The sequence below is a fragment of the Saccharopolyspora hattusasensis genome, assembly GCF_050972075.1.
GTDB lineage: Bacteria > Actinomycetota > Actinomycetes > Mycobacteriales > Pseudonocardiaceae > Saccharopolyspora > Saccharopolyspora hattusasensis.
In genome coordinates, this window is record NZ_JBPCDC010000001.1 from 5,873,433 (window position 1) to 5,988,775 (window position 115,343).

General features: G+C 63.5%; 97 protein-coding genes and 6 pseudogenes (2 of these 103 cut by a window edge). 54 read left to right on the top strand and 49 right to left on the bottom strand.

Annotated elements, in window-relative coordinates:
- Positions 1–458 carry the 3' end of a 3-oxoacyl-ACP synthase III family protein gene (locus tag ACRXBZ_RS28165; protein WP_433881647.1) on the top strand. The gene continues 553 nt to the left of window position 1, outside the view, so 458 of the gene's 1,011 nt are visible here — the last part of the coding sequence; the start codon falls outside the window, past its left edge; its stop codon occupies positions 456–458.
- 33 nt (positions 459–491) lie between these two features.
- Here ACRXBZ_RS28165 and ACRXBZ_RS28170 read toward each other — a convergent pair whose 3' ends face one another.
- Positions 492–1,625: a methyltransferase gene (locus tag ACRXBZ_RS28170; protein WP_433883989.1), complete on the bottom strand. Its 1,134-nt coding sequence runs from the start codon at positions 1,623–1,625 to the stop codon at positions 492–494.
- Between the two features lie 264 nt (positions 1,626–1,889).
- Here ACRXBZ_RS28170 and ACRXBZ_RS28175 point away from each other — a divergent pair, with 264 nt between their 5' ends.
- From ACRXBZ_RS28175 to ACRXBZ_RS28185, 3 genes are read left to right on the top strand one after another with little or no spacing between them, the layout of a single operon-like run.
- Positions 1,890–3,140 carry a glycosyltransferase gene (locus ACRXBZ_RS28175; protein ID WP_433881648.1) on the top strand — a complete coding sequence of 417 codons (1,251 nt, stop codon included), beginning with the start codon at positions 1,890–1,892 and terminating at the stop codon, positions 3,138–3,140.
- On the top strand, positions 3,107–4,144 hold the full coding sequence (locus ACRXBZ_RS28180) for an NAD-dependent epimerase/dehydratase family protein (RefSeq protein ID WP_433881649.1): 1,038 nt from the start codon (positions 3,107–3,109) through the stop codon (positions 4,142–4,144). Before ACRXBZ_RS28175 ends, ACRXBZ_RS28180 begins: the two co-directional genes overlap by 34 nt.
- Complete coding sequence (locus ACRXBZ_RS28185) at positions 4,141–5,496, top strand: UDP-glucose dehydrogenase family protein (protein WP_433881650.1); 1,356 nt, start codon at positions 4,141–4,143, stop codon at positions 5,494–5,496. The genes ACRXBZ_RS28180 and ACRXBZ_RS28185 overlap by 4 nt, the downstream gene beginning before the upstream one ends.
- Positions 5,497–5,595: 99 nt before the next feature.
- Here the strand turns inward: ACRXBZ_RS28185 and ACRXBZ_RS28190 are convergent, their stop codons facing one another.
- A complete protein-coding gene (locus tag ACRXBZ_RS28190) occupies positions 5,596–7,611 on the bottom strand; it encodes a radical SAM protein (protein WP_433881651.1) in 2,016 nt (671 codons plus the stop codon).
- A gap of 920 nt (positions 7,612–8,531) precedes the next feature.
- Between ACRXBZ_RS28190 and ACRXBZ_RS28195 the strand changes: the two genes are divergently transcribed.
- Positions 8,532–9,032, top strand: a complete 501-nt coding sequence (locus tag ACRXBZ_RS28195; protein WP_433881652.1) for an EF-hand domain-containing protein — start codon at positions 8,532–8,534, stop codon at positions 9,030–9,032.
- Between the two features lie 212 nt (positions 9,033–9,244).
- On the opposite strand, the gene ACRXBZ_RS28200 is transcribed toward ACRXBZ_RS28195, so the two are convergent.
- From ACRXBZ_RS28200 to ACRXBZ_RS28220, 5 genes are all read right to left on the bottom strand, one after another.
- Positions 9,245–10,180, bottom strand: coding sequence for a transposase (locus tag ACRXBZ_RS28200; protein ID WP_433881653.1), 936 nt, complete (start codon positions 10,178–10,180; stop codon positions 9,245–9,247).
- A gap of 303 nt (positions 10,181–10,483) precedes the next feature.
- Positions 10,484–11,857 (bottom strand): IS701 family transposase, encoded by a 1,374-nt coding sequence (locus tag ACRXBZ_RS28205; protein ID WP_433881654.1) that lies wholly within the window; start codon positions 11,855–11,857, stop codon positions 10,484–10,486.
- Between the two features lie 143 nt (positions 11,858–12,000).
- Entirely contained in the window at positions 12,001–13,038 is a 1,038-nt protein-coding gene (locus ACRXBZ_RS28210; RefSeq protein ID WP_490885426.1) for a hypothetical protein, read from the bottom strand.
- A gap of 101 nt (positions 13,039–13,139) precedes the next feature.
- Positions 13,140–13,673: a transposase family protein gene (locus ACRXBZ_RS28215; RefSeq protein WP_433880486.1), complete on the bottom strand. Its 534-nt coding sequence runs from the start codon at positions 13,671–13,673 to the stop codon at positions 13,140–13,142.
- A 666-nt stretch (positions 13,674–14,339) separates the two neighbouring features.
- Positions 14,340–15,740, bottom strand: coding sequence for an NAD(P)/FAD-dependent oxidoreductase (locus ACRXBZ_RS28220; protein ID WP_433881656.1), 1,401 nt, complete (start codon positions 15,738–15,740; stop codon positions 14,340–14,342).
- Positions 15,741–16,064: 324 nt separating this feature from the next.
- Here ACRXBZ_RS28220 and ACRXBZ_RS28225 point away from each other — a divergent pair, with 324 nt between their 5' ends.
- Complete coding sequence (locus tag ACRXBZ_RS28225) at positions 16,065–17,048, top strand: TetR/AcrR family transcriptional regulator (protein ID WP_433881657.1); 984 nt, start codon at positions 16,065–16,067, stop codon at positions 17,046–17,048.
- A gap of 395 nt (positions 17,049–17,443) precedes the next feature.
- On the opposite strand, the gene ACRXBZ_RS28230 is transcribed toward ACRXBZ_RS28225, so the two are convergent.
- Positions 17,444–17,692, bottom strand: coding sequence for a hypothetical protein (locus tag ACRXBZ_RS28230; RefSeq protein ID WP_433881658.1), 249 nt, complete (start codon positions 17,690–17,692; stop codon positions 17,444–17,446).
- Positions 17,693–17,721: 29 nt separating this feature from the next.
- Between ACRXBZ_RS28230 and ACRXBZ_RS28235 the strand changes: the two genes are divergently transcribed.
- The 4 genes and pseudogenes from ACRXBZ_RS28235 to ACRXBZ_RS28250 form a co-directional block, all read left to right on the top strand.
- Entirely contained in the window at positions 17,722–18,201 is a 480-nt protein-coding gene (locus ACRXBZ_RS28235) for a hypothetical protein (RefSeq protein WP_433881659.1), read from the top strand.
- Positions 18,194–19,174 carry a type I-G CRISPR-associated RAMP protein Csb1/Cas7g gene (gene cas7g / locus ACRXBZ_RS28240; protein ID WP_433881660.1) on the top strand — a complete coding sequence of 327 codons (981 nt, stop codon included), beginning with the start codon at positions 18,194–18,196 and terminating at the stop codon, positions 19,172–19,174. Before ACRXBZ_RS28235 ends, cas7g begins: the two co-directional genes overlap by 8 nt.
- A complete protein-coding gene (gene csb2, locus ACRXBZ_RS28245; RefSeq protein ID WP_433881661.1) occupies positions 19,171–20,688 on the top strand; it encodes a type I-G CRISPR-associated protein Csb2 in 1,518 nt (505 codons plus the stop codon). Before cas7g ends, csb2 begins: the two co-directional genes overlap by 4 nt.
- Before the next feature lie 910 nt (positions 20,689–21,598).
- Positions 21,599–21,745: pseudogene (locus ACRXBZ_RS28250) on the top strand (non-homologous end joining protein Ku); the annotation flags it as partial.
- A 952-nt stretch (positions 21,746–22,697) separates the two neighbouring features.
- Here the strand turns inward: ACRXBZ_RS28250 and ACRXBZ_RS28255 are convergent.
- Complete coding sequence (locus tag ACRXBZ_RS28255) at positions 22,698–22,985, bottom strand: hypothetical protein (RefSeq protein WP_433881662.1); 288 nt, start codon at positions 22,983–22,985, stop codon at positions 22,698–22,700.
- A gap of 595 nt (positions 22,986–23,580) precedes the next feature.
- Here ACRXBZ_RS28255 and ACRXBZ_RS28260 point away from each other — a divergent pair.
- Positions 23,581–24,504 carry a glycoside hydrolase family 18 protein gene (locus tag ACRXBZ_RS28260; protein WP_433881663.1) on the top strand — a complete coding sequence of 308 codons (924 nt, stop codon included), beginning with the start codon at positions 23,581–23,583 and terminating at the stop codon, positions 24,502–24,504.
- Here ACRXBZ_RS28260 and ACRXBZ_RS28265 read toward each other — a convergent pair.
- Both ACRXBZ_RS28265 and ACRXBZ_RS28270 read right to left on the bottom strand, forming a co-directional pair.
- Entirely contained in the window at positions 24,484–25,407 is a 924-nt protein-coding gene (locus ACRXBZ_RS28265) for an IS3 family transposase (protein WP_433881664.1), read from the bottom strand. The genes ACRXBZ_RS28260 and ACRXBZ_RS28265 overlap by 21 nt on opposite strands.
- On the bottom strand, positions 25,407–25,730 hold the full coding sequence (locus tag ACRXBZ_RS28270; protein WP_433878664.1) for a transposase: 324 nt from the start codon (positions 25,728–25,730) through the stop codon (positions 25,407–25,409). Before ACRXBZ_RS28270 ends, ACRXBZ_RS28265 begins: the two co-directional genes overlap by 1 nt.
- A gap of 64 nt (positions 25,731–25,794) precedes the next feature.
- Between ACRXBZ_RS28270 and ACRXBZ_RS28275 the strand changes: the two genes are divergently transcribed.
- Positions 25,795–26,148: a glycosyl hydrolase family 18 protein gene (locus tag ACRXBZ_RS28275; RefSeq protein WP_433881665.1), complete on the top strand. Its 354-nt coding sequence runs from the start codon at positions 25,795–25,797 to the stop codon at positions 26,146–26,148.
- A gap of 514 nt (positions 26,149–26,662) precedes the next feature.
- Here ACRXBZ_RS28275 and ACRXBZ_RS28280 read toward each other — a convergent pair.
- From ACRXBZ_RS28280 to ACRXBZ_RS28290, 3 genes are all read right to left on the bottom strand, one after another.
- Positions 26,663–27,412 (bottom strand): carbonic anhydrase, encoded by a 750-nt coding sequence (locus tag ACRXBZ_RS28280; RefSeq protein ID WP_433881666.1) that lies wholly within the window; start codon positions 27,410–27,412, stop codon positions 26,663–26,665.
- A 374-nt stretch (positions 27,413–27,786) separates the two neighbouring features.
- Positions 27,787–28,041 carry a hypothetical protein gene (locus tag ACRXBZ_RS28285; RefSeq protein ID WP_433881667.1) on the bottom strand — a complete coding sequence of 85 codons (255 nt, stop codon included), beginning with the start codon at positions 28,039–28,041 and terminating at the stop codon, positions 27,787–27,789.
- Positions 28,042–28,244: 203 nt separating this feature from the next.
- Positions 28,245–29,075: a hypothetical protein gene (locus ACRXBZ_RS28290; RefSeq protein WP_433881668.1), complete on the bottom strand. Its 831-nt coding sequence runs from the start codon at positions 29,073–29,075 to the stop codon at positions 28,245–28,247.
- Between the two features lie 1,408 nt (positions 29,076–30,483).
- Between ACRXBZ_RS28290 and ACRXBZ_RS28295 the strand changes: the two genes are divergently transcribed.
- From ACRXBZ_RS28295 to istB (ACRXBZ_RS28305), 3 genes are all read left to right on the top strand, one after another.
- Positions 30,484–31,707: an Ig-like domain-containing protein gene (locus ACRXBZ_RS28295; RefSeq protein ID WP_433881669.1), complete on the top strand. Its 1,224-nt coding sequence runs from the start codon at positions 30,484–30,486 to the stop codon at positions 31,705–31,707.
- A gap of 635 nt (positions 31,708–32,342) precedes the next feature.
- Positions 32,343–33,725, top strand: a complete 1,383-nt coding sequence (gene istA, locus ACRXBZ_RS28300; RefSeq protein ID WP_433877707.1) for an IS21 family transposase — start codon at positions 32,343–32,345, stop codon at positions 33,723–33,725.
- Between the two features lie 20 nt (positions 33,726–33,745).
- Positions 33,746–34,597 carry an IS21-like element helper ATPase IstB gene (gene istB, locus ACRXBZ_RS28305; protein ID WP_433877708.1) on the top strand — a complete coding sequence of 284 codons (852 nt, stop codon included), beginning with the start codon at positions 33,746–33,748 and terminating at the stop codon, positions 34,595–34,597.
- 595 nt (positions 34,598–35,192) lie between these two features.
- Here the strand turns inward: istB (ACRXBZ_RS28305) and ACRXBZ_RS28310 are convergent.
- The 9 genes and pseudogenes from ACRXBZ_RS28310 to ACRXBZ_RS28350 all read right to left on the bottom strand — a co-directional run bounded on the left by ACRXBZ_RS28310 (position 35,193) and on the right by ACRXBZ_RS28350 (position 44,916).
- Positions 35,193–35,726 (bottom strand): transposase family protein, encoded by a 534-nt coding sequence (locus ACRXBZ_RS28310; RefSeq protein WP_433880486.1) that lies wholly within the window; start codon positions 35,724–35,726, stop codon positions 35,193–35,195.
- A 426-nt stretch (positions 35,727–36,152) separates the two neighbouring features.
- Positions 36,153–37,082, bottom strand: coding sequence for an alpha/beta fold hydrolase (locus tag ACRXBZ_RS28315; RefSeq protein ID WP_433881670.1), 930 nt, complete (start codon positions 37,080–37,082; stop codon positions 36,153–36,155).
- Between the two features lie 139 nt (positions 37,083–37,221).
- Positions 37,222–37,359, bottom strand: a pseudogene (locus tag ACRXBZ_RS28320) (IS5/IS1182 family transposase); the annotation flags it as partial.
- A 186-nt stretch (positions 37,360–37,545) separates the two neighbouring features.
- The gene (locus tag ACRXBZ_RS28325; RefSeq protein ID WP_433881671.1) at positions 37,546–39,135 is read right to left on the bottom strand and encodes an IPT/TIG domain-containing protein; all 1,590 of its coding nucleotides are present in this window, start codon (positions 39,133–39,135) and stop codon (positions 37,546–37,548) included.
- 426 nt (positions 39,136–39,561) lie between these two features.
- Complete coding sequence (locus tag ACRXBZ_RS28330; RefSeq protein ID WP_433881672.1) at positions 39,562–40,563, bottom strand: IPT/TIG domain-containing protein; 1,002 nt, start codon at positions 40,561–40,563, stop codon at positions 39,562–39,564.
- A 647-nt stretch (positions 40,564–41,210) separates the two neighbouring features.
- Entirely contained in the window at positions 41,211–42,800 is a 1,590-nt protein-coding gene (locus tag ACRXBZ_RS28335; RefSeq protein ID WP_433877504.1) for an integrase, read from the bottom strand.
- A gap of 5 nt (positions 42,801–42,805) precedes the next feature.
- Positions 42,806–43,138: a helix-turn-helix domain-containing protein gene (locus tag ACRXBZ_RS28340; protein ID WP_190818330.1), complete on the bottom strand. Its 333-nt coding sequence runs from the start codon at positions 43,136–43,138 to the stop codon at positions 42,806–42,808.
- Positions 43,135–44,211, bottom strand: a complete 1,077-nt coding sequence (locus tag ACRXBZ_RS28345; RefSeq protein ID WP_433877503.1) for a tyrosine-type recombinase/integrase — start codon at positions 44,209–44,211, stop codon at positions 43,135–43,137. Before ACRXBZ_RS28345 ends, ACRXBZ_RS28340 begins: the two co-directional genes overlap by 4 nt.
- Positions 44,212–44,280: 69 nt before the next feature.
- Positions 44,281–44,916, bottom strand: a complete 636-nt coding sequence (locus ACRXBZ_RS28350; protein ID WP_433881673.1) for a transposase family protein — start codon at positions 44,914–44,916, stop codon at positions 44,281–44,283.
- 570 nt (positions 44,917–45,486) lie between these two features.
- On the opposite strand from ACRXBZ_RS28350, the gene ACRXBZ_RS28355 reads away from it, so the two are divergent.
- Positions 45,487–47,259, top strand: a complete 1,773-nt coding sequence (locus tag ACRXBZ_RS28355) for an IS1182 family transposase (protein ID WP_433877452.1) — start codon at positions 45,487–45,489, stop codon at positions 47,257–47,259.
- Between the two features lie 5 nt (positions 47,260–47,264).
- Here ACRXBZ_RS28355 and ACRXBZ_RS28360 read toward each other — a convergent pair whose 3' ends face one another.
- Positions 47,265–47,678 carry a transposase family protein gene (locus ACRXBZ_RS28360; protein WP_433881674.1) on the bottom strand — a complete coding sequence of 138 codons (414 nt, stop codon included), beginning with the start codon at positions 47,676–47,678 and terminating at the stop codon, positions 47,265–47,267.
- A gap of 430 nt (positions 47,679–48,108) precedes the next feature.
- Here ACRXBZ_RS28360 and ACRXBZ_RS28365 point away from each other — a divergent pair, with 430 nt between their 5' ends.
- The gene (locus ACRXBZ_RS28365) at positions 48,109–48,264 is read left to right on the top strand and encodes a hypothetical protein (RefSeq protein WP_433881675.1); all 156 of its coding nucleotides are present in this window, start codon (positions 48,109–48,111) and stop codon (positions 48,262–48,264) included.
- A gap of 181 nt (positions 48,265–48,445) precedes the next feature.
- Here the strand turns inward: ACRXBZ_RS28365 and ACRXBZ_RS28370 are convergent, their stop codons facing one another.
- The 7 genes from ACRXBZ_RS28370 to ACRXBZ_RS28400 form a co-directional block, all read right to left on the bottom strand.
- The gene (locus tag ACRXBZ_RS28370) at positions 48,446–49,006 is read right to left on the bottom strand and encodes a DUF6262 family protein (RefSeq protein ID WP_433878553.1); all 561 of its coding nucleotides are present in this window, start codon (positions 49,004–49,006) and stop codon (positions 48,446–48,448) included.
- A complete protein-coding gene (locus ACRXBZ_RS28375; RefSeq protein ID WP_433881676.1) occupies positions 49,003–50,559 on the bottom strand; it encodes a tyrosine-type recombinase/integrase in 1,557 nt (518 codons plus the stop codon). Before ACRXBZ_RS28375 ends, ACRXBZ_RS28370 begins: the two co-directional genes overlap by 4 nt.
- Before the next feature lie 16 nt (positions 50,560–50,575).
- A complete protein-coding gene (locus tag ACRXBZ_RS28380; protein WP_433878667.1) occupies positions 50,576–51,313 on the bottom strand; it encodes an ISAs1 family transposase in 738 nt (245 codons plus the stop codon).
- Entirely contained in the window at positions 51,270–51,746 is a 477-nt protein-coding gene (locus tag ACRXBZ_RS28385; protein ID WP_433881677.1) for a transposase family protein, read from the bottom strand. Before ACRXBZ_RS28385 ends, ACRXBZ_RS28380 begins: the two co-directional genes overlap by 44 nt.
- Positions 51,747–51,837: 91 nt before the next feature.
- Entirely contained in the window at positions 51,838–52,641 is an 804-nt protein-coding gene (locus tag ACRXBZ_RS28390; RefSeq protein WP_433881678.1) for a hypothetical protein, read from the bottom strand.
- A gap of 44 nt (positions 52,642–52,685) precedes the next feature.
- Positions 52,686–53,477, bottom strand: a complete 792-nt coding sequence (locus tag ACRXBZ_RS28395) for a tyrosine-type recombinase/integrase (protein WP_433881679.1) — start codon at positions 53,475–53,477, stop codon at positions 52,686–52,688.
- Positions 53,431–53,820: a hypothetical protein gene (locus tag ACRXBZ_RS28400; protein ID WP_433881680.1), complete on the bottom strand. Its 390-nt coding sequence runs from the start codon at positions 53,818–53,820 to the stop codon at positions 53,431–53,433. Before ACRXBZ_RS28400 ends, ACRXBZ_RS28395 begins: the two co-directional genes overlap by 47 nt.
- An 889-nt stretch (positions 53,821–54,709) precedes the next feature.
- Between ACRXBZ_RS28400 and istA (ACRXBZ_RS28405) the strand changes: the two genes are divergently transcribed.
- Together istA (ACRXBZ_RS28405) and istB (ACRXBZ_RS28410) are read left to right on the top strand one after the other, a co-directional pair.
- Positions 54,710–56,317: an IS21 family transposase gene (gene istA, locus ACRXBZ_RS28405; RefSeq protein WP_433881681.1), complete on the top strand. Its 1,608-nt coding sequence runs from the start codon at positions 54,710–54,712 to the stop codon at positions 56,315–56,317.
- A complete protein-coding gene (gene istB, locus ACRXBZ_RS28410; protein ID WP_433881682.1) occupies positions 56,314–57,129 on the top strand; it encodes an IS21-like element helper ATPase IstB in 816 nt (271 codons plus the stop codon). Before istA (ACRXBZ_RS28405) ends, istB (ACRXBZ_RS28410) begins: the two co-directional genes overlap by 4 nt.
- Positions 57,130–57,254: 125 nt before the next feature.
- Here istB (ACRXBZ_RS28410) and ACRXBZ_RS28415 read toward each other — a convergent pair whose 3' ends face one another.
- The 4 genes from ACRXBZ_RS28415 to ACRXBZ_RS28430 all read right to left on the bottom strand — a co-directional run bounded on the left by ACRXBZ_RS28415 (position 57,255) and on the right by ACRXBZ_RS28430 (position 59,470).
- Positions 57,255–57,572 (bottom strand): hypothetical protein, encoded by a 318-nt coding sequence (locus ACRXBZ_RS28415; RefSeq protein WP_433881683.1) that lies wholly within the window; start codon positions 57,570–57,572, stop codon positions 57,255–57,257.
- A 289-nt stretch (positions 57,573–57,861) separates the two neighbouring features.
- Positions 57,862–58,188 carry a hypothetical protein gene (locus ACRXBZ_RS28420; protein ID WP_433881684.1) on the bottom strand — a complete coding sequence of 109 codons (327 nt, stop codon included), beginning with the start codon at positions 58,186–58,188 and terminating at the stop codon, positions 57,862–57,864.
- Positions 58,189–58,536: 348 nt separating this feature from the next.
- Positions 58,537–58,854: a hypothetical protein gene (locus tag ACRXBZ_RS28425; protein ID WP_433881685.1), complete on the bottom strand. Its 318-nt coding sequence runs from the start codon at positions 58,852–58,854 to the stop codon at positions 58,537–58,539.
- A 289-nt stretch (positions 58,855–59,143) separates the two neighbouring features.
- Positions 59,144–59,470, bottom strand: coding sequence for a hypothetical protein (locus tag ACRXBZ_RS28430; RefSeq protein ID WP_433881686.1), 327 nt, complete (start codon positions 59,468–59,470; stop codon positions 59,144–59,146).
- A gap of 512 nt (positions 59,471–59,982) precedes the next feature.
- Here ACRXBZ_RS28430 and ACRXBZ_RS28435 point away from each other — a divergent pair.
- From ACRXBZ_RS28435 to ACRXBZ_RS28470, 8 genes are all read left to right on the top strand, one after another.
- Positions 59,983–61,356: an IS701 family transposase gene (locus tag ACRXBZ_RS28435; protein ID WP_433881687.1), complete on the top strand. Its 1,374-nt coding sequence runs from the start codon at positions 59,983–59,985 to the stop codon at positions 61,354–61,356.
- An 817-nt stretch (positions 61,357–62,173) separates the two neighbouring features.
- Positions 62,174–63,436, top strand: coding sequence for a glycosyltransferase (locus ACRXBZ_RS28440; RefSeq protein WP_433881688.1), 1,263 nt, complete (start codon positions 62,174–62,176; stop codon positions 63,434–63,436).
- A 456-nt stretch (positions 63,437–63,892) separates the two neighbouring features.
- The gene (istA, locus tag ACRXBZ_RS28445; RefSeq protein WP_433881681.1) at positions 63,893–65,500 is read left to right on the top strand and encodes an IS21 family transposase; all 1,608 of its coding nucleotides are present in this window, start codon (positions 63,893–63,895) and stop codon (positions 65,498–65,500) included.
- A complete protein-coding gene (gene istB / locus ACRXBZ_RS28450) occupies positions 65,497–66,312 on the top strand; it encodes an IS21-like element helper ATPase IstB (RefSeq protein WP_433881682.1) in 816 nt (271 codons plus the stop codon). Before istA (ACRXBZ_RS28445) ends, istB (ACRXBZ_RS28450) begins: the two co-directional genes overlap by 4 nt.
- A gap of 66 nt (positions 66,313–66,378) precedes the next feature.
- Positions 66,379–66,633: a transposase family protein gene (locus ACRXBZ_RS28455; RefSeq protein WP_433881689.1), complete on the top strand. Its 255-nt coding sequence runs from the start codon at positions 66,379–66,381 to the stop codon at positions 66,631–66,633.
- A 75-nt stretch (positions 66,634–66,708) separates the two neighbouring features.
- Positions 66,709–67,074, top strand: a complete 366-nt coding sequence (locus ACRXBZ_RS28460) for a hypothetical protein (RefSeq protein WP_433881690.1) — start codon at positions 66,709–66,711, stop codon at positions 67,072–67,074.
- A 1,107-nt stretch (positions 67,075–68,181) separates the two neighbouring features.
- Complete coding sequence (locus ACRXBZ_RS28465) at positions 68,182–68,970, top strand: transposase family protein (RefSeq protein ID WP_433881691.1); 789 nt, start codon at positions 68,182–68,184, stop codon at positions 68,968–68,970.
- A 38-nt stretch (positions 68,971–69,008) separates the two neighbouring features.
- Positions 69,009–69,248, top strand: a complete 240-nt coding sequence (locus tag ACRXBZ_RS28470) for a hypothetical protein (RefSeq protein WP_433881692.1) — start codon at positions 69,009–69,011, stop codon at positions 69,246–69,248.
- 505 nt (positions 69,249–69,753) lie between these two features.
- Here ACRXBZ_RS28470 and ACRXBZ_RS28475 read toward each other — a convergent pair.
- Positions 69,754–70,308 (bottom strand): annotated as a pseudogene (locus tag ACRXBZ_RS28475) (arylsulfotransferase family protein); the annotation flags it as partial.
- 49 nt (positions 70,309–70,357) lie between these two features.
- Complete coding sequence (locus tag ACRXBZ_RS28480; RefSeq protein ID WP_433880486.1) at positions 70,358–70,891, bottom strand: transposase family protein; 534 nt, start codon at positions 70,889–70,891, stop codon at positions 70,358–70,360.
- Between the two features lie 613 nt (positions 70,892–71,504).
- On the opposite strand from ACRXBZ_RS28480, the gene ACRXBZ_RS28485 reads away from it, so the two are divergent.
- Both ACRXBZ_RS28485 and ACRXBZ_RS28490 read left to right on the top strand, forming a co-directional pair.
- Positions 71,505–72,545 carry an IS630 family transposase gene (locus ACRXBZ_RS28485; RefSeq protein ID WP_433881693.1) on the top strand — a complete coding sequence of 347 codons (1,041 nt, stop codon included), beginning with the start codon at positions 71,505–71,507 and terminating at the stop codon, positions 72,543–72,545.
- A 933-nt stretch (positions 72,546–73,478) separates the two neighbouring features.
- Entirely contained in the window at positions 73,479–74,669 is a 1,191-nt protein-coding gene (locus tag ACRXBZ_RS28490; protein WP_433883990.1) for an ISAzo13 family transposase, read from the top strand.
- A 784-nt stretch (positions 74,670–75,453) separates the two neighbouring features.
- Here the strand turns inward: ACRXBZ_RS28490 and ACRXBZ_RS28495 are convergent.
- On the bottom strand, positions 75,454–75,711 hold the full coding sequence (locus ACRXBZ_RS28495) for a hypothetical protein (RefSeq protein WP_433881694.1): 258 nt from the start codon (positions 75,709–75,711) through the stop codon (positions 75,454–75,456).
- 797 nt (positions 75,712–76,508) lie between these two features.
- On the opposite strand from ACRXBZ_RS28495, the gene ACRXBZ_RS28500 reads away from it, so the two are divergent.
- Positions 76,509–76,763, top strand: coding sequence for a hypothetical protein (locus tag ACRXBZ_RS28500; RefSeq protein WP_433881695.1), 255 nt, complete (start codon positions 76,509–76,511; stop codon positions 76,761–76,763).
- A gap of 469 nt (positions 76,764–77,232) precedes the next feature.
- Here ACRXBZ_RS28500 and ACRXBZ_RS28505 read toward each other — a convergent pair whose 3' ends face one another.
- Complete coding sequence (locus tag ACRXBZ_RS28505) at positions 77,233–77,739, bottom strand: hypothetical protein (RefSeq protein ID WP_433881696.1); 507 nt, start codon at positions 77,737–77,739, stop codon at positions 77,233–77,235.
- A gap of 172 nt (positions 77,740–77,911) precedes the next feature.
- Between ACRXBZ_RS28505 and ACRXBZ_RS28510 the strand changes: the two genes are divergently transcribed.
- Both ACRXBZ_RS28510 and ACRXBZ_RS28515 read left to right on the top strand, forming a co-directional pair.
- Positions 77,912–78,100, top strand: a complete 189-nt coding sequence (locus ACRXBZ_RS28510; RefSeq protein ID WP_433881697.1) for a hypothetical protein — start codon at positions 77,912–77,914, stop codon at positions 78,098–78,100.
- A gap of 338 nt (positions 78,101–78,438) precedes the next feature.
- Positions 78,439–78,645 carry a hypothetical protein gene (locus tag ACRXBZ_RS28515; RefSeq protein WP_433881698.1) on the top strand — a complete coding sequence of 69 codons (207 nt, stop codon included), beginning with the start codon at positions 78,439–78,441 and terminating at the stop codon, positions 78,643–78,645.
- Between the two features lie 466 nt (positions 78,646–79,111).
- On the opposite strand, the pseudogene tnpC reads toward ACRXBZ_RS28515, so the two are convergent.
- The 3 genes and pseudogenes from tnpC to ACRXBZ_RS28530 form a co-directional block, all read right to left on the bottom strand.
- A pseudogene (gene tnpC, locus ACRXBZ_RS28520) lies at positions 79,112–80,347 on the bottom strand (IS66 family transposase); the annotation flags it as partial.
- Positions 80,348–80,359: 12 nt separating this feature from the next.
- Positions 80,360–80,635, bottom strand: a complete 276-nt coding sequence (locus ACRXBZ_RS28525) for a DUF6444 domain-containing protein (protein ID WP_433881699.1) — start codon at positions 80,633–80,635, stop codon at positions 80,360–80,362.
- A gap of 622 nt (positions 80,636–81,257) precedes the next feature.
- Positions 81,258–82,982 carry an IS1182 family transposase gene (locus tag ACRXBZ_RS28530; RefSeq protein WP_433883991.1) on the bottom strand — a complete coding sequence of 575 codons (1,725 nt, stop codon included), beginning with the start codon at positions 82,980–82,982 and terminating at the stop codon, positions 81,258–81,260.
- 169 nt (positions 82,983–83,151) lie between these two features.
- On the opposite strand from ACRXBZ_RS28530, the gene ltrA (ACRXBZ_RS28535) reads away from it, so the two are divergent.
- Positions 83,152–84,468 carry a group II intron reverse transcriptase/maturase gene (ltrA, locus tag ACRXBZ_RS28535; protein WP_433881700.1) on the top strand — a complete coding sequence of 439 codons (1,317 nt, stop codon included), beginning with the start codon at positions 83,152–83,154 and terminating at the stop codon, positions 84,466–84,468.
- A 399-nt stretch (positions 84,469–84,867) separates the two neighbouring features.
- Positions 84,868–86,358: a group II intron reverse transcriptase/maturase gene (ltrA, locus tag ACRXBZ_RS28540; RefSeq protein ID WP_433881701.1), complete on the top strand. Its 1,491-nt coding sequence runs from the start codon at positions 84,868–84,870 to the stop codon at positions 86,356–86,358.
- Between the two features lie 47 nt (positions 86,359–86,405).
- Here the strand turns inward: ltrA (ACRXBZ_RS28540) and ACRXBZ_RS28545 are convergent, their stop codons facing one another.
- The 3 genes from ACRXBZ_RS28545 to ACRXBZ_RS28555 form a co-directional block, all read right to left on the bottom strand.
- Positions 86,406–86,555, bottom strand: a complete 150-nt coding sequence (locus tag ACRXBZ_RS28545) for a hypothetical protein (protein WP_433881702.1) — start codon at positions 86,553–86,555, stop codon at positions 86,406–86,408.
- 1,585 nt (positions 86,556–88,140) lie between these two features.
- Complete coding sequence (locus ACRXBZ_RS28550; protein WP_433881703.1) at positions 88,141–88,821, bottom strand: hypothetical protein; 681 nt, start codon at positions 88,819–88,821, stop codon at positions 88,141–88,143.
- 52 nt (positions 88,822–88,873) lie between these two features.
- Complete coding sequence (locus ACRXBZ_RS28555; protein ID WP_433881704.1) at positions 88,874–89,245, bottom strand: transposase family protein; 372 nt, start codon at positions 89,243–89,245, stop codon at positions 88,874–88,876.
- A gap of 586 nt (positions 89,246–89,831) precedes the next feature.
- Here ACRXBZ_RS28555 and ACRXBZ_RS28560 point away from each other — a divergent pair.
- The 4 genes from ACRXBZ_RS28560 (at position 89,832) to ACRXBZ_RS28575 (ending at position 95,864) form a co-directional block, all read left to right on the top strand.
- Positions 89,832–91,694 carry a polysaccharide biosynthesis protein gene (locus ACRXBZ_RS28560; protein ID WP_433881705.1) on the top strand — a complete coding sequence of 621 codons (1,863 nt, stop codon included), beginning with the start codon at positions 89,832–89,834 and terminating at the stop codon, positions 91,692–91,694.
- Positions 91,695–93,137: 1,443 nt separating this feature from the next.
- Complete coding sequence (locus ACRXBZ_RS28565; RefSeq protein WP_433883992.1) at positions 93,138–94,382, top strand: DegT/DnrJ/EryC1/StrS family aminotransferase; 1,245 nt, start codon at positions 93,138–93,140, stop codon at positions 94,380–94,382.
- Positions 94,383–94,396: 14 nt separating this feature from the next.
- Complete coding sequence (locus ACRXBZ_RS28570; RefSeq protein ID WP_490885427.1) at positions 94,397–95,047, top strand: sugar transferase; 651 nt, start codon at positions 94,397–94,399, stop codon at positions 95,045–95,047.
- Positions 95,048–95,255: 208 nt separating this feature from the next.
- Positions 95,256–95,864, top strand: coding sequence for a hypothetical protein (locus ACRXBZ_RS28575; RefSeq protein ID WP_433881707.1), 609 nt, complete (start codon positions 95,256–95,258; stop codon positions 95,862–95,864).
- A gap of 133 nt (positions 95,865–95,997) precedes the next feature.
- Here ACRXBZ_RS28575 and ACRXBZ_RS28580 read toward each other — a convergent pair whose 3' ends face one another.
- The gene (locus tag ACRXBZ_RS28580; RefSeq protein WP_433881708.1) at positions 95,998–96,762 is read right to left on the bottom strand and encodes a NeuD/PglB/VioB family sugar acetyltransferase; all 765 of its coding nucleotides are present in this window, start codon (positions 96,760–96,762) and stop codon (positions 95,998–96,000) included.
- A 202-nt stretch (positions 96,763–96,964) separates the two neighbouring features.
- On the opposite strand from ACRXBZ_RS28580, the gene ACRXBZ_RS28585 reads away from it, so the two are divergent.
- On the top strand, positions 96,965–97,597 hold the full coding sequence (locus ACRXBZ_RS28585; protein ID WP_433881709.1) for an arsenate reductase/protein-tyrosine-phosphatase family protein: 633 nt from the start codon (positions 96,965–96,967) through the stop codon (positions 97,595–97,597).
- 74 nt (positions 97,598–97,671) lie between these two features.
- Positions 97,672–98,793: a non-hydrolyzing UDP-N-acetylglucosamine 2-epimerase gene (gene wecB, locus ACRXBZ_RS28590; protein ID WP_433883993.1), complete on the top strand. Its 1,122-nt coding sequence runs from the start codon at positions 97,672–97,674 to the stop codon at positions 98,791–98,793.
- Between the two features lie 188 nt (positions 98,794–98,981).
- Here wecB (ACRXBZ_RS28590) and ACRXBZ_RS28595 read toward each other — a convergent pair whose 3' ends face one another.
- Positions 98,982–100,160, bottom strand: a complete 1,179-nt coding sequence (locus tag ACRXBZ_RS28595; RefSeq protein WP_433881710.1) for a glycosyltransferase family 4 protein — start codon at positions 100,158–100,160, stop codon at positions 98,982–98,984.
- Here ACRXBZ_RS28595 and ACRXBZ_RS28600 point away from each other — a divergent pair.
- The 9 genes and pseudogenes from ACRXBZ_RS28600 to ACRXBZ_RS28640 all read left to right on the top strand — a co-directional run.
- Positions 100,148–100,420: pseudogene (locus ACRXBZ_RS28600) on the top strand (hypothetical protein); the annotation flags it as partial. The gene ACRXBZ_RS28595 and the pseudogene ACRXBZ_RS28600 overlap by 13 nt on opposite strands.
- A gap of 9 nt (positions 100,421–100,429) precedes the next feature.
- A complete protein-coding gene (locus ACRXBZ_RS28605; protein ID WP_433883994.1) occupies positions 100,430–100,888 on the top strand; it encodes an acyltransferase in 459 nt (152 codons plus the stop codon).
- On the top strand, positions 100,885–101,997 hold the full coding sequence (locus ACRXBZ_RS28610) for a DegT/DnrJ/EryC1/StrS family aminotransferase (protein WP_433881711.1): 1,113 nt from the start codon (positions 100,885–100,887) through the stop codon (positions 101,995–101,997). The genes ACRXBZ_RS28605 and ACRXBZ_RS28610 overlap by 4 nt, the downstream gene beginning before the upstream one ends.
- Positions 101,994–102,989 carry a Gfo/Idh/MocA family oxidoreductase gene (locus ACRXBZ_RS28615; protein ID WP_433881712.1) on the top strand — a complete coding sequence of 332 codons (996 nt, stop codon included), beginning with the start codon at positions 101,994–101,996 and terminating at the stop codon, positions 102,987–102,989. Before ACRXBZ_RS28610 ends, ACRXBZ_RS28615 begins: the two co-directional genes overlap by 4 nt.
- Positions 102,986–104,281, top strand: coding sequence for a nucleotide sugar dehydrogenase (locus ACRXBZ_RS28620; protein WP_433881713.1), 1,296 nt, complete (start codon positions 102,986–102,988; stop codon positions 104,279–104,281). The genes ACRXBZ_RS28615 and ACRXBZ_RS28620 overlap by 4 nt, the downstream gene beginning before the upstream one ends.
- 184 nt (positions 104,282–104,465) lie before the next feature.
- The gene (locus ACRXBZ_RS28625) at positions 104,466–105,839 is read left to right on the top strand and encodes a hypothetical protein (RefSeq protein ID WP_433881714.1); all 1,374 of its coding nucleotides are present in this window, start codon (positions 104,466–104,468) and stop codon (positions 105,837–105,839) included.
- 316 nt (positions 105,840–106,155) lie between these two features.
- Positions 106,156–108,258 (top strand): MMPL family transporter, encoded by a 2,103-nt coding sequence (locus ACRXBZ_RS28630; protein ID WP_433883995.1) that lies wholly within the window; start codon positions 106,156–106,158, stop codon positions 108,256–108,258.
- A 376-nt stretch (positions 108,259–108,634) separates the two neighbouring features.
- A complete protein-coding gene (locus tag ACRXBZ_RS28635; protein WP_433881715.1) occupies positions 108,635–110,062 on the top strand; it encodes a D-glucuronyl C5-epimerase family protein in 1,428 nt (475 codons plus the stop codon).
- A gap of 116 nt (positions 110,063–110,178) precedes the next feature.
- Entirely contained in the window at positions 110,179–110,520 is a 342-nt protein-coding gene (locus ACRXBZ_RS28640; RefSeq protein ID WP_433881716.1) for a hypothetical protein, read from the top strand.
- On the opposite strand, the gene ACRXBZ_RS28645 is transcribed toward ACRXBZ_RS28640, so the two are convergent.
- Complete coding sequence (locus ACRXBZ_RS28645) at positions 110,498–110,683, bottom strand: hypothetical protein (RefSeq protein ID WP_433881717.1); 186 nt, start codon at positions 110,681–110,683, stop codon at positions 110,498–110,500. The genes ACRXBZ_RS28640 and ACRXBZ_RS28645 overlap by 23 nt on opposite strands.
- Positions 110,684–110,883: 200 nt before the next feature.
- Between ACRXBZ_RS28645 and ACRXBZ_RS28650 the strand changes: the two are divergent.
- The 3 genes and pseudogenes from ACRXBZ_RS28650 to ACRXBZ_RS28660 form a co-directional block, all read left to right on the top strand.
- Positions 110,884–111,081, top strand: a pseudogene (locus tag ACRXBZ_RS28650) (integrase core domain-containing protein); the annotation flags it as partial.
- 165 nt (positions 111,082–111,246) lie between these two features.
- Entirely contained in the window at positions 111,247–112,302 is a 1,056-nt protein-coding gene (wecB, locus tag ACRXBZ_RS28655; protein ID WP_433881718.1) for a non-hydrolyzing UDP-N-acetylglucosamine 2-epimerase, read from the top strand.
- Between the two features lie 627 nt (positions 112,303–112,929).
- Positions 112,930–114,021, top strand: coding sequence for a glycosyltransferase family 4 protein (locus ACRXBZ_RS28660; protein WP_433881719.1), 1,092 nt, complete (start codon positions 112,930–112,932; stop codon positions 114,019–114,021).
- Positions 114,022–114,095: 74 nt separating this feature from the next.
- On the opposite strand, the gene ACRXBZ_RS28665 is transcribed toward ACRXBZ_RS28660, so the two are convergent.
- Positions 114,096–114,413: a transposase family protein gene (locus tag ACRXBZ_RS28665; protein ID WP_433881720.1), complete on the bottom strand. Its 318-nt coding sequence runs from the start codon at positions 114,411–114,413 to the stop codon at positions 114,096–114,098.
- On the opposite strand from ACRXBZ_RS28665, the gene ACRXBZ_RS28670 reads away from it, so the two are divergent.
- Together ACRXBZ_RS28670 and ACRXBZ_RS28675 are read left to right on the top strand one after the other, a co-directional pair.
- Positions 114,414–114,638, top strand: coding sequence for a hypothetical protein (locus ACRXBZ_RS28670; RefSeq protein ID WP_433881721.1), 225 nt, complete (start codon positions 114,414–114,416; stop codon positions 114,636–114,638).
- A 123-nt stretch (positions 114,639–114,761) separates the two neighbouring features.
- Positions 114,762–115,343: the 5' end (the start) of a tyrosine-protein kinase domain-containing protein gene (locus ACRXBZ_RS28675; protein WP_433881722.1), read on the top strand. 831 nt of this gene lie beyond the right edge of the window; the window shows 582 of its 1,413 coding nt (coding positions 1–582); it begins with the start codon at positions 114,762–114,764; the stop codon falls past the right edge of the window.

Below are 115,343 nucleotides of genomic sequence, written 5' to 3' on the forward strand. Positions count from 1 at the left end.
ACGTCGAAACCCTGCACCACAACGAGGTAGCCGGGCACATGCGGTTTGAGAGCGGAGACGGCCGCAAGTATTGGCAGCCGGGCCGCGGCGAACCGCGGTACCGGTTCGGCAGCGACACCATTGAGGAGGCGCTGCACAACGGGAACAGGTTCGTGCCGGAAGTGGTCCGACGGGCGTGCCGACGAATCGGTGTCGACACCGAGGAGATCGACGTGCTCGTGACCAACCAGCCGAATCGAACCTTTCTGCGGAACTGGCGTGAGGCTCTGGGCCTTCCCACCAAACGACACCCGGACACGTTCGATCAGTGCGGAAATGTCTTCAGTGTCGGCGTCCCGGTGACTCTGGACCGCGCCATCCGCGAGGAGACCGTCGTCAGCGGTTCGTTGCTGATGCTCGCGGGCTTCGCCCACACCGGCGAGGTCGCCGCTGCCGCCGCCGTGCGGTGGCGTCCCTGAGGCTCCTTCACCGGGGACTCGGGCGTCCTGCCTTCACCGGCAGAACGCCTCGATCACCGTTGCTGGCAGAGCGCGGTCGGTGGCAGTCTCCACAACCCGATTGATCCGGAACCCCGCGGCGCAGAGCAGGGTTTCGTAGTGCTGCAGGGTACGGACCCGACCGTTGACCAGAACTGCCTGCATGAAATCGATCCAGTCCAGAGTGGTGTCGGCATGGCCCGGGTGCAGCCAGTCGACGACTACCAGTGGAGTGTCGGCATCGACGGCATCACGGCAGCGGCAGAGGATCTGCGTGCAGCTCTCGTCATCCCAGTCGCACAGCACGCTCTTGAGCAGGTAGAGATCTCCGCCGTCGGGCACTGCCTCCAGAAAGCTCCCGCCGACGAACCGAACGCGGGAAGCCAGTCCCTGGTCTACGAAGGCCTGGCGGGCCTGCTCGACCACTTCCGGACGGTCGAAGAGAATCCCCCGTGCCTCCGGGTACGAAGCCAGAATCCGGGACAGCAGGACTCCGTGACTGCCACCGACGTCAACCACCGTGGCGCGGCCGGCGAAGCTGTAGCCAGCAAGCACGTCGTCCGCCACGGAGTTGGTCAGATCGCGCATCGCACCCGCGAACAACACGGCTTCTTCAGGATGATCCTCGTAGTATTTCCACAGATCCGTCCCCAGCGCCTGTTGCGTTGCAGCCCGTCCGCTCAGCACCGTGTGGTGCAGCAGTTCACCGGTACGACGGTAACCGGGAGCCGTGAAGGTCAGCACCTGGTTGCGGCAAGTCCCGCTCTTCCGGTGCAGCAAGTTCAACATCGGTGTCGTCTCGTACCGTCCGGAGCGCAGGTCGTGCCGGACGAGGCCGATCGATTCGGCCACGCGCAGGAATCGCTGGACCGCCTCCTCATCGGCAGCGCCGAGCGCGCCGGCCAGTTCGGCTGCGCTCCGCGGGTGGTCGGCGAGATGATCAGCGATTCCCAGCTTCGCGACGGCAGAAAGCACATCGAACGCCAGTCCACCTTCGATGACTCGGATGAGTCGTTTCCACGCGGTGGCTTTAGTGGCTTGCTCCTTCTCTTCCATTATGTGAGCGAGCTCCTTTCCGCGTCGTTGAGACTTCGGCTGCGATGTTAGACACCGTGAACAATCTTGCCTGTTCTGATGACCGTTCTGCATCCGCACGACCCAAAGGTGTTCTTGCGACTGAGAATGCGCACATCTATCGCGTCGCGCTGGAATCGCTTTCTTCCCCGTCGCCCACACGCTGGGACGTCAGGACGCGATCGTGAGGATGACCTGGTCGGGTTCGAGTTCGGCGAAATCGGGGGATAGTGCCTCGCGTGGGATCGCAGGCTTCGCAGCCTCTGCTTCGCTGTGATGCGGGGGGCGAAAACCCTGCGAAGGTGCCCTCCGGGAGGCAGGTCGACGAAGGAGAGCGCAGTGCGCATTGCTTTCACCGCGCAGGCCATCTATTCGCATCTCGTTCCATTGGTGCTGCCGATTGCGGCGTTGGCCCGACAGGCCGGGCATGAGGTGGTCGTCGCCACCGGAGCCGAGCTGGCGCACCACGTGGCGAGGGCAGGGCTGCGGCCGCTGGTTTTGCCGAATGCGGTCTCGATGTCCGACATCGTGGCCGATGAGGAACTGACGAGAAAGGTGGGGGCGCACCTGGAGCCGGGGAAGACCACCGATGGAACCGCGGAGATGTTCGCCCATGCCTTCATCAGTCTGATGGGCAGCCGCGCCGCGGTGGACTTGGTGGAGGTGCTGCCGTCCTTCGAACCCGACGTGGTGGTCCGCGAAACCACGGAGTTCGGCGGATATCTGGCCGCCGAGCACCTCGGGATTCCCCACGCCGCGCTCGACCTCATCGCACCTCTCGCACCTTACGGCGACGCCGTCGTGCTGGCAGAGCTGAATCGTCTGCGGGCAGCGTGGAACCTCGAGCCGATCGACGACGCTTGGTCTCCACTGCGGGGTTTCCGGGCCTCGGTTGTTCCGGAGATGTTCCATCCGGAGCAAGCCCGAATGGAGCGGGGGAGTCACTACCAGCCACCGAAGACCGCATCGGAGCCACTGGACCCCGCGGTGGCGGACCTACCTGCTCACCGGCCGCTGCTGTTGGCCAGCCTGGGTTCCAATGCCGGCCATCTGCTGGGCACTGGGCCGTCGCCTTTGGACACGATCATCGAGGTATTGGGGCGGTTGCCAGTGACCGGCATCGTCGCGCTCGGCGCGGAGCACGATCCCGCGCAGTGGCGCGGAGTGCGTGCGGACAACGTCCACCTGACCTCGTTCGTGCCGCAGAAAACGTTGCTGGCGGCCACCGACCTCTTCGTCACACACTGCGGTTTCAACAGCATCTGCGAGGCGTTCACCGCGGGTGTGCCGATGGTCGGTGTGCCGCTGTTCGCTGAGCAGTCCGCCAACGCCGCTCGGATTCAGCAGCTGGGCGTCGGGCTCGCGCTGCGGTTGGAGGAACTCAGCGTGGACTCGCTGACGTCGGTCGTCGATCGGGTGCTCACCGAGCCCGCGTTCCGTGCACGCGCCAAGGGAGTTCAGCGCCGGATGCTTGCGCTGCCGCCTGCCGAGCAGCTCATCGCCGATCTGGAGGAGTTCGTGAACGGGCACGCCCAGCGAGGGGAGAAGGAAGTCCAATGGAACCGGTACTCACACCCGGCAACCGGGTAGTCATCGCGGGCGGCGCCGGGTTTCTCGGTTCCCACCTGTGCGCCGCGCTCCTCACGCGAGGTCTGGTGGTGGAATGCTTGGATGACCTATCCACCGGTCGGCTCGACAACATTGCGGCGTTGGTGGATCACCAGAATTTCCACTTCCACCACATCGACGTCTCCGCGCCCTGGAAGACCGACGGTGAGGTCGCTGCCGTATTGCATCTCGCTTCACCGGCCTCGCCTGCCGACTACCGCAGACTCCCGCTCGCCACGCTCCGAGCGGGCAGCTCGGGGACCTGGGCACTCCTGCAATTCGCCGAAGCCAAAAAAGCACGGTTCGTGCTGGCGTCGACCTCCGAGGTCTACGGCGATCCGGAGCAGCACCCGCAGGCGGAGAACTACTGGGGCCACGTCAACCCCGTCGGTCCCCGAGCGGTCTACGACGAGGCCAAACGGTTCGCCGAAGCCCTGACGGCGTGCTTCCGGCGTGATCTGGGCGTGAACGCCGGTATCCTCCGGATCTTCAACACCTACGGCCCGCGGATGCGCCCGGACGACGGGAGAATGGTCCCCACCTTCATCCGGCAGGCGCTGACCGGCAAACCGATGACGATCAACGGCGGCGGCGAGCAGACCCGATCGCTGTGCTTTGTGGACGACACCGTGCGCGGCATTCTGGCTTACACGGCCGCGTCGCACCCCGGGCCGGTGAACATCGGCGGCGGGACGGAAACGACAGTTCGTCACATCGCGCACGTGATCCGAGAGCTGATCGGGTCGACCGCTCCACTGCGATTCCTCCCACCCGAGATCGACGATCCTGTCAGGCGCTGGCCCGACACGTCGCTCGCACGCGACCTGCTCGGCTGGCAGCCCGTTGTCGCGCTGCGGGCGGGGCTGGCACGCACTGCGGAGGCCATGGCCGCAGAACTCGGAATCGCTGTTCCTCCGTCGCTCGGCGGCAACCGCACCGCGCAGCCGAACGTGGCCGGGGCAGCAGGAAGGAACATCCAGAGATGACATTGCGCATCACCGTGCTCGGCACCGGATACGTCGGAACAGCCCATGCCGTCACGATGGCAGGGGCGGGTTTCTCCGTGCTGGGCATGGACATCGACGCCGAGAAGATCGCCGCACTCACCTCCGGAAGGGTCCCTCTCTTCGAACCCGGTATCGAAGACCTGGTCAACCATCACAGACTACGCGGCGTGCTCCAGTTCACCACCTCCTATCGAGAGGCAGCCCGATTCGGCGACGTGCACTTTCTGTGCGTACCGACCCCGCAATCGCCGGACGGAAGCGCCGATCTGAAGCCCCTGCTCGGCGCACTGGAAGGGCTTGCGCCGCACCTGACCCGGCCAGCGCTGGTGGTCGGCAAGTCGACCGTTCCGGTCGGAACCGCCACAGTGCTTGGCGAACGCTTGGCCGAGCTTGCCGGACATCCCGCGGTGGAACTGGCGTGGAACCCGGAGTTCCTGCGCGAGGGGCACGCGGTGGTAGACAGCCTGCACCCGGATCGGCTGGTGTTCGGAGTTTCCTCCGCACCCGCTGCTGCGCTGTTGCGCGAGGTCTACCGGTTCCTGCTTGACCAAGGGGTTCCGCTGATCGTGACGGGTCTGGAAACCGCCGAGCTGATCAAAATGGCAGCGAACGCGTTCCTGGCCACCAAGATTTCCTTCATCAACGCGGTGGCCGAGATGTGCGAGCTGGTCTCCGCCGACGTCGTCACGGTGGCGGAGGCCCTCGGCCAAGACCCGAGGATCGGCTCGGCACACCTGCACCCCGGGCTCGGATTCGGCGGGAGCTGCCTGCCCAAGGACCTGCGGTCGTTCACCGCGCAGGCCCGCGCATTGCGGTTGACCGGCGCCGCATCATTGCTCACCGCGGTAGACCAAATCAACGACCAGGCACGGAACAGGCTCGTAGACCTCGTCCGCGCCGAATGCGGCGGGACCCTTCGCGGCAAACGGATAGCGGCCCTGGGCGCGGCATTCAAACCGGACTCCGACGACACCCGGGACTCCCCGGCGTTGGCGGTCGCCGAACAACTCCACCGCGAGGGAGCGCACGTGGCCGTCTTCGATCCGCGTGCCAGCGCCCAGGCAAGGCGGGCCTGCCCGCAACTCGATCACGGCGAATCACTGCTCCACGTCTGCCGGGAAGCGGACCTGCTCGTCCACTTGACGGACTGGCCACAGTTCCGCGACGTCGATCCGGCAGCAGTGGCCGAAGTCGTGCGCGCTCGCCGGATCGTCGATGCCCGCAACAGCCTCGACCCGCAGAAATGGCGCGCAGCAGGCTGGAGGTTCACAGCACTGGGAAGGCCGGCCTCTGATCCGACGATATCGCTTTCAGGAACGCTGCTACGTTGAAGTAGCTGTCACCGTCGGGGTGCGGGCGTGGTCGAGCCGTTGTTGTTGGGGAGGCGCAACTGCCGGATCGCGTGAACCCAGCTCAGACAGCCGGGAACTTCAGGTCCCCGCACGGGCGTCGATAACAACGTTGTCTCGCAAGGGGTTGGACCGACCGAACTGCACGCCGCTCAGGTAGTAGAAGAAGCTGTTGTTGGCTCGCGTCGAGTCGAAGTCGTCGACAGCGGTCCGCATCCGCCCGGTGACCACTCCTCCTCCACCGATGTGGGCCTGGCCTTGCAGCACGTCGGCCTCCCGCAGCACGGTGTAGATGTGTCCGGGGAGAACGACCTCCGCCTCCACTGGGATCCCGGTCAAGCGGGTCCGGAGTTCGGCGCTGGCCAGGACGTCGAGGTCCAGCGCCGACTCGATCTCTGCCGCGCTAGGAAGCCTCCCGGGAGAGGAAGCGCGGAGGTGTTCCACGGCACCGGTCAGGAACGCGCGGAGCCGGTCAGGAGCGGTCGCCAAGCATCGGATCACGGCAGCCCAGTGCGCGTTCGCCTGAAAATTCCCATGTTCGACGCCCAGCGTACGTACGACCAGCTCGCGGTCGCAGTCGGCAGGATTCCACCACGCACGGGAATGATCACGTGCCAACTCCGCGACCTCCCCGTCCGGACAGCCCTCCTTGAGGAAATCGACCAGGTGGTCGCACAGATCGACCATCCGGATACCAGTCGCGGCGCGGATGACGGCCAACGTGGCGCGCATCAGCGTTTTCTGGAACAGATACAACGAGAACCGGAGTTCGGTGCCCCTGAGCCATTCGTCGCGCGTCATCTGCCGGTGGCCGACGACGGTCTCCGCGCTGATCTCGCTCCCGACCTCGGTGGGAAGCTCTCGCACCAGCATTTCCTGCTCGTGGCGAAATGTCTCCTTCGCGTACTCGGTGTTATTGAGCAGGAGGAGGTGGTAGATGACCGGGCACCCGTTGACGCGTAGGACCTCTTCGACGCTGTCCTTGTACGTCTCGTAGTTCTCCCCCGGCATTCCCCAGATCAGGTCGGTGTAGGTCGGGATCCCCTTCTCCTGGCACATTCGCCGGATTTCCCGGTAGTGCTCGGTCTTGATGTTCGATCGCTGCGCCAGCTCAAGCACTTTCGGGGTGAAGGACTGGGTCGACAGCGTCATGCCGAGCAGCGCGCCGGCGGCGTGGAGCACCTCAGCGATCTCGACGATCCGGCGGCTGGAGTTCTTCGCCCAGTTCACGACGAAGCTGATCGCCTTGTCGTGTTGCCGGCACAGGTCGACGAACAGTTCGGCGATCTCCCGGTCGCGGGGCAGGATGCCGAAGTTAGCGTCGGCGACGAAGAACAGCGCTTCGGCGGGGAGGAGTCTGACCACCCGCTCCAGCTCCCTGGTGATCCGCTCCATGGAGAATCGGCGGATCTTCTGGTTGATCGCTCCACCCCAGTAGCAGAACGAACAGTGGTAGGGGCACCCGCGGTTCGTCTCGTAGACCAACAGGCTGGTGGTGGCAATGTCCTCGTCGCTGAAGACCGGGCTGAGGATCGGCGAGGCGATCGTGTCCAACTCGGCGATTCGGCTCGCGGACCGGGTCGTCCTCAGTTCGCGCCGCTCCCCGCGGCCTTCCCAGAAGCTGATCCCGTCGATGTTGGACAGGTCTTCGCTGCCGCAGCAGAAACGGCGCAGCAGTTCCGCGAAGCGGAGCTCGCCTTCCCCGTGCACGAGCACGTCCACCCACGGTGCTTCGCGGAAGAGCTGATCTTGCTGGTGAGAGACGTCGTTGCCGCCCAGCACGATCCGGCACGACGGCCACCGGCGCTTGATCAGGCCTGCGAGTTCGAGCGACCTCGCGCGGTTCCAGAAGTAGATGGTGAACGCGACGACCAGGGGATCGTGCAAGGAGTCGAGGATCCTCCGGCACGTTTCCGGCCAACTCCGGGTCGTCTGGGGCTCGATGTGCTTACGGAACGAGCACGCGGCCGCGATCTCGGGAAGGCTTTCGGCGGAAGCCTGCAGGTAGCCCAGCGTCGCGCTATAGCGCTGCCCTGGGAAATGGGTCAGTTCCACGAGGTGGACCTCTTGAGGTTCCATGGCAATGGACGTGGTCATCGCGACAGTTCTCCTCCTGCTGGGCGAGTGACGAGTTCGGCGACGTGGCGAAGGAAAGGAAGGCGATGGTGAACAATTCCCACGAACAGCTATTTGCAATCCAGTGATTCACGCGAAGTCAATATATGACTATACAGCTGGAATTGGCCGCGCGCCGCCGAGGTCGCTCGGGCGAGGCACAAAAATACCCCCTTACGGGGAATCGCTGATGTAGGAAATCGTCGAGATCGCCTACGGGCGCCTGGGGCAACTCCGAATTTCCGTCGAACGGGGAAAACGGGATGCAATCACGCCACCCGGATCTGCGTGGAGACTCCGGAGAGAAACAGCGTGCGTACCGGCCGTGCCCGATGCAGCTCCGACCTCCCATCCTCTTCGACAGTCCGCGGAAACACGAACTCTGTCAATATTTAAAACAGACGGAGATGGTTGACGCCCGGACCTGATGATCATAGGGAGACCGGGTGAGTGACCCCAGTTGGACCGCCACGTGCGTTGGCGCCTGGCCGCCGCTGGAAGCGGTACGAGAAGCAGTACCCCGGCTACCAGATCCAGATCAATGTCAAATTCGTTGAACCCTAGTCCCGGCCGGCCCAACCCCGGCCCAACCCGGGCCCAACCCATGGCCCAACCCGGCAGCGAACCACAGGTGAAGCCTGTCGGGTGGCGCAAGAATTTTTACCAATGCACCGCTATATTGGAATATGCCAAATGGCGACGAATATCATATTTTAAATCGATGGGCCCGGTTTGGCAACTGAGTGGCCGTGGCCGGTGGCGGTTTCCCTGCATTTGTGGAACATATCCCGGGTCGTGTCGACGCTATGAGGTGGTCGCGGTTGCTGGCGCGGTGTGGTTGTGCTTCCATGCAGCATACAGGTCCTATATGTTGCACTGTTCTTGCTGTGAAAGGTTTTATTATGATCACCGAAAAAGGATTTGATTTTGTCGCTACCAGTTTCGACAAGGCTGATCGGGACGGCGACGGCTACATCGATCACAAGGACTTCGAGGCCATGGTCGACAGCGTATGTCAGGCGGTCGGGCGTGATCCGCGCTCCCCGGAGGCTGAGAACGTTCGCTTCCAATATCGCCAGGTAGCCGACCGTCTCATCGAGAGGATGGACACCAACAGTGACAAGCAGGTGAGCAAGCAAGAATACATTGCTGGTGCGCGTGCCCTGCAGGGCGACCCGGCGATCGTCGCCCGCAATACCGCGGCGGCTTCGGCGATGTTCAATCTGGTCGATGTCGATGGTGATGGCGAGATCAGCTTGGACGAGTACGCCAAGGCAATGGGGGCGTGGGGCGCAACCAAGAAACAGGTCGAGGACGATTTCCGCGCCTTCGACAAGGACAAGAATGGGACGGTCTCCCTGCCTGAGCTGATGGAGCGAATGCAAGAAATCTACGGTAGCTGAGAACGGAATTAGGTATTGTCATACGAAACAGCACGGCGGGGATTCTCGGCCGACGGGCCGGAATCCGCGCCGTGCTGCCAGTGGGTCCGCGCGATTGCTCGACTCCCAGGGAAGCAAACATTCAGCTGGTGTGCTGACGGTGGGCGGTTGTGACGTGGCGTTGTGCCCGACGATGGTGGTGTCGGTCGGGTGATCAGTCAAGTGATGGGTGGTCAGGCCTCGGCGCGTCGCTCACGCAGCTGCCCGCGCGGCCCGATCGCCTGCACCCACGCCCGCTCGGGCACCAGCCGGATCGCGGTCTTCTCCCGCTCGGTCAGCGCCCACCCCACCGAGTAGATGAGCTGGTATCCGCGCCGGGACGCGAGCTTGTCCAGATGTGCGATGAGCTCGTGACTGGCGCCGGCACCGTCCACAGTGACCATCAACCGCCTCCGAAACTGTTGTGGCAGCGCGGCAATCGCACTATCGGTGATGGCGATGTGGTCCTCGGCTGTGTTGCTGCCGGCCGAACCGCGGCGCAGCATCCACGCCAGCGGCTCACCCCCGGTGTTGTCGCAGTAGGCCTGCAGCGGGTGATGGCCGAACCCCTTGAAGTTCGCCTCCGCCCACTCCTTGTCCGAATGCGCGTCAGTGACCGTCGCGTCGATGCGGACGCAGGTCACCCCCTCCAGGGTCTTGTCCGCGATGCGCACCCCGGGAAGCGTGCCGTGGCGTGTCACGATCTGGTCCCACGCATACCGGCGGGCAGTGTTCACTGCGGCGGTGATCTTCTTCGCCGTGCGGGTTCCGCCGTCGGCGATCTCTTCCAACGTCCGCCACGCGGTGGGCACCGACGCCACCGGCCCGAACAGCTCCCGCTGGTCACCCATCACCCGGAAATCGCTGATCGCCCGCGCCCCGTCGGCGATCGCGCACGCCACATCCGCTACCACCCGGCCCCGGTTATGCACCAGCAACCGGGTGCCGGCCAGCGCCTTCGACAAGCCTGCGGTCAAACCCGTCTTATCGGTCAACCCGCGCAGCAGCGCAAGCCCGGCGTGCGACACGATCCCCTCACCATCAGCGGTGACTTCCAAACCCCGCGACCACCCAGTAGCCTGCACCTCGAAAGTGCTCCTCACCTTGGTTGCGATACGGACGTCAGACACCCGTATCCTCCCAGGTCAGGAGCACTTTCTGTGTTCAGGCACGCCGCAACACAACCGACCCACATGAAAAGTCAGGGCCAGGGTCGGTCGCCGGTCATCGTTCGTTGTCATTCGTTTTCGTTTTCCTTGTTCCTGTTGCGTTGTGTGACGGGTGCCGTTGGTTGATCCGGTGGTGGGCGGGCACGTCGTCCGGTGCGGGCGATCATCGTCGCGGTTCACGCCACATCGGCCACAGCGGTAAACCAAGGTGTGATAGTTCGGGCCTTTTTTGACCTAGTACGGCAGCCGCACTTTCCGGTTGGGCTATGTTCGCTGGTCACGACGTAGTCGGGTGCGGTGATGGAACCAGCGGGCGCGAGCTTGGTGTCGGCGTCGCCACCAGACCCAGTGCAGGTGGTGGGTTTCGGGGTGGAGCCGACGGGTGACCAGTGTGAATAGTCGTTTGATCTCGGCGACAGTGAGTGCGATCAGGCCGGGATCCTCGGGTGGCTGCTGATCGGGCGTGGTGGGCAAGATTGGTGCTGGAGCTCGGGTTCTGGCTTGGGCTGCGGTGATGGCGCAGACGGCGAGCGCGGCCAGAGTGAGTACGATGTGCCGCAGCAGTGCGGTGTAGAGGCGGACCTGGGAGTGATCAAGTCCGAAGTGGTCTTTTCCGAACTCGAACCCTTCTTCGACTGGCCAGCGCAAGCATGCGACCCGCACGAGGGTCATCAGCGTGATCGGCCGTCCAGCGGGAACGTGACAGTAGTGGTAGGCCAACTCGCCGGTCTGCAAGTGTTTGCGTATCAACAGAAAGTGGCGTGGGCTCGCGGTCGCGATCCAGGCCCAGGCGTACATGCGTTCGCCTTTCGACCCGGTCACCGAGCAGACCTGCCAGGCCCGCTCGTGCTCGCGGCTGGCCAGGTGCGTGGCCACGGTAGCGTCCGCGCGTATCCGCTCACCCGTTGGCAACTCGATGGTGAAGGCGCACCCGACGCGCATCACGTACCCGATCTCGTTGTCCTCCAAGAAAGTCCGTAGCGGGCCCGATCGGCCATAGACCTCGTCGCCCGCCACCCACGGTGGTATCGTCTCATCCGAGATCATGTCAAAAAGAATGTCTTGCGCCAGTTGCGGTTTCGTTCGGAACTCGGTCTTGTCGGGAACACCGAGCGCGACACGGCGATCAGGATCGTCGAGCTGTTCGGCCGGCACATAGATACGGGCACCGACCAGCGCGTGCCCGCCGGGGGTGGCGTACGAGCAATAGACTGTGTTCACCCCATTCGCGACCCGGCCCGCGCAGCCCATGTACTGCCGTTTGGCGCCCGCAGTGCATTCCCCCTGTTTCTCCTGACCGGACTCGTCCAGCGCCACCACCCGCAACGGCTGGTCTCCTAACTGGTCGACCACGAACCGTCGCACCACCCCCTGAACCTGATCGTGGTCCCACACCGCGTGATTGAGCAGCCGCTGCATCCGATCCGGAGTCCGGTCTCCCGCGTGCTCGGCGATGGTCCACCCGTTCTTGCGCGGCAGATCACTCATCAACCCGGACATGTACTTCCTGGCCTGCCCAAACGGCTTCGCCCGCGCGAAACACGGCCTCAACCGTCCGTGCAGCACCTCCAGGTTCGCCACCGCACGCGCACCCTCTACCATGACAGCCGCAGCCGCCTCACGATCTTCTTGCGTCACAACATGATCATCGCGAGGCGGCTGCCCGCCTGATTAACCGGGCCCCCTCAACGCCCCTGACCAGCCAAGATCACCAAAGTGCGGCTGCCGTACTAGTGCACTTTTGGGGACGCCGATTTTCACTGGCCCGACGTCGGCTCCTATCACACCCGGATTGAGTTCGTCGCGCTTTCTCGCTGTCGAACGTGTCTGGCGAGAATGGTCAGCAAGGCTACCTGCGCCGCAATTGTCAGCGAGCCAACGAGTACGGCAGTTGGCGAACCGGGCATCATGAACGCGGTGTGCGACACAAGAATCCCGCCGATAAGCCAGATTCGATGCCGATTGTTCCAATTGGCTGCCGCTCGCCAGCGCAGCACCAACCATCCGAAGGGGATGGCGGTCATGGCTGCTGTGATCAGCCGCAAGAGAGGCGACATCATGTCGCCGAACAGTAGATCGGATCCGAGGCCGAGTGGAAGCAGTGTCGTCAGGAATGCCATGGTCAAGTACATGGACACAAATCCGACCACTCCTGGGCGCGGTGCCCTCCGGCCTGCTTGACGGCGTTCTGGGAGGTGGCGGCGAGGAATGACTAATAGTGCGAGCAGGGCAAGCACTATGATGGCTGCGACGAATGCTGCCGTCCAGCCCCACGGCATCTGGTATCCGGGGTCCTGGCTTGCGGAAATGGTATATCGCAGTCCGAATACGCCCACGATTGCCAGTGCGCCGGCTCCCATGAATCCGCCCCTTCCCAGATACGGCCGGGCACGACGGTCCGGAAAGAGGAGGTCGACAAGGGCGATGGGGACAAGGACGCTGAGAACTACGTGAACCCCGATCTGTGACTCCCAGTATGTCCAGTTCACGCCAAGGGCTCGCAAGCCCCAGTCGGCAGCGCCATACATCCGGGGGCTGGTCAGGGCTTGCAGGCCTAGTCCGTCTTCTGCGATCTGGTAGGCCACACCCAGCAGCACAAGGCTCGGCCAGCCCCCGCCAACTCGCACGACTGCCTCTCGGATTACGAGGACACCGGCCCCGTACATCACCATCAGCAGAGGCACGAGTAGCCAGGTCAACGGTACTGCGACCGCGGTGAACGTCAATTCTGCGCACAGTGTCGTCAGTAGGACGAGCGCCCATGGGGCGCGAGTCCGACGCCAGTTCCTATGTCTGCTCATCGGGGCCAGGTCTCCCATCTCTGTTCGAGTCGTGTGATTGCTGCTGTCGGTAGGTCTGATCGCGTCTGCCGCGATCCTCAGTGGCCAATTAGAAAAGGTTGCGCATCCATGAGGGTTATTCACGCTGAGGCGAAGAAATGCAGGGCGACAACGGTGGAGATGGTTTTACGGAAGGTCTCGATGGGGCGCCGGTAGTCGGTGTGCAGGATGCGCCAGGTCTTGAAGTTAGCGATCACCTGCTCGATGACGTAGCGAATCCTGTTGATCTGCGTGTTGAATTCTTTCTCCCAGTCCAGCAATTCGCGGCATTCAGGTTTCTTGATCGGCGTGAGCATGTCGTTGCCCACGTATCCTTTGTCGCCTATCCAGTTGGCGGGCGTCAGTGTCAACAGCACGTCAGATTCACCGAGGCAGTACGAGTCGTGCCGGCTGCCATCAATCGGATCGGAGATCCACCTGAGCTGGCCGTCGACCGTACAGGCGATCTGCACGTTCATACCGGTGGTCTTGTGCTTGCCCGAGTACAACTCCGGGTGCGAGGACCAGGACCAGCAGGGCAGCAGCGTGCCGTCGACGATGTACTGCTGCCGGTCGTCCAACTCGTCGGCGGTGGGCACGAACCTCGCGAGCACCTGGTTGATCAGTGGCGTCACTGTGGTAACCGCACGACTGATGGACGGCTGGGAAACTCCGTAGGTTTCTGCGATTTCCGCTTGGACCCGATTGCGCCTCATATAGGTCAGCGCAACGACCACAGAGTTCCACAATCCTAGAATCGGTGGCCACGGCTGGTTCTCTTGCCCGGTTTCCATCCTGATCAGCTCACATAAGTCGGCGATCTGTGGCACGGTGAGGCCGGTGGTATGATACATACAGGTGGTCCGCTTTCTTGCGATTTTGAGTGTGGTAACCCAATTCTCGCATTAAACGGACCGCCGCTTATGTCAACACGCCGGTCGGCGACTGAATTTTGATGCGCCTGAATAATCCTCCATGCACCGATGGCGGTAACAGGATTTCCATCGGGCGCGGTGGGCACGGCCGCTTGCAGTTCGATGAGGCTATCCCAGTCGCCAACCATGGCTGACTGAAGCACCAATTCATCGAGCAACTCGCCCGGCATGGCGGCAGTAGCCGGGTAAGAGCGACATGTTCCTGTTCATGTCAGCCACACGGGCCGCCGTCTGACCGTTGACCGGTGGGTGTTGCTCCGGGGTTTGTCGATGCACGCCGAGTCGTGACAATCGTCCCAAAGAGCGATCGTCACGACGGTTCCTCCACATTGGTCGGCTTTCTACCTGCATCAACGAGTTGTGGGCCTAAAGTGCGTCGTGCGCATATAGGAGTTCTTCGAGTTTTGCGTTCTGTTCTCGTGCCATGGCTAAGGCTTGTTGTTCGAAGGTGGCCCGTTCTGCCGGATCGTCCGGTATCGGTGGGGCGATGTTTGGTTGTAGCCGGGAAGTGTGTAGCCAGGTGCCGATATCGTCGTTGCCTGACCAACGCAGCTGTTCTAAATTTCCGGATAGCGCGAACCGCAGCCAGTCTATGTCGGTTTTTGGGTTTGGCGTGACCGGGCAGAGCTCGTTTTTCACAGTGTCATTCGGATAGGCCGCCTCCACGTGCGCGATGAGGGCAGCGCTGAACACCGGTTGGCATACTCGAACCGATTGCAGGGTAATCAGTCCATCTTGGAATATCGGGACTATGGGGAGTTGTTTGGCGGCGTCGGCGGTGCAGTCCACATGCAACGTGCGGTGGCTGGTCGGTAGGGTGCCACCGTCGAGTTCGATGTCTGTTTCGGTGATTCGTTTCACCCGGCCGAGGCGAACGACATGTTCGATCTTGCGTAGCTGTTCCAGTTCTGTCTGCGAGACGGTTGCGCAGCGAAACGCTGTCGGCCGCTCATCCGAGGAAATTCTCAGCAGGGCACCAACGGCGTTGAGTCGATTGAAGAGGTCGGGTATGGATTCGGCGCGCATGATGGCTTCGTGTTTGGCGGCGTAGTCTCTCGCGATGTCTTCGGCGCGACGGAGGGGGAGTGGTTGCACGGTGTCCCGGTCGATGAGCCATGGTGCGCGGGGCATGATCCAGGTCAGGCGCGCGGGGGCGACGCCCTGTTCCAGCAGCCAGAGGCAGGCGTCGATCCCGGTTTTGCCGGCGCCGACGATGACGTACTGGTCGTAGGGTTCGCGGATGGCCGGCAGCTCGTTTGGTGGTACCACGGGAACGCCGGTGGCGATCGGGAATTCTGGTGGTTGCATGGCCGGCACAGTCACGCCTTGATAGGTGGTGTCCACGATCTTCCGTCGCACGGTCACCTGGTATTCGTCGCCGGAGGTTGTCAGGTGAAATCGGCCGGCACCGTCGTATTCGGCCATGGGAAAGTACGACACCCGCCCGGATGGCAGGAACGTCTGCCGCATGACCTGGTCGAAATAGCTGCAGATCTCACTCGCGCTGGCTAGTTCGTAGAGGCCGGCGTTCCAGCCGGATTGGTCGATCGTGTCGTTGCCGAGGGGGCGGGAGTTCACGCCATACATAGCCGACGGTTGATGTAACCGCACGTAGGGGTAGGCGACGGTCCAGTGTCCGCCTGGTTGGTGGTAGCGGTCGACCAGCACCACGGTCGCGTCCGATTCGGTCAGCAGCGTGTCCACGAAGGCCATCGCCGTCGCGCCCGCACCGATCACGAGGTAGTCGGTGTCGATCTTGGTCACCATCACATGCTCCTGTTCTGTTTTCTGGCCACATCGTTGTTCGACAAACTCAAGAGGAGACTTCGTGCTGCCGGGGGTGGAATGTTGTTCATGGTCGCCTAATCGAGTTTGCGGGCGACGGAACGACCCGGGGTGACCCCTGCCAGCCGGTGTCTTCGTCGCCATCTGCGTACAGTGTGTTGACCTGCGTACAGTGTATTTACGCCATCGGTTCGGTCAACAAGTTGGGTGTAATAAGCTGGATTAGTGTGCTAGTTCAGTTGTCTCCGAACTAGTACATTTGTGAAAAGTGAACGACCTGGCAACGAGGATGATCAGGAGGCGCCCATGCCGTCCGCAGCACGCCCGGATCCGCCATACCTGCGGATCGTCGCGGAGATCAGCGCGAGAATTCGGTCCGGTGACCTCCGGCCCGGTCAACGGATGCCTTCCATCCGGCAGATCGCTGAACGCTGGGGCGTCGCGGTCGCGACCGCGACGAAAGTTGTAGCCACCCTCCGCGAGCAGGGTCTGGTCGAAGCCAAGGTTGGTTCCGGCACTGTCGTCAGCGCGCGTCGGGGCCGGAGGCGGCAGACCGGCCCGACGACAGCGCAGATACCACCGCGTCCGGAACGGCAGGTCGACACCTCCAAACAGGCGCTGAGCCGGGAGCCCGTGCTCCGAACCGCCATCGCGATCGCCGACGTCGAGGGACTCGACGCCGTGTCCATGCGGCGAGTCGCGGCCGAGTTGGGCGTTGGACCCATGTCGCTGTATCGGCACGTCGAGAACAAGGACGAACTGGTGACGCAGATGGCCGACGAGGTGTTCGGTGAACCGGAGTTACCGATTCCGGGGCCCGTGGGGTGGCGAGCCAAGCTCGAACTGATCGCCCGCCAGCAGTGGGCGCTGTGCTGGCGACACCCCTGGCTGCCCAGGGCCGTTTCGTTCACTCGCCCCGCGCTCGTGCCCAACATGATGGCGCACACCGAGTGGACGCTGCGTGCCCTCGACGGCCTTGGGCTGTCCATGGCGACACAGATGCAAGAAGTACTCAGGCTGCACTCGTTGGTCCTCACCATCGCGCTGTCCATGGCGGACGAGGTCGAGGCGGAGCAGGAGACCGGTGTGACGCTCACCCGGTGGTTGGTGGCACAGCGGACCCGGACCGAGGAGCTCTTCGCCAGCGGGAGGTTTCCGCTGCTGGCGAAGGTTCACGAGGAGACGGTGCCGGACCTGGACGGACTGTTCGAGTACAGCCTCGTGCGGCATCTCGACGGCTTCGCCGCACTGGTAGGAGAGGATGGCCCGAGGCGATCGGAAGAATCGTGATAGCGCCCCGGGGCACCGCGTCCCCGGGGATCAGCGATCTGCCGCACCACTCGTTCGGCTTGGTCAGGTCGTCGGGGACTGAGTCGCTGGGAGATGGCGATGGTGCACATACCCCAGACGAGCCAACTGCCGTAGACGAGTGGTCCGGAACCGCCGGTGAGCTCGGTGTCGGGAAAGCGGACGGCGGTCAGCAGACCGGAAAGTCCGATACCTGTCAGGAGCAGGCCGCCGAGCACTGGCCGTGATCGGTGCGGCGCGGGGGAGTTCCACCACCGGGTGGCGTACAGGCAGGTCAGGGCCGCAACGAGTCCAACCCCGACCGGGACGATCAGGGCGCCATCCTGTGCCGCTCGAAAATACGATTCGGCCCTGTGCGCTGGGGCGACGCCGTGCCGTCAGGCAGCGTCGTGGTGGTACTCGTTGATCAGGCCGTCGAGGATGGGTTGTCGCCGGATCCGGTGGGCCTGGAGGTCGGTGACGGTGGCCGGGGCGCATGGTTCGGTGCTGTCCGGGGTAGTTGGTGCTGGGACCGGTGGGGGCGGTGCCGGTTGTAGTACCGGATGTACTCGCTGAGCACGTTCTGAGCGTGGGGCCTCGTTGTAGATCAGGATCCGGTCGAGGAGCTCGCGGCGTAGGGTGCCCACGACTCGCTCGCAGATCGCGTTCGCTCTCGGTGCCTGCGGTCCCCGCCAGAACCGTCTGCGCGTGGCTTTATGGCGACATCGACGATGACGACGTGGAACGTGCGCTGTGGGCAGCGCTCGCATTCGATACGCGCTACGTCTCGCTGACCGAACCGCCTGGGGGTGCTGTCCCTTTCCCGGCGTACGCGGTATTGGCGCCGTTCATGCACGGTATGAGTGCTGCGGCCGACCACACCTTGGGGGCGCGGAGCTGGTGGGGCGCGCAACTACGTGCCGGACGTAGTGAGCCGGTGCTCGACGATGCGCTGCGCCGAGCACGCCAAGCCGGGTACCGCCCGGTTGCCCGCGCACGCTTCCTCGCCCGCGGCGCCGATGGGCCACGGTTGGCTGCCGCCCTGCTCATCCCGGTTCACCGTGAAGGGCTTCCGGGGCTACTGGCTTCGGTAGCCCGCCCACTATCCGCTGACAATGCCGAATCGCGAGAATCTGAAGAGGACTTTCATGACTGACGCGCGCACCATCCTGAACGTGGCTCTGCGGCCGGTTGCTGGAAGCCGGTTCCAGCCCACCGGGTTCCCTGATCTCGGCGCGGCCGAATTCGATGCCCCCGCTCGGGACGGTCGTTCCCTGCTGGTGGAGTCCGTGCAGTCGATGGCCAACCGCCTGGAAGAACAAGCATGGGACGCGGTCGCCAGCGCCCCGCGGGCTCCATTCGACCGGCTGCCCTGGGTCCGTGTCAGCCATGCCGAAGACGCACGGTTCCTGACCTCCAGTCGTATCGAAGCCCACCGCCTGGCCTCGGCCTACATCCGCCACGGCCAGTTGCCCGACGGCACACCGGGTATGGACTTCCTCCACGACGCCCTCGGCCTGCAGCCCGGTCGCCCCCTGGACCGCGTGCAGCTGACCCGCGCCGTGTTCCGCCTCGACCCGTTCAGCCTGCTCCACGGCGTGTTCTTCGCCATCAGCGCCTGGCCTTGGCAGCCGCGTGTCCAACGCGCGGTGACAGCTTTCATCGAGGCACATAATGTGCGGCCGGCAGTGTCCGGCGGTGTCAAACGAGAACTGGTCCGCAACAAAAACGAAGCCGGCACCGACGACGAACCGTCGCCCGGCGCGGACACCGGCTATGGCTCGATCCCGCACCAGCGCATCGAATACACCGCCGAGACCATCCTGTTGTCCGTGGTGATCGACAAGCAGCAATTCCGTTCCTACGGGCTGTCTCCGGAAGCCACCGAACTCCTCCACACACTCGCCCAATGGGAACTGCGCAGCTTGCTGAATTCCGGCCTGCGGCTGCGCACCGCATGCGACCTGATCACCACCGAGACGATCGACCTGCCGGACCTGGATGAGCTGACCGCCAGGATCGACAAACTCGTCGACGTCACCGCAGACGAGCACGGCGGAACCACCCACGACATCACCTGGACCTCGGCGTCGGCCAAGACGCAGATGAAAAGGGACAAGAGCAAGTGATTCCCACCCTGTCCTTCCGCTTCCCACTCGGCCGCTACCACGCCACCCCCTGGGACCACAGCGCCAACGAAGGCCGGCTGGAGTGGCCGCCCTCGCCCTGGCGGCTGCTTCGCGCCCTACTGGCGGTCTGGCATCAACGCGCCCCCGAAATCGGAACCACGACCATCACAGGACTGCTGCAAACCCTGGCCGGCACGGCACCGCGCTACGTACTGCCGCACACTATCCACGGACACACCCGGCACTACATGCCTGGCGTCGACCTCGACCACCAAGGCCGCGAGAAACGATTCCTCGCATTCGACAACTTCCTGTCCCTACCCAAGGAACCCCAGGCCGACGGGCCCGGAGCCCTGCTGGTGACGTGGGATACCGAACTCACCGACGACCAGGCCAAGGCACTCGCCGTACTCGCGCAGCGGATGCCCTACCTCGGGCGGGCGGACTCGATCTGTGTCGCCGAACTCCTCGACACCACGCCTGAACGCGACACCTGGATCACCCCTGACCCGGGGGGAGAACTACGGCTCCTCGCACCGGCACCGGACGTCACGCCCGAACAGGTGGAAATCGATACCCGCACCATGCGCAAAGACCGCATGGTCACCCCACCCGGCGCCTGCTGGATCGGCTACACCACACCGGGCGAACAGACACGAAAACCCGATCGTCCCGTTCGACACCGACCGCGACCGACCGCAGTCCGCTTCGCCCTGGAAAGCCCAGCGCCCCTGCACTTCGCCGACACCCTGCTGATCACAGACACGCTCCGCCGCGCCTGTCTGAGCCTATACGGGAAACAGCACCGCAACCCCGATGGAACCGGTGGCCAGTGCCCACCACTTTCGGGCAAAGACCACGCCGACAACATCAGCCGAAACCAGCACCAGCACGCCCACTACCTCGCCTACAACAGCGACACCGAATCGCCCTACCTGGACACCGCAGTCATCTGGCTGCCCGCCGGATTCGACCCCGACGTTCTCCGAGCCGTCACCGCCCTCCGTCGCCTCAGACCACGCCACAGCCGCAGCGAGGAACGAAACCAAGCAGCGGACATCCGTGTCGCCCTGGAACACGTCGGTGACATCGCGGACGCCACACCCGAAACCACCACCGCGGCACCCGTCACCACGTGGCGCACCCTCACCCCAGTCTGCTTCCGGCGACACCGCAAGAAAGAAACCACCGAAGAGTTCGTCACCCACGAACTCCGCGCCGAACTCGCCGCCGAACTCGACCTCCCCACCGACGACGTCATCACGAAGATCCACCCCACCCCACACGGGACCAACGCGCCCTGGCCGGCCGACCTCCCCGACCACTGGGCACGCCGCTACCGACGCCACCGCCCCAGCCAAACCATGAACCAACGACTCCCCGGACTCGGCCTCACCCTCGAACTCGCCCCCACAACAGCCCGAAAGATCACCGAAAAACCCCGGCCCCTCATCCTCGGCGCCCACCGCCACTTCGGCCTCGGCCTCCTCACACCCGTCCGGCCAGCAAGGTGATCACGGGAGTTTCGGCCCCATACGGCGACGGTAGCCATCCCTCAAGGCCGGACCCGATCGATCGCCGCGCGTGACGCCTAAGCGTTGCCACTGGCCTCCGGAGAGCAGTTCGGGTCTGTAGCGGAAACACCGTTCCCGCTACAGACCCGAAACCGCCCACTACGATCAACACCCGGCCCGGCACTCCGCCGAGCTATCACACAAAGTAAATGTCTCCGGACCCGCCGGGGCGATTCCAGCTTCAGCCAGAGACTCCTGTGTGTACTCCCTGGCTCGTCGGAGGCCACCAGCGCATCACGTCGCTCACTCACAGTCCGCGGTCGAGAAGGTGATCAACCGCTGTCGTTCGTGCCTGCAAGGACAAGCCCGTCGATCAGAGCCGGCAGCTGCCGACACCCGAGGCAGAGTCTCCGGAAGAGGGCCTCGCACCCGATGGAGGGTCGGTGCAGCAAAGACCCCCGCACACCTGGGCGGTCACGTGCGGGGGTCTGTTCGGCGCCAGTGCGACTGGGGCTCCCTAACTGGACACCGAGGGTAGATGGGGACCCACCCCAGCTCAGCACATCACCCACACGGCAAGACCGCAACACGGGACCGCTCGCCGTCCGTTTGGGGTTGTGTCCTGCTACTCGCGCGCCGAAGCGTTTGAGGATCGCCCGTGCCGGGAGAGCGGAGTGTGCTTCCCAGGGGCGGAAGGGGCTCAACCACAGGGATGGCTTTCCAGGGGCCGTCAGCCCACTGCCATCGACGAAGACCCGCCCCGGCGAGCCTCTGAACACTCGGAATTTTGCAGGTGGGGCATGGTTGCGACATGGACGGGAGGGATCTCCCTCAGGCTGGTTCCCATCGGCTACTCCTTGCCCCGAATGACCCGTGACCGTTCGGTGAGCTTCCACCAGAGAATGGCGCGCGTATTCGCTATCGGAAGGTCGGCGAGGCCGAGAACCGCGAGGTCCCGTTCGCGGAGATCTCCAGCGCCTACGACTACGCCGGCCGCCTGGTCCAGTTTACCGACACCGACTTCGACAGCCTCCCGCTCTCAGCGCCCGGCGGCTAGAGGTCCGGCAGTTCGTTCCGATCAAGCAGGTCGACCCCGTGGCTGTGGGACGTGCTTACCTGATCAAGTCCGGATGGCAGGTGCGATACGTTCCCGTTGAGTTGCCTGAGCTGATCTCCCCGTTGCCGTTTGTGGCCGAGTTGCCTTCGCGCTGGTCGGGGTGGTTGACGGATGAGGACATCCCTGCGGGACGCCGTTTCTGGTCTCGCCGCGATATGGGAACGGTGTCGAGCTCAACGCCTTCTTGCGCTACGCCGAGATGGCGGGGAGCGCATGGAACTCCCAGGTGGGTTAGGCGCGGGATGTCTGCTTTTTCCTGAACTTCGTGTGGTTCTCACGCAGAGGCACGTTGTGGGGGGATGCGACGGAGCAAGACGATATTTCGTACTCACCGTGGCGACAGCAGGATCTCGATGGTCCGCAGATCGACGATTCCACGTGGGCCGGGGAAGTGGCTGCCCAGAACCGGTTTTTCGCCTGGCGGGTCGGAAACCTTGCACGGAACCCGATTCCGCAGCGGGAGCGTCGGCGTGTTCGCGTCGAGACTGGCCGCCCCTACTGCTTTGGCCACCACGCTGGTGTGCTGCTCGGGCACGGTGTTAGGCCCGAGTCCGGTCAGCAGCTAACGGGCTCGAACCGAGGCCAGACCGTTCGCGTTGGCGGGTTCGCCGGGGGCCGAACCCTCGGACGTGCTGACAGTAGGCAGCGGTGACCACCAGGCACACCCCTGCTGAACCTCACGCGACCACTCTGCTCGCAGGGTCGTCCCGAAGAAGTGCCTTTCGACCCCACGTACCCAAGACTGCGGACCGCTGTGGGCCAGCTAAACTGCGACGTCCGTCCAAGTCGCCGAAGCGCCCCCGGGTGCAACCCTTGAGCTGGCGACGCTGTTCGAGCGGGTCGGTCAGCTCGGTGAAACCGGTGCCGAGTCCATGCCCCACCCGATGAGATTCTATTTCTCGGTGAGCAGCGGCTCGTCGGGGTGCTGCCGGGTCAGCGGCGAGGTCTCGACCGGGAAGTCCCGCACGAACGTCGGATGGACGATCGTGTGCTCGACCTCTATCTGTCCACATCGGATGACGGCGTGGTGTGCTTGGTCATGCGGTGCGGTCGCCGAGCTGACGGGGGATGAAGCGCCCGTGGTCAGCCTATCGGTGATGGCTTCGTCGGGTTCGTTGGGAATGGCGACCCTGTGCGGCGATGTGCAGCGCGGCTCGCGCTCCGTCGTCTGCGAATTCACTGCCGCCGACTAACTACGATAGCCGGTCCAGCGTGTCGGCAGCGCGAGTCCGATAGAGGACGGACCTCTCCGAGCAGCAGCGGTTCGGGCCCCGGTTGGGCCGGTGCGGTGAAGTGCGGGACCAGCTATCGCGGCCAGACCTCGATCGGCGGACGGTCCCCGAAACGCAGATCGGTTGGAGTCTGGACTGCATCCAGTAGCGTTATGGTGCCCCGATGTGCGCTGGCATGGCATACGCACAGCTGGTACGGCAGCAACGAGTGGCCTTAGTCGGGACACTTGGTGATCTCCGACGTGATCGAGGTTGTGGGAAGGGGGCTGTGAGTTCGACTTCACGATTCTCAAAGTCAGTATTTGCAGCAGATCGGCGGCCCGGACACAGCTGAGTTGCCCCGCGGTGGTACTCGCGCTAGCCCAACGATCGGCGCGGGTTCTCCTCGGCGGTCTTGGACCGAAACGCGGGCCATTGACCATTTCTGGGCGGGTACGCGGTTGGACGTGCAGGGCCTCGTAGCTCACCGATTGCAACGCCTGCAGGCATACGAGAGAACTATTCGCCGGACTGTTCGGCGGGAAACAGGCGGAGGTAGGGGTAATGCCGATCAGTGACGTCGCGGGCCTGAAGGCCGCCCTGCTGGCCAAGGTCGACCAGTACGTGGAGTCAGAACCGCATCCAGGGCCCTTCCGCAAGGTCGGCTACTTCACGTCGTGGAGTGTGTACGACTCGTACTTCCTGCGGGATGTGGACAAGGTCGCTGACCGGCTGACGCATATCGTGTACTGCTTCGGCGCGATCGACGCCACCTCGCTGCGTGTCAAGCTCGGGGATCCGTGGGCGGACGTGGAGATGGGCTACAGCGCGGCCCGGTCCGTGGACGGTGTGGCCGACGACCCGTCCCAGGCGTTGAAAGGACACTTCAACCAGCTGCGCAAGCTCAAGGCCCGGCATCCGCACCTGCGGATCTTGGTGGCTCTCGGCGGACCTGGGCAGCAGGACCAGTTTGCACAGGCCGCGGCCACGGCTCAGTCCCGGGCCGCGTTCGTCTACTCGGTGGTGGACGTGTTCCTGTGTGGCAACATCCCAGGGCTCCCGGCCGGTGCCGCAGCGGGGATCTTCGACGGGTTCGATCTGGACTGGGAGTTCCCGCAGGCGGCCGACACGGCGAACCTGACGGATCTGATCATCGAATGCCGAAGTCAGCTGGACGTCTTCGAGATCGAGTCTCGCCGGCCGGACCTGGAGCTGACCGCGTGGGTGCCTGCGAACAAACAGTGGGCTACCTACTGGTCGGACGCGGAGCTGGACAAGTTCAGTTTCATCGTGGTGCAGGGCTACGACCTGCACGGCCCATGGGAGGGGACCACCAACTACACCGCCGCGCTGGACACCGACTATCCGGATAAGACATGGTTTACGTGTCACCAGACGGTGACCACTTGGCTGGCCAAGGGCATGTTGAGGTTCCCCCCGAGCGGTGGACAGGGGGTTTACGGGGATTCAGGCAGTTGCTCGGAGTGAGCTCTCGTAGTCCTCGGGACTGAGCATCCCGATCGCGGAGTGCCTCCGGACAGCATTGTAGAAGCGAACCCAATTGTCAACTGCGACAACGAGTTCCGTCTGTGTGGCGTAGGTATGCCGGTAGTAGTGCTCGTGTTTGAACGTGGACCAGAACGATTCCGCAGGGCTGTTGTCCCAGCAGACCCCAGTCGCGCCCATCGACCGGCGCAGCCCGTGCCGGAAACACGCTTTCACCGTTAGATGACCGGTGTACTCACCGCCACGATCGGAATGCAGGATCGTGCCACGGCACCGGCCGCCCCGGGTAGCGACGGCGGCGTCGATGGCCTCGGTGACCATCTCCGAGCCGATGTGCTCGGAGATGGTGTAGCCGAGCACCTTCCGGGAATGCCCGTCCCGGACCGCGCACAGATACATCTCACTCTCACCGCAGGACAGGTAGGTGATATCGGTCAGCCACACCGCGTCCACGCGGCCCTGGTCGAATTCCCGATCGACGAGGTCCGGCGGGAACGACGCCTTCGGGTCGGCCACGGTGGTTTTCACCTTGAACGTGCGCGGGCTGATGCCCTCGATCCCGATGCCGGCCATGATCTTGGCGACGGTCTTCTCGCTGACCACCTCGCCCCGCGCACGCAGTTCGGCGGTGATGCGGGGTGACCCATAGGTGCCGCCGGATTCTTTGTGTACTTCGGTGATTTTCACTTCGAGGTCAGCCCGGCGCTGCTTGCGTGGTGTCAACCTCCGCGCCGCCGCGCGTTTGACATACGCGTAGTAGCCCGACGCGGACACGTCCAGAAGTCGCGCCATACGACGCACCGAGAACGGCCCGGCGGCGTCTTCACTGCCGTCGGTGTCGGTGCCGGTCTCGGCGAGCGTGTCGGGGCCGGCGTACTTCACCATCAGATCGAACCGTTCGGTTTCTTCTGCATCGCGGCAAAGTACGCCGAGGCTTTTACCAGGAACGCGTTGTCCTTCTCCAGCTCGGCGACCTGTCTACGCAACCGTAGCAACTCGGCGCGTTCCGCAGCCTCCAAAGGCTTTTCGCCGTGAGCCTCGGCCGCGGCGATCCTGCGCCGCTCATCCTTGACCCAGTTACTCAGCAACCCGTCGTTGAGACCCAACTCACGAGCCACTTCAGCGATCGTGCGGCCGGAATCGATCACACGATGCGCAGCCTCGACCTTGTACTCGGCCGTGAACGACCGACGCTTACGAGGTGGCATGAGGACATCCTTCCAGCAGGAACCAATCCTGCCAACGTGGTGTCCACTACCCCGGGGGAACCTCATGTGCCCTAGCGACTTGGTGCTGGGTGTGCCGTTCTACTGCAACGGCTGGACTAACGTGGACCCCGGACCGAACGGTGACGGGCTGTGGCAACCGGGCAACGGGATCAGCGTTGGTCCGATGTACCGTGCCGTGATGGCGGCCAGGGGCGTCATGTCGCGCAAGGTCGGTATGGGCGCGAGCAAGTACGATGCGGCCGGGCGGGTCTTCTACTCGGTCGACGATGCGGCCGTGATGGCCGAGAAGGCGGCGTACCTGGTGAATGCGGGGCTGGGAGGGTTCGCTGCGTGGGAGCTGAGCGGGGACACTCCGGATGCCGTTCTGCTGTCCACACTTTCGGCAGGACTGGGGTAAGGGATAAAGATGTACATCATCCAGGTGAGGACGATGCGTTCAGCCTGACTGGGTGTAGATCGGGAAGGCCCGAGCTCGGAGTGGTGGTGTTCGAAGTCGCGCGGGCCTACTGCCGCGACAGGCCTCGTGGGATGACGGGCTCTCCGGCGCTCCTGAAGTCGCCCAACTTCGCGTGCGTTAATTTTCCGCGCGGCTGTCTGGACTGTTCGCTTCGGTAGCCGGTGTAAACGTGAAGGGACGTTGATGGGCCGCCTCCGCCACCCATGAGGAGAGGGAACGCGTTCTCGCCAGGGTTGTGACCATCAGGGACCGTCACCAGTCCGGTACTCCTCGCTGTTCATGCTATTCAAAGCACATTTACCGAGCATTCCCTAACATCCTGCCAGTCCCCGATATAAGGGATACATGTCTGCCGAGATGTTCTCACCGGCCGGCATCTCCGCCGAGCCGTCGGCTGCGCGATCGCCCCATAACAAGGAACCTTCCAGAGGACGCGAACCAAGCTAGTTTGGACTCAGCTCACCAGGTCTATCTTGCCGGTGGAAAGGGTGAGCACGCCGCCGTGGATGGTCAGCTTGTCAGCCCGCATCGCCTGCGCCAGCCCGGCGCTCATCGTGGGCAGTGAGGCGACCACGAGGCGCACATTCGCCCCGACGGCCTCGTGCAGCAAAGTTTCGCCAGTCGCTCCAGTCCGGCGGGCTTCGGCTACGGCCGGCTGAATCGGGTCCGTCAGTGGTGCGAACTCGCCAGGGGACGCCTTCCCGTCAGCTACCTCGATCGCGGCCTTGACCGCGCCGCAGTTGTCGTGGCCGAGCACGAGTACTACGTCAGTGCCCAGCACGGCCTGGGCATACAGCAGTGATGCCGTGTCCGAAGGGGTAGCGATGTTACCGGCGACGCGACAGACGAAAAGGTCGCCAATACCAGCGTCGATGGCCAGCTCTGGGGAGGTCCGAGAGTCGGAGCAACCGAGTACAGCGGCGAAAGGTTGCTGACTCCCGGCTAGCTGCTGGCGAAGCTCGAGGGTCTGATTCGGATGTAAGGGGGTACCTGCGACGAAGCGCTGGTTTCCTTCCTGGATTCGGCGAAGGGCGTCCTCGGGTGTCTCTGGCCGGCGCAGCGCAGGTCCGGGCGGCATGGTAGTTCTCGGTGGGTATTGCGGCTGGCTTTCACAGGAGGCCGAGACCAGGGGAGACATCCCGGCCGCTAGGAAGGTGCCCAGCGCGGCACGCCGAGGTAGCAATCGACCAGGCTTTGTCCGCATGACTCTCCCCCCTGCGGCCACCGCGAGACGCTTGACCGCTCGGTCATCTCGTCGAGTAGCTTAAAGCGGTCCGCGGCCCGGCCACCCTGGTCGTTGGTCCCGGGACACGGGTGTTGACATGATCTGCGCCCCTCGCCCGCCTCCATCATGCGCAGACCGCGGCCCAGCAACACGGAGCACACACCCCGCCGGACCGTGCGGAGTTCGGGGTCGAGCCGATCTGCCGTGTGCAGCGTGACGCGGGCGTGGCGATTGCCGAGTGTCTCCGCTCGGGGCTTCTGGCGAAGTTTTTCAGAGCATGCATCGGAGTGCTCGCCGCGATCGACGAGCACGCTGTGCTGGAGGTCCTCCGCAGCGTCGGATCGCGGCCTTGGTCATGCACCTTCGGATGCTGTCGTGTCCGGGCCGAAGTCGGCGTTTCCACTCGCATCCGCTTCGAGATCGGCGCTTTCGCCGACATCAGGGGCGAAACTCGCGGTTCCTTGATGCTTGCTCGTCGCGGACAACCTCCGCACCAGGTCTCGCCTGCCGCATTTGGCGGCGAGCCGACCCGCCACTCCGAGGATCGCGGTGATCCCCTGCACCCACTGCACGGGCGCCTGTTCTTCCTGTGATGGCTTCTCGTCCATCATCGCCACCTCGTCTCCCCGCGCACCCGCCGAACCGGTCAGCGCCGAGATCTCCCGGCCCTACCACCGGTTCACCGATGTGTCGGCAAGGTCTTCATCTCCCGCCTCGCAACCTGATCGCCGTTGCCGCCGCCACGCGCGGCCAGGTGAGGTCCGCGCCGCGAGCACGTCAGAAGAGGCCTCCGAAGAAGTCGCCGACGGCGTCAACGGCATCTTCGGCCGCACTTCCGACATCTTCGGCCGCGCTGCCGACGGCGCCGAACCCACCACCCAGATCGCTGCCGAAGTCGCCAGCTCATCGCCGAAGTCGCTGCAGATGTCGCCGAACGCACCACCGACGTAGTCGATCGCGTCGTTGACGCCGACGTCGTCGAGCAGGCCACCGGCCAGGTTGCCGAGCAGCCCGCCCGCCATGCCTCCCAGCGGACCGAATGTCTCGCCTCGCCCAGCACCGATCCTGCGATGCTCCCGATGCCCTCCGTGTAGTCACCGCCGACCAGGTCCTGCACGCTCGTTCCGATCCCGCCGATGCCGAGCTCGTCGCCGGCTAGGTCACCGACGTCGCTGAGGAACCCGCCCGAGTTGACGCTGAGGGCATCGCTGTAGTCGCCACCGAGACCGAGCTCGCTGGCCACCTCACCCACGTCACCCGCCAGCGCGTTCCAGTTGCCCGCGACCAGATCGTTCGCGGCCGTGCCGAGGTCGCCGTAACGGAGCCCCGACGCCACGTCACCGGCCAATGAACCCCAGTCGCCGCCGAGCAAGTCACCTGCCGCATCGCCGAGCTGGCCGTACCCGAGGCCGCCCAGCATGTCGCCTGCGAGGGCCCCTAAGTTGCCACTGAACAGATCACCGGCCGCCTGTCCCAGCGCCCCGTAACCGAGTTGGCAGAGTGCATCGGTCGCTAGGCCACCGAGGTCGCTGCCGAGGATGTCGTTGGCCAGACCGCCCAGGTCACCACCAGCCATGTCGCTGATTGCGCCGCCGGCGAGCTCACCGGCCGGCCCACCGAGCAGACCTCCTGCATCATCCAAAATCTCGTTGTAGGTCGGCGCAGGCGCGTTCGACTCGGTTGAGGGTGCTGTTGGTGGTCATCCTGTTGGGCCTTGTTGATCAGGGTGTCGAGTCGGGCGATGAGTCACTGGTGTCGTTCGGCTTCGGTGATCCAGCCGCGTTCTTCGGCGTCCCGGGTCAAGGGCTTGGGGGTCGACGCGCTGCGCGGCGAGGATGGGCAGCGAGCTGGGTTCGGAATAGCGGCGCCGAAGGCGCCTCCGGGAGTTTGGTCGACGCATGGGTTGCGAGCGTCGACGCGCTAGGGCATCACGATCTTCTGCAGCGAATTCCGTTTCAGGGAAGCAAGAATTCGGTCGCGAAAAGCGTCGAGGAACGAGCATTCACGGCTCGGTGGATAGAGCAGCGGAGATCCAATATCGCAGCGTCGCGGAACGTGCGAAGCTCCCCACGGCTCCTTACTGCGGGCGGGGAGCTTGTCGTCACGATGCGGTGGTTTCCTTGAAGTAGACAGGCTCGCCAAGTGTGGCGGCTGCGGAAATGTCTACATTGGATGGACCGGCGTATTCGCCGTCTGGTCGTATCGAGCCGGTGACGATGAATCCTCAGCGGCTGCGGCTGTCGCTGCGCCACCCGGCTGGGCTGACGGTGTTGTGCAGCGCGCAGTCCTTTTCGACTTCCAGCGGACTGATTCCCCTGTGCTCGTCGAACGTGTTGCTGACTAGCCACCGCATCTGGCGAATGACGGTTCGGGCTACTCCTTGCCCAGGCGCCGCAGGATCTCATCATCCACCGCAGGCTCCAGCGGCGTGGTGCACCCCGCCAGTTTCGTGACGATGGTCCGTACGGCCATGGACACACCGTCTGCGCACCGGTCACACTGCGGCTGGGCGAACAGCACTTCCCAGCGCAGCGGCTCCGGCAACATGATCAGCGAAAAATCGCTCGCGGCCGAGACAAGAGACCGAATCCACCGCGTCTTGGAGGTTGACCTGATGTCCGTTGGCCCGGCGGCATGCCGGGGCGGCTGGCCCTCGATGATTGCCGTCGCGTGCTTGCGGTGTCGGCGGCATCCGCGGTGAGGCCAGGCGACAGGAAGACGCGTTCTCGTCGGTGTGGGAAGCTCTGATCAGCGACGAAGCCGATTTTTGGCGGACGATCAGCCAACTAGTACGCGAGGCGTTCAACCATGCTTGTCCCTTCGTCGGCGAGCGACTTTCTCGCTGGCCTAGGCCGTATTGCACCCGTCTGGCCGGAGAGGCCAACCCAAACAGACCATTACTCATAGTGCTCGTAAGGCTACCGTTTGTGTTGGGAGCCGCGGTCATCCCGCCCTTCACGCAGTGACTACCACGGAGCGACGCCGTCCGGCCAACGGCGGGTTCTGGCGCCACCAGCAGAAAACAACTCTCGACCCTTTGGAGAGAAAGCATGGCTACCTCGACTACTACGACCCTGGCGACCGTACCGGCAGGTACCGCAGCGTTCGGCCAGACGGTGACGCTGATCGCCGTCGTCATCCCAGCTACGTATACGGCCATCCCTACCGGCACGGTCACGTTCAAAGACGGAGCGACGACTCTAGGTACGGCTGCGCTGATCGGTGGCGGGGTGGCGATCTTGACCGTTAGCAATCTGAGCGTCAGCGGCGGCCCCCACAGCCTTACTGCTGTCTACAGCGGGGATGCCACATACGCCACGTCCACCTCGGCCCCGGTGACGCTGACCATCACTGCGGCCGCGACTATGACCAGCCTGACTTCCTCGGCAAATCCGTCAGTGTTTGGGCAGCCGGTCACTTTCACTGCGACCGTCACTCTCACCCCGCCGGGGGGTGGTACGCCGACCGGGTCGGTTACCTTTACTATTGACGGTGTTCCGCAGGCCCCAGTGCCGCTGGTCGGTAACCAGGCGAGTATTGCGCTGAGCGGCCTCAGCGTCGGCAATCACACGGTCACCGCCACGTACACCAACACCGATGGCAACTACGCCGGCTCCACGTCGAACACGGTCACTCAGGTGGTCGCCAAGGCCAATACGATGACGACGTTGACCTCCTCGCCCAACCCCTCCACCCCGGGGCAAACGGTGACCTTCACCGCCACCGTCATCCCTGTCTCGCCAGGGGCGGGCACGCTGACCGGGATGGTGACCTTCACCATCGACGGCGCTCCCCAACCCCCCGTTGCGCTGGCCGGCAACACTGCCATCTTCACGACCAACACGCTGACTAACGGCACTCACACCGTCACCTCCACCTACGGCGGAGACACTAACTTCAACTCCTCCACCTCGAACACGGTGACGCAGGTGGTCAGTACCACCATCAACACGTCGCTGACCGCGACCCCTGCGATGATCAAATTTAACGTCAATACCGGCCAGTTCTTCATCCCCACGCTGTCGGCCACCCTCACAAATACCAACACCAGTGCCGGGATCCCCAACAAGACCATCACGTTCACTGCCAACCCCCTCACCGGACCAGTCACCCTCGGCACTGCGGTCACCGACGCCACCGGCACCGCGACCCTGACCAACGTGCCCGTCCAAGCGACCCTGATCACCACCGACCACTACACGGCCACCTTCGCCGGTGACGCCACGGACAGCCCGGCTACGGCCGACGCATCACTCACCTTCCAACCGCTGTAACGCCACTCCACCCCACGCGTTGGGCCGTACCCGCAGCGACGGCGGGTACGGCCCAACAAGGCGAGTGCATGTCAGTCTCCCGTAGCTCAAGGGCACGGAAATGGCGAACCACGCAGACTTCACAATGGCCACTGGCATGTCGGTGGGCCTTCTGTGATTCCCATTCACCGTGGCAGTGCGACACGAACCGAGAACACCAATGGCCTTCATCGGTTCTTCGTCAAAGGTGACGACCTTTCCGCATACGTCGAGGAACACGGTCACACGGGAAGCCCGATAGTGCTCGGCGTGTCTGCCTGCGGTGAAGTTCCTGTAGTCGATCGGACGAGTGAACACAATCGGCATGCTGGGTCGAAATTCCGGAATTAGGTGGAGCGCGTGGAATGTTCACCCCTCGGTGTTCCGAAACGGCTTTGTTTGCGAGGTCCACTGATGACACCGAGCGAGGAACTGTGTGAAGCTGCGGTCCGGCTAGATCAGTTGGCCGCGCCCGCGACATTGACGGCGCTCAGGTGAATCTCCCCAGACCTGCTCATTGAAATTCCCCACCCGGCGTGGCTCCGCCGAGACGGGCGGGGCTCCTTCGAGTCTGGCGGTCTCTGACCACACACCAGCTCGAAGGAGCCCCACGTCTCATGCTCACACGGGAGGAAGACATCGACGCGCACGCCCTGCGTGCCCGGGGTTGGACGATCTCGGCGATCGCCCGTCACCTGGGGCGGGACCGCAAGACCATCCGCGCTTATCTGTCCGGTGTCCGCGAGGCGGGGGCGCGTGCCCGCGCGAGGCCGGATCCGTTCGAGCGGTTCGTGGCCTACTGTTCGGCGCGGCTGGCCGAGGACCCGCATCTGTGGGCCACCACCCTCTACGACGAGCTGCACGAGCTGGGCTATGCGCACTCGTATCCGACGCTGACCCGCCAGATCCGCGACCGGGGTTTGCGTCCGGCGTGTGAGCCGTGCCGACCGGCGAAGGGCCGGGCGGTGGCGGTGATCGAGCACCCACCGGGGGATGAGACGCAGTGGGACTGGCTTGATCTGCCCGACCCACCCGAGCACTGGGGGTGGGGTGGATGCGCGCATCTGCTGGTGGGGGCACTGTCGCACTCGAGCCGGTGGCGCGGTGTCCTGTGCCCGAGTACTGATCAGCCGCACCTGATCGATGGGCTGGACCGGGTTACCCGCGCGTTGGGCGGGTTGACCCGGGCGTGGCGGTTCGACCGGATGGCCACCGTCATCAACCCCGAGTCCGGTCGGGTGCAGGCCTCGTTCTCGGCCGTGGCCAAGCATTATGGCGTCGCGGTGCGGGCATGCCCACCACGGCGAGGTAACCGCAAGGGAGTCGTGGAGAAAGCTAATCATGTTGCGGCGCAACGGTTCTGGCGCACCCTGCCTGACGATGTCACGCCCGAGCAGGCCCAGCAGCGGCTCGAGGCCTGGTGCTCCACGCGCGGTGACACCCGGCTGCGCGCCACCGCGGATGGCAAAGCCAGCGTGGCCACCGTCGCCGCGGCCGAGCCGCTGCGCACCCCACCCGCGGACCCGTTCCCGGCGACCCTGACGGTCACCAGGATCGTCTCGGCGCAGGCGCTGGTGTCCTTCCGCGGCAACCGCTACAGCGTCGCCCCCGAACTCGCCGGCGCCACCGTCACCGTCTCCCACCGGCTCGGCGCCGGCCACGTGGATGTCGCCACCGAGTCCGGGACGGTGATCGCCCGCCACACCCTGGCGCCCGAGGGCGCCGGCGTTATGGTCCGCGACCACGGCCACGTCCTAGCGCTCGAGAAAGCCGCCCTGGCCGCCACCACCACTGCGCGGCCGCACCGCAGCAAGCAGCGCATCCCACCCGGACCGGACGCACGGGCAGCCGCCGACGCCCTGCGCGCCCAGCGCACCGACACAGCGCCGACCAGCGGCGTGGACGCCAGTGGTGAGGTCGTGATCGATCTCGCCCGCTACGCCGCCGCAGCCGCCGCCCGCACCACCCTGCCCCCGGCCGACCCGGCCGACGAGAAGTAACAACGAGAGAGGAAAACACAGTGACAGCAACAAAAACAACCCCGAACACGACCCTCGACGCTGCCCCGTCCACACCGGCGCAGGCCAGCCTCTACCAGCAGCTGCGCGGTCACCTCGCGACGCTCAAGCTGCACGCCGCCGCCGAGGCACTGCCCGGTGTCCTCGAGTCCGCGACCGCCGAGGGTCTCACCCTGACCGCCGCCCTCGAACGACTCTGCTCCATCGAGGTGTCCGCGACCGAGGCCCGCCGCCTGGCCGGCAGGCTGCGCTTCGCCTCGCTGCCCACCCCCGCCACCCTGGAGGACTTCGACTACGACGCCGCCCCCACCGTCGATCCCAAGCTCATCGCCGAGCTGGCCACCTGCCGCTACATCGAGTCGGCCACCAACGTCCTGCTCATCGGCCAGCCCGGCCTCGGCAAAACCCACCTCGCCGTCGGGTTGGCACGCAAAGCCGCCGAAGCCGGCTACCGCACCTACTTCACCACCGCCGCCGACCTGGCCGCCCGCTGCCACCGCGCCGCGATCGAAGGCCGCTGGGCCACCACCATGCGCTTCTTCAACGGCCCGGCCCTCCTCGTGATCGACGAGCTGGGCTACCTCCCGCTGCCCGCCGAGGCCGCCTCCGCGTTGTTTCAGGTTGTCTCCCAACGCTATCTGAAGACCTCGATCATCCTGACCAGCAACCGCGGCGTCGGATCCTGGGGCGAGGTCCTCGGCGATACCACCGTCGCCGCGGCCCTGCTCGACCGGCTCCTGCACCGCTCCGTCGTGCTCACCCTCGAGGGCGACTCCTACCGCCTCCGCGACCACCAAGCCCGCGCCGACACGCTCCGCAAAACCACCACCGGCACCCACCAACCGCTACGCTAACCACCGCCCCCGAGTGGGGAATTTCAGCGAGCAACTCTGGCCAAAATCAATTAGCGGCGTCAACATCTGGACCGTGGGTGTGCAAACGGAAGCGACATGCCGTCCGCAAAGACGTTCCGCCTCCCAACGACAGCGTGGACTGGATCTGTGCCTGGCGGCGTGGGGTAGCGGCCACGCTCGGTCTTTGGTTGCGGGACACCGCAACGGATCTTGACCGATCGCTATTCGTCCGTGACGTCAGCATCAAGACCCAGATCGACGCCCGGGTTTTCGCTCGCATGGTTCTGAACCCGCATCACACTCCGAGTAGGCCAGCGCAGCCGTCGCCCCAAGCGGAGGAGATCCGGCGTAGTGACCACCTGTTCCTGACCCGGCACGGCGGTCGTTAACCCACTGCTGCGGGTTTCCCGAGGACTGATCATGCTTTCGAAGGAATATTTTGAGCGGGCGTGCACCTTGTGGCAACATCCGCATAGTCGCCGAGGACGGCGATGAACTCGACGGGAATCGCCCTTCCCTGTTCGCGGTAGGGCTCCGGCGACAGACAACCCCGCCCCATCTGGCTCCCACTCTTCTGCGGCCCCATGAGGGTTATTCACGCTGAGGCGAAGAAATGCAGGGCGACAACGGTGGAGATGGTTTTACGGAAGGTCTCGATGGGGCGCCGGTAGTCGGTGTGCAGGATGCGCCAGGTCTTGAAGTTAGCGATCACCTGCTCGATGACGTAGCGAATCCTGTTGATCTGCGTGTTGAATTCTTTCTCCCAGTCCAGCAATTCGCGGCATTCAGGTTTCTTGATCGGCGTGAGCATGTCGTTGCCCACGTATCCTTTGTCGCCTATCCAGTTGGCGGGCGTCAGTGTCAACAGCACGTCAGATTCACCGAGGCAGTACGAGTCGTGCCGGCTGCCATCAATCGGATCGGAGATCCACCTGAGCTGGCCGTCGACCGTACAGGCGATCTGCACGTTCATACCGGTGGTCTTGTGCTTGCCCGAGTACAACTCCGGGTGCGAGGACCAGGACCAGCAGGGCAGCAGCGTGCCGTCGACGATGTACTGCTGCCGGTCGTCCAACTCGTCGGCGGTGGGCACGAACCTCGCGAGCACCTGGTTGATCAGTGGCGTCACTGTGGTAACCGCACGACTGATGGACGGCTGGGAAACTCCGTAGGTTTCTGCGATTTCCGCTTGGACCCGATTGCGCCTCATATAGGTCAGCGCAACGACCACAGAGTTCCACAATCCTAGAATCGGTGGCCACGGCTGATTCTCTTGCCCGGTTTCCATCCTGATCAGCTCGCACAAGTCGGCGATCTGTGGCACGGTGAGGCCGGTGGTATGATACATACAGGTGGTCCGTTTTCTTGCGATTTTGAGTGTGGTAACCCAATTCTCGCATTAAACGGACCGCCGCTTATGTCAACACGCCGGTCGGCGACTGAATTTTGATGCGCCTGAATAATCCTCCATAGTGCATTACTCAGAGTGCCCGTCCTTCCGGGCGATCCACTCGGCGTTTCGGGCCGAAACACCGCTCGCTACACAGACCCCTGCTCAAACTGTGGATTCGAGAGGTGTGCAGTACGGTAGTTCATCGATGCAACGGCCAGTACAGAATCTCGTGATGAGGTCGGCAAATTCCTCAGGTCGCTCCATGTTCACAAGGTGATCTCCCTCCTTGATAGTGGTGAACTGGCCGGCAGGGAGCAAAGCGGCTACTTCACGTCCCGTCGCAGGCGGGCATAGAGTGTCGTGTTCTCCGGTGAACACCAGTGAAGGAATGTCTGGCACGGGATCGGGGCGATATGGCGGGTGCTGCAGCAAGCGTGTGTTGTGTTCAAGAGCCTGCCGGAGCTCACCCTCGGACTGACTGGCGAACTGCCGGTGCAAGAGTCGCTTCACCGCCACGTGGCGGCGGATACGAGTTTCGCCGGACGGAGCAGTGAAGATGTTCACCAATTCCGTAGCGATTGCTTCGCGGTTTCCTTGCGAGAGCATCCGTTTCCAACGTGTGGTCAACTCGACATAGTCGTCGGGAACCTTCGTTGACATGCCGCCGAGCATCAATCGTTCAAGCATGCGGGGAAAGTGTTGCGCGAACCGCAGGGCTACTGCGGCTCCGTAACAAGCCCCGAGAAGATTCACCCTTGCAATTCCGAGAAGTTCGAGTGTGTGGCAGACTGCGGAAGCTAGGAAGTCGATACCATGCCGAGCAGGCAGGAAATCTGCGCTACCGTACCCGGGGAGGTCTACAGTGACCACTGGAAAATGGGGGACCCACCATTTTTCCTGCGCTGCCCAGGAGTGTCGATTTTGTGACGAACCGCCGAGAACGAGCAGTGGAACTGCAGAAGCTGACTCCTGGCGGATGATGCGGCACAAGTATCGGTATCCGGCGAATGACAGCTCTAGTTCATTGACGTCTGGGTGGGTTGTGGGAACAGAAGTGGGCAAGTGGTTTCCTGTAACATTTCGGGGCGCCATCGACCACTCCTCGTGTTGAGAAAATGAACCTGGCCGATGTTACAGCCTGGGAAGAACACGTGCATATCGTTTCCCCCATTCGGAAGGTAGTTTTCCCTCTTTTGGGGACCGGCAGTCCTGCCGCCACCCGCATCGTAGGCTTGTCCGAATGGAGTTTCACGTGCCGGAAGCGGCGTGATCCTCGCCGGGGGCGGTTTGCGGGAATGGCCAGCGAGAGCGACCTGAGCGCGAAGTTGTCGCGGATATTGGCAGCAGAGATACCGACTGCGAGCGGAATCCTGAACAGTCGGAACGGGAATGCTGGCCCCCGCGGACGCCTACACACCGTCGAGGGAGAAACGACGGGACGCGAATGCCTGAACCGGCCCTAGCTAACTGCTGGCACATGTCGCATCGAAGCGAGAGTCCTGCTGGCGAGACGGTTTCGCCAGCAGGACTCTTTCCGCATCGACTCGGCGAACAGCTAGCCGCCGGGAGGCGGCACGTAGGTGTATGCGAGCCCGCTACTCGTGCCCCCTGAGGACATGACAGTTACCAGAACGGTGCCTGTCCCCGACGGGGAGTTCGCTATGACTTGATTGTCCGAAAGGACAGTGAAGCTGGCGGTACTATTCCCGAAGTGAACTACCTTGGTAAAAGTCAATCCTGTGCCATTGATCGCAACTTGCGTACCTCCGGCCTCCGGCCCTTCGGGCGGCACCAAACTGCTGATTACTGGGGCCGCTAGGTACGAGTAGGTTAGTCCACCGCTCGTTCCACCGGGTGCCGTAACAGTGACCTGGACATTTCCGGTCCCCGCTGGAGCGACCGCCGTGAGCGTATTATCCGAATTGACTGTGAAGCTCGTGGCCGGAGTGCTGCCGAACATGACAGAACTGGCCCCAGCGAGCCCACTTCCTTGGATAACTACGCTGTTGCCGCCCGACTGCGGACCTTGAACCGGGGTCAAGCTCGTGATGACGGGTGCGGCGATGAACGTGAACGAGACCGACTCCGTACTCGAACCGGCAGACGTCGTCACGACCACCTGGGCCGGACCCGCTGCGTGGGGTGGAGTGGTCGCTGTAATCTGAGTCGATGAATTCACAGTAAAACTCGCCGCGGGCGTACCGCCAAAGGTAACAGCAGTAGCACCCGTAAAATTCGTACCAGTAATGGTCACATTCGTCCCGCCAGCAGCAGGACCACTCAATGGGCTTATACCCGTCGCCGAAGGTGCGGCGATGAACGTGAACGAGACCGACTCCGTACTCGAACCGGCAGACGTCGTCACGACCACCTGGGCCGGACCCGCTGCGTGGGGTGGAGTGGTCGCTGTAATCTGAGTCGATGAATTCACAGTAAAACTCGCCGCGGGCGTACCGCCAAAGGTAACAGCAGTAGCACCCGTAAAATTCGTACCAGTAATGGTCACATTCGTCCCGCCAGCAGCAGGACCACTCAATGGGCTTACACCCGTCACCGAAGGTGCGGCTTGGCCTTGAGTGTAGAGGAAGACGACGGAGCTGGTACTGCTTCCGCCAGGCGTCGTCACCACAACCTGGGCTGGACCTGCTGCGTGGGGTGGAGTGGTCGCTGTAATCTGAGTCGATGAATTCACAGTAAAACTCGCCGCCGGCGTTCCGCCAAAAGTCACCGCAGTTGCGCCGGTGAATCCGGTTCCGTTGATCGTCACTACGGTGCCGCCACTAGTCGGCCCGATGGTGGGTTGGATTGACGCGATTGCGGGGACTGGTGGTGCCTGGTACACGAAGTAAACGGGGCCGGTGCTGACACCGCCAGGCCCGGCGACGACTACCTGAGCTACACCGGCCGGCCGAGCGGGGGTAGTAGCGGTTATTCTGCTGTCTGAGTTGACCGTGAAGCTCGTTGCGGGCGTACCCCCAAAAGTTACTCCAGTGGCGCCGGTAAACATCGCCCCCGTGAGTGTGACGATCGTCCCGCCTGTGGTAGGCCCCAGTGAGGGCACGACGGTCGTTACAACTGGCGCAGCCATCCTGCCTACCAAGCCACCGGCTATTGGCTGCCCGACCACCAACCGATTTGAGTCCATCCCGAATTCCTTCTTCCAAGACGCATGCAACGTTCGCTGAGCGGACGAACTCGCCTCCGCAAGCTGGCATCGAAGCTCGCCGCTCAGCGGCTGTTTCTCGCGTCACAGCGACGAGCCATCAAAATATCTTCCGGTCACGCGTTTGCTCCCAGCGTTTCCACCCCGATGCGACGGCCCCGTCCGCGATTCGGCGGCCACGTTTCCAGTTAAGCCTGTTGTATTCGGCCCGGCATGCGGTCGGTAGCACCGTGCCACTTCTGGCGGACTCTGTTCCCGAGCGAAATTTCGGTTTCGGAAACAACCCTTGCAGGCAGTAGCCCCCGGGGGGGCGCCCAGGGCCTCCCCATGAGGGGAGGGTTTCCTGACGGACACGGCAAGGCCAGGGACGACGCGAGCAGATGCCCGCACAGGAAACCCTCTTGTAGATCATCCGCCAGGAGGCGCCTGGTAGGTGAAGGCTCCGGCGGAGGTGACCGACCCCCCATCGGTGCTCACCACGACGTCGACGGCGCCTGCCGCGTTCGGCGGCGTGATAGCAGCGAGCGTGCCGTTGTCGATGACACCGAACGCCGCTGGGACACCGCCGAACGTCACCCCCTGGGTGGTGGTCAGGTTGGTACCGGTGATCGTCACCGTGTCACCACCGTTGGTGGATCCGGCCGTGGGCGTCACGCCGGCGATCGTCGGTGTTGCGACATAGGTAAACGTCAGCCCGTCGGTGGAGCCGCCGGGGTTGGTCACCACGATCGAGGCATTGCCCGCCGTGCCGACCGGGGTGGTGGCGGTGATCGACCCGGCCGTGTTGGCAGTGATTGTCCCCGCGACCCCGCCGAACGTGACCGACGAGGCGTTCGACAGGTTGGTGCCCGTGATCGTCACCGAGGTTCCACCGACGGTGGGTCCTGAACTCGGACTCACACTGCTCTTAGTCGGTGGGTTGACGTAGAAGTAGTTCGCCGGAGCACTCGTTCCGCCAGGGGTGGCGATCGTTACCCCGACCACTCCGCTGCCCGAAGGGCTTACTGCCTGGACGTGGGTACCGGAGATTTGACTGAACGAGAGTGCCGACTTGGTGCCGAACTTCACCGCTGTGGTGCCGGACATGTTGGTTCCGAAGATATCGACCGTGGTGCCCCCGGCCGAACTCCCCGAGGTCGGCGACAAAGTGATACCCGTCGTGTAGGTGTACGTAGTGGTCGCACTGCCGTCGGCGTTGGTGACCGTGACCGTCACCGAACCGGCTGCGTGTGCCGGCGCCGTCGCGGTGATCTGGGTGTCGGAATTGATGGTGAAGGTCGCGGCGTTGCCGTCGAAAGTCACGCTGGTCACCGCGGGCGTGTTGAAGTTGGTCCCCGTGATGAGGACCGGATTCCCGCCTGCCGTTGTGCCTGACGACGGACTGATACTGGTAATCGTGGGCACTGCCATTTTCGCGCTCCATTCGGGCGGGTTGCGGCCCGCGGTTCGCGTAGCCGCAACCGCTTCTAAAACGTGATTTGACACATGAGAGTGCAGGTGAAGCTTCGGCCCGAAGAGCACACCTTCTGATTCCCGTATCTTACGGTACTGCACCCAACGGCTCGGAGTAATCGGCTATCCGGGTTCTGCATTCGAGTGACGATTGCGCCAATCGTGTTTCTCGTTCCGCAAGATCATAATTAGTCTTATTGGACCAGATGGGACCAGTGCGAGCTGAATCGAGAAAGAATCAACTTTGCTGAAACTGCGATGAATATATTTCATGGTTCAACAATTCGGTGGCATTTTGGCTCTTCGAAGTTATCCGGGGTCGTGTAGTCGGTTGATCATTTCGTGCGATCTTGTTCTGGTGACTGTTCGTGGTGGTCGGCGGAGTTTCGGGCGCAGAGCAAGCGTTGGACAGTGAGGTGATCTCAGTAGGGGGTTATGCGAGTCGGCCGTGTTCGAATTGGGTGAGTACGAGTGCGGCTTTGACGATGGGGCCGATTTTGCGGGGGCTGGTGGCTCTGCCCGGAGTTCAGGCGAACTGAGGGATTCTCAGCGGGAACCCAAGGGTGTTCGGGCTGTGTGGGGCGGTTGGACCCTTGGGTTCGTGCTCAACCCACGGTGTCGTGGTGGGCGCTGTGCAGGAGATTACGGGCGGCGGCGCTGTATCGGATGGCGGTGGTCTCGTCGAGCCCGAACACGGCGGCCAGGTGGAGAGGGTCCGGCCCGTGGGTGAGGGCTTCGTCGAGTTGGCGATCGACGCGCAGGGCCTCCAGTGTGGCGGCTCGGCGACGGAACGGACCGGTGAGCGCGTTGTCGCTGACCGGCCGGGTCGTGTTCGCGGTCTGCTTGTTGATGATCAGGTGGGGGTTGGCGGTGTGGGGCCAACGGTCACGCCGGTAGGTGAGCCAGTCGAGCAAGAGACGGTAGGTCAGCTGGTCCATCGGTCGGGTCACCGTGGCGATGGTGAGCTGCCGGTTGCCGAGGTCGACGTCGTCGAGCCGGAGCTTGCGGATGGCGTCGGGGCGGGCGGCGTGCACTGCGGCCAGCGCCAGGGTGAGCCGGGCGGCGGGGGTGGTCGCGGCCTGCGTAGCGTCGTCGATTTCGTTGGGAGACAAGGGAAGGATCACTGGGTCGTCGCGGTTGCTGCGGTCCCGGAGTCGAGCGGCAGGGTTGGCGAAGATGGTGCCGGTCTTCTTGCAGTGCCGCATCAACGACCGCAGCCCGGTGACGGCTTGCCGACGGCGATGTCCTTGCAGGGCTTCGATCACGGCGGCGACGTCGGCGACGGTGACCTCGCGCAGGTGGGCATAGCGGGCGGACCAGTCCACGAGCACGGGGTGGACGGCGCGCACGTAGCGGCGGGTCGTGCCCATCTTGCGGGGCAGGCTGCGCGGCCCGCCGTGGTGCAGAGTGCGCACCCAGTCGTGGACGTCGGCGGCGATGCCGGGCGCGAGTTCGGCGAGCTTGCCGTCCAGCCAGTGCTGGAACGCCGGGACGCGGTCGTCAACGAACAGGTCCGCCCGATCCAGGACCTCGGCGACACGGTCGATGCTGACGCCGTAGCGATGCAGGATGTCAACCAGCTGCGAGTAGCGGAACGCTTCGCCCTCGGCATGTCCGGACAGCAGGATGACCAGTGCCCGGCCCAGCTCGGCGACCAGCTTGGGGTTCCAGCCGTGCGCCTGCCCCAGCTGGTCGGCGATCCGCCGCACCCGGACCAGGACCGGGTTGGCCAATTCGGCGTGCAACTCCCAGCCGAAGGCTCGCTGCGGGCCGGGCAGGTGCAGTTGCAGTTGCCCGCCATCGGCGGGCCGGGGCGCAGCCAGCACGAGGTCGGTGACTCGTGCACTGGTCTGGGCTCGCTGGCCAGCGCGCTGGCGCACTCCGGAGCGTGGGCCGCGCATCTTGGTCATGCCGGCGAAGGCCAGCTGGTGGCAGGTGACCGTGGCCAGGTCGGCGTCGGTGACGACGTGAGGATCGTCGGCCAGTACCCCGGCCTGCAACCAGCACAGCCTGCAATAGCCGTGCTTCAGCGGCACGTGCCGGCCGCAGACCGCGCAGCGGCCGGGGGCATGGCGGCGGCGGAAGTCGTAGCAGGCGCGGCAATATCCGCCATACAGCACGCCCCAGGCCAGGCAGGTGGGGCAGCTTTCCGCCGTCTTGTCGATCGCGTGTCGGCGTTGGGGCATGGTGACCACGCGGCTCACATGGGCGGCAGCGAGCGGCCGTCCCGGCGTTTCGGCGTGACCGTCACACCGGCGGCGCCGCTGGTACCGGTCGCAGCGGTCGACTCGCCTTGCGGGGCGGGCCGGTCGACCTTGTCGGGCTCTGGGATGAGCAACACCTCGACACCGCAACCAAGGACTGCGCAGATGATGTTCAGCTCGTCGAGTTTGACGCTGGCCGGGCTGCCCGACCACAGCCCGGACATCTTCCCAGCGCTGATCATCAGGCCGTGCTCGGCGAGCATCCGTTGCAGCTCGCTGGCCTTCCAGATACCACGGTTGGCGGCAGCCAGCCGCAGGTTCCACCTCATATGCTCAGTCCCTTCAGCCGTTGCGCGGCCCGCTGCTGCCCGGCCAGCCATGCGTCCTCGACATGCGTCCGATGAACATGAACATAATTCATAGTTGTGGCGATCCAGGCGTGCCCGAGCGTCGCTTGGATGGCGATCAAGTCCATGCCGCCCAGGTAGAGCTCGCTGGCGCAGAAGTGCCGCAGGACATGCGGTGTCAACCGGTCCGACCAGTCCGGCAGGTGCTCGGCGGCGGCCGTAGCCAACCCGGCCCTCAGCACCTCGTTGCCCACCCTGGCACCGGTCCCGTCGGCGTTCTTGCGTTCGGAGCAGAACAACGGAGCGCCCAGCCGGGCAGGGTCGTCACCGAGCTGGCACCACACGTCCTCGACGAACCACCGCAGGGTCCGGCCCGCGTCATTGATCAGCGGCACCATGCGTTCCCGGGGCCCGGAGCCGCGGGCGCCTTTGCCGTGTCGGACATGGAGTTTGCCGAACGGGCCCAGGTCCCACTTGATGTCGGCCAAATCCAAGTGACGCACCTCGTTGATCCGCAACCCCACCTCCGACATCAGCCGGGCGGCGGCGTAGTTACGCGCGGTGGGAGCGAACTTGCGGCAGGTCGCCAGCTCGCCGCGCCACCCGGCGAACAGCGTCCTGATCTGCTCAGCGGACGGCGGGATCCGCAGTTTCGCCTCGCGTCGGCCGCGGGGTCGGTTCACCTCGTCGATCGGGCATTCCACGACCCGGCCGGTCAGGTTGTGGATCTCCACCTTGTGCCGCAGCTCGACGAACTCGAAATACGTCCTGATCGCCTGCGCCCGCGCCATCCGCGTGTTGGGCGGCACCGCCCGCAGCACCGTGCCGAAATAGGAGTCCACGTTGGACGGTTGCAGGTCCCACAACGGTCGGCCGAACCACGCACGCACCTGCTCCAGATGGCAGACATCCGAACGGATCGTGTTATCGGCCAAGCCTGCCGCCGAGCGGGCCAACACGAACCCGGCGAACACATCGGTCTCGAACCGCGCGATCTCCTCCGGGCCCAACGGCTCGCGCATCTCGCGCAGATCCCGCACGACCGCAAGCCCCACCACGCCTCCCCGACTTCAGCTCGACCGCAAGAACATCAACAGACGTGACATCGGCTCACGGAGGGTTATTCACGCTGAGGCGAAGAAATGCAGGGCGACAACGGTGGAGATGGTTTTACGGAAGGTCTCGATGGGGCGCCGGTAGTCGGTGTGCAGGATGCGCCAGGTCTTGAAGTTAGCGATCACCTGCTCGATGACGTAGCGAATCCTGTTGATCTGCGTGTTGAATTCTTTCTCCCAGTCCAGCAATTCGCGGCATTCAGGTTTCTTGATCGGCGTGAGCATGTCGTTGCCAACGTATCCTTTGTCGCCTATCCAGTTGGCGGGCGTCAGTGTCAACAGCACGCCAGATTCACCGAGGCAGTACGAGTCGTGCCGGCTGCCATCAATCGGATCGGAGATCCACCTGAGCTGGCCGTCGACCGTACAGGCGATCTGCACGTTCATACCGGTGGTCTTGTGCTTGCCCGAGTACAACTCCGGGTGCGAGGACCAGGACCAGCAGGGCAGCAGCGTGCCGTCGACGATGTACTGCTGCCGGTCGTCCAACTCGTCGGCGGTGGGCACGAACCTCGCGAGCACCTGGTTGATCAGTGGCGTCACTGTGGTAACCGCACGACTGATGGACGGCTGGGAAACTCCGTAGGTTTCTGCGATTTCCGCTTGGACCCGATTGCGCCTCATATAGGTCAGCGCAACGACCACAGAGTTCCACAATCCTAGAATCGGTGGCCACGGCTGATTCTCTTGCCCGGTTTCCATCCTGATCAGCTCGCACAAGTCGGCGATCTGTGGCACGGTGAGGCCGGTGGTATGATACATACAGGTGGTCCGTTTTCTTGCGATTTTGAGTGTGGTAACCCAATTCTCGCATTAAACGGACCGCCGCTTATGTCAACACGCCGGTCGGCGACTGAATTTTGATGCGCCTGAATAATCCTCACGGAACCTGAAGTTGAGTCAGAACACGAACCAACCACCCGAACGAGCAAGAACAGCCTGGTCCAGGCCGCCCGACGACGGAACATCCCTCCGGGAACTCAAGGGTTATCTATTAAAGTGTCGTAGGGCGCGCCAACGGCCGGTGAGCAGGGCGAATCCACGTTCGCCGAGGGCGCGGAGGCCGCGTAGCAGTTTGTTGTAGGTCTGGTTGTCGGTGTCCAGTGGGCGGCCTTTGCTGGTTTTGGGGTGTTTGATGACCCTGGTGGTTAATTCTCGGGTTGGGTGAGGGTGTGTTGGGTAGGCCCGGGATGATGATCTTGCGGCAGTCTTGTGGTGTCTGGCCGCAGGATGGAGATCGTGGTGTCGGTGCAGCCGCAGCCCTGGCCGGAGCCGGTCCCGGAGATCGCCGCGGCGATCCGGGCGATGTACAGCGGGCGACGTGAGGTGCCGTTGGCTGTGCAGGTCCGTGATCAGCTCGGTGAGCTGTTCGCGGACGCTGAGTTCGCCACGGCGTTCGGGGCTCGTGGCAAGCCCGGCTGGTCGCCGGGCATGCTCGCCATGATCACGGTGCTGCAGAAGGCGGAGGATCTGACCGACCGACAGGCCGCCGACGCGGTGCGCACCAACCTCGCCTGGAAATACGCGCTGGGGCTGGAGTTGACCGACCCCGGTTTCGACCACACGGTGCTCAGCGAGTTCCGTGCCCGCGTTGTCCAGCACCGGCTGGAGGAGAAGGCCCTGGACCTGCTGCTGGCGGTGTTGCGGGACAAGGGCTTGGTCACCGCTGGTGGCAAGCAACGCACGGACTCCACGCATGTGATCGCCGCGGTGCGGGACCTCAACCGGCTGGAGTTGGCGGGTGAGGCGGTGCGGGCTTGTCTGGAAGCCCTGTCCGCCGCGGCCCCGCATTGGGTGGCCGAGGTGCTCGACGTTCCGGGCTGGAGCCGGCGTTACCAGCAGCGGATCGACACCTGGCGCTTGCCGGCCTCGCAGACCAAGAAGGACGAACTCGCCCTGTCCTACGGCAAAGACGGCTTCACGTTACTGGCAGCCGTCTACGCGCCCGCCTCGCCGACGTGGCTGCGTGAACTCCCGGCCGTGGAGATCCTGCGCGTGGTGCTGGTCCAGAACTACACGCGCACCGTGGCCAGGAATGGACGAGAGGTGATCAAGCGGCGGGGGAATGACATCGATAAGGATGGTGGTCTCCCGCCCGGCTGTCGGCGCTTGACCTCACCCTACGACACCGACGCCCGTTGGGGCGTCAAGCGGGATATGTTCTGGAACGGCTTCAAGGTCCACATCAGTGAGACCTGTGCGGCTCCCGCCCCGACGGAACCCGCCGAGGATGCCGGCTGTCGCTGTCCTGCCGCGCAGAAGCCGAATCTGATCACGAACGTCGCCACGACCGACGCCACCGTCTCTGACAGCACGATGCTCGAACCGATCCATCAGGCTCTGCGGAAACGGGATCTGCTGCCCGACGAGCACTACCTTGATTCCGGTTACCCGTCCGCCGAACTGATCGTGGGGTCCCTGGAGAACTTCGGCATCGCGCTGATCACCCCTGTGCTGCTGGACCGCTCCCGCCAGGCCAAGGCCCACGAGGGATTCGCCGCGTCGGACTTCGCCGTCGACTGGCAGGCCCAACGGGTGACCTGCCCGGCTGGACAACTCAGCTCGTCGTGGACTCCTTGTGTCCAAGACGGGGTCCCCAAGACGGTGGTCACGTTCTCCAAGACGGTCTGTGGCTCCTGCCCACATCGGGCGCAGTGCACCACCGCGAAAAGCGGACGCCGACAGATCTCCTTACATCCCAGGGAGATGACCGAGGCACTGCGACGGGCCCGCGCCGAGCAGGAGACCCAGGACTGGCAGAAGGACTACGCCCTCCGCGCGGGCGTCGAAGGCACGATCCGCCAGGCCACGGCCGTCACCGGACTACGCCGTGCCCGCTACCGAGGCCTGGCCAAGACCCACCTCGACCACGTCTACTCAGCCGCCGCACTGAACCTGATCAGACTCGACGCTTGGTGGAACGGCCACCCGCTCGACCGGACCCGCACCAGCCACCTCTCCCGCCTCGAACTCAGCCTGGCAGCCTGAACCAATTAACCACCAGGATCTCTGATCGGGGTGAGGACCCCGGCTCCGGCACCCTGGTAGCCGCCGTCGGCCAGGGTGGGCAGGTTGAGCTGGGAGTAAGCCCAGTACAGGGCGCCGAGGACGTGGTTTTCAGCGGCGGTGATGTCGTGGATGGACCCGGGCTCGACGTCGGAGGCCCACAGCGGGAACCCGTCCGGGTCCGTCAGTGCTTGGATGTTGCCGGCTTGTTCGCGGGTTTTCCCGGAGTACCACAGGTCGATCTCGGCGCCTTTGGCGCTGGTGGTCTTTTCGCCGAGCCGGTCGGAGGAGAAGTTTTTGCCGTCCAGGATCAGATAGGCGTCGCCGTTGTCTGCCCAGGGTGGTGGACCGTGGGGTGCTCGGCAGAAGGTCGGGGTCGAGGGCGACGGTGGTCTGCACACCGAACCGGTAGAGCTTGCTCGGCGTTGCCGCGGGCGCGCCGTAGCCAGGACCGCACGGTCCCGGCCGGCACATCCAGCCGGGTGGCCACTGATCCAGATCCAGTGCCGGCCCCGGCGGCCACCAGCGCCTCGCCGATCACGTCGAGCGGGTAGGACCGGCCCGCTACAAGGTCGGCGGGGAGCAGGACGTGCGTGGCGCGACATGAGCGGCATCGGCCCCGGTCCAGCCGCACCGTGACCGTGCCCCCGGGGGCCATGGTCGCAGCATCCCGCCGCACGACGGGCAGTCCAGTCGTCCGGCGGCCCGCGCCTGCCGTGCCGCCTCGGCGTCGATGACTTCGATCATGTCCCATCCTGGGAAGGGTCCAGCAGCGTCAGTGCCCGGTGGAAGGGGGGAGCTGGTGTTGCATCCTGGCGCATGATCCACCCGATGAACAAGAGGCGCCACAACGAATCCCAGCGGCCGACCAACCGGCTCCTCGACGACGACCACGACCGTCCGCTCAAAGCAAACCTACAGCCCGGCCATGGGGACGACCGGTTCGTCGTCACGGTGTCGCCGCAGACGAACTCACCAACCGCCTGATAGATCGTCTTCACCGTGAAGGGCGCAGACCGCCCAGCACGTCCTCAGCCTGAAAGTCGGGCATTCTCTGGGGTTTGGCGCCGTGGTGGAGGTTGAGTCCTCCGCGTTTGCGCTGCTCAGAGGCTGATGTGGTTGAAGTTATCGGTGCAACAGGTGTGGCGCAAGTGGCTGGTGGGGGTTTTCAGCTGTTGGTGTTCGGGGCGTTGATGCGGGCCATCAGCTCGCGGTTGGCGGCGCGGGCGGCGGTGAGGTCCTGGTCGCGTTCCTCGAGCTGGAGGCGCAGATCGGTGACCTGTTGTTCTAAGTGGACGATCCGCTGGTTGAGCTGGTCGATGTCGTCGGGGGCGCCGAGCCCGGACTCGCGCCAGGCTTGCTCGCCGAGGAGCGCGGACAGCCGGGTCTCCAGGTGTTGGGCGCGTGCGGCCATGCGGGCGCAGCGTTGCTGGGCGGCCAACAGGTCGGCCTGCAGGGATGCCCGGCTGACCGCGGGTGCGCCGGCCGCGGTGTTCGGTGGCTGGGCGTCGGCAGCGTGGAGTTGTTCGAGCAGGTCGCGGTGGCGGTAGAGAAAGCTGCGGTCGACCCCGCTGGCGCGCGCGATTGCGCTGACGGTGATCTGATCGCCGTTGGCGACCGCGGTGTGGAGGGCTGTGAGGACGCGCTGGCGGCGTCGGCCGGAGTCCGCTCGTCGTCCTTCGACCATCGCCCTGGCCGTGTCTCGACGATCTGTGTGGTTGGTGGTCACGCGGTGCGCTCCGGGCGGAGGTCGGGCAGGGCTTGGCGGATGCGGGGCATGCCCAGCATCACGGCGCGGTGGCGGCGCACTACCGTGACTGCCTGCTCGAGGTGTTCGCGTTCGGTGGCGGTGAGCTCGTCGAGCCCGGTGGTGATCCGTGCGATGAGCCGCCGGATCCGGCCGATCTCGTCGTCGGAGGGCATGGCCTCGGCGCGCGCCCAGTCGTCGATGTCGCTGGCAGCGAGCACGCGTTCCCGGTTGCGCAGCAGGTCGTCGAGGTATGCCTGCAGGTCCGGCAGGTAGGAGACGTCGGTGCGGAAGTGGTCGCAGCCGGCGCAGCGGAACCGGAACGGGCAGGACTGGCCGCCGGCTTTGACGTTGGAGGGCTCGGCGCAGATCCCGAACGGGACGGCGACCTCCCCGATCGCGCGGCGAGCGCGTTCGGAGTCCAGCAGTTGCTGCGCCTGCCGCCAGATCCGGTTGCCGTGCCGGTCGAACTGCATCGTGGCGACCCGGTCGACGGCCTCGCGGCGGCGCGCGCCGCCGACACGGTAGTAGCCTTTCGTCGTGTTGAGGCTGACATGGTTGAGCAAAGACCCCAGCACATCGATCGGGACACCGGCGTCGGCGTGCCGCTGAGCATACGAATGACGGTAGGCATAGGGCACGATCCGGGCTTTGTCGTACTCGGTGCCATCGGTCCGCAGCAGTGACGGCAGGCTGTCGATCCAGGCGCGGTGCCGGGCACCCAACTGGTTTTCGGTGATCGCGCGCCGGCCGTGTGGGTTGGCATAGGCAGCGGGCAACAGCTTCAGTTCCGCCAGCATGGTATCGGGGAACCGGGTGCGGACATGGTCTTTCTGCTCGCTGATCAAGTCCGCGGTCGCTTGCGCGATCGGCAGCCGCCGACCGATCCGGGCGTTCTTGTGGTTGTCGTAGACCAGCACGGGTAGCCGGTCCTCGTCGTATTCCAGACAGTCCCACGGCAACGCGCAAATCTCGTCCGGTCGCCGGCCGGTGTCCATGATCAGTTCCACTGCGACGCGGATTTCCCGGCAGGAAATGGAATGCTCCAGTGCCGGCAGGTGATCACAGAGCTGCCGCAGGATCTCCGCGGGGAGGTCCCGGTTCGGCTCGGGATCCTCGGGCTTTTGCGGAATATCGCTGGTGACGAGGGCGAAATCATCACCCAGACCAGCGGCCGGGCCGCCGGCGCGGGTCAACCCGAGCGCCCGAAATCGCACCAGCAGCTGCCTGACCTCGCGGCATCGGCGCGTGCGGGCGTCAGTGGACAGTTGCCCTTCAGCGGCGAGGAAAGCCATCCGTTGCAGGAAGGCGTCGATATCGCCGCGTCCCAGCACCGCCGGGTCGTTGCCGTGATCGGTGCGTGTGGCCCGCAGGCTCTCGGACAAGCTGGCCAGGCTGGTCAGGTAGTGATGCGCCGGCCCGGCAGCGTTCTTGCCGCGGCGTCTCGGCAAATCGTCGGCTGCCCACCGCTTGGCCGCCTCGCGCAACCATGCCTGGCTGATCTGGGTGAAGGTCAGACGCCAGGGCGTGTGCAAGGTTAACCTGTCCGGTTTAGGTGGTTTCGGGTAGTAGGTCCAGGAGTCGTTCGGGTTTGCGGTTGCTGGCGCGGAGGGCGGGTTGGATGCCGGTGGCTCCGTTTTGGCGGTGCAGGGTGATTGCGGTGTTGCGTAAGACGGCGAGGTTCTGGGGTGCGTTGCCGGTGCGGGCCCGGTGGTGGTCCTCGTTGAAGGCGACGTCACGAACGAGGTGGAGTCTTCCCTCGATGCCCCAGTGCCCGCGGATGAGTCTGGCCAGGTCATCAGGTCCGGCGGTGGCCGGTGGCAGGTTGGTCAGGTAATGCACCGTTTCGATGCTGGCGGGTTTGCCGTTCGGCCGGCGCCAGCGCCGGACCTGGACGGCCTGCCGGGCGTTCAGCGACTCTGATCGCAGATCGTCGTCCAGGATCAGGACTTTCAGGCTGCGGGTCTCGGCGCGCCCGTGCCCGCGACTGCGATCGTGGGTGTCAAGTCGGGCGTTGTTCCAGGGCAGGGTTGTCAGCCTCCGGTGCAGGCGAGGGCGGTTGCCCTTCACCGGCAGGAGCCAGAACGCCCCGGCTTTGTCGGCCTCGGCGGCGAAATCGGCGCTGGTGTGTTTGGCATCAGCGGTGATCACCGTGCCGGACAGGGTTTTTCGTCCTAGCCGGGCCAGAAGGTCGCGGGCGGCGGCATTCTCATCACCGGCCTGGACCGCGGTCTGGCCAACAACTTCACCGCGGGAGTTCATCGCGGCCACGACCTGGGTTTGGGGCATGTCGGTCTCCCCCGGTGGTCGCGGCCCGCATCGTCTTGCCGTCGACAGCGACCGCCTCAGCGGGCTTGTACTCCTGCATCGTCCAGCCGGATAAGGCCTGGTCAAGCTCGTCATGATCGACTTTGGCCAGGACCCGGGAGAAGGTCCAGTTCGACGGCGTGCCCGACCACGAACACACGCCGAGTTCGGCCAGCAACCGGGTTGGCAGATCCGCGGAATTCTCGGCGATCTCGAGGAAGGTCTTCGCTCCGGCGGCCACGGCCAGCACCGCCAGGGACAGCAGCAACGGCAGCCGATACCGCAGGCCGCGGGCTTTGCGGGGATCAGTCACCGTTTCCAGGGCCTGCCACAGGCCGTCGATACGGCTCTGCAGGGACTCCACGGTGAGGGTGGGCTGGTTCAGCACAGTCAGGATCGGGGAGGATGAGGACACGAGGGCGCGGCTTTCGGGTAGAACATCACGGACTAGACACCCCGATGATCTCCCATCAAGGCTGCGCCCTCGTGCCGCGTGTCCAGCCTGCTCAGAAACCCGCCGCAGCCCTCAGATCAACCTTGCACACGCCCTGGGTCAGACGCCCAGGCAACCCGAACACGGCCAGGTCCCACACATCCTTGACTCGTTCGGTCTCGGGAGTGCGGAAAGCGCGTTGAACATGGCGCACAAAGCAGCGCAGCACCTTGTGCTGATCACCGCGACCATTAAGGTCGCTGCCTGCGAGGGAGACCGGTTGTTCACGCCGCAACTCCCACGCGATCTGACGGAGTCTGGCGGTGCCGGTGAGCGCGCCGTCGCGGGTCCGCTGCTGCAGTCCATAAAGGACCTCCGCGACCACGAGGGCCGGAATGCCGTGCAGGCTGACCTGGCCGGCCCCCTCGATGGCCGGTTCGATCCGGCGCCACCGTCGCTCATCGAAGCCCGGATCGGTGCGGCGCTGATCTCGCCACCGCTCGTCGTGAGCCCGGCAGTAGCGCCGGTTCCTGCGAGCACGGCCACATGCCTCCACCTGGCACAACCGGCCCGGCTGCAGCGGGACAACACCCTCCACCGCGCCCCCGCCCTGGTGATCCTCCGGGCTGGCCATGCTGGTCCGGCACATGCCGCACGTCCGATCGTGGCCATAGACCTGATTGCCGCACCCTTGCGTCTGACACATCCGCCAGCCCAGCTGAGGATGCTCCGACGGCAGCGACAACACCCGCGTCACCGCATCCCACCCGGCCTCGGCCAGGAAAGCCGGATCGATCATCCCAACCAACCGAGCCACCGTGGGCCCGACGTCGCACCCCGCACCGAGCACATGCGCCGCGTCTGCGGGAACAGCCACGGCTATGCTCGACGGCGGCACCGACCTCACCGTCGTAACCGCGTTCACCGCAGGGCTCCCGGCTGCACACGCGGGCTGGGCACACGCTCGACGGCCTCCCGCAGCCGACCCGGGTCGGGATGCAGGTACACCTGCGACGAGGACACCGCGGCATGCCCCAACAGCTCGGCGATCTCGTCCAGGCGGCCGCCGGCGTCGGCGACATTGCTCCCGAACGCGTGCCGGAGCTGGTGCGGCCGGACCGGCTGGTCCAGCCCGGCCCGCCGTGAGCAGGCGGCCATCAACTCGTTGATCGCGTCCGGGCGCATCGGCGCGCCGAGCGGCTCACGGAACAGGTTGACAAACACGAGATCATTGTCTGCGGCTTGCGGCACCTCCATCCGCTCGAACTCGTAGACGTCAAACGCCTGCACAACAAGGAAATCCAGCGGCACCACCCGCTCGCGGCGGGACTTGGCCCACGCCCCGTTCGGGTTCTCGCGGCGCACCACATGCAGATGCGCCCGGGCCACCTTGCACCCCAACAACCGCGAATCCGGCAGCAGATGCACATCGCCGCGGCGCAACCCGCACACCTCACCACGGCGCAACCCCGCCCGAGCCATCAGCAACACGATCAGCCAGTCCCGCGCCGATCGGCACGCCCGCAGCAGCGCGACGATCTCCTCGTCGCTGGCCCGATCCACCACCGTTTCCGGCTCACGCAACCGATGCCGCGCCCGCATCCGCCACGTCATGCGGTCGTCCTCACCGCGGGCGGACTCGGGCAGGTCCCGGTCATCAGCCACCTCATACAACAGCGGCACCAGCCACGCCGGGGCCAGCCCCACGGTCACGGAATGCGTCGCGAAACCGCGCACCGCACACAACACCGCATTCACCCGCCGCGCGCCGCGCGCCGCGCACCGGCTCCCGCCCCGGCCCGACGAGCACCTCGCCACCCGGGACGGCATCAACCCCGCTGGCCTGCGCGCCAGCGTGCTGCAGCCAGATGATGAACAGTCCCAGATGCTCCACCCCGGCATGCCAGTGCCGCCCGGTCCGGGCACACCAGCGCAGGAACAACGCGATCCCGCCGGCATACGACTTCGTGGTCAGCTCCGAGCCATCACGGCCGAACCGAACATGCCGCAAGAACACGTCCGCCTCGCCAACCACGACCAGGTCCTCATCCAGCACCGTCCAGTACCGCGCCGGACGGCAGCCTCACCAGGAACGCCCGCACTCTCCCCACTCCGATCTCGTGACAGGAATCGTGAACGATTACCAGCCACGAGCACCGCACCCCAGGAGAACCACCACACAACCACCACAATCACCCGAATCGGGCGACACCACACAACAGGCCGGTCACCCCAAGAGAACGGGCAACACTCAGATCCCTGCACCGCCGCAACTGCTCACGAACCACTCAGACGACGGAGCCCTCATGTGCAGACAGGACGTCAGCCAGCGAGTCCATCGCGCAGAAGTGGCGCAAGCTCCGACTCGGGACGCGCACCGAGGGGGCGAGCTTGTGCAGGTGGCAGCGCAGCCTGCTTTGGATCCGGGTGCGTTCGGCGACCAGGTCCCTGCGGTGATCGACCAGCAGTCGCTCCTCGCTTGCGGGGCCGGCGAACCCAGCGACTGGAAGCCCGTCGCAGCACCGCGAGCGCAACCGCTTCGGCGTCGATCGGGTCGGACGCCCAGCTTCCGACCGACTCGTTATGCTCCGGTCATCAGCCGGATTGGTACTCGCATGACTCGAGCGCCGGCGCCGAGCAGGTCGCGCTCCGTCGGCGGGTCAGGTACCGACGGTCTTCGCGCACGAAACTGACCTGGACCACTGCCCTGCCCAGCCGAGCAATTCCAGGTGCCCGTCCGCCATCAAGCCCTCCGAGAACGCGAGGTGTCGGCCTCCCATAGGTGTCAGCTGCCACGAACTAGGGACCACTGAAGCGGGTGTTTTGCCATGGTCATGGGACCACTTGGTTGCCACTAATGGGACCACCTGGCGTGTCGTGCCGGGACGGTTCTCGATTGTCCACATGGGATCGATCCAAGTTGATCGACTTGGAGGTCCTGTGGGATGGCGTACCGGGAGGTTGCTGTGATCGAAGTTCGGGAGATGTTGCGGGCCTGGATGGCGGGTAAGGGTCTGCGGAGGGTGGCTGAGCAGGCCGGGGTGGACCGTAAGACGGTCCGCCGCTACACCGATGCGGCGGTGGCGGCGGGGCTGGATCGTGACGGCGGCGAGGATCAGCTGACCGACGAGCTGATCGGGCAGGTGGTGGCCGGGGTGCGCCCGGATCGCCCGGCTGGTCGTGGCTCGGCGTGGGAGAGCCTGGAGACCGAGCGTGAGCAGATCGTGGAGTGGGTCGGCAAGGACCTGACGGTGGTCAAGATCGGGGAGTTGCTGGCCCGCCAGGGGGTGGTGGTGCCGCATCGGACGCTGCACCGTTTCTGCGTGGAGCGCACCGGCTACCGGGGCCGTGGCGCTGGAGACACGGTGCGGGTGGCCGATGGCACGCCGGGCGTGGAGTGCCAGATCGACTTCGCCAAGATGGGGCTGCTGTATGACCCGTCGGCGGGGCGGCGCCGCGTGGTGCACGCGTTGATCTTCACGGCGGTGTTCTCGCGGCACATGTTCGTGTGGCTGACCTTTGCGCAGACGCTGGAGGCCGTCGTGGCCGGGTGCGAGGCGGCGTGGCGGCACTTCGATGGAGTGTTCCGGGTGCTGATCCCGGATAACGCGTCGGCGATGGTGGCCAAGGCGGACGCGGTCAATCCGCAGTTCACCGTGGGCTGGCTGGAGTACGCGCAGGCCAGGGGCTTCGTCACGGACGCGGCCAGGGTCCGCTCACCCCAGGACAAACCTCGGGTCGAGAGGACTGTGCAGTACGTACGCGGCAACTTCTTCGCTGGCGAGACCTTTGTGGACCTGGCCGACGCCCAGGCCCGCGCCGAGACCTGGTGCCGGGACAAGGCCGGGCTGCGGATCCATGGCACGATCCACGCCCGCCCGGCGGAGGTGTTCGCCGAGCACGAGGCCACCGCGCTGCTGCCCGCCCCCGAGACGCCGTATGAGGTGCCGATCTATGTCGAGGTCAAAGTGCACCGCGACTACCACGTTCAGGTTGGCAAGGCGCTGTACTCGGCCCCGAAGGCCTACATCGGCCAGCAGGTCCAAGCCCGCGCGGACGCGGAACTGGTCAAGCTGTTCCACCGCGGCCAGCTGATCAAGACCCATCCCCGGCAGCGCCCCGGTGGCCGCTGCACCGACCCCGAAGACCTGCCCGCCGAGAAGACCGCCTACGCGCTGCGTGACCTGCAGCGGCTGACCCGCGCCGCCGCCGCGCACGGCGAGAACGTCGGCATCTACGCGGAACGACTGCTCGACGACAAGCTGCCCTGGACCCGGATGCGGCAGGTCTACCGGCTGCTCGGGCTGGCCAAACGCTATGGCTCCGGACCAGCCGACACCGCGTGCGGGAAAGCCCTGGACATCGACGTCATCTCCGTCACCAAGATCGCCTCGATGCTGGAGCACGCCACCGAGAACACCCCCACCCCGGCGCCGGCGGCCGCACGAGCGGCCACCCCAGCCCGCTTCGCCCGCGATCCGCGCGAGTTCCGGCGGGTCAAGCCGTACTGGATGAAAGTGATCGACGGCGGAGGGGAGGCGACGACCCGATGAGCGCCACAACGATGATCGACCCAGTCTCACCCGAGCTCAAGCAGGTGCTGCGGGCGCTCAAGCTCGGCAAGATGCTCCACACGCTGCCCGAACGGCTCACGTTGGCCAAACAGCAGCACCTCTCGCACGCGGCGTTCCTCGAGCTCGTGCTGGCCGACGAGGCCACCCGCCGCGACACCCAGTCCGCGCAGCTACGGGCCCGCAAAGCCGGCCTCGACCCCGGCATGCGCATCGAAACCTGGGACGAGTCCGCCGCGGTGCGCTACGACCGCACCCTCTGGAACGAACTCACCAGCCTGCGATTCCTCGACGGGCCCCACGGAGCCTGCCTGCTCGGAGCGGTCGGGGTCGGCAAGACCCACCTGGCCACCGCGCTCGGGCACATCGCCGTCCGCCGCCGCCACAGCGTGCTCATGCTCCGCGCCGACGCGCTGTTCAAACGACTCAAAGCCGCCCGCCTCGACAACAGCGTCGAGGCCGAGATGCGCCGGCTGACCCAGGTCCGGCTCCTGCTCATCGACGACTTCGCACTCCAGCCCCTGCACGCCACCGAGACCGCCGACTTCTACGAGCTCGTCGTGGCCCGTCACCACACCGCGTCCACCGTGCTGACCTCCAACCGCGAGCCTGCCGAGTGGCTGGCCATGATGAGCGACCCCCTCCTCGCCCAATCCGCCGTCGACCGGCTCACCTCCACCACTCACGAACTCGTCATCGAGGGCGAGTCCTACCGGCAACGACAGAAACCCGGACACGCGCCCTCCGGCGCGTCCATTGACACCACCACGACGGGAGACCACGATGCTCACTGAGCCGACCACGTGGTCCCATCCCCGCGGCAATACCCCGGTCCCTTCCTCGTGGCAAATGACACCCATAGGAGAGGCCGACACCGGTTCCGCGTGGGGACGGTCGAGTTCCCGACGAAGCTGAGAACCTAGTCCTCGTTGTCCGTGGGCGCCTCGTTGTTGCTGTCTTTTTCGCTAGTGGCCTTTGCGTCGCCGCCGTTTGCGTCGCCGCCATTAGCACCCTCGCAGTGGGTCTCCGCCGGGGCCAAGACCGCGATGGCCGGACAGATGTTGATTGCGACGCCGCCGTTGCCGCCGTTGCCGCCGTTGCCGCCATGGCTCGCGGCGGTCACGGTGGAGTGGTCGTCAGACTTCTTGCCCTTTGCGGCAAGAGCTGGCGAGGCTCCCATCGCGAGCAATCCCGCTGCGGTCATGCCGGCGAACAGGACACGAAAAGACTTGCGCACTACGAGCTCCAATCTCGACAGAAATCAGCTGAGCGATTCGATTCGTGCCCGTCTTGGATCAGGCACGACCGCATGGAAATCAATGTTCGAACTCTCTCGCGGGAGTCAGGGTATTTGTGCCCAGTGTCATGTCATGCCAACGAGTCAATTGGGCCCAGTCATAGAGCATTTCAATGCCTTGGTTTCCGGTCGACGTGAATGTGCCGTGGCAGAAAGAAGTGTGCCGACTGGCGTACGCCGGTCGGCACACTCCCGCGATGACGGTCAGACCCTCGTCGTGGCAGCGACGTCAGTCGTCATCTTCGGTGTCGTTGCCGTTGCCGTGCGATGCATGGGATTCGGCATCGCCGCCAAGGCTGGCGCCGCCATCGGCAGCACTGCACAAGACATCGCCGCCGAGCACGCCAAGGCTGCCGGTGCAGGTGTTCGTGCCGACCCCACCGTTGCCGCCGTTACCGGCGTCGCCGCCCTCGGCCCCCGAGTAAACGAAGGAGTGTTCCTCGGACCCCTTGTGGCCCTTGCCGTGGTCCTTACCGCCGGCAAAGGCGGGCGATCCAATGGCCAGCATCGCGGCCGCAGCGGCGGCAACACCGACGAGACGAAGGGACGTACGCATTCCTCAGCTCCTATCCATGTTGGACTGTGCCCGGTCGGCTGGTTGAATTACACGAATTCCCAAGGATTCGGGACGCGCCGACCGACGGAGAAACGGTCGCATTGAATCGGTGGACCTTGCACGCTGGGCAACACTAAAGGGAGAGAATCCCCACTCAAGCGGAGGCATGATCACGCAGCGTCGTCATTATTTGGCGGTTTTCCACGCTCATGACCTAGCTGATCAGGTGAGGTAAAATGCAAGCCTCGCGAAAAAGATCAACATCTGATCCGCTCATTGATCCACTCCAGTAGCTCAAGGTCTTGGGGGCGCGCCGTAGGGTCGAGAGCTCCCGGTGAAGCTGAGAACCTAGTCCTCGCTGTTCGTGGGCGCCTCGTTGTTGCTGTCTTTTTCGCTAGTGGCCTTTGCGTCGCCGCCGTTTGCGTCGCCGCCATTAGCACCCTCGCAGTGGGTCTCCGCCGGGGCCAAGACCGCGATGGCCGGACAGATGTTGATTGCGACGCCGCCGTTGCCGCCGTTGCCGCCGTTGCCGCCATGGCTCGCGGCGGTCACGGTGGAGTGGTCGTCAGACTTCTTGCCCTTTGCGGCAAGAGCTGGCGAGGCTCCCATCGCGAGCAATCCCGCTGCGGTCATGCCGGCGAACAGGACACGAAAAGACTTGCGCACTACGAGCTCCAATCTCGACAGAAATCAGCTGAGCGATTCGATTCGTGCCCGTCTTGGATCAGGCACGACCGCATGGAAATCAATGTTCGAACTCTCTCGCGGGAGTCAGGGTATTTGTGCCCAGTGTCATGTCATGCCAACGAGTCAATTGGGCCCAGTCATAGAGCATTTCAATGCCTTGGTTTCCGGTCGACGTGAATGTGCCGTGGCAGAAAGAAGTGTGCCGACTGGCGTACGCCGGTCGGCACACTCCCGCGATGACGGTCAGACCCTCGTCGTGGCAGCGACGTCAGTCGTCATCTTCGGTGTCGTTGCCGTTGCCGTGCGATGCATGGGATTCGGCATCGCCGCCAAGGCTGGCGCCGCCATCGGCAGCACTGCACAAGACATCGCCGCCGAGCACGCCAGTGCTGCCGAGGCAGGTGTTCGTGCCGACCCCACCGTTGCCGCCGTTACCGGCGTCGCCGCCCTCGGCCCCCGAGTAAACGAAGGAGTGTTCCTCGGACCCCTTGTGGCCCTTGCCGTGGTCCTTACCGCCGGCAAAGGCGGGCGATCCAATGGCCAGCATCGCGGCCGCAGCGGCGGCAACACCGACGAGACGAAGGGACGTACGCATTCCTCAGCTCCTATCCATGTTGGACTGTGCCAGGTCGGCTGGTTGAATTGCTGGAATTCCCGGGGTCGGGGTGTGCCGACCGGCAGAGAAACCGTCGCATTGAATCGGTGGACCTTGCACGCCGGGCAACACTAAAGGGAGAGCATTCCCACTCAAGCGGAGGCATGATCACGCAGCGTCGTCATTATTTGGGAGATTTCCACGGCCATAACCCAGCTGATCAGGTGAGGTGGAAATCCATCTCCGAAAAAAGATCCCTTGATCAACTTAAAGTTGATCAAGGGAAACCACTGCACGCTGCTTTCGCGACACAAGATCACGAAAGCATGCGTTGTTGGATCTGATGGTGCGGCTCGCGGATCGCTTGATGTGGCGCACCCTGGGTGTCGATGTTCAGCGGTTGTGCGGATTCGAGGCTAGTACGGCAGCCGCACTTTGGTGATCTTGGCTGGTCAGGGGCGTTGAGGGGGCCCGGTTAATCAGGCGGGCAGCCGCCTCGCGATGATCATGTTGTGACGCAAGAAGATCGTGAGGCGGCTGCGGCTGTCATGGTAGAGGGTGCGCGTGCGGTGGCGAACCTGGAGGTGCTGCACGGACGGTTGAGGCCGTGTTTCGCGCGGGCGAAGCCGTTTGGGCAGGCCAGGAAGTACATGTCCGGGTTGATGAGTGATCTGCCGCGCAAGAACGGGTGGACCATCGCCGAGCACGCGGGAGACCGGACTCCGGATCGGATGCAGCGGCTGCTCAATCACGCGGTGTGGGACCACGATCAGGTTCAGGGGGTGGTGCGACGGTTCGTGGTCGACCAGTTAGGAGACCAGCCGTTGCGGGTGGTGGCGCTGGACGAGTCCGGTCAGGAGAAACAGGGGGAATGCACTGCGGGCGCCAAACGGCAGTACATGGGCTGCGCGGGCCGGGTCGCGAATGGGGTGAACACAGTCTATTGTTCGTACGCCACCCCCGGCGGGCACGCGCTGGTCGGTGCCCGTATCTATGTGCCGGCCGAACAGCTCGACGATCCTGATCGCCGTGTCGCGCTCGGTGTTCCCGACAAGACCGAGTTTCGAACGAAACCGCAACTGGCGCAAGACATTCTTTTTGACATGATCTCGGATGAGACGATACCGCCGTGGGTGGCGGGCGACGAGGTTTATGGCCGATCGGGCCCGCTAAGGACTTTCTTGGAGGACAACGAGATCGGGTACGTGATGCGCGTCGGGTGCGCCTTCACCATCGAGTTGCCAACGGGTGAGCGGATACGCGCGGACGCTACCGTGGCCACGCACCTGGCCAGCCGCGAGCACGAGCGGGCCTGGCAGGTCTGCTCGGTGACCGGGTCGAAAGGCGAACGCATGTACGCCTGGGCCTGGATCGCGACCGCGAGCCCACGCCACTTTCTGTTGATACGCAAACACTTGCAGACCGGCGAGTTGGCCTACCACTACTGTCACGTTCCCGCTGGACGGCCGATCACGCTGATGACCCTCGTGCGGGTCGCATGCTTGCGCTGGCCAGTCGAAGAAGGGTTCGAGTTCGGAAAAGACCACTTCGGACTTGATCACTCCCAGGTCCGCCTCTACACCGCACTGCTGCGGCACATCGTACTCACTCTGGCCGCGCTCGCCGTCTGCGCCATCACCGCAGCCCAAGCCAGAACCCGAGCTCCAGCACCAATCTTGCCCACCACGCCCGATCAGCAGCCACCCGAGGATCCCGGCCTGATCGCACTCACTGTCGCCGAGATCAAACGACTATTCACACTGGTCACCCGTCGGCTCCACCCCGAAACCCACCACCTGCACTGGGTCTGGTGGCGACGCCGACACCAAGCTCGCGCCCGCGGGTTCCATCACCGCACCCGACTACGTCGTGACCAGCGAACATAGCCCAACCGGAAAGTGCGGCTGCCGTACTAGCGATGACCGTCTTGTGCAGCTTGGCGACCTCGTCGGGTGGGCGGTCGGCGACGTACTTACGGAGATCGGCGCCGGTGATCAGCGTGGCGATGTGGTCCCATGATCAGCCGAGTGTATCGAGGTGCCACAACAGTTGAGCGCGGTAGTAGACCGCCACGTCATCGGTCCCGGGCCTTACCTCACTCCTGCCCGTTGCTGCTGGCGCATCCGGAAAAGGATTACTTCGCCGCAATCCCAACGTTGTTCGCAGCGCCTCCGCAGTAGACCGGGCGTCCCCGTTGCGCAACATGCGCCGCCGGCCGGAGCTCGGCTCCACCTAACTACCGAGACAGCCGTAGTCGATCTGGCCCTCCTCGCCATGCAGTGGATCCTCCCCACCGCACCTGCAGCCGATGGTTCTCGTGGGGCAGATTCGCCCGCACACACCGGCGCAACGACGCCACCGAGGCCTCCGGTTCATGCTCGGCCATCATCGCTGATGAATCGTGGACATCGTGACCACACCCAGCATTGACTTGATGTAATCGTGGTGGTGGGGGAATCTCCGGCCACGTCATCTACTGCAACCGCGTGTCGTGCGGCTGAGGAAACCCTAGTCAGCTGTGGAATTGCTTGACGTCGTGGTGAAGATCGGCAAGGTCGCCCTGAGTCTGCCGGCACGCGGCGCGACCCTCCCGGAGTCGCCAGAGGGACTTGTCCGCGGCCAGTGAAACGAATGGCCATTGACAGGGACTCGCCCCGAGTTTCATCCACTAGCCGGGAACAAGCTCTGCAACAATCCGAGATCATGCGCATACTTATTGCGACTGCGGGCACGTCCGGGGATGTGCTGCCCTACACGGGTCTCGCGGTGCGACTGCAGGAATCTGGTCACGAGGTGGCCCTTGCCACCCACATGCCGTTCGCCGAGGCGGTACGGTGCCGAGGTCTCGAATTCCGTGCCCTGCCGGTGGATCCTCTCGTGCAACTGAGCTCGCGCGAAGGCCAGAGGCTAGTCCGTTCAGGAAGCGGGCCCGCTGCCCTGTTGCACGCGGCACGGCTGGGGCGGGAGTTTCTTCGCGAATTCGGGCATGGGATCCTGGCAGCCGCAGAGCATGGTGTGGACGTCATACTGCTATCCACGACTGCAGTCCGGGCAGGAAGCGCTGTAGCGGACGCCCTCGGCGTACCCAGCATCGGCGTCTCGCTCCAACCCATAACGCCAACGGGTGACTTTCCACCTGCTTTTCTGGGCTGGAAGCGACAGATCGGCCGCGCAGGCAACCGTGCTGCCGCCTATGCCCTAATGGCTTTGACCGATTTCGCATACGCACCCGTTGAACGCGCGCTGCGCAGAGATCTGGGTCTGTCCACTGCGAACACAGGGAGTTTCCGAACCCGCGAACGCAGCGATTGGCCAGTCCTGCACGCGTTCAGTCCGACTGTGGTTCCTCGCCCCTCGGATTGGCGGTCCGGAGCACAGGTCGCCGGTTACCTTTGGCCCGCTCACTCACGTGGATGGCGTCCGATTCCCACATTGGTGGACTTCCTGGAGTCGGGACCACCACCAGTTTTCGTCGGTCTCGGAAGTATGATCGTCACAAACCCCGAGCAGTTGGTCGCTACCGTGGTAGATGCGCTTCGGATCGCGGGAGTGCGCGGTATTGTCCAAAGAGGTTGGGGAGGTCTGGAAAGCCACTCCGACGACGTGCTGACTATCGGTGAAGTCCCCCATGAGTGGCTTTTTCCACGCACAGCCGCGCTAATACACGCGGCTGGCGCAGGGACCACTGCGGCTGGACTACGGGCTGGGATTCCAGCCATACCAATACCGGTGTGGCTCGACCAACCGTTCTGGGCGGCACGCCTGGCGGCGCTGGGCGTTAGTCCTGGACCGATAGCGTTGCGGGAGCTAAGCAGTGCGCGCCTGGCTACAGCCATCTGCGGCGTTGTCCAAGACAGCGCCTACCGACGCCGCGCTCGCTGGGTAGCAGAGCGCATCGCAGACGAGGACGGAGCAGGTCAGGTAGCAAAGGCTGTCGAACTCGTCGGGCCGAACTCACCCCGTTAGAGCTCTGGTCGGCGGGGCTAGACAAGGCTTTGCTTCCTCAACCGCACAGATGATCCAGGAGTCGGCTGATGGCGCCGATGGACCGGCGGGCAGGGCGTGTGCAAGGTTGATCTGAGGGTTGCGGCGGGTTTCTGACCAGGCGGGACTCAAGACGAGGGCGCGGTTTCCGGTGGGAGATCATCGGGTTTTATAAGAGTGACGGTCTACCCAGGAGCCGCGGCCTCGTGTCCTTATCTTCCCCGATTCCGGTTGTGCTTGACCGCCCTCACTGCCGAGTCCCTGCGGGGTCATGTGTGTCAGCTGCCACGAACTAGGGACCACTGAAGCGGGTGTTTTGCCATGGTCATGGGACCACTTGGTTGCCACTAATGGGACCACCTGGCGTGTCGTGCCGGGACGGTTCTCGATTGTCCACATGGGATCGATCCAAGTTGATCGACTTGGAGGTCCTGTGGGATGGCGTACCGGGAGGTTGCTGTGATCGAAGTTCGGGAGATGTTGCGGGCCTGGATGGCGGGTAAGGGTCTGCGGAGGGTGGCTGAGCAGGCCGGGGTGGACCGTAAGACGGTCCGCCGCTACACCGATGCGGCGGTGGCGGCGGGGCTGGATCGTGACGGCGGCGAGGATCAGCTGACCGACGAGCTGATCGGGCAGGTGGTGGCCGGGGTGCGCCCGGATCGCCCGGCTGGTCGTGGCTCGGCGTGGGAGAGCCTGGAGACCGAGCGTGAGCAGATCGTGGAGTGGGTCGGCAAGGACCTGACGGTGGTCAAGATCGGGGAGTTGCTGGCCCGCCAGGGGGTGGTGGTGCCGCATCGGACGCTGCACCGTTTCTGCGTGGAGCGCACCGGCTACCGGGGCCGTGGCGCTGGAGACACGGTGCGGGTGGCCGATGGCACGCCGGGCGTGGAGTGCCAGATCGACTTCGCCAAGATGGGGCTGCTGTATGACCCGTCGGCGGGGCGGCGCCGCGTGGTGCACGCGTTGATCTTCACGGCGGTGTTCTCGCGGCACATGTTCGTGTGGCTGACCTTTGCGCAGACGCTGGAGGCCGTCGTGGCCGGGTGCGAGGCGGCGTGGCGGCACTTCGATGGAGTGTTCCGGGTGCTGATCCCGGATAACGCGTCGGCGATGGTGGCCAAGGCGGACGCGGTCAATCCGCAGTTCACCGTGGGCTGGCTGGAGTACGCGCAGGCCAGGGGCTTCGTCACGGACGCGGCCAGGGTCCGCTCACCCCAGGACAAACCTCGGGTCGAGAGGACTGTGCAGTACGTACGCGGCAACTTCTTCGCTGGCGAGACCTTTGTGGACCTGGCCGACGCCCAGGCCCGCGCCGAGACCTGGTGCCGGGACAAGGCCGGGCTGCGGATCCATGGCACGATCCACGCCCGCCCGGCGGAGGTGTTCGCCGAGCACGAGGCCACCGCGCTGCTGCCCGCCCCCGAGACGCCGTATGAGGTGCCGATCTATGTCGAGGTCAAAGTGCACCGCGACTACCACGTTCAGGTTGGCAAGGCGCTGTACTCGGCCCCGAAGGCCTACATCGGCCAGCAGGTCCAAGCCCGCGCGGACGCGGAACTGGTCAAGCTGTTCCACCGCGGCCAGCTGATCAAGACCCATCCCCGGCAGCGCCCCGGTGGCCGCTGCACCGACCCCGAAGACCTGCCCGCCGAGAAGACCGCCTACGCGCTGCGTGACCTGCAGCGGCTGACCCGCGCCGCCGCCGCGCACGGCGAGAACGTCGGCATCTACGCGGAACGACTGCTCGACGACAAGCTGCCCTGGACCCGGATGCGGCAGGTCTACCGGCTGCTCGGGCTGGCCAAACGCTATGGCTCCGGACCAGCCGACACCGCGTGCGGGAAAGCCCTGGACATCGACGTCATCTCCGTCACCAAGATCGCCTCGATGCTGGAGCACGCCACCGAGAACACCCCCACCCCGGCGCCGGCGGCCGCACGAGCGGCCACCCCAGCCCGCTTCGCCCGCGATCCGCGCGAGTTCCGGCGGGTCAAGCCGTACTGGATGAAAGTGATCGACGGCGGAGGGGAGGCGACGACCCGATGAGCGCCACAACGATGATCGACCCAGTCTCACCCGAGCTCAAGCAGGTGCTGCGGGCGCTCAAGCTCGGCAAGATGCTCCACACGCTGCCCGAACGGCTCACGTTGGCCAAACAGCAGCACCTCTCGCACGCGGCGTTCCTCGAGCTCGTGCTGGCCGACGAGGCCACCCGCCGCGACACCCAGTCCGCGCAGCTACGGGCCCGCAAAGCCGGCCTCGACCCCGGCATGCGCATCGAAACCTGGGACGAGTCCGCCGCGGTGCGCTACGACCGCACCCTCTGGAACGAACTCACCAGCCTGCGATTCCTCGACGGGCCCCACGGAGCCTGCCTGCTCGGAGCGGTCGGGGTCGGCAAGACCCACCTGGCCACCGCGCTCGGGCACATCGCCGTCCGCCGCCGCCACAGCGTGCTCATGCTCCGCGCCGACGCGCTGTTCAAACGACTCAAAGCCGCCCGCCTCGACAACAGCGTCGAGGCCGAGATGCGCCGGCTGACCCAGGTCCGGCTCCTGCTCATCGACGACTTCGCACTCCAGCCCCTGCACGCCACCGAGACCGCCGACTTCTACGAGCTCGTCGTGGCCCGTCACCACACCGCGTCCACCGTGCTGACCTCCAACCGCGAGCCTGCCGAGTGGCTGGCCATGATGAGCGACCCCCTCCTCGCCCAATCCGCCGTCGACCGGCTCACCTCCACCACTCACGAACTCGTCATCGAGGGCGAGTCCTACCGGCAACGACAGAAACCCGGACACGCGCCCTCCGGCGCGTCCATTGACACCACCACGACGGGAGACCACGATGCTCACTGAGCCGACCACGTGGTCCCATCCCCGCGGCAATACCCCGGTCCCTTCCTCGTGGCAAATGACAGTCATGTGGACGGTCTCTGGCAGGCTCTGGAGGCGGTGAGCGATCCCCGCGATGGGCGGGGAATCCTGTATCGGTTGCCGTTGCTGCTGGCCTTGGCGGTGCTGGCGGTGACCGCCGGGGCGAAGACGTTCATCGAGATCGCCGAGTATGCCGCGGACCTGCCGGCCTGGTTTCTCCGCCGAGCGCGGTGTGTGCTCGTGGTCGGGTACCCCGTCGGGCTGGACCTTCGCGCGGGTGTTGACCCTAGTCGGCCATGGTGAGCTCGACCAGGCCTTATCCGGCTGGACGGCCCGGGACGGCCAACGAGCGAAGGCGGTCGCCTCGACGGGAAAATGATGCGGGCCGCGGCTACCCGGGAAAGCCATCATGCCCCGAACACAAGTGGTGGCCGCGATGAACTGCGTGGCGAGGTTCTCGGCCAGACCGAGGTGGAGGCCGGCGATGAGAACGCCGCAGCCCGCGACCTGCTGGCTCGGCTGGGACGGAAAGCGTTGGAGAAAGTGGTGATCACCGCCGATGCCAAACACGCCGGCGCCACCTTCGTCTCCGAGGTGGAGAAGGTGGGGGCGTTCTGGCTGCTCCCGGTCGAAGGCAACCGGCCTGGCCTGTACCAACAGCTGAAAACCCTGCCCTGGACCCGAGTCCGCCTGGCGAACAGAACCGCGGCCGCGGGCACGGGCGTGCCGAGACCCGCAGCCTGAAAGTCCTTGCTCTGGACGAAAACCTGCGAACCGACCTGCTCGGGGCCCGGCAGGCCATCCGGATACGGCGCTGGTGCCGCCCGAACGGCAAAGCCGCCAGTATCGAAACGGTCCACTACCTGACCAACCTGCCACCCACCTCCGCCAGCCCCGCTGAGCCGGCAGAACTGGTTCAAGGGCATGGGGCGTAGAAAATCGCCTTCACCTGGTGTGTGACGTCGCCTTCGACGAAGACCTCCACCGGGCCCGCACCAGCAACGCACCCCAAAACCTCGCGGTACTACGCAACACCGCGATCGCCCTGCACCGCCAGGCCGGAGCCACGAGCATCCGGCCCGCGCTCCGCGCCGGCAACCGCAAACCCGAGCGACTCCTGGATCTACTACCCGAAACGAACTAAACCGGACAGGTAAACCTTGCACACGCCCTTGACCGGCGGGGGTGATCAGGTGCTTGCGGATCGACTCAATGGATTCGCAGCGGGCGCGGCGACGGACTCTGTGGTATGTCACCAGAACGACCATGCCCCATGATCGGCGACGCCGCTAGGCATGTGGGGCAGCGCCGCGATGTGCATGGAGCCATCGTCGAAGGAAACGCACCTGCAAGCGCCTGCGGACCGAGAGTGATCTGACGTGGTCCGGTAGGCGCCATTACCGGATTCCAATACTTCGCGTACCATGTGCCGTCGAGTTCGCCTGCATGCATTTCCAGGTGGAGCCGATAGCCTGGATCGGGTCCTGGTTGAGTCGCCCAGCCCATGTAGGGTGCACTCCCTCATCTCACGATGCCCGGAGCTCGTGCCGCGAAGCTGGTCGACCGCTATCGGGGCAGTTTCACGACTTTGGACTTGCCGATGACATTTCCCGTCGCATCTAGGGCCCTGACCTGGAAATATGGTCCTGGATTGCTCGTCGGGATCTCCGTCTCGAAGCCGGCCTGGGGGAAATGCTCGACGACGACCGACAGTGAGCCATTCCGGGTAACGGTTGGTGACGCGCTGTGTTGATCTTGGGGTTTGGTGTGGGGCTGTCCACATGAGAGCGCGGGATCCCTGGTACGAAGTAGTCCTTCCACAGATCAACTTCGTAGGGAACCCGCGCTGCTATGAGTGTCACATACGAGGCTGTCCTGGACGTATCCGAGGACACGGTGTTGTTCTTGTCCGGGTTGTTGCATGCCGAGCGGCTGCGGCGTGGTACTCGTGCGGGACGGCGCAAGCTGAGCACCTACAAGCAGGCGGTGCTGGTGTTGCGCTGGTTCCTGGACGACACCCGGATGTCGGCGTTGGCCAGGGATAACAGGATCTCGAAGTCGACGGCGTATGAGTACCGCGACGAGGGTATCGCGGTGCTGGCGGCCCGCCGACCGACGTTGCACGGGGCGTTGCTGGCGGCGAAGATGGCGGGGCATTCGTTCGTGATCGTGGACGGGACGTTGATCCACACCGACCGGATCTCCATCCCTGGCCCGACCAAGGGCGTCGATTTGTGGTGGAGCGGAAAGCACAAACATCACGGCGGCAACATCCAGGTAGTGTCCGCCCCGGACGGGTCGCCGCTATGGGTCTCCGACGTGCGGCCCGGACGCGAGCACGACATGACCGCCGCCCGCGCCGACCCCGAACTGCTGGAGCGGGTCGCCGACTGGATCAGCGAGGGCAGCCACGCCCTGGCCGATCTCGGCTACGAAGGCGCCCCGGACACCTTCACGATCCCATTCAAAAAACCCAAAGACGGGGAACTGACCGTCGACCAACAGGCCTACAACGCAGTCCACGGCGCGCTGCGCTGCCTAGGCGAACGCGCCAACTCACTACTCAAAACCACCTACAAAGCACTACGCCGCCAACGCGGCTGCCCCAGGGCGTGTGCAAGGTTGACCTGTCCGGTTTAGGTAGTTTCGGATAGGGCGGTGGGTGGCAGGTTGGCCAGGTGGTGGACCGTTTCGATACCGGCGGCTTTGCCGTTCGGGCGGCGCCAGCGCCATATCCGGATGCCCTGCCGGGCCCCGAGCAGATCGGTTCGCAGGTTTCCGTCCAGAACAAGGACCTTTCAGGCTGCGGGCCCTGGCACGTCCGTGCCCGCCCACGATTTCCATTGAAATTGCGGAGGTTGTCCACAGGCATCGGCGTGTCGGGGTGCGACACGCCGAAGTTCCGCAAGTTCCATTGAAATCGAAGGTTCGATTTCAATGGAACTTGCGGGTTCTCTCCGCCGAGGCGGACTCGATGAACGTCTTCGCACCGGCGTTCACCGCCAGGGCCGGCAGAGTCGGCAGCAACGGCAACACATACAGGATTCCCCGCCCACCGCCTCCAGAGCCCGCCAGAGACCGTCCACACGACCCCGCAAGGACTCGACTGTGACGGTGGGCCGGTCAAGCACAACCCGAATCAGGGAAGCCAAGAACACAAGAGCGCGGCTCCTGGATAGACCGTCACGGCTTGGACAACCCGATGATCTCCCACCGGAAACCGCGCCCTCGTCTCGCGTCCCACCTGGACAGAAACCCGCCGCAACCCTCAGATCAACCTTGCACACGCCCTGGCGGCTGCCCCTGGCGCATCGGCACCATCGCCGCAGCTGCCCTGGTCCTGCTCCACCACGAACACGCCCGCACCACATGACCATTACAGAAGATGATCACACAAAGCAACCAAGGGTTACGCGGAAAGGCTCAATAGGTCCGATCAACGGTTGCCTTGCGGTTGCGGAAGTCGAGGTTCAGGGTCAGCCCATGGGACTGCTGTTGGGGTGGACTGTCCATTGGTTCGCAGCACCCGTCGTCGAACATGCTGATCCGGTTTCCAGGGCGGAATCTGGCATCATGTTGCCAGAAGAATGCCCCGTTCGGGCCGAGGTCGAAGTCACTCTTCTTGCCGCCGAGTTGCCAGATGGCTTTCCCTTTACTCTTGTTGACGTTGTAGACGGCCCACGTGTTCCGGGCGGAGATCAACAGTTGTCCGCTAGGGCCTTCGTCGATCGAGTTCATGTGGTAGGCGTCCCACACGCCCCCGGATGATGATGCGCTTGAGGCAGGTACTTCGGAATCGGCAGGGTCCACGTGATCGAGCATGTCCCAGGAGAAAATGAGCTCACCCGTCGCGAGGTCGACCTCCTGGACCTGACTGTCGAGGATGGCGCCACTTTCTGGGCCCCCGTAGGGGTGCAGATCCATGGGCACCGGTTTGGTGGCGATGAAGAGCGCGGTCCCCCTGTCGGTCAGCAGGAATTCGTGCTCGTCGGCGCTGAAGCCGTTGTGTGGGAATACTGAGGGTTATTCACGCTGAGGCGAAGAAATGCAGGGCGACAACGGTGGAGATGGTTTTACGGAAGGTCTCGATGGGGCGCCGGTAGTCGGTGTGCAGGATGCGCCAGGTCTTGAAGTTAGCGATCACCTGCTCGATGACGTAGCGAATCCTGTTGATCTGCGTGTTGAATTCTTTCTCCCAGTCCAGCAATTCGCGGCATTCAGGTTTCTTGATCGGCGTGAGCATGTCGTTGCCCACGTATCCTTTGTCGCCTATCCAGTTGGCGGGCGTCAGTGTCAACAGCACGTCAGATTCACCGAGGCAGTACGAGTCGTGCCGGCTGCCATCAATCGGATCGGAGATCCACCTGAGCTGGCCGTCGACCGTACAGGCGATCTGCACGTTCATACCGGTGGTCTTGTGCTTGCCCGAGTACAACTCCGGGTGCGAGGACCAGGACCAGCAGGGCAGCAGCGTGCCGTCGACGATGTACTGCTGCCGGTCGTCCAACTCGTCGGCGGTGGGCACGAACCTCGCGAGCACCTGGTTGATCAGTGGCGTCACTGTGGTAACCGCACGACTGATGGACGGCTGGGAAACTCCGTAGGTTTCTGCGATTTCCGCTTGGACCCGATTGCGCCTCATATAGGTCAGCGCAACGACCACAGAGTTCCACAATCCTAGAATCGGTGGCCACGGCTGGTTCTCTTGCCCGGTTTCCATCCTGATCAGCTCACATAAGTCGGCGATCTGTGGCACGGTGAGGCCGGTGGTATGATACATACAGGTGGTCCGCTTTCTTGCGATTTTGAGTGTGGTAACCCAATTCTCGCATTAAACGGACCGCCGCTTATGTCAACACGCCGGTCGGCGACTGAATTTTGATGCGCCTGAATAATCCTCACTGTCTTCAGCAGGCGATAGTGATCATCGTAAACGTAGTAGCATCCGCCCGGTTGTGGCGCTCCGGCAGGCAGGTTCGTGTACGCGGGTGGAATGGTGATGGTTCCCTGCCAGAAGGTCAACGCGGGTTGTGCTTTCCCGGTCTTGGGGTTGCGATATTTCTGGACTTTGAAGTCGGCGTTCTGCAGGTTTGAGAAGGGCAGCGGGCGAAACCAGACTGGATTGCCCGAGTTATTGATCGGGAACTTATAGGTGTGATCTTCGTTGTTCTGGCATGATCGCTGGTGTGCGGGACGCGCGGAGGTTGTCGCCTGAGGCGCAGGAGGATTTGCGGCGCAGGGTGGTCGCTGCTGTTCATGGTGGGATGAGTCAGGTCGAGGCGGCCCGGGTGTTCGCGGTGGCCCCGCAGTCGGTGTCCAGATGGGTGCAGGCGTGGCGGAAACGTGGCTCGAAGGGTCTCACCGGGCGTCGCCGGGGTCGCAAGCCCGGCGAGCAGAAAGCGTTGAGTGCCCGCCGGCAGCGCAAGCTGCGGTATGCGGTGGCCGAGCACACCCCGGCCACGTTCGGGCTGACCGGCCTGGTGTGGACCCGCAAGACAGTGGCCGAGCTGATCCGGGTGCGCCACGGCATCGTGTTGAACCTGCGCACCGTCGGCAACTACCTGCGTTCCTGGGGATTGTCGCCGCAGAAACCGATCCGCAAGGCCTACGAACAGGACCCCGAGTCGGTGCGCCGATGGCTGGAGGAGGACTACCCGGCCATCGCCGCCCGCGCCCGCCGCGAGGGCGCACTGATCCTGTGGCTGGACCAGACCGGGATCCGCTCCGACGCCACCGTAGCCCGCACCTGGGCACCGGCGGGCCAGACACCGGTGGTGGGCAAAACGGGCAAACGATTCAGCGTGAACGCCATGTGCGCGATCGGGAACAAAGGCGAGCTGTACTTCACCGTCTACACCGGCTCGTTCAACGGCAAGGTGTTCCTGCGGTTCCTGGACCGGCTGACCCGCCATCTGGACCGCAAGGTCCACCTGATCGTTGACGGACACCCCGTCCACCGCCGCAAGACCATCCAGCAATGGATCACCAAGCACGCTGAGGCGATCGAGATGCACTTCCTGCCCGGATACAGCCCCGAACTCAACCCCGACGAGATACTCAATGCCGACCTCAAACGCACCATGTCCACCAGCACAGCCCCGAAAACCCGCGACGAGTTGAAACAAGCGGTCCGCTCCTTCCTCCACCGCCTCCAGAAGCTGCCCGACCGAGTTCGCTCCTACTTCGGCAAACCCGAAGTCCGCTACGCCGCCTGACATCACACATTTGCCACCCGGATCAATATCGTTGATCAGGGCGCCGGTCTGTCCGATCGGCCTGTCGAAGTTGTACGGGGCGAGGAAGATCTGCCCGGGCGCGGTGCCTTCCTTCTGCGTTGTCACGTCGACCCGCATGGGATGAAGCGTCGGCTCGGCCACGAAGCTCCACGTGTCAGGGCCCGTGGTGATAGGCGGCGGGATCGGCGCGGTGGTGGTCGGCGGGGCGGGCTCCGTCGCGCACAGGGGCGGATTCCATTGCGGGTTCGCGGTCGAGGCTGCACAGTTCGAGAGAACAAGCCCCACGGAGAACACACCGACGCCTGGAGTATAAGCGACTCTCGTCGTATTGCGAACGCCCAGCCCTCGCGCCGCCATCTCATACCTCCTCAATGCACGGTGCCGTGCTGGACCGACCTTTTGCGTGCAGAACCGTATCTGACTGATCTCAGCTTTGGTTGCCTGCGGCGTTACGTAGGTTCACAAGCATTGCACTACACCGGCACGCGCACCTTCCGGAGCGGAATGCTGCCTCACCACAACGAGCTATCTCAAGCGTGTCCGAATAAACAATCGGGTGGCGTTCAACTTTTTCCGGGGACGCAGACGGGGAAAGATCCGGATTCGCGCCGTTACGCATGCGCCGACGACCGGGCTGTAAGACAGATTCGCGAGACACCGCCGCGGCCTTGGTTAGTGGACGCCACGCTGCTGTGCTACATCGACGGCTAGTAGAATCCCGCTGCCGCCAAGCAGGGCTCGGCGGAATCTCACCCGACGTGTATGAGGAGACAATGGCACCGGCGACACAACCTACCGATCCCGATCCTAAGGGGCTGTTATTAAATAACTAATCGATTTGTTGCTGATCGGTTACCTGCTTCGATGTATGATCTTCGTGTGGCGATCGATCGATCCGGTGAGCGTGAGGCGATGGCGGTCCGGTTAGCTGAACTGCTGCCCCGACTGAATGAACGCGACCGTCGCCTAGCATTGGGGGCGGAAGCGAAGTCTTGGGGCCGTGGCGGGATTGCGGAAGTGCACCGGGCAACAGGGATGGCGCGATCGACCATCAAATGCGGAATGCGTGATCTGGACGCGGTCGAGAGCCGAGGGGCATCGGGCCGCGTGCGGGCGCGTGGAGGCGGCCGGAAGAAAGCGGAAGACGCCAACCCGGAGCTGGTCGATGCATTGAATTCTCTGATCGAACCCGGTACCCGCGGAGATCCGGAATCGCCGTTGCGCTGGACGACGAAGTCGACCCGCAACCTTGCCAGGGAATTGACTGAGATGGGCCACTCCGTCAGTCATACGGTGGTCGCGAAGATCCTCGCGGCACTCGGCTTCAGCTTGCAAGCCACCCGCAAGACGCTGGAAGGCACGCAGCATCCCGACCGCGACGCACAGTTCCGGTACATCAACTCGCTGGCCGAGGACTTCCTAGCCGCGGGTGACCCGGTGATCAGTGTTGATACAAAAAAGAAAGAGCTGGTCGGACGGTTCGCGCAGGCTGGCAGGGAATGGCGGCCTGCGAGAACGCCAGTCGAGGTTTCCACCTATGATTTCCCGAGCTCGGCGGAAGGAAAAGCCATCCCGTACGGAGTGTATGACATTGCCGATGATAGCGCATGGGTCTCAGTCGGCGTCGATCACGACACGTCCGTCTTCGCGGTGGCGACGATCGAAGCATGGTGGCAGCAGATGGGACAGAAGAAATATCCGAACGCCCGCCGTCTGCTCATCACCGCCGACGGCGGCGGATCAAACGGATCTCGCCCTTGGCTGTGGAAGCACGAACTGGCTCGCCTGTCCGCGGCAACCGGCTTGGAAATCGCTGTATGCCGTTACCCACCCGGCACAAGCAAATGGAACAAGATCGAACACCGCCTGTTCTCCCAGATCAGCCTCAACTGGCGAGGCCGACCACTGGAAACATATCAAACCGTCGTCAACCTGATCGCCAACACCACAACCGCGGCCGGTCTAACCATACGATGCGAACTCGATCCCAACCTCTACCCCACGAAGATAAAACTCACCAAACAGCAGAAAGAATCCATCCCGATCACCCGGAGCGAGTTCCACGGCGACTGGAATTATATCATCCACCCCGCAAAAGAATAGGTAATTCCATTCCAGCTCCTAACGAACCCAGATAACCAGTCCCCGGCAAAGCGGGGTTCCCCTGCGCGTCGTCAAGCGGCTGCGTGGATGAGTGGCGCTGACAGAGCGAGGCGTTGTTCGTCGACGATCACGGGTGCGCCAGACCTGGTCGGCATTAGAGGCTGCGCATGGCTTTAGTCTGTCCCGGTGCAAGTAGGCCTCACGTTACAACCTGTGCTAAGCGGGTTTCTGAGATCATGGGATCGCTAACAGTTCACCGAAGGGCGGCACGGAGACAAAACCGTTCCCCAGCTGAGTAGCTAGGCTGCTCACTCTGGAAGGAAAATGGGTGGAAGGTCTATCGAGAAGGAAAGCTGGACCTGGATCTGCGCAGGCCCAGCCTTCCTGTCTCCCTACCACGCAGAGACAACTGGCCAGTGCGTAAACCAGCTGCACAAAAGAATCTAGAAGATTGCGACGTAGCGCGCAAGTGCGTCCATCCTATATGGTGAACTGAGAAAATGAGGAAAATCGGAACGTGCGGTAAGGCGGGTGTATTGATTTCGTGACACATTTTCAGGTGTCGTGACGAGCTACATGCAACCATGCGTCCATGGTCCCGCAATTCGCGGGACCATGGACGCATGGTTGCATGAAATGGATCTGTCCTAGGGGATGTGGGGCCGCTGCGCAATAGCTCGTGGTATTGAAACGTCTCGCTGGGGCTCCGATGTTCCGCGGAGCTTGCTGCCGGAAGAGGGGCACCCATAAGTGTGGATGAATCAAGCAGTGCCCCAGTCGGCTCTCAGCCCTTCGCTGTCGGGTGATCCACGAGCGGCGCGTTAACACACTTGTTCGACTGCGGCGACAGCAGCTGCAACGCTGGTCCGGTGCGGATGACGTCGCTGCCGCAAACCTGAGTAGGAGAAATCGAAGTGTTGTTGTCGTTTAGAACGTTGACCCCGTCATTGTCGGCACTGTCGGCGAATGCCGCAGAGCCCGTAGCCAGCATGCCGAGGGCAGCGGTGCCGACAACCCCGGCAACGCGGGTAGAAACGCGCATCCTTCTTCATACCTCTCATCGATACAGTAGGCTCAGAGCGGCTCTCGGAGAGCCTCGGTGACGCCCGCGGAGTGCCGTCATGCGTCTCCGTGGAACGCTGTAACAAAGTTTCGGCAGACAAACATTTTTCCTTGAGTCAGGAACGCCCATCGTCACCCTATTGGGTGACGATGGCGCTTTGGCTACAGTCGAAGCTCAGGATTCTCGAAGACTTGTCATCTCAACGTTCCTTCGCTCTTTCGTGTTCTCTGTCCGCGCCGCGCCGAACACGTATTGCATTTTCGGAACCAGGGCGCTAGCGTTTGTATCGGCTGCTGACGTGAGCACCGTCAGTTCGCTCTCCTTGAGGTTGGGTTAGTGGGTCCCAACGCGGCCGGGTCAGGCGACGTCGCCTGACCCGGCTGTTTTCTTTGATGGGTTTTCTCTCGTGGTCATGAGACTGTCACCCGATCGGCGTTGTTCGCCTGGCGCCTGGGCCAGTTCGTCGGGACAGCGCTTTTCCGTGCACGGCTGGTGGACCACGCCAAAGGACCCTGTCTTGAGGATCACAGATGCGAGACCGCGGCGAACCGACCCCGGCTGACTGCGACATGTCCGTGCCTGGTAACCGGTCGCGTCTGGTTCTTTCGCAAAGGCCACTCCATGAGGTGAAGCGACGTATCGGGTCTAAAGTTTCACGTCGGTGTGTCGAATTATGCGCAGTACCTGCGAGAGAATGATCGTCTGCGGGTGCTGAGGCTCTTGTAACTGAGCCACTCTGGTTTGAACCTGCCGTTCGATGAGAGGTATGAAGAAGGATGCGCGTTTCTACCCGCGTTGCCGGGGTTGCCGGCGCCGCTGCCCTCGGCATGCTGGCTACGGGCTCTGCGGCATTCGCCGACAGTGCCGACAACGACGGAACCAACACGGGCAATGGGCTCAACACCATCACGGCACCGGTGCAGACCTGCTCCGACTCCGTCGTCGGGACGACTGTGGGGCAAATTTTGTCGCCGCAGAGCAACAAGTGCGGCAACGCTCCGCTGATTGACCACCCCAAGGATGAGCGCTGAGATTTCTCGAACCTCGGACCGTCGGAATTGCCCCGGGCGCGCGAAGGGGTGGCGGGCTAGGGCACCGCGCCGCCCCTGAGCTCAAATTACACCGCCAGTATTCGACCGCGTTGTGACGCTACGAGGGCCGACGGTCGATTATCTAGTGACCTTGCCCTGGTCTGGAAACGACCCGGCTCGTGGTGATTAAACGAGGTCAATGCTTACGAGGATTTCGATTGATTGCCGAATCTCCACACTGCAGTCGTTCTGTGTGTCGCGGGCGGTAGCACGCAAGCGTCGTACCGTTCATCCTGATCGACTTCGCTTGCCTGGAGCAGCCTATCTCGGCCTGGATGTCGATATCCTACCGAATAGGACTGGGTAGGCAGAGACCGGCAAAATGCCCCGGATAGGGGTGTGCGCGAGCAGGTTGGCGTGGTGATCGGCGCGAATGCGGGCAGGGGCGAGCCAGACGGGAGGGCGCCGGTCACGGCGAGAACGACGGTGCGAGCAGCCGGCTGCGGGTGAGAATGTTGATCATCGGCCACAGGTGTGGAGGCTGGTCCGGGGTGAACCGTCGGATCGTGGCCAGGGCAGCTGCGGCCAGCGCGTCCAGGGCGTCACCGAGCAGGGTCGCGCGTGGAGTGGTCGGGAGCAGGTCGGGCTCGAGGGCGACCGCTGTCTGCACACCGAACTGGTAGAGCTGCTCGGCATTTCTGCAGGCGCGGCGCAGCCAGGACCGCACGGTCCCGGCCGGTACCCCGAGCCGAGTGGCCACTGAGGCGGAACCCGTACCGGCACCGGCCGCGACCAGGGCTGCGCCGATCACGGCGAGGGGGTAGGACCGACGTGCCACCAGGTCGCCCGGCAGCACGACGTGGGTGGCTTGACACGAGTGGCATCGGGCCCGGTCCAGCCGCACCGTGGCCGTGCCCTGCAGGCCGACGACCGCGCGGTCGCGGGGCGGCCCCACGGCCGCAGCGTCCCGCCGCATGCCGGGCAGTCCAGTCGGCCGGCAACCAACGCCAACCTTGCCGCGTCGGTGTCGACGACTTCGATCATGTCCCATCCCATGAAGCGTCCAGAAGGATCAGTACCCCGGGAAGGGGGAACTGGTGTTGCACCCTGACGCACCACCCGGGAAAGAACAAGAAGTGCCACAACGCATGCGGATCGCTGACGACGCCGTCACCGTGACGATGAACACGACCGTCCACTCAGGCCATCCAACCCAGATCAGGCCGACGAGCAACCGGTTCATCGTCACGGTGTCGCCGCAGACGAACCCCACCAACCGCCCGACCGATCGTCTTTACCGTGAATGGCACACACCGACCTACACGTCCTCATCCTGAATGACGCTCAACATTCGAGATCTCCGCATGCACGCCGCACCGGCCAGTCAGCCTCCAGCGCATCCGCAGCCTTCTCGCCACTACAGCCGACAACATCGAGCATCCCCCGGCCGCGGAATTGGTCACCAACGTCGAAAGGTACGACGTCGAGTTTCGTTCGACATCTCATCCTGCCCGTTCAGGCGTGCCGCGCCTCCCGAATAGCACACATTGAGGTGAAACGGGCCTTGTCGACTCAGCAGCCCGGAAGAGGTGCAGGTATGAAAGAGGATGCAGCACATTCCGGGTCCGTCCAGAGCCGGGAACCCCGGGTAACCCGAATTAGGAAGGGAAGACGCATGCGTTCGCTTTCTCGTGCCTTCGTTGTTGGCGCTTTCGCCCTGCCGCTGGCATTCGCCGGAGCGGGTCTAGCTTCGGCCCACGACTGGGCTTGGGGCTGGAACTACCCACACGCCAACGGCCAGAACAACTACTGCAACATCATCAGCTGCAACGACCTGAGTGAAAACCACCATACCGTCCAGAATTTCGGAATCATGGGCTAACCCGATGCCAGAGGAGTTTGATCAGTGCTGCTGAATCTCCTGAAGAAGTGAATCCCCATCCGAGCATTGCTTATGAGTTCTAGCGGTTGTCGCAACACCCGAACTTCGGGGACGCGATGTGCTTCGAGATCTGTAGGATCCGTACACCACGAGGTAAGAAGTTGAGCCATGAGCAGGAGTAATATTTCTGGCTCATGGATCAAGGAGCCTTCGGGAGGCATGCCGGATCGTCGGCATCAACTGCCGGACCGGCAAGCGGTAGTGTAACGGCGCTGGCTCCAATCGGAGAACAGGCCCGGTCGGCCAGCACACGAAGTGCGGGCCGACCGGGCCATTTCGTCGTCTCGCTACCTCACGCAGGCACGCTGGAATCCGACCCATCGCTGGCGAGTTGGCGCCCGCCCCCTGCAACCATCGTGTCCATTCAGGGTCGAAATTCGAATGCCTGGCTAGTTGATCTTTGTGGTCAGGCTGGGGTGACTGGTGGCATCCAGGGGTTGCCGGTGAGGGCGGTGTGGATGGCGTCGATGGCGCGTCGCCCGTGGTTGGTGGCGCTGGTCAGGTAGGAACGGACTCGGCAGAACCGGGCCAGGGTGGCCAGGGTGTGCCAGTAGCCGGAGACTTTCTGATGCAGTTTCGGGCTTTTCAGCGCTTGCTCGGAGGCGTTGTTGGTCCAGGGCACCGCGAACACCCTGGTGAACAGCCAGACTTGGTTGGCTTTGCCGGCCAGTCGGGTGGCGAGGTTGTAGCCAGGGTGGTTGCCTTTGTCCCAGTCGCGGTGGCGGTTGGTGGCGATTCCCCAAGCGACGGCCTTGTCGTAGCGGGCGCGCAGATCGGCCAGCAGGTCGGGGTCGAGGCGATCGGCCCCGGTGGCGTGGGCGTCGGCGACGGCGGTGTGCGCTTCGCGCAGCACCTTGCGGACGGTGGCGGCCCATCCTTGCTGGGTGGGGTGCAGGTCGAGAACGCCTTGCAGGTGGCGGAACAGGTGCGCCACACACTGTTGCACCCCAGCGAGGGTGGGGTCGAACTGGTGCCAGGCGGTGTAATCATCGCGCACGAGATACCCGGTGTATTTGCTGAAAAGCCCGAGGGTGCGCAGTGCTTTTTTGGTGCGTGCCGGCAGTTCCCGGTACCACACCAGCCGTTCATCCGGGGTGCGCACACAGACCACGTGCGGGGCGCCGGGGACCGGTTGGCCGTCCTCGCCAGTGTCGGGGTGTGCGATGTTGACCGGTGTTTCGTCCGCGCACAGCACCGGTTCGGCGGCCAGCACGGCACGCATCGCGTCATCGAAGCCTGCCTGATCCAGCCGCTCGGCGACGCGTTCGTGCGCGCGGGCGACGAACCCGGTCGACACCGGAGCGGAAAGCAACGCTTCCATCAGACTCGCGGTGCGCTCCACCGGCACATTCCCGGTCGAGGACAGCAGGACCGCCGCGGCGTTGACGTTCGGCCCGTAGCACACCGCCCCGGCCTGCCCGAAAGGCACCGCCGCGGTCGTGGTCTTCCCGCAACTGCCACACTGCCGCTTCGGCAGCCGGTACTGCACCCGCCGCAGCCGGATCGGCGGGGTGTCCCAGACCTGCGTCCAGGACATCCCCGCATCCCGGCCCTCGGCCAGATCCGCACTACACCCCGAACATCGCGTCGGTTCGGGCGCGGTCTCGCTGCGATCCGGGTTGACCACCGGCACCAAACCCGACCCTGGATGTCCTTACTGGCCACCGGGCTTGCGGTCCTTCGACCGCACCCGCTGCGAGCGCTGCGCGCGGCGTTTCCCCTTCGCTGCCAGCGAGTCCTGCGATGGCGCCGTTGAGGAACTCGTCGAATCCGTACCCAACCTGCGCTTCAGCTCAGCGTTCTCCGCCCGCAGCCGGGCGTTTTCTGCCTCCAAGGCCTCAACCCGAGGCACCAAGCCCTCAACCAAGGACACCAACTCGTCATACGAGGGCGCGGGCTGCTCCGGTCCGGACACAACCCCAATGATCAACGATCAACCCTGCAAGATCAAGCCAGCCAGCCCGCAACCACAACCCCAGCTCAACCAGACCCTTGAATGGACAGAGCGCCGGGATAAACCGGCATGGAGAAGGAGATGAGAGAGCTCCGGGAAGCGCCGGGGTAAACCGGCATGAGGAAAGGGATGAAAGCGCCCGACATCGAAGGAGTAGCGATCCACGGTGGCCCCGAGCCATGCGTCGACGACCCGTGAGGGCGTGGCGAAGCGTTGGACAGGGGTACGTGCAGGCCGGGCTATGGAGCCGCGAAATCCCCACTTCGGGGTGCTGACGTTGTTGGAGCGGCGGAAGGCAACACTGCTGGCGGCGTTATCGCGAGTCGCCAGTGGGCCCCGCGCGGTCGGAGAACCTGTGCATGTACGGAGTCCTCATGTGCGAGAACCGGGAGATCCCATGCTCGCCCGTTCACCTGATCTGTGTGCGGGCCGTCCAGGGAACGCTGAGGCGGTAAGCCTGGGATGAACGAGTGTGGGAAGTCGGACGGCCCCGTAGTACCTGCGAACCCGCCGAACAAAGCCGCGCCTGTGGTGGCGGAGGTGGGGGAGGAAAGGGGGTCGGCCAAGGGGAACACGGACTCTGCTGGTTAATTCCTGATCATGCTGCGAGGGCGTGTTCAAGGCGGGTGAGATGGCTGGTGCGGGTTCGGTCGAGTGGGTGGCCGTTCCACCAGGCATCTAGGCGGATCAGGTTGAGTGCGACCGCGGAGAACACGTGTTGCAGGTGGGTTTTGGCCAGTCCGCGGTAACGGGCGTGGCGCAGGTCGGTGACCGCGATGCCTTGGCGGATGGTGCCCTCGACCCCGGCCCGCAGCGCGTATTCGGCCTGCCAGTCCTTGGTTTCCTGGTCGGCGCGGGCAGCGCGTTGGGCCTCGTGGACGGCCCGCGGATGCACGGTGATCTGCCGGCGCCGGGTCCGGGAGGTGGTGCACTGCTCGCGGACCGGACAGGGCCCGCAGGTCGCGGTCGCGAAAGTGATCACGATCGTGTCGGTGCCGCGCTGGGTGGCCGGGTTCCAGGTGGAGCTGGTCTGGCCTTGCGGGCAGGTGGCCTGCTCGCGATCGAAATCGATGGTGAAGCGGGTGCGGTCGAACCCGGCGCCGGCCCGGGCCTGCGGTGAGTGGTCGGCCAGCACGGGAGTGATCAACGTGACACCGAAATCGGTCGCGGAACTGACGATCAGCTCGGCCGAGGGGTAGCCGGAGTCCAGGTAGTGCTCGCCGGGCAGCAGGCCACGACGATCCAGTGCCTGGTGGATCGGTTCGGTCATGGCCACGTCCGGGACACTCGCGTCCGTGGTCGCCACGTTCGTGATCAGGTTGGGCCGTGACACGGTGGCATCGGCCGGCTCCGGCTCCGGCTCCGGCTGGGTGCTGGGGCGCCGGCAGGTCTCGCTGAAGTGCACCTTGTAGCCGTTCCAGAAGGTGTCGCGTTTGCCGCCCCAGCGGGCATCGGTGTCATACGGCGAGGTCAGACGCGATCTCCCTGGCGGGAGACCGTCCGTGTCCGCCTCCCGCCGTGTGATCACCTCCCGTCCGTTGCCGGTGATCGTGCGGGTGTAGTTCTGCAGCAGCACCACCCGCAGCACCTCCACGGCAGGCAACTCACGCAACCAGCCAGGAGCGTTCGGGGAATACACCGCACCCAGCAGCGCATACCCGTCGGTACCGTAAGTCACCGCCAGATCCCGGCGTTTGGTCTCCGAGGTGGGCAGCCGCCAGGAATCCACCCGCGCGGCATACCGCTGTCCCCACGCCGGCACATCGATCGCCTCGGCCAGCCACTGCGGTACCGCGGCCGCGAGAGCCTCCAGCGCGGCCCGCACCGACTCACCCGCCAGCTCCAGCCGGTTGAGATCCCGCACCGCCGCCACCACGTGGGTCGAATCGGTGCGCTGCTTCCCGCCGGCGGCCACCAATCCCTTGTCCTGCAACACTTTCAGCAGCAGATCCAGCGCCCGTTCCTCCAGCCCGTGGGCGACCAGCCTGGTGCGGAACTCCGACAAGACCGACGCATCAAACCCTGGATCGTCCAGCTCCATCCCCAGCGCGTATTTCCAGTCCATGCCGAACCGGACCCGGTGGGCCGCACCCCGATCGGTCAGATTCTCCGCCATCTGTAACACCGTGACCAGCGCCAACCGTCCCGGCGACCACCCAGGCTTCCCCCGCACCCCGAACGCCTCGATGAACTCCGCATCGCTGAACAGCTCACCCAGCTCGTCACGGACCCGCATCGCCAACGGGTACTCGCTCGTGCCCGCCGCCGCCCGCGCGGCACGCACGGTCGCTTCCGGAATCCGCGGCCACGGCCGGGGCTGCATAGACACCACACACTCCATCCTGCGGCCAGGAAGCGGGTAAGTCGACCGCAGAAAGATCATGCACCAGATCAACGGACCGCGGCGACACCAAACCCAGCCCCTCGCCGAATTAACCAGCAGGGTCAACACGGCCAGCAAAACACGCCCCGGACACAGAGCCGGATCGGGTGTGCCCAGTGCGCTGGCTCGTGTGCGGCAAGTGGCACGACGGGATAGGGATGCGCGGTTCACCGCGCTGCTGCACCATGTCGACCTGGATCGCTTGCGGAAGGCGTATTGGGCGATTCGCCCGAACGCCGCGCCGGGGGTGGACGGGGTGACATGGGAGGTCTACGGGCAGGATCTGGAGGCGAATCTTCATGATCTGCATGCCCGTGTTCATAGCGGCGGGTACCGGGCGAAACCCTCGCGGAGGGCGTACATCCCGAAGGCAGATGGGCGGCAGCGGCCGCTCGGGATCGCCGCGTTGGAGGACAAGATTGTCCAGCGGGCGGTCGTCGAGGTGTTGAACGCGATCTACGAGGTGGACTTCCGGGGCTTTTCCTATGGGTTCAGGCCGGGGCGTAAGCCTCACGACGCGTTGGATGCGTTGGCGGTCGGGATCGAGCGGAAGAAGGTGAACTGGGTGCTTGACGCGGATATCCGTGACTTTTTCGGTCAGCTTGATCGGGCTTGGCTGAGAAAGTTTCTTGAGCACCGGATTGCGGACAAGCGGGTCTTGCGGCTGATCGACAAGTGGTTGGCTGCGGGGGTCGTCGAGGACGGGACGTGGACGCAGAGCGACAAGGGCTCACCGCAGGGGGCATCGGCGTCCCCGCTTTTGGCCAATGTCTACCTGCACTACGTCCTCGACCTGTGGGCTGACTGGTGGAGAAGCCACCACGCGCACGGTGACGTGATCATCGTGCGGTGGGCGGATGACTTCATCGTGGGGTTCGAGTATCGACAGGACGCCGAGCGGTTCCTCGGCGAGCTTCGCGAGCGGTTCGCGAAGTTTGGGCTGGAGCTGCACCCGGAGAAGACGCGACTGATCGAGTTCGGCCGGTTCGCCGCCGGGAATCGACGGAAGCAGGGACTGGGCAAGCCGGAGACGTTCGACTTCCTGGGCTTTACGCATATCTGCGGAAAGACCCGGACCGGACGCTTCGGGTTGCGGCGGTTCACGATCTCGAAGCGGTTGCGGGCGAAGCTTGGTGAGGTGAAGACCGAGCTGATGCGACGCCGGCATCTGTCCGTCCCCGAACAGAGCACATGGCTGGCCAGCGTGGTGCGCGGGCACTTTGCTTACTATGCCGTGCCCGGCAACAGCGCAGCGGTGAACGACTTCCGGGATCAGGTGACACGGCACTGGTATCGGGCGCTTCGGCGACGTAGCCAGCGCACCCGCTTGACCTGGGAACGGATGAACCGGCTGGCCAACCGGTGGCTACCGCAGGCTCGTATCACGCATCCTTGGCCCAGCGAGCGCTTCGCCGCCAGAACCTAAGGCAGGAGCCCAGTGCGGTAGTTCCGCACGCTGGGATCTGTGCGGGGGGCCGCCCGTGAGGGCGGTCCCTACCGCGACCATCGAAGGGCCAGCGACCCACGATGACCCCGAGTCATGCGTGGACGCCTGTGAGGGCGTCGGCGAAGCGTTGACAGGGGCACGTGCAGGCCGGGCTATTGAGCCGCGAAATCAACAACACCGGGGTGCCGACGTCGTTGTCCAAGGCGGAAGGCAACATCGCTGGCGGCGTTATACGCGAGTCGCCAGCGGACCCCGCGCGGTCGGAGAACCTGTGCATGTACGGAATCTCCATGCGCGAGAACCGGGAGATCCCACACTCGCCCGTCTGCCTGATCAGCAGGCGGGTCGCCCAGGGAACGCTGAGGCGGTAAGCCTGGGATGAACGAGCGTGGGAAGTCTGACAGCCCCGTAGTACCTGCGAAGCCACCGAACAAAGCCGCGTCAGCGGCGGCGGAGGTGGTGGAGGAAAGGGGGCTGGCCGAGGGGAACACGACCAGGCCGACACGTCCCGGACGCAGAGCCGGGCCAGGCGTGCCACACGGGCTGGATCGTGTGCGCGAAGTAGCACGAAGGGACAAGGAAGCGCGGTTCACCGCGCTGCTGCACCATGTCGACCTGGATCGGTTCCGGGCGGCCTACTGGGCGATTCGCCCGGATGCCGCTCCGGGGGTGGACGGGATGACGTGGGAAACCTATAGGCAGGACCTGGAGGCCAACCTCCGGGACCTGCACACGCGGGTCCACAGTGGCGCATACCAGGCGAAACCCTCGCGGAGGGCGTATATCCCGAAGGCGGACGGGCGGCAGCGACCGCTGGGCATCGCCACGTTGGAGGACAAGATCGTCCAACGGGCCGTCGTCGAGATGCTCAATGCCATCTACGAGGAGGACTTCCTGGGCTTTTCCTACGGTTTCCGGCCAGGGCGCAGTCCGCATCACGCGCTGGACGCGCTGGCGGTCGGGATCAAGCGGAAGAACGTGAACTGGGTACTCGACGCGGACATCCGCGACTTCTTTGGCCAGCTTGATCGGGCTTGGCTACGGAAGTTTCTTGAGCACCGGATCGCGGACCAGCGGGTGCTGCGGCTCATCGACAAATGGCTGGCCGCAGGGGTTGTCGAGGACGGGAACTGGTCGCAGACAGGGAAGGGAGCACCGCAGGGGGCATCGGTGTCACCGTTGCTCGCTAACGTCTACCTGCACTATGTGTTCGACCTGTGGGCGCAGTGGTGGAGACGCCGTCATGCGCGCGGTGATGTGATCATTGTGCGTTTCGCCGACGATTTCACCGCTGGCTTCGAGTATCAAGAGGACGCGCAGCGGTTCCTTGCCGATCTCCGCGAGCGGTTCGCGAAGTTCGGGCTGGAACTTCATCCCGACAAGACCCGGCTGATCGAGTTCGGGCGGCACGCCGCCTGGCGGCGAGCGGCGCGGGGGCTCGGGAAACCCGAGACGTTCGACTTCCTCGGCCTCACGCACCAGTGTGGCAAGACGAGGAACGGGCGGTTCTGGCTGCGGCGGGTCACCATCTCGAAGCGAATGCGGGCGAAGTTACGTGAGGTCAAAGAAGAACTCAAGCGACGCCGGCATGAGCCCATCCCCGACCAAGGGCAGTGGCTGCGAAGCGTGGTGCAAGGTCACCTCGCTTACTACGCCGTGCCCGGCAACATCCAGGCAGTAGCGGCCTTCCGCACCCAGGTGACCCGGCACTGGTACAAAGCGCTACGGCGCCGCAGCCAGCGCACGCGGATCACCTGGCCACGGATGAACCGCCTCGCCTACCATTGGTTACCACCCGCTCGCAAGATGCACCCTTTCCCCGACGTGCGCTTCGACGCCAAAACCCGAGGCAGGAGCCCAGTGCGGTAGTCCTGCACGCTGGGATCTGCGCGGGGGGCCGCCTGTGAGGGCGGTCCCTACCGCGATCCAACCATCAGCCAGGAATGGATGGTGACGTTCGTCAGTGGGCGCTCGGTCAGCTCCGGCACAAATCCGGAAACATCAGCTTGACTCGCGTTCAGAGGGGCGATGTCGTCTCGCTCGCGCATCAGCAGGTACTCGGTCAACCCATGTGCGTACACGTCGATCGTGCGAGGCGCACGCTCTGGACCAGCCTACATCTGCAACCAAACGGACGCGTGTTTGTGCCGCGAACACCGGCCACTTTTCCGTCAGCACCACCGTGCCGCTCAAACCAATCTCCTCAGTTCCGCGGTCAACACCGCGTAGACCTTAAGATGATCAAGCGGCAAATGTTCGGTCGCGCCAAGCCTGACCTGCTCCGCAAAAGCACTTCTTCTTCTACTACTCCCACCCTGACAATCATCAAATCTGCGGCGGAGCTCCTCATTAGTTGAGGGGCCAGGATGGATGGGATATCCTGGCCCCTCTCGAGGGCTGAGTATGCACCCCTGCGCTCAACCCTCGGTCCTTTCTCGCCGCAGGAAGGACTACGAATTATCGCACGACCTCGAAGCGGTGAGCTTCCTGGTAAGGAAAGTGGCCCCTAGGGCTCGACGTTGACTCCTGCTGAGTCCGACTTTCCCAGTTTTCTTCTAGCGGAGATAGCCGACTATCGCGCAATAGTTACAGTATCGGAGTCTCTTTCTCTGCGCGAGCTAGATCACACTATTGTAGTGATCAAACTTAAGGGTGAGTGTCTGGCTCTATCGATGGCGGGACCACTGCGTTCCGCCCGCGGCCGTGTGGTCATCGACAACCTGCCCGTGGAAGCCCCACACCGGCCCGAGAGCAAAGCTCACCGAGCCATCGGGCACGGATGTGAAAGACCAGAACCGGCACAGTCAGACTCCATAGAAGGCGCGCGGCGTGCGAGAAGGCCAGTCATTGGATCGTGCATGGCGATCCGCGTGATGTGCTCATCTATGAAGTACAGCTCGCCGTCCGTGATGCTTTCACGGACGGCGTCCACGAAGTGGTTCTGCTCGTAGGTTGTGAGCGACCTGCACGCGCAGATGTCCAAGATCGGTGCAGCCCAGGTCAACGCCCCAGGCGTTGACCAGAACTCGGCCATGCTCAGCCGAAGATCGGGGAGCTCACGAGGGGTGCGACGGCGAATGGGAGTATTCATGTGGTAACTTCCCGGTAGATCCCAGTTTCGACCCATTGTGCGCGGTAACTGCGCGTTTCGGTAACGCTGGAGAAGGGAACGCATCACTGGTCTTTGAGAGCTTCAGGCGGCCTTTAGCGTCGATAATCACTTCGTAGTGAAGGTCACACGATTGAAACGACGGCGACCTTGTTGGTGTTGAGGACGTTCACGTAGCTTTTCCCCGCTGTCGAGGTAGGCTACAGGGGGCGCAGTTATTAGTACGCCGATGAACCAGCGATGATCACCGCCTTCTTGGCCACTGCTTCGCTCATCTTGGATGATTTTCAACCGCCTTCGCCGACCGGCGCGGTGGCCCGGCGAGCTACCACCGCAACGTAGAGCAATGCAAACCCAATCAGACCCGGAGCCTGTGACGGACCCCTACAAACTACCGATCTTGTCGGGGAATACAAGACGACATACCACCATTGTGCGAACTTGGCATGTCCTCGCAGGTACGCGAAGCACACGAGTGGATGATCAGGATTTCCTACAAGATCGTGCTGCCGGTGCTCCCGCCTTGGCTGGGCCTGCCCCCGTCAAGCAGGGTCCCGGCAAAGTCCTTTTGGCTTGTCAGGGGATGATTCCGTAAAGGATGAGTGGTCGGGTGAAGTCGCGGGCGGTGTGGCGTAGTGCTTTGGCGATGTTGGTGTGTCCGGCCAGGCGTAGGGCGCTGATGGCGAGGTTGCGAAGGGAGGCCATGGTTCTGGGAGCGTTGCCGGTGCGGGCTCGGCTGTGGTCTTCGGTGTAGGTGACGTCGCGGACCCAGTGCAGGCGATTTTCAATTTCCCATTGGCCGCGGACGAAGTCGCCCTGCATTTCTTCGCCTCAGCGTGAATAACCCTCAAGGTTTGGACGCTGGCGGGGTGGGCGTGCTCGCCGGTGAGGTTGATGATCCCCAGGGCAGCATCGGCGCGGGCCTTTCCGGTGGCGTTGATGGTGGTGTGTCGCTCGATGAGGTAGGCGTGGGTGGCATGGGGGAAATCGATGGTGGGCCAGCTGTGGAAATCGCCGAGTGGGGCCAGTCGGGTGGTGCGGCGTTCGGTGCGGCCGTGCCCGGTTTCCTCAGTGGCGAAAGCGGAGATCTCCTGCCAGGGCAGGCTGTCGAGCTGACCGTCAAGGCGGACGTTGTTCTCCTTGACGGTGAACACGTAGTAGGCCCCACGCTGATGCAAGTAGCGGGCGTGCGCCCGGGTGGTTTGCACGGCATCGACGGTCACCACCGCGCCGTCGATGTCGATGGCCTCCAGCAGCGGCTCGAACGTCGCGATCTCACTGGTGCCGGGGAGAACCTGCCGCGCTCCGGTGATCGTCCCGGTCCCGTGGGTCAGCGCGGCCAGAGATGCACACCGCTACCGACGGTATGGGGGGATAGGTGCCGCGCAGTGATTTCCCGTCCACGGCAACCACCTCAGGCGCGGCGTCGTCCTCGCCGGCCGGGTGTGCACGCAGCCAGACGCTGATCGCCGAATCCAGGTTGTCGCCGTCCGGCCGGGTCAGCACCCGCCGGATCGTGGCCTCGTCGGGCAGCCGGAACCCACCGGTGCGCGGCTGGCGGCGCACGCCCAGCAGGGAGAGAACCTGCTGTGGTGAGTCAGCGGCCCATTCGGCGATCGCGGTGAACGATCGAGCCCCGGCGGCCACGGGTCACGGCCACGGCCGCGATACCCACGATCGATACCAGCGAGTGCCGCACGCCCCGCCGATGCCGCGGATCACCACGTCAGCAAAGCATCTCCGCAGATTCAGCCACCTCGTCAACGGCCAGTTTCCGGTCCACCGCCGGACAGCGGGGCCAGACGATCCAGAACACCAGGACTCGGGCAGGATGGGTCAGTGGGCACGGCTCTCTCACATGATCATGGGACGTAGACACTCACATGATCAACAAGAGCCGTGCCCGTCCTTCATCCGGGGCGAAACGACTTTGCCGGAACCCTGCCATCACACCCGGGGGGTTCATTGATCTGTGATCGGGTTCGGCGTGTCGCTCCACTCATCAAGGGAATCCTTGCTGATCTAGCGTGTCGTCCTGTAGCCGCCCCCCGAGGCACTGCGACCAGCGACAACGCGATCCCGCAGAGCCACTCCGAAGCGGCGCGCAAGCTGCATCAGGAAGAGCTCTCAGGTTGCAGCGTAAATCACCGGATTGTTCAGTTCTCTTGGCCGAGTGACAGGGGTTTCCGTGTTCCGCATTCGACACCAACACATCCGGCCTGGAGGCATACCAGTGGTGACAACCAGTGCATGGCAAAGCAGGGTACGACGGTTCGGGCTCGCGTGCGTTGACTGTGCTAATTGGGGAATCGCGCTCGTGGTCGCCACCTGGTTCCGGTACGAGTTCGAGATGACTGAGCCCGAATGGGTTGATCTTGCCCTCCTCGCTGGCCTGGCGTTCGCCGGGCAATTGGCGATCGGTACTGGCCTGCAGATGTATCGTGGACGATACTGGGTGGGAAGTGTCGACGAAGCAGTTCACATGGCGTGGGCAGTCCTGCTGGTGGGCGTGGTCATCATCGCCGCCGATCTCGCCATGCCCGAGCCCTTGGTCCCGCGTTCCGTGCCGATGAGCGCGACGCTCATGGCACTCTTCCTGTCGTGGATCGTCCGACTGGCCATTCGTCGGTACCGAGAACGCTCCACGCGCCCAGACCGGTCTTCTTCCCAACGAGTGATCGTTCTCGGCGCAGGGGTCACCGGGCAGCAACTCGTCCGCTCCATGCTTTCTGACCCCAGTAGTGGCTACCTGCCCATCGCCCTTCTCGACGACGACCCGACCAAGCGCAGGCTTCGCATCGAAGGCGTTCCGGTGCGAGGCACCCGGGAGCACATCGCTGCGGTAGCCGTAGGAACCGGGGCCACACAACTCGTGATTGCCGTGCGCAACGCAGACGCCACCGCTCTCCGGGAGGCGTCCCGCGCTGCGACCGACAGCGGACTAGCGGTGAAGGTCCTCCCCCCTTTGAGTCAGATCGTGAGCCCGTGGGTCGACGTCTCCAATCTCCGCAACCTCGACATCACCGATCTTCTGGGGCGCAGGCAGATCGACACTGACGTCCCCTCCATCGCTGGCTTTCTCTCTGGCAAACGAGTCCTGGTGACGGGTGCGGGCGGTTCCATCGGGTCCGAGCTGTGCCAGCAGATCCACCAGTTCAGGCCGGCTGAGCTGTTCATGGTCGATCGGGACGAGTCCGCACTCCACGCTGTCCAGCTCTCACTTAGCGGGCGCGCGTTGCTGGACTCTCATGACGTCATCCTGGCCGACATCCGGGACAGGGACGCGATACGGAGCATCTTCGACAAGTATCGACCTGACGTCGTCTTTCACGTTGCCGCACTGAAACACCTGCCCATGCTCGAACGGTATCCGTCGGAGGCGTGGAAGACCAATGTGCTTGGAACGGCGCACGTGCTCAACGCCGCCCGATCGGCGGGTGTGGAAAGGTTCGTCAATATCTCGACGGACAAGGCCGCGAACCCGACTAGCATTCTCGGCTGCTCGAAGAGGGTTGGTGAGCGGCTCACCGCGCACGTCGCGACCGAAACCGAGGGAACGTTCCTCTCCGTGCGTTTCGGCAACGTGCTCGCCAGCCGGGGTTCGGTCATCACGACATTCACCGAGCAGATCGGCAACGGAGGCCCCATCACCATCACCCACCCAGACGTCACGCGGTTCTTCATGACGATCCCCGAAGCCGTGCAATTGGTGATCCAGGCGGCGGCCATCGGCAGGCCGGGCGAGGCGCTCGTACTAGACATGGGCGCACCGGTCCGAATCACGGACGTCGCACGGCAGCTCATGAGCATGGCTGGCCGACCGACGCCGATCGTCTACACAGGACTGCGGCCGGGAGAGAAGCTTCACGAGGAGCTGTTCGGATCTGGCGAGTTTGACGAGAGGCCACTGCACCCGGCGATCTCCCACGTCGCCGTTCCTCCCCTGGAGGCGACCCAACTCGAAGCACTGGCGTTGCTAAAGGGGGAAGTCGCGGCGATGAGCCAGTGCGCCAAGGCGGACCTCTCCGCTCGAACCGAACAGACCAGTTTCTCCTCGACCGAACTGGTCAGCCGCCAGAAGGAACGGCTGGCATGAACGGCTTCCGGCTACGGTGTTCCCCACAAGCCGGACCATCTTCACCCTCGCCTCCGCAGCACACCTTTTCTCGCCGAACTCCGGCTGACAAGCCCAAAAGAAGCTTGGGGTGTCCTAGCCCTCTACAAGATCCCCCAAGCACTATGCGGCGGTGTGAGCCCCATGTCGATGGGGCTTCGGGGCAGGGGTTGGCCGGTTCGGTGGCTTTGACGTTGCCCCAGATCTGTTCGACAGGGGTTGAGCTCGGGTGTGTATGGGGGAAGTCTTTGCACGACAAGCCAATGCCGCTGTGTGGTCAACCAGTCCTTCATGTCTTTGGACCGGTGGGCGGACCCCTCTTTGCCCGTCCCAGATCAGCGTCACCGGATCTCCGTCGAGATGGTCGTGCAGGGCGGTGAGGAACTCGATCAACGAGGCGGTGTTGTAGATGCCCGGTTTGGCCTGGAACACCAACGTGGCCTGGCTGCGGTCGGGCTGGTAGGCCAGGGCCGCGGACATCGACATGCGCGTCCAGGCGAACCCACCGGTGTCGCAGCACCGGGTCCGGCCCTCGGCGTCCAGGTGGCTCTCACTGCTGGGAGCACGGAGAATCCGCTTTCCTCTGGAAACACAGCCATGCCCCTCGCCGCCGGGCCCAGCCTTTATCCGAGGCCATTCGGTTTTCACCCACCCCTCGATCGGGGCATCCTCGCGCTCGGCGGCACGCCCGTGCTCGGCGCTGCCGACTCCAGCCCAACCGCACGATCGTCCATCTCTGCCTCTGCGAGTACCGCACCCCAGTGAGGCATTCGAACACCTCGGTCACCCTCGCCAGAGTCCACATCTCGATAGCAAAACCCTTGGCGCGCGGACCTTTGATCAACTCGGCCTCGACCTCAGCCAACTGCTAGTCGGAAAGCTTGCGCATCCGCCCCACACCCTCCAGCGCCTCGCGGCCACCGGCCAACCACGACGGGTGCCACTTCGATGCGGTCTGCTGCGACACACCCAACACCCTCGCCACATCGACCTGCCCTCACCGCGATCGAACATCTCCGAGCGTGCATACGACGCGCATGCAACGACTCGAACCCCGTCTAGCGGCAACACGCTTGTCACCACGGGCCTGCTCACGTGACGACCTTGAAGACCTCGGCACGCCGCGATCATCCCAACGAGCAACCCTGTTGACGAAGAACTGCTTGATCCGCCCGATGAGCTGGGATCGCTGCGGTGTACCGCGACAACTTCAACCCAAAGATTGACCGTCGGCGTTCTCGTCGTGCGGGAGATCTCCTGCTCAGATAGATTCTTTGCTGCAGTACCGCTTGAAAAGAGTCCACAAGGGTCACTCGAATTGGCTAGGGCACCGCGTACTGGATTAGCAGAGCCCGCACCAAGATAGAGGAGAACCCGATGGGTGCGACTCTCAATCCTCTTGGCAGCGAGTGAAGAGTGAAGCACATGCATGCTCTGCCCCTGACGGACATTCTGGCCATCGACGGCGGTGAACCTGTTCGTCGAACACCATTCCCGAGTTGGCCGCACTTCGACAGCGACGATCAGGAGGCCGTTGCTGCGGTACTGCGGTCGGGACGCGTAAATTACTGGACCGGGACCGAGGGGCATCGGTTCGAGCAGGAATTCGCCGACTGGACTGGTGCCCGGCATGCCGTGGCAGTTGCAAACGGGACGGTCGCGCTCGAGATCGCATTGCGTGCATGGGGCGCCGGACCTGGCGACGAAGTGATCGTTCCCGCCGCCACGTTCATTGGCACGGCAAGCGCCGTGGTCGCATGTGGAGCGGAACCTGTGGTAGTCGACGTCGACCGAGACACCCAGTGTCTGACGGCCTCCACAGTGGATCCTTCCATCACAGAGCACACCAAGGCAGTCGTGGTGGTGCACCTGGCAGGCTTTCCGGCAGACGCCCCGAAGCTGCTGGAACTCGCCCGGTCCCGTGGCCTGGGCCTGATCGAGGACTGCGCGCAGGCGCATGGCGCCACAGTCACAGGACGTGGAGTCGGCACCTTCGGCGATCTCGCTGCTTGGTCCTTCTGCCAGGACAAGATTATGACAACTGCCGGCGAAGGGGGAGCGATCACGACCAACGACGAAGACCTTTTCCGCCGGTGCTGGGAGCTGAAGGACCACGGCAAGAGTTACCACGCCGTGCACCAACGGACGCCGAGACCTCCAGGGTTTCGTTGGATACATGACAGTTTTGGAACCAACGCCAGGATGACGGAGGTCCAGGCGGCAGTCGGGCGCAGTCAATTGCGGAAGTTGAGCAGTTGGGTGGCGACACGTCGATCTCACGGACAGTTGCTGCGTGAGTCGCTGCAGGAGGCACCCGCACTCAGGATTCCCAGGATTCCCCGGGGAATGGATCCCGTCTACTACCGGTTCTACGCGCACATCCGAACCGACGACCTCGCGGAAGGATGGACGCGTGATCGGGTTGTCGAAGCGATCAACGCTGAGGGTGTGCCCTGTCTACACGGCGGCTGCGCGGAGATCCATCGCGAACGTGCTTTCGCTACGACGGGTCGACCTGCGGGAACCCTGCCAGTTGCCGCTGAATTGGGTGCCACGTCACTAGCCCTTCCCCTCAATCCAAGGCTTTCTGACGGTGATGTTCGCGACATGGCTCACGCGGTGAAGCGGGTGCTTCGAACTGCCGCGACGGTGCCACCGGGGGAGGCATGAGACGAGCTGTCGACGTGGTAGTGGTGCTGCTAAGCGCAATCTTGATCATTCCACTCTGCCTGATCATCGGCTTGTTGGTTCTGCTGACGATGGGGCACCCCGTGCTATTCCGGCAGGAGCGCGCAGGCAAGGACGGGGCCACGTTCCAGATCCTCAAGTTTCGTACCATGCGATCCGCCACTGCCGTACGCTGTTCGGACCCAGAGCGGCTCACGCGCGTCGGCCACCTTCTCAGGAAGTCCAGTTTGGACGAACTGCCACAACTGTGGAACGTGCTGCGTGGTGACATGAGTCTGATCGGTCCCAGACCGACTCTGCCCAGCCAGGTGCAGCACTACACGCGCGAACAACGTCGGCGCCTGGACGTGCTGCCAGGCATCACCGGATGGGCTCAGGTGCATGGAAGAAACCTGTTGACCTGGCCGGAAAGGATTGAACTCGACCTCTGGTACATCGCGCACCGGTCCTTCCGCTTGGACCTGTGGATCATCCTTCTCACTGTCGCTCAGCTCGTGTATCCCCGCGGAATCGCAGGTGCAGGTGGCGTCAACCCCGGCTTTCCACAACAGGATAAGTCCCCTCCGCCACTCGGCGTTCCGAAAGAAGACGATAATTCCAAGCGCAAGAGTCGTACTGTCAACCGATCGGTCAAGAATCCTCAGTAGCGGTTGCCGCATTCCTGAGGTGTTGTTGAATGAGAAGCGGTACGCGCGAGTCAAAACGCATTGCGATTCGCATGTCAGTGCATTCGGTAGAAGTAAAAAGACAACCAATCCTCGGTCGTCGCGTGGAACAGCTGATCCCCAGGAGAGTTGATACGACATGGTTACCGATCTACGTCGCCTAACAGGCCGAAAGCTTTGGGTTCCCCTCGTGCTCCTGTCGGCGGCAACCTTCGTCGCGCCGGCATCCGCAGCCAGCCCGGTGGCCGGAGAGAAGCCGCGCATTCTGACCTACCAGTGCCAGGGTCAGACACCCTTGGGACCCGTCAACGGGTTCGCCTACCAGGACATCGCCAGGGCGATCGCACCTGCATCCGTCAACGCAAACCAGAGCTTCTCCATCGTCATCGAGCCGGCCCGCAACAGCATTCCGCTGCACATCGATCATCGGCGCGTTTACTCGGTCAGGAACATCGAACTGAAGGTACCTCTGCCGACAAACTCGACTTATCTGTCCCACAGACTGCGTGACGGCTACAACACTGGTCCTGTTAAGGTCAGCGTCTCCGGTGGCTACCTGGTTTTCCGCATTCCGGGCCCCATTCGCGCCGGGATTCCCTTCAAGCTGCCGACCCTGATCCTCAACGTGCAGGCAGGCCCTGCCGCGAACGGTCCGGTGAAGACCACTCTCGACGGATCTCCTGGCACGTCGCTTCTCACCTTCGACGCAAAGGTTCGTGGCAGGATCATCACCGCGAATGTACCCACGAGCTGTTACCCAAACCCCAACCAGGTCCTTACATCCACCGCAGTGCGGTGACGGGCCAGACAGACCGATAGCTGAGGAACCGGGAACCAGGCGGCACGCACGGTGCCCAGCCGAGCGTGCCGCCTGCGCTGTTTCCGTCGCTGGCGGCGGAGCGTCCCCGTACTCCTGTCGCGATAGACCGGGGCTAATCGGGACGATGTTGCCTTGCCGGTACCCCAACCACAGTGACGCCAGCTGGCTGGTCCCTGGTGACCACCGCGCCCGCTCCCACGAAGGACGTCGCCCTAACGTGAAGTCCTTGCAGCACACAGGCGTTGCTGCCAACCGTGACGGCCTGGTCCAGAAGAACACTGCCCGCGATGTTCGCCCCGGGAAGTACGGTGACGTATTCGCGCAACAGCGTGTCGTGCCCGATGGTGGCGTTGTAGTGGACCTGACTGTGCGGCCCCATCGCGACGCCAGTCGAGACGAACGCATTTGCCAGGATGACGCAGCCCTCAACAGGGACCACGTCATGCGCGAGAGTGGCACGAGGATGAACAACGGCGGACGGCGTGAGCCCGCGCAGACTCATCCGCTCAGCGAGCATGCGGCGCACCGCAGGATCTCCCACCGCGACGACATATGAGCCACGGTTAGCTTGATCAGGTCGCCGAACCGGCACTCCGTGCACTTCTTCGGCGCGCAGCCGATCATCGACCAAGACGATCTCGTCAGTTTTCCACCCAGCCGCGAACAGCGCGTCCAGCACCTCTTTACCCAGGCCACCGGCCCCTACCACGTGCATCGGTGCCCGCGTACCCGCGATGTGATCCCTCATGACGCAAGACTGCCTTACCGCTTCGCGGATCGCCTGACGACGCTTCAGAGTGGTCGCAGTTCCATCTGCGTCAACACACGACCCGCCGCAGCGCGTCGGTGGTGCGGAATTGCCGCGGGGAGACATCATTCGCCCGGGTGATCTGTTTGCTGCGTCGCGTCCGGTTTGCTAGGTGTAACCTATGTCCCGGAAACGGCGGCCTGGTTCGAGAGCTGACAGCATCGACACGGCGTTGTTTCCCAGGAGGTGGGGCGCGGGTCGGCACGATGCCACAGCGAGGGCCCGCACCTTTGACGCGGACCGGTCACTGACCAGAACGGGATGTTCAGTGATGACTACGATCGGCGCGCAGCGGGAACGGTTCGCCATTATTTTCGTGTGCACTGGCAACGTCTGCCGGTCGCCGTTCGCCGAGCGAGTCGCGCGGTGGCTCATCGACAACCGCCTCAGCGTGCAGGACGCGAACAGGGTGATCACGCGCAGCGCCGGAACTCACGCGCTGCATGGCGCTGCCATGGACCGGCAGAGCGAAACGCATCTTCGCGCTCTTGGTTTGGATGCGGCAGGCTTCGTGGCGACGCAGTTCGCCGCGGACACTGTCAGCAATGCTGATCTGGTCCTTACCGCCACGCTCGGGCACCGAGCGATCGTGGTGGAACACCACCCGCCCGCGCTGAAGACTGCTTTCACGCTTCGAGAGTTCGCTTATCTTCTTGGGAACCTCGATTTCAATGCTCATCAGCTGCCTGCTGACCCCATCCTGAGAGCTCGGACGATCCGGGAGTTCGTGCGTGACTCCAGAGGGCTGAACCCACCTCTGGCAGACCAGGACTATGAGGTACCAGATCCGTACGGAAAGGATGACGCCAGCCACGCCCAGGCAGCGAGGATCATACGGGAGGCGATCAGCGGAGTGATCGATCGACTGTGGCCTCTGGACGATCGCGTTGCCCGGATCGGCTGAAACGTAGGTCGCGGCACTGAGATTTCGGCGTGTTCGTTCGTCGGTCGAGTCACCTGGACACAACCATGTCGGGTATGAGTCGCATCGCCTGCGTTGTGGGTGCCCGCCCAAACCACATGAAGATAAAGCCGATCATGGACGCGCTTGAGAAGCGTGGCGCGGAAACGATCCTGGTGCATACCGGGCAGCATTATGACCGCGCGATGAACGATGTCTTCTTCGAGGATCTGGGGATCCGTCGGCCGGACCGTCATCTCGAGATCGGGTCCGGCACGCACGCCGAGCAGACAGCGCGGACCATGCTGGCGTTCGAGCCGGTGTTCTTGGAACTGCGCCCGGACATCGTTGTGGTCGTCGGTGACGTGAACAGCACCCTGTCTTGCGCGTTGGTAGCCGCGAAGGGTGGCGCGTTGGTGGCTCATGTCGAGGCCGGCCTGCGCAGCGGCGACCGGAGTATGCCTGAGGAGTTGAATCGCGTCGCCGTCGACAGGGTGAGCGATGTGCTGCTCGTTGCGTCCGCCGACGGAATGGCCAATCTCCGAGCTGAGGGGTACCGGCGGGACCAGACGTACTTGGTCGGGAATGTCATGGTGGACACCTTGATGGCCAACCTTGATCGGGCACGGACTCGCCCCATCCTTTCCGAACTCGGGCTATCCAGGCGGAAATTTGGTCTGGTCACGCTGCACCGGCCGGGAAACGTCGATGACGAGCAGGTGCTGACGAGCCTTCTGGCGGCGCTGGACGAGGTCGGACGGAAGCTTCCACTTGTCTTCCCTGTCCATCCCCGTACCCGCGCGCGCCTACGCGGCCGGACGCCCGCCGGAGTCCTCCTCATGGATCCATTGGGGTATCTGGACTTCGTGGCACTCGAAGACTCGGCAGCGATAGTGCTCACCGATTCCGGAGGGGTGCAGGCCGAAACGACGGCGCTGGGAGTCCCCTGTCTCACCCTGCGCCGAAACACGGAGTGGCCGGTGACCACGGTGGAGGGCACCAACTGGCTCGTGGGGTGTGATCCAAAGCGGATCGTGCGGGCGGCCAGCGAGTTTCTGGAGAAGCCGCCTCGATCGACAATGCCAGAGCTGTGGGACGGCCGGTCCCGAGAGCGGATCGCTGACGTGCTGTTGAGCGTCGCAACGAGCTCGGATCGACCGAGGCCGACAGATCACTACCGCACAGACCAAGACGTCTGAGGCAGAAGCGCTCCCATAACGGGAGGATCCACTTACGTTGGGCGTTGCGTCACCGCATGTCGTCCGGCACATATTGCGGCGAGATCTGGTCAGCGTCGTCGAAACGGGCGGCTTGTTCTGCTCACGGTAGGAGATCGTACAAGTGCTGCAACCGCTAATGTTTGGACGTACGCATGGCTGAACCGCGTTCAAACCAGCTTGTCCAGTACCGTCTGAAGCCGCCGCGCCTGTACCGTACGCGACTTGTGGCGGCGGACGTAAGCAATTGCGTTGCTACTCATACGTGCGAGTTCGGATTCGTCGAGCTCGGCGAGCTTGCGGATGGCCGTGGCAAGCTGCTCGGGAGGAACGCGGATTCCCGCATCCGCGGACTGGACGATGGTCTCCGGTTCTCCTTCCGCCGTGGTGACCACGGGGACCCCCGCCGCGAGATAGTCGTACAGCTTGTTGGGGCTCATCCCCCGACGAAAGAGTGGCAGGTCGGCTACTGTGTGCACGGCGATGTCCGCACCCGCAAGAATGCCGCAGAACTCTTCTTTGGGAATCGGGTCCAAGAAATGCACATTGGACAGACTAAGTTCCCTTGCGTACGCGATGAGACGGGGTTTGACCATCCCGTCACCAATGAGAACGAACGTGTGCTGAGGGAGGGCGGCGGCCGCGTCGACCAGTGCCTGCACCCCGTTCGCAGCGCCAAGCGCACCCGCGAATACGACGAGGCGGCCGTGAACGGGAACACGTTCCCGAAGCGGCACCAGTTGCGGATTGGGGAGAAAATCCTCGGGCTCGGCGCTGTTGCTCACTGTTGTGATGCGGGACGGGTCGACGCCCAGCCGCTCGAAATGAGGAAGCCAGCCGTCTGTCACCGTGACGATGTGATCGGCCTTCCAGCACAGCCAGCGCTCCAATACCGAGAAGGCGCGGTGCGACGCGGATCCCTCACGCATGTGGGAAAGCTCGACCAAGGTCTGGGGCCAAAGGTCCCGTACCTCCAAGACGAAACGAGAACCGCGCAGTCGGGCGAGCACCCATCCTACGAGCGGTGTGAGCAGGTGCGGCGAAGAAGCATACACGACATCCGGGCGTTCACCACGCATGCCGACCCGGAAGGCACCGGCACAGTAGCTGAGCCAATTCAGCACCCGCCAGTGGTCGTTGCGCTGGTAATGAGTGACGCGCACGGATGTGAAACCAGGTTCGCGGACCCTGTACCTACGTCGGGTGTAGAGGTCGACATCACCCGTGACGATCTGGAACCGCCACCCTCGAAGCCGGCCAAACAGCTCGATGTGCCGGGTACCGCCCGCTGCACTTCGAGGCTTCGCGAACTGATTGAGCACCAGGACGGTCGACGATGAATCACGCACAGGAATCCCAACCCCAATCCTCGTGGGTGCAAGAGCCACGTAGTCCACTTCGGACCCCTGAGGGTCGTGAGGGATCAAAGATACGATCGACGGAGGACATTGGCACGGCAGGCGCCTCCGTCGGCGCGACAACTGGCCCGATAGTGGCCAGAACAGCCGACGTCGCGGAAACAGCCGCTGTGGGAGACGGCACGCGGATATGGGATCTAGCGCAGGTCCGCGAGAATGCCGAGGTCGGCCGCGGATGTGTCATCGGGCGCGGTGCCTGCGTGGACAGATCCGTCTATATAGGCCACAACGTCAAAATTCAGAACTACGCGTTGATCTATCACCCAGCTGAGCTGGGAGACGGTGTCTTCGTCGGCCCGGGTGCGGTGCTGACCAATGACGCATATCCCCGTGCGGTCGATCCGACGGGTACTCCCCTAGATGCTTCCGGATGGACACCGGTGGGTGTGACCGTGCTAGAGGGGGCCTCGCTGGGAGCTCAGTCAGTATGCGTCGCGCCCGTCGTCATCGGCCGCTGGGCCCTGGTCGGCGCGGGAGCGGTTGTCGTAAGGGATGTACCCGATTTCGCGATTATGGTGGGTAACCCGGCGCGTCGCATCGGTTGGGTCAGCCGCGCCGGGGTTCGGTTGCAAGCGGAAGATGCGGGTAGTTGGCGCTGCCCTCGGACAGGCGCGCGCTTCCGCGAACTGGATGGAGTGCTTCATGAGGAGGAAGTGTGACCGACGCGATCACCAGCGTTCCCATCGCTGCTCCAATCATAGGAGCGGAGGAGCTCGAGGCAGTGCGCCGCGTCCTCGAAAGTGGCCTGCTTACCCAGGGACCGGAAACCGCCGCCTTCGAGACAGAGTTCTCCCAATACGTCGATGGTCGCCCCTGCGTAGCAGTCAACTCGGGAACCAGTGCGCTTCTGCTCGCACTGCATGCAATGGACATCGGCCCAGGCGATGAAGTCGTTGTTCCGGCGTTTTCCTTCGCTGCCACCGCGAACGCCGTACTCCTTACCGGAGCTGAGCCGGTGTTCGTAGACATTGAGCCCCAACATCTCTGCATCGACCCGCAATCCTTCGAGGCAGCCGTCGGGCCTCGCACCGCGGCAGTCATCCCCGTCCACCTCTATGGCCACCCGGCCGAAATCGACGAGGTGATGACCATTGCCGGTCGGCACGGCCTAGCGGTCCTGGAGGACGCAGCACAGGCGCACCTAGCGTCATGGCGAGCGAGGCCGGTAGGAACGTTCGGCACGGCAGCGGCATTCAGCTTCTACCCGACTAAGAACATGACCACGGGTGAAGGTGGCATGGTGACGTGCGCCGACGAGGACCTGGCACGGCGCGTGAGGCTCTTGCGCAACCAAGGAATGCTTGAACGATACGTGTACGAGACCGTCGGCTACAACGCACGGATGTCCGAGCTGAGTGCCGCCATCGGCAGAGTGCAGATCCGCAAGCTTCCGCACTGGACAAGCGCACGCCGACGCAATGCCGCGGAGCTGTCCGCTGGTTTCACCCAAGCCGGCGTCACATCGCTGGTGGCGCTCCCGAGGGTTTCCGAGCATGCTGAACCGGTGTGGCACCAGTACACGGTGCAGGTGGACAATCGTGACGAAATTCAGGCCAGGACAAGAGCGGCCGGAATCGGTACGTCTGTCCACTATCCGACACCTTTGCACCGACTTCCGCCCTACCAGGTCGGGAGGGATGCTCAAGGTTGCCGTCCGGTGGCTGAACGGGCCAGCCGTGGTGTCCTTTCCCTCCCGGTTCACCCGGGACTGCGCACGGCGGACATATCTCTCATTGTTGAAAAAGTGTGCGAGGCGGTGGCGGGATGACAACACTGCGGGCGGGGATAATCGGCCTCGGTGCGATGGGAAGGAACCACGCCCGGATCCTTCGCTCACTTCCGGGGGTCGAGCTCATTGCAGCGGTCGAACCGGATCGCAACGCGCGCGCGGGCGCGAACGGCGTCGAGGTTCTGACCGATGTCAGCGAACTGCTCAAACTTGCCCCGGATCTGTGCGTTCTGGCGACCCCCACCGCGACGCACGCATCGCTGGGGCTCCTGCTTGCAGAGGCACGTATTCCCACATTGATAGAGAAACCGCTGGCTCATGATGAGAACTCAGCGTCCCTGCTCGTGGACGCTTTCGAGCACAACGACGTGCTCGCATGTGTCGGCCATATTGAGCGTTTCAACCCGGCGCTCCAAAATCTCCGGGACAGGTTGGCGAACGAGGAGCTTGGTGAGATCTACCAGATCTTCACGCGGCGCCAGGGGCCCTTCCCGGCGCGAATCAGCGATGTCGGGGTCATCTACGACCTGGCCACGCACGACATCGACCTGACATCGTGGGTCATGGGCGCTGCCTATGGATCAGTGGCCGCCAAGGTCGCCTACAAGAGCGGGCGCACTGTCGAGGATCTGGTCAACGTTGTCGCGGAACTCGTCAACGGGACCGTTGCCACGCACCTCGTGAACTGGCTTTCTCCCATGAAGGAACGTGTCGTGGTGGTGTGTGGGGACCGTGGTTGCTTCGTTGCCGACACGCTGACGGCGGATCTGAGTTTCTACGAAAACGGAACCCAACCCTCGAAGTGGGAGACCTTGGCGACGTTCCGAGGCGTGTCAGAGGGCAACATGACGCGGTTCGCGATTCCCAAACCGGAACCGCTGGAAACCGAACTCCGGGCGTTCGTCGCGGCTGTGCGAGGTGACGACAGCCCGATCGTGACTTTGCGGGACGGCCTGATGACCGTGTCCGTCGCCGAGGCGCTGCGTAGGTCCGCGCAGTGCGGCGCGATGGTGAAGGTGGGAGAGCAATGAAGATCACCGTCGTCGGCCTCGGCAAGATCGGCTTGCCGTTGGCCGTGCAGTTCGCCAGCGGTGGCCACGTCGTCTACGGTGCGGACATCGCGCCGTCTGTGGTCGCTGCCGTCAGCGCGGGGATTCCCCCGTTTCCGGGTGAGCACCAGTTGCCAGAAAAGCTCGCTGAAGCAGTGGCATCCCGTTGTCTGCTTCCCACGACCGACACAGTCAGCGCAGTGGAAACGAGCGATGTGGTGGTCGTCGTGGTACCGCTATCCATCGACTCGCAGGGGAGCCCGGTATTCGATGCCGTGGACTCCGCCACAAGAGACATAGCACGTGGGCTACAGCCGGGAACACTCGTTCTATATGAGACAACACTGCCAGTTGGTACAACGAGAACTCGGCTGGCGCCCATGCTGGAGTCCAGCACCGGTCTGCGGCCCGGCGTTGATTTCTTCCTCGCTTTCAGCCCGGAACGCGTGTATTCGGGCCGCGTCTTCGCTGATCTCGCACGGTACCCCAAACTCGTCGGTGGGGTTGACGAGGCGAGCGCGCAACGCGCGATTGAATTCTACTCCAAGGTCCTTTCCTTCGATGAGCGACCTGAACTGGCTGAACGCAATGGTGTGTGGGACATGGGATCGCCGGAGGCGGCGGAGCTGGCTAAGCTCGCCGAAACCACCTACCGGGACGTCAACATCGCGTTGGCCAACCAGTTCGCACTGTACGCCCAGCGGATCGGGGTCGATATTCACCAGGTCATCGAAGCATGTAATTCTCAGCCGTTCAGCCACCTGCATCGCCCGGGGATCGCTGTGGGCGGGCACTGCCTTCCGGTGTATTCCCAGATCTACGCCTACGGAGATCCACACGCCAGTGTGACTCGAGCGGCTCGTGAAGCGAATGCTGCTATGCCCAGCAAAATTATCGACCTGCTTGAACACGCGGCGGGTGGACTCGATGGCCGTCGAGCACTCGTTCTTGGTGCTGCGTATCGAGGCGGCGTTAAGGAGGCCGCCTTCTCGGGGGTTTTCGCAACTGCTGCCGCACTCCGGGAGCGTCGAGCGGAACCGCTCGTGCACGATCCTTTGTTTACTCCGGAAGAATTGACGGAAATGGGGCTAACGGCATACCGGCAGGGAGAAAGCGTCGATTGTGTCGTGGTTCAGGCTGATCACAGCGAATATCGGAACTTGTCGTCTGCGGATATTCCAGGCGTAAAGACGGTGTTCGACGGGCGAGGAGTGCTCGATCCTGCACGATGGGCGGATGTCGATCTTTTGGTGCTCGGTCGAATCGGACACTGAGAATGGTCCGTAGTGGTATTTGGGTCCTCGCTGTGCCTGCTGAGATCATCGGCGTCGGTGAGGCAGGTCTATGTCGGAGAAGCCAGTGCCGCCACCCGGATGCGTTCGACCGCCCTTCGTCGATTCGTACATCGCACCGCTCATCCGCCGCCGATTGAGGGATGCTAGCCAGAAAGGAGGAAAGATGGTGCCGCAGCACGTCGGGAAGGGGACTTGCAACGGTCCGCGGTATCGCCGTGTTGGAATCGCTGGATTTGCACTTACCCTGGCCTACGGGGCGTCACTCGTCGCCGCATATGTACTTGTAATTGCGCCGGCATTTGGCTATGAAGGATACACGGCCGTAGTTCCGAATCTTGCCACAGTGTTGGTGTTCGTCGTGTCCTATATAGCCGCTGCATCTCAACTGCCAGCCAGGTTAACTAGGCCGTCGCAGCTCGCGTACTGGCTTCTGTTTTTTCTGGTGGTCGCACCTGTACACGTTACGATGGCACTGGTGGATAACGCTGGTCGACCCAATCCGATCCCGTTTGTGTTGACACTATCTATTTCCTTCATGGCATTGAGTCTGATCTACCGTATATCCCCGCCAGGGATTGTCGTTCCCCCTGCTACGGCTCAGGCATTTTGGGTAGTGATGGCGCTGCTTATCGTAGGCGGGTTGTCGTATTTTGCAATCACATTCGGTGTTCAGTTCCGCATGGTTTCGTTTGACGACGTCTACGACGTGCGCAGGGACTACACAGATTCACTCAAGGATGTGAATCCGGTGGGGCCCTATATCGTGGGTTGGATCGGGTATGTGCTGGGGCCGGCACTCTTGGCCACCGGATTCGTTCGGCGCAACCCGTTGCTACTCGTCGCAGGTGGCGCGGTCCAGCTGCTGATTTACTCGCTCACCGGTTTCAAGTCAGTCATCGTTTCGATGCTGCTGCTGGTAGTGTTGGCGCAGTTGTCCCGCCGCTTTCCGGAGAGAATGGTTGGCCCGCACCTCGTCGGCTACACGGCTGTAGGAGTCGGGTTGATCACTTTTTTCGACTTCGTTAATGGCGGTGTGGCCCTGAGTTCACTATTTGTGCGCCGACTTGTGCTGAGTGCGGGAATCAACAGCTACAACTACTATGACTACTTTGCAAATAATCCCAAAGCGCACCTCGGGCATAGCGTGCTCGCCGAGATTGTCGACTATCCCTATCAGGTCTCACCTGCGCACCTGATTGGAGAGGTATATTATGGCAATTCGGAAATGAGTGCCAATGCCAACGTGTGGGCCGATTCCTATGCGAATTTTGGGCTGACGGGGATGATATTGTGCACCGTGCTCCTCGGATGCGTGTTCATTGTGTACGATGGCCTAGCTCAGCAGCGAGACCTCCGAATATCCGCGTTGCTGATCGCGCTGCCGGGCTTCACGCTGTGCAATTCGGGCCTACTCACCTCCCTGCTCACTCATGGTCTACTCCTCGCGATGGTGGTGTTGGTTTTCATACCCTGGTCGGGCCCGAGAACTCCCGAGGACACGGTCCCTCTCGGATGGTCAAGGCTTCAGCAACCTTGATGATCACCGCGAAGCCATGCCCCGTCCATTACACCCCCACCACATATCAACCGCAGATCACCAGCCTCCACAAAGGATTTTGCGGTAGCCCTGGGTCTGAGCCTGCCAGGTACTACGCTCACACCTCCACAGATCAACTTTGGGTACTGGCTCCCTACATCGGGTGCTTTGCTGAGGTTTAATCCCCGGTGTAACGGATAAAAAAAGTTAACGTCATTGCAGGTGTGGCTCTTAAGGTTTTAAGAACAGGAGGTTGTCCTTGTTCGCTTTCTGGGGAATTGTCGTTTACAGGTTTCGGTGGCCGGTCGTGGTCGTCATGCTGCTCAGCGTCCTCGTTGGGGGTGTATGGGGTTTCGAGGTCTTCGATCGCATGAGCAGAGGCGGATATGAGGTGCCAGGCAGCGAGGCTGCGAAGGCCACCGGCATCGCGATGAGGGTAGTCGAGGCGCAGCGCGGTGACGTCCTTGTTGTCTATGATGCCATGGATGGACGTACAATAGACGACCCAGTAATCGCCGGCTCGATTAGCAGGACACTCGACGGTCTGCCGACGAATCGCGTTATCCGTGTCACCTCGTATTGGCAAACACAGGATCCGCAGCTCGCAAGTCCGGACGGGCTCAGCGGCATTGCCGCAATCACCCTCGCCGGTGCCAACGAACGTGACAAGATAAAAGCTTATAGAGAGGTTCGGGACTCCTTGAACGCCCCAGGAGTGCGAACTGGCGTTGCCGGTAATATCGCGCTTCAGGACAGCATTGAACAGCGCGCATTGAGCGATCTGGCACTGGCCGAAGCCGTGTCGATTCCGATCGTGCTGATCTTGCTGGTGGCCATATTCGGAGGCGTGGTTGCAGCGTCCCTTCCGGTTTTGGTTGGCAGCTTGGCGGTGTTCGGTTCACTTGGCCTGCTGAACGCTATCTCATTGTTTGTCGACGTCAACGTGTTCGCGATCAACGTCGCGAGCCTGTTCGGACTAGGATTGGCTATCGACTACGGCCTTTTCATAGTCGGTCGGTTCCGTGAAGAGTTAGCAATGGGCAGAGACACCGGTGAAGCAGTCCGTCGATCGGTAGCTAGCGCGGGACGCACGGTGGCGTTCTCTGCAACCATGCTGATCGCCGCTCTCGCAGGACTCACACTGTTCCCGCAGATGTTCTTGAAAGCGCTTGCTTTTGGCGGGATATCAGCGGTCGCGCTCGCCGCACTTATATCGCTGACCCTTTTGCCCGCCATCCTAAGCGTGCTGGGCCACCGGGTAGGGGCGCTTTCAGTGCGATTGCATAAGAAGCACTGCGAGATCAAGGGCGACTGCTTCTGGTATGCGCTCGCTAACCGTGTGATGAAGCGGCCATTAATGACCACGGTGGCGACCGCAGCGGTCCTCGTTGCACTCGGATCCTCGGTTCTCCACATACAGTTTGGTACGCCAGATGAGCGGATGCTGCCCGCAAATGATCCCGCGCGACAGGCTACTGAGCAGCTGGAAACAGATTTCCCAACCACGGGCAGCAGTAACGTCCAAGTAGTTGTACGCAGTACTAACGGCGCCCCAGTGGATCAGGCGACACTCTGGAATTATCTCGGCCAGATCAGGCGGGTGCAGGGAATTAAGCAAGCAGAATTGGCCGGAGAAAAGGGAAATGTAGCGATCATTATCGCTGCACTTCGTGGCGACCCTTACCACGCCGAGTCGATCAAAGCTGTCCGCGACATCCGGACACTTACCCATCCCAGAAACAGCGAAGTTCTGGTAGGCGGTGCAACGGCGTTGAACGTGGACAGCCTGAGCACTACGCTTGACAAGCTGCCATGGGTTGCGGTCTTGCTGACCGGTGCGACCGTGATCCTGGTCCTTCTTGCTTTCGGTTCGATTCTTTTGGCGATAAAGGCCGTGGTAATGAGTGCACTCAGTCTATCGGCGACGTTCGGAGCTCTCACCTGGATATTCGTCGAAGGCCACGGGTCCAGTCTGCTCGGTGTGACACCATCTCCGATGGAGATCGGCATCGTGATCCTCATGGCTTCAGCTGTGTTCGGATTGTCGACCGACTACGAAGTACTTCTGCTTTCTCGAATAGTGGAGGCTCGCGTCAACGGCGCCTCCACTGAGGACGCTATCCGTGGTGGGCTGTCCGCAACGGGTCGGATCATCACAGCCGCCGCGCTTTTGTTGATTGCGGTGACCGGGGCGTTCGCGCTGTCTGGAATCACAATGCTTCGCTTTGTTGGGATAGGAATGATCCTAGCTCTCCTACTGGATGTAACCGTGATTCGAATGACCTTGGTTCCTGCGGTGTTGAAGTTGATGGGAGAGGCCAACTGGTGGTCACCTGGGCCCCTCAGACGTATGCAAGAGCGAGTAGGAATTCGAGAGCATGCACAGGGCCGCGAGGTCGAGTTTGAGCCAGCGCGCTAACGGGACTGTGGGCAAGGGCACAGGCCACGACGCAGCTCCAAACCGGTGGAACACGGCGTCTGAGGGGCGGATGGGCCGCATCGCGGGCGTCGCGGCCACGGGCGATAGAGATAGGTATCGAGCCTTTCCGGTGCGCCCCAGCAGACCGCAGGTTGTCGGTCTCTCAGTCCTCAGTCCTCAGTCGTCCGGCAGGCCGTTGGTGGTCGTCGTCTCCCCGATGCTGCGCGTTGATGAACCCGGGGTGAGCATGCCTTCCTGTCCACTTCCCCATGCCGCCGCCGGGTCGCCTGGACCTGCCGGATGAGGCAAAGGTTCACCGATACGCGCTGCGCACGTTCAACAGCTATTGCTCGTGTGATGTTGGAACATCTCAGGCGTGAACAACGATCAAATCGCACCGCGCCGCTTCCACAGGCGTGCTGCGTTGACGATGCTGGGTCTTGCCCCTGTCCTTTGGGGAGGGTCGCTTTCCGCCCACGCGGCCCCGTCCTACCATCGGACGGCCTATAACGTTCGGCAGCTTCCAACGGAATTGTTGCCATACAATTCCCCGACCCCCGGTCCGCTAGATGGCCATCTCACTTACGACGGCGAGGGCGTGGCGGTTTTTGTCATCGACGGTCGGCAATACAACCATCCCGTGATGCAAGCGGAGTTCATGCTCTCCAGGCTCAGCAGCTACCGACACAATCAGGACCCCGAATATCTCGCTAGGGTCGAGAAACATGCCCAGCGCTTGATGGAGACCTCCGTCACGTCGCGCGGGGCCATGTACCTGCCGTATCCATTCGACTGGGCGCTGCATTATGACAAGACCGACATGATGCTGGCGCCTTGGTATTCGGCAATGGCCCAAGGGCAGGCGCTAAGTGCCTTTGTTCGCTTGTTCGAGGTTACCGGAAAACAGGAGTATCTCACCACCGCTGACAGTCTGTTTGCGAGCTTCCACAACCACAAACAGCGCGGCGTGCCGTGGACAGTGTATGTCGATGACGGTGGATACCTGTGGTTCGAGGAGTGGGCCAAGGACCCTGGGCCCGATCGCGCCTTCAACGGGCACGTTTATGCCGCCTTCGGCCCGTACGACTACTATCGGATCACCGGCGACGTAACGGCACGCGAGCTGTTCCAGGGCGGGGTTACCGCTGTGGAGGCACACCTTTCGAGGATCCGAAACCCCGGGTGGATCAGCTGGTACTGCCTCAAACACCGGTACGACTACGGGATTTACCACAAGTTCCACGTTGATTTGCTCTACATGCTCTACAGGATTACAGGTGCCCCCAGTCTCGCCGCGTCAGCTGATCGCTTCCTTGAAGACTTCCCGGCCTGGCAAATCGGTGGCACTGGCAATCTCAGTGCCGGACGATACGAGGCGTGCAAGTTCGACGCCAACGGCACCGTCACAGAGATCAAGGAATTCAACCTGTCCGCCGCAGAACAAGTCAAAGTGAGCCGCCGCTGGAAGTTCGAAGGTCAGACGGGCATCTGGCTACTGATCGACACTGGCACGGTCGCCGGTTTCTGGATCCAAGAGACTCCGGGCAAAGCATTCATCAAGCGCTACATCGAGGACTACAAATTCGATCCGCCGCGTTTTATCCAGTTCGAAAAGGGTACGTATGTCGGCCGCCGGTTCGACTCTCTCGGTGCGCCTGTGAGCACCAAACGGTTCACCCTGGCGGGCGACTCTACTGCGAGGACGGACAGGCGCGCGGTGATCAGTGGTGCGCTCTATTTCCACGTCGTGGCCGGCGTCTTCCATGATTACTGGATTCCAGCGCAACCGGGAGTGGACGTGTAGTTGGACTGCCCGGAAAAATTGTGAACGGGTGACACCGATCGGATGATCTGGGAATAGGGAGGACCTCCAGGTTCGGTGTGGATCACCACATCACGCACCGAACCTGGAGGTCCTCTGTGTGGCGTCACAATGCCCCGCTGACCGAGCCTTCCGTGCCACTGGCCGACATCACCGGCGGAGCCAACTGGAAAGATACCCCACTGCTCAAATCCCGCCTCGCCGGCGGATTCTGCCTCCGCGCCCCCGCCCAAGACGCTTGCCCCTACGCCAACATCTGCGAACACTACCCCAGCTTCCACACCGAACCCAGCTCGCTACCGATTCTTGCCGCCCAACGCGTCGACGCCCAAGCCCTCGCCCACGACGCCGAACAACGCGGCTGGATCAGCGAAGCCGAACGACACCAGCGACTCATCGCCCTAATCGACACCCTGATCACCAAGGCTCAAACAGGATGACCCACGCCAACACACTGGGCCGCGTCGAACGCGCCTGCACCCAACTCGACCACAACGGCCACACCGTCACCTTCACCGCCATCGCCGCCCGCAACAGGGCGTCGGCCGCACCACCCTCCACCGCAACCCAAACCTGCGCGCCGTCATCGAACACCACAGTCACCGGACCACCACAGTCACCGGGCCACCACCAGCGGCACCCTCACCGGCCTCACCGACGAGATCGCCACCCTCCGCACCGCACTCGACGCCCTCGCCACCCGAGTACGCCGCCACGAAAAACAACTTCGCCGACTAACAACCCGAAAAGACTGAAAACATTGTCCGGCCAATAATCGGAAAAGAAGATCAATAGCCGGATAAGCCTACGACAACGCGCTCGCGGAGTCGACGATCGGGCTGTGCACGACTGAACTGATCAACCCCCGCGGCCCATGGCGTAGCCTCGACTACGTCGAGTACGCTACCCTGGAATACGTCGACTGGTACAACAACACCCGACTGCACGGCGAGATCGGACACCTCCCATCCGCCGAGTACGAGACCCTCTACTACCGTCAACACCGGCCAACCCCGGCTGGAGCACCCAACTATTCAGTCTCCATCGAAACCGGGGCGGTTCAAGCCTGGCGTCATACGATCAGGTGAGACCCGAAAGAACAGGCGTGTCAGGTGGTCCGGGCGTGGATCCGTTGCCACACTTCCGTTGTGACCAGGATCATTTGCGTGGCAGGGACTCGCCCAAACTACATGAAGATAAAAGCCGTCATGGAAGCGTTGGAGCAGCGCGGCGCCGAGTGCGTTCTTGTTCATACCGGTCAGCACTATGACTACGCGATGAATGAGCTCTTCTTCAAGGAGCTCAGGATCCGGCGGCCGGACCAACATCTGGGCGTTGGGTCGGGTACGCATGCTGAACAAACAGGCCGGGCAATGCTCGCCTTCGACCCGATAGTCGCGGAGTTGCGGCCTGACATCGTGGTGGTTGACGGCGACGACAACAGCACACTGGCATGCGCGTTGGTCGCCACGAAGGCCGGTCAGTTCGTTGCGCATGTCGAGGCTGGCCCCCGCAGTGGGGATTGGTCAATGCCAGAAGAGGTCAACCGAGTCGCGGTTGACAGCATCAGTGACGTCCTGCTCGCACCCTCCGAGGATGCGTTCGCCAATCTTCGAGCTGAGGGATACCGGCAAGACAAGATGCACCTCGTGGGCAATGTTTCGCTCGATACTCTCCTGGCCAATCTCGACCGCGCGCGAGCGCGCCCAGTCCTTGATTCGCTCGGGGTCCCCAGGGGAGGATTCGCACTGGTCACCCTGCACAGGCCATCCAACGTTGACAGTCACGACACCCTTGGCGGTTTGCTTCGAGCGCTTGCCGAGCTCGCGCAGGAGCTGCCGGTGGTGTTCCCCGTACATCCCAGGACCCGCGCGAAAATGGTTCAGGATCTTCCTCACGGGGTGTTGGCAGTCGATCCGCTGGGATACCTCGATTTCGTGGCGCTCCAAGACGCGGCGGCCGTGGTGCTGACCGACTCCGGGGGAGTGCAGGCTGAGACGACCATGCTTGGAGTGCCGTGTTTGACGCTGCGTGAAAACACGGAGTGGCCCGTGACGATCACCAAGGGTACTAACCAATTGGTCGGCCGCGATCCACTCCGCATTATGGCGGCTGCTCGAAAGCTGATCGAATGTCCGCCACCACCGCGTCGACCTGCCCTTTGGGATGGGCGGGCCAGCCAGCGCGTCGCGGAGGTGTTGTTGTCGGGTCATGGGCTGTGAGCAGTCTCGACCAGTGCTTCAGTAATCAGCTATCGGCGATGAGTGAGAGTGATACTGTGCGGTAGGGAAAATGTGTTGATGTCAGGCGACGTAGCGGACGTCGGGTTTGCCGACGTAGTAGCGAAGTAGGTGGTCAGCAGTGATTTTTCCCCCGGAACCAGGTTCAATTCGGCCGTCACGGCTCGCTTGCCGTTTTCGCCCATCCGTTCAGCTCGGACTGGATCATCGATCAGCGTGCGAATAGGACTCGGTGGCAGTTTTTGGTGGCAGGTGGGGCATCGACCTGTCGATGTGACCAGTAGCATCTGGAGTGTTTGGAGGATTTTGTAGAGACTCGGGCAACCTCAGGTTCTTTTGGAATCACATGCGGAGTTCGATGAGGAAAAGGTGAGCGTCGGCGACGAGGATGCGTGGCGGTGCCAGTTGGTGAAGGAGCGGACTTCGAAGTGGGTAGGAGTGACACGGCTGACGCGCGAATCACCGCAGAATATGTGTCCCGCAGACAGAAGCGGTCGCCCAAACAAATCGACCTCTATTGGGTGAGCAAGGTCCAGGGGCTCAACGTCGACCCCATTCATCGCATAACATCCACGTATGCCACAGACGCGTACATCCAAAAAGCAGCGAATGGCACACGTTGTGCACATTTCGACAGTACATGCTTGGAATGACATCAGGGTTTTCTACAAGCAGTGCTGCACCCTCGCCGAGAACGGCTACCGTGTCACCCTGATCGGCACCATCGACGCAAGGCGTACCCAACACGGTGTCGACATTGTGCCGGTTAGACGGAGCAGGAACCGGTTGAGCCGCATGGTGATGGGAACATTGCGCGCTCTGGATGCCGCGTGGCGGCAACGGGCGGACGTCTACCATTTGCACGCCCCTGAACACATCCCGCTGATCCCGCTATTGCGGGTACGTGGTGCACGTGTCGTCTTCGATGCCAAAGAGGACCTACCGGACCAAGTTCTGGATAAGGAATACTTGCACCCGGTAGCACGGAAGAGCGTATCCCTTTTCGCGAAATTTCTCGTTTGGTTCTCCGGTCGGACGTGCGACCATGTGCTGGCGGCAACACCGAAGATCGCTCGCCGTTTTCCTGAGAACCGCACGACCATCGTGCAGAACTACCCTATTGCCACCGAATCTGATACTGATATTCCTTATCAGGAAAGATCTCTCACCGTGGTCTACGTGGGCGGGATGTCAGAGCTCCGAGGCACTCGAGAACTCATCACTGCGGCGGAGCACCTACCCGACGAGTGGAGTCTCACTGTAGCAGGTACCGCGTCACCTGAACTCCTCGACGAGTTGCGGAAAATGCCGGGATGGCAACGGGTCGAATTCCGCGGTCAGGTTTCATCCGAACAAACACGAATGCTCGTAGCACGTGCCCGGATCGGCGTAGTGAACTTCCTTCCCACCCGCGCCCACGTTGACGCTATGCCCAACAAAATGTTTGAATACATGGCCGCCGGAATTCCTGTAGTGGCGTCAAATTTCCCGCTATGGCACAACATCATCGAACGAACAGGTTCGGGTGTGTGCGTTGACCCTGCCGACCCCGCAGCGCTGGCAAAAGCCATCACCACACTGATCGCCGCCCCTTCGGCTGCAGAGCGTATGGGAAAGAATGGTCGGCGTGCCGTCCTGGAGGAGCTCAACTGGAATCGCGAAAAGGACCACATGCTCACCGTTTATCGATCACTGAGGTGATCTCGTTCTCTCGGTGTTCCGGCCCCGGATTTCGTGATCTAATGTTTTGTGATTCTGAGCGTTATTCACGGGCGTTACCACCCAAGGCGGTAGAATTCGAGCGCTGCGATAATGCGGATGATGGTAGGCAGTTCGGCGAGGCGTCCCCGATAGCCGGTGGCGAGTATTTTCCAGTTCTTTACGTGGGCGATGCATCGCTCGACGGCAGAGCGTATTGAGGAGATGGTCTTGTTGTTCGCCTTGTCGTTTGTGGAGAGTTCACCACCCTTGGGTTTCTTGCGTGGAGTGATCGCGTGAGTCCCTTGGTATGCCCTCTTTGCCAGACTGATGTGAGACACCTCGTGTGAGTGCGGGGTTCCTGACCGAGGGCGGGATCGGAGATCCTGGTGCACGTGTCCACACCATCTGACAAGCAGCCCGACCCGTCACCGCTGGCGGGTCCGGGCGACCCAGCACCGCGCCCGTCCCGCCGGGTGTTCAGCCCGGAGTACAAGCTGGCGATCGTCACCGAGTACGAGAACGCCCCCAATGGCGAGAAAGGCGCGATTCTGCGTAGAGAAGGCTTGTATTCCTCACATGTCATCGAGTGGACGCGTACTCGTGACGCGGGGGTGTAAAGTCGCGCCTCCAGAACGTCCGGGTCGGCATATCAGCCATTGAGGTGACCATTTGGTCTGGCCGCGAGTCGGGGTGCGGTGTAGCTTCTGCCTCCGAGACCAAGTGGCATAAGGAGAAGCCGCGTGTCCTTTCGCGAATGCCTGCACGTTATCGCAGCTCGGTGGGTTCTGATCACCGTCTGCGCGCTGTTGGGGCTAGCCGTAGCAGTCGGGGTGATTTTTGGTGTGGAGCCGAAGTACAAGTCGGAGACGACCTTGTTCATGGCTTCGCGGGCGACCGATATGCAGAATGCTTACCAGGGCAGCCTCTTGTCGGAACAGAAGGCCAAGTCGTATGTAGCACTGTTGGGAAGCCAGCGGCTGAGCGAGGAGGTGAGTAGGAGCGTCCCGGTGCCGATGCGTCCCGAGGAGATTTCGGAAAAAATCACCGCGTCTGTCAAGCAGGACACAGTCCTGGTGACGGCGATCGTCACGGATTCGTCCCCGCACCGAGCGCAAATGCTTGCGCGAGCGGTCGGTGAGCAATTCGTGGCATTGGTGGCTGACCTGGAAAGTCCTAGCATCCATGAGCCTCCGACAGTGACAGCGAAGATTGTACAACCCGCGACCCTGCGGGCGCAGCCGGTCTCACCGGACCCTGCACGGTATGCCAGCTACGGGCTCTTTCTCGGCCTCCTCGTTGGTGTAGCAACTGCCTTCCTGCGC

What these genes read in the sequence shown, in the direction of transcription:
- ACRXBZ_RS28505 (WP_433881696.1), bottom strand. Translation starts at nt 77,739, where the DNA reads ATGCGGCGGGACGCTGCGGCCGTGGGGCCGCCCCGCGACCGCGCGGTC.
- ACRXBZ_RS28495 (WP_433881694.1), bottom strand. Translation starts at nt 75,711, where the DNA reads ATGCGCGTTTCTACCCGCGTTGCCGGGGTTGTCGGCACCGCTGCCCTC.
- ACRXBZ_RS28280 (WP_433881666.1), bottom strand. Translation starts at nt 27,412, where the DNA reads ATGCGGACAAAGCCTGGTCGATTGCTACCTCGGCGTGCCGCGCTGGGC.
- ACRXBZ_RS28295 (WP_433881669.1), top strand. Translation starts at nt 30,484, where the DNA reads ATGGCTACCTCGACTACTACGACCCTGGCGACCGTACCGGCAGGTACC.
- ACRXBZ_RS28465 (WP_433881691.1), top strand. Translation starts at nt 68,182, where the DNA reads ATGAGTGTCACATACGAGGCTGTCCTGGACGTATCCGAGGACACGGTG.
- ACRXBZ_RS28180 (WP_433881649.1), top strand. Translation starts at nt 3,107, where the DNA reads ATGGAACCGGTACTCACACCCGGCAACCGGGTAGTCATCGCGGGCGGC.
- ACRXBZ_RS28265 (WP_433881664.1), bottom strand. Translation starts at nt 25,407, where the DNA reads ATGGTGAAGTACGCCGGCCCCGACACGCTCGCCGAGACCGGCACCGAC.
- ACRXBZ_RS28440 (WP_433881688.1), top strand. Translation starts at nt 62,174, where the DNA reads ATGCGCATACTTATTGCGACTGCGGGCACGTCCGGGGATGTGCTGCCC.
- ACRXBZ_RS28620 (WP_433881713.1), top strand. Translation starts at nt 102,986, where the DNA reads ATGAAGATCACCGTCGTCGGCCTCGGCAAGATCGGCTTGCCGTTGGCC.
- ACRXBZ_RS28485 (WP_433881693.1), top strand. Translation starts at nt 71,505, where the DNA reads ATGATCGCTGGTGTGCGGGACGCGCGGAGGTTGTCGCCTGAGGCGCAG.
- ACRXBZ_RS28285 (WP_433881667.1), bottom strand. Translation starts at nt 28,041, where the DNA reads ATGGACGAGAAGCCATCACAGGAAGAACAGGCGCCCGTGCAGTGGGTG.
- istA (WP_433877707.1), top strand. Translation starts at nt 32,343, where the DNA reads ATGCTCACACGGGAGGAAGACATCGACGCGCACGCCCTGCGTGCCCGG.
- ACRXBZ_RS28420 (WP_433881684.1), bottom strand. Translation starts at nt 58,188, where the DNA reads ATGCGTACGTCCCTTCGTCTCGTCGGTGTTGCCGCCGCTGCGGCCGCG.
- ACRXBZ_RS28630 (WP_433883995.1), top strand. Translation starts at nt 106,156, where the DNA reads ATGCTGCTCAGCGTCCTCGTTGGGGGTGTATGGGGTTTCGAGGTCTTC.
- ACRXBZ_RS28565 (WP_433883992.1), top strand. Translation starts at nt 93,138, where the DNA reads ATGCATGCTCTGCCCCTGACGGACATTCTGGCCATCGACGGCGGTGAA.
- ACRXBZ_RS28170 (WP_433883989.1), bottom strand. Translation starts at nt 1,625, where the DNA reads ATGCAGAACGGTCATCAGAACAGGCAAGATTGTTCACGGTGTCTAACA.
- ACRXBZ_RS28270 (WP_433878664.1), bottom strand. Translation starts at nt 25,730, where the DNA reads ATGCCACCTCGTAAGCGTCGGTCGTTCACGGCCGAGTACAAGGTCGAG.
- istA (WP_433881681.1), top strand. Translation starts at nt 63,893, where the DNA reads ATGGCGTACCGGGAGGTTGCTGTGATCGAAGTTCGGGAGATGTTGCGG.
- ACRXBZ_RS28365 (WP_433881675.1), top strand. Translation starts at nt 48,109, where the DNA reads ATGAACAAGAGGCGCCACAACGAATCCCAGCGGCCGACCAACCGGCTC.
- ACRXBZ_RS28625 (WP_433881714.1), top strand. Translation starts at nt 104,466, where the DNA reads ATGGTGCCGCAGCACGTCGGGAAGGGGACTTGCAACGGTCCGCGGTAT.
- cas7g (WP_433881660.1), top strand. Translation starts at nt 18,194, where the DNA reads ATGACTGACGCGCGCACCATCCTGAACGTGGCTCTGCGGCCGGTTGCT.
- ACRXBZ_RS28220 (WP_433881656.1), bottom strand. Translation starts at nt 15,740, where the DNA reads ATGGTGACCAAGATCGACACCGACTACCTCGTGATCGGTGCGGGCGCG.
- ACRXBZ_RS28580 (WP_433881708.1), bottom strand. Translation starts at nt 96,762, where the DNA reads ATGATGTCTCCCCGCGGCAATTCCGCACCACCGACGCGCTGCGGCGGG.
- ACRXBZ_RS28515 (WP_433881698.1), top strand. Translation starts at nt 78,439, where the DNA reads ATGCGTTCGCTTTCTCGTGCCTTCGTTGTTGGCGCTTTCGCCCTGCCG.
- ltrA (WP_433881701.1), top strand. Translation starts at nt 84,868, where the DNA reads ATGAACGAGCGTGGGAAGTCTGACAGCCCCGTAGTACCTGCGAAGCCA.
- ACRXBZ_RS28340 (WP_190818330.1), bottom strand. Translation starts at nt 43,138, where the DNA reads ATGAGGTGGAACCTGCGGCTGGCTGCCGCCAACCGTGGTATCTGGAAG.
- ACRXBZ_RS28275 (WP_433881665.1), top strand. Translation starts at nt 25,795, where the DNA reads ATGTGCCCTAGCGACTTGGTGCTGGGTGTGCCGTTCTACTGCAACGGC.
- wecB (WP_433883993.1), top strand. Translation starts at nt 97,672, where the DNA reads ATGAGTCGCATCGCCTGCGTTGTGGGTGCCCGCCCAAACCACATGAAG.
- ACRXBZ_RS28500 (WP_433881695.1), top strand. Translation starts at nt 76,509, where the DNA reads ATGCGCGTTTCTACCCGCGTTGCCGGGGTTGCCGGCGCCGCTGCCCTC.
- ACRXBZ_RS28490 (WP_433883990.1), top strand. Translation starts at nt 73,479, where the DNA reads ATGGCGGTCCGGTTAGCTGAACTGCTGCCCCGACTGAATGAACGCGAC.
- istB (WP_433881682.1), top strand. Translation starts at nt 56,314, where the DNA reads ATGAGCGCCACAACGATGATCGACCCAGTCTCACCCGAGCTCAAGCAG.
- ACRXBZ_RS28530 (WP_433883991.1), bottom strand. Translation starts at nt 82,982, where the DNA reads ATGCAGCCCCGGCCGTGGCCGCGGATTCCGGAAGCGACCGTGCGTGCC.
- ACRXBZ_RS28585 (WP_433881709.1), top strand. Translation starts at nt 96,965, where the DNA reads ATGACTACGATCGGCGCGCAGCGGGAACGGTTCGCCATTATTTTCGTG.
- ACRXBZ_RS28225 (WP_433881657.1), top strand. Translation starts at nt 16,065, where the DNA reads ATGCCGTCCGCAGCACGCCCGGATCCGCCATACCTGCGGATCGTCGCG.
- ACRXBZ_RS28260 (WP_433881663.1), top strand. Translation starts at nt 23,581, where the DNA reads ATGCCGATCAGTGACGTCGCGGGCCTGAAGGCCGCCCTGCTGGCCAAG.
- ACRXBZ_RS28510 (WP_433881697.1), top strand. Translation starts at nt 77,912, where the DNA reads ATGCGGATCGCTGACGACGCCGTCACCGTGACGATGAACACGACCGTC.
- ACRXBZ_RS28460 (WP_433881690.1), top strand. Translation starts at nt 66,709, where the DNA reads ATGCGGGCCGCGGCTACCCGGGAAAGCCATCATGCCCCGAACACAAGT.
- ACRXBZ_RS28615 (WP_433881712.1), top strand. Translation starts at nt 101,994, where the DNA reads ATGACAACACTGCGGGCGGGGATAATCGGCCTCGGTGCGATGGGAAGG.
- ACRXBZ_RS28380 (WP_433878667.1), bottom strand. Translation starts at nt 51,313, where the DNA reads ATGCCCCAAACCCAGGTCGTGGCCGCGATGAACTCCCGCGGTGAAGTT.
- ACRXBZ_RS28210 (WP_490885426.1), bottom strand. Translation starts at nt 13,038, where the DNA reads ATGGGAGACCTGGCCCCGATGAGCAGACATAGGAACTGGCGTCGGACT.
- ACRXBZ_RS28660 (WP_433881719.1), top strand. Translation starts at nt 112,930, where the DNA reads ATGGCACACGTTGTGCACATTTCGACAGTACATGCTTGGAATGACATC.
- ACRXBZ_RS28315 (WP_433881670.1), bottom strand. Translation starts at nt 37,082, where the DNA reads ATGGCGCCCCGAAATGTTACAGGAAACCACTTGCCCACTTCTGTTCCC.
- ACRXBZ_RS28430 (WP_433881686.1), bottom strand. Translation starts at nt 59,470, where the DNA reads ATGCGTACGTCCCTTCGTCTCGTCGGTGTTGCCGCCGCTGCGGCCGCG.
- ACRXBZ_RS28185 (WP_433881650.1), top strand. Translation starts at nt 4,141, where the DNA reads ATGACATTGCGCATCACCGTGCTCGGCACCGGATACGTCGGAACAGCC.
- ACRXBZ_RS28190 (WP_433881651.1), bottom strand. Translation starts at nt 7,611, where the DNA reads ATGACCACGTCCATTGCCATGGAACCTCAAGAGGTCCACCTCGTGGAA.
- istB (WP_433881682.1), top strand. Translation starts at nt 65,497, where the DNA reads ATGAGCGCCACAACGATGATCGACCCAGTCTCACCCGAGCTCAAGCAG.
- istA (WP_433881681.1), top strand. Translation starts at nt 54,710, where the DNA reads ATGGCGTACCGGGAGGTTGCTGTGATCGAAGTTCGGGAGATGTTGCGG.
- ACRXBZ_RS28195 (WP_433881652.1), top strand. Translation starts at nt 8,532, where the DNA reads ATGATCACCGAAAAAGGATTTGATTTTGTCGCTACCAGTTTCGACAAG.
- ACRXBZ_RS28325 (WP_433881671.1), bottom strand. Translation starts at nt 39,135, where the DNA reads ATGGACTCAAATCGGTTGGTGGTCGGGCAGCCAATAGCCGGTGGCTTG.
- ACRXBZ_RS28330 (WP_433881672.1), bottom strand. Translation starts at nt 40,563, where the DNA reads ATGGCAGTGCCCACGATTACCAGTATCAGTCCGTCGTCAGGCACAACG.